This window comes from Nonomuraea sp. NPDC049709, from assembly GCF_040674815.1.
In the GTDB taxonomy this organism is placed as follows: domain Bacteria; phylum Actinomycetota; class Actinomycetes; order Streptosporangiales; family Streptosporangiaceae; genus Nonomuraea.
Genome location: NZ_JBFANM010000002.1, coordinates 1 through 111336 on the forward strand (window position 1 = coordinate 1; position 111336 = coordinate 111336).

Consider the following 111336-nt stretch of genomic DNA (forward strand, 5'->3'; position numbering starts at 1 on the left):
CGGGGGTGACGTCGGAGACGTCGATGTAGTGGGTGTCGTCGATGCGGACGACGGGCTTCTCGGCGCCGGGTGCGCCGATGCGCATGAGATACACGATCGTTTCTCCGTTACTTGGAAACCCAGTAGGGCGTGGGCAGTCCGCGGACGCCCACCTTCGCGGTGAACAGGCGGCCGTCGCCGGGGCCGGGGCCGGTCAGGCCCTGGATGGAGGTGGTGATGACGAGGGTGTCGAGGTCGGGTCCGGCGAACGCGGCGCTGGAGGTGTGCGGGGCGCCGGTCTCGACGGTGGCCAGCAGCTCCCCGGTGGGGGTGCGGCATTCGACGCGGCCGAGCCCCCAGTTGGCGATCCACAGGTTGCCCTCGGCGTCGGCGCACATGCCGTCGGGTTTGCCGTCGGTGATGGTGAACGCCTCCCGCCGCGGCCCGGTCTTCCCGGTGTCCGCGTCGTAGTCGCGTACCCACACCGTGCCGGGGATGGTGTCCACGCTGTAGAACCGGTCGCCGACCCAGGCCAGGCCGTTGGACAGCACCAGGTCGGTGTCGAGGTACGTCAGGCCGGTCCCGTCGAGGCGGGCCAGCACCTCCTCGCCGTGCCGGTCGTCCTGGGCCAGGCTGCCGACGAGGAACCGGCCGGCCGGGTCCACGGCACCGTCGTTGAGGCGGCTGCGCGCGCCCTCGGGCAGCACCCGGGCCAGCTCGGTGCGCCGGCCGTCGGGGCCCACGCGGGTCAGCGTCTCCTTCCCGGCGACGATCAGCCCGCCGTCCTCGGAGACGGCGACCGCTCCCACGGTGGAGCCGAAGGTGTGCCGTCGCGTGGCGGTGACCATGCCGTCGTCGAGCACGCCCTCGTACACGGCCCCGGCGACGATGTCCACCCACAGCAGGCGCTGCCGGGCGGCGTCCCAGATCGGGCCTTCGCCGAGGCTGTAGACCTCCGCCGACGCCGGGCCGGCGGTGAACGTCACCAAGGATCCTCCCCGGAGACGATGGCGCGGATGGCCGGCAGGTCGGCGACGAGCTTGCCGAGCGGGGTCCGGTACGCCAGGCCGCTGACGCTGATGGCGCCGCTGGGTGTCGTGGGCGAGTTCAGGTACGCCGGCACGGCCACGCAGTTCACGCCCGGCTCGTTCTCCTGGTCGTCGGCGGCGTAGCCCTGCTCGCGGATGCGTACCAGCTCGGCGTGCAGCTCCTCCACCGTGCCGATCGACCGCTCGGTCGGCCGCTTCAGCTCGCGGTCGCCCACCCAGGCGCGGACCGCCTGCGCGTCGGGGAGCGCGTGGGCCAGCAGCATCTTGCCGACGGCCGTGCAGTGCGCCGGATTGCGGCCGCCCACCACCGACGTCAGCCGCACCGCCCCCGACTCCGGGTCCAGCTTGGACCGGTAGACGACGGAGGGGCCGTCCAGCACCGCGTAGTGCACCGTCTCGCCGTGGCGATCGCACAACGCCTTGAGAATCGGCATGACGCGGACGTGGTCGGGGCGCGCCTCGTGGTGTGCGAAGGCCATCCGCAGGAACTCGTCGCCCAGCACGTACCGGCCGTGACCGTGCTGCGCCGCGAACCCGGCCCGCCGCAACGCGGCCAGCGCACGGTGCACCGTCGGCTTCGGGCTGTCCACCGCCCGCGCCATCTCCTCCAGCCCGATCCCGTCGGGGTGCCGCGCCAGCTCGGCCAGCACCGCCAGCACGCGATCGGACCCGACCAGCTTCGGCTCGTCCATCAAATCGGACATGTTCCGAACATTAGACCATCGTTCCGTCAAACGAAAGTTCTCCGGACCGCGGCCGACTCGTCAGCCGAGCGTGGTGACGACGATCAGGAGCAGCAGCAGCACCAGCGCGCCGGCCGGGATCGTCAGCAGGGCGATGACGCAGCCCTTCCCGTTCCACGGCTGCGGTGCGGGGCCGAGGGCACCTCGCGAGTATGCCCACATGGGAGCTCGGTATTCGACCTCGAGCGCCGTGCCCGGCTGGAGCCAGACCGTCAGGTCCGCGGGGCCGATCTGCGAGGGGAGGAGGTAGGGCAGGTGGACGTGAAGATGGTGCCGGCCGGGGGGAAGCGGGATCGTGTTGCGGCCCCATCGGCCCGGCATCAGGTGGCCGTTGAGGACGATGTTGGGCGTGAACATGGCCAGCAGGAAAGCGAACGCGTGCCGCTTCACGTCGAGGACGAGATGCGCCTGCGCCCCGGGCGGGACGGGATGGGGTGGCTGGCTCCATCGTGCGTGCGGCCTGGGCGGGTGCATGGCGCACATGCTAGTGGCACCTCGATCCCACATGATCTCCCTTCGAACCGCCTGAAACTGGTGACATACCGGCGCCATACCGGCAGCCGCTCGCCCGGGTCGCCCAGCGTCCTTGCTTGTGGTCGGAACTGGGTCCGGTGAGCCGGCCGGCGCCATCACCGCGGCGGACGCCGGGGCCCGGATCCTGGTGCCGAGCCGAAGCCGAGCGGCCCCGTTCAAGGCAGGTGACGGAAGACGCCTGATGCCTTGCCGATCAACCCGGTGGCCAGGAGCGGGCCGCCCGGGACGGCCGACAGCGAGGTCAGTTCGCCGCCGGACGGAACCCTGCTCCAGCGGCCGGCGGGGTCGCGGTGGGCGAGGGCGGAGTCGTGCCCGTTGATGTCGGTGGAGCCGACGAACCAGTGGCCGCCCCTGCCGTCCGGGACGGGCGGGATGCCTCGGACCATGCGACCGGCCTTCGCGGAGGTGTCCTCGCTGCGCCAGCCCGAACCGGCCTGGAAGAGCAGGAACGACGACGCCCCGATCTCCCCGGTGATCCAGACGCCGGACGGGTCGGCGGTGATGGCGGTCAGCTGAGGGCCGCCCGGGTGAGGCGGGAACTCGTCGGACGGGGGCGGGGCCTTCGGCATCGCCGGGGTCAGGTCGACCCGCGTCCAGACCTCGCCGTCGAAATGGTGCACCCAGGGCCCGGCGCCGTCGAGGGCCCAGATGTCGGAGGCGGAGCGGGCACTGACCCGGAAGGCACGGAAGGGGAGGCTCCGCTCCGACCAGGTGGCGCCGTTGTGATGCCACATCTTGTGATCGCCGAAGATCCGTACGTCGTTCTCCGCGGTGGCGGCGAGACTCCCGCCCGCGCCAGGCGGCGCCTGGACGACCGCCCAGACGTGGCCGTCCCAGCGCAGCACACAGCCGCCGGCCGTGACCCACACGTTGGCGGGACCGGACGCGGCCACCGAGCCGACATCGCCGAGCTTCACCGGGAAGTCGCCTTTCGTCCAGCGATTGCCGTCCCAGTGGAAGGCCGTGGGGCGGTGCGGGCCGTCGGCCACCGGGATCCACGCGGCGATGCCGAGAACGTCCCAGCCGAAGGCCCAGGCCTCGTGCTCGCCGGTGGCGATGACCTGCCCGTACGTGACCGAGGACTGACCGGCCACCAGCTTCCAGCGGTCGTTGCCGTCGTCCCAGGGAGCGGTCCACCACATCCACAGCCCGACGACGGCCACAGCCACCGCAGCCCACCAGAGCCACGGATCGATGGCGGCTGCCGGCTTCCACAACATGATCGGAGTGTATGAAGGCCCTCGGAGCGGCACATGAGTACTCGTACTCAGCTCAACGGCACAGCGGAAAGGCAAGGTCGAGAAGCCGTTCCGCTGTCCGAGGAGCTATCGCCGGTTCGTTGACCAAGCCAGTCCGTCCTAACGGTGGCGTAGCGGGCGCCGGCCGGGAGCAGCGCCGCGATCCTTGTAGTCCCCGACTTCCACCGCCCACGCGATGCCAGGGGACTCACCCTGATGGGTGGCCTTCACGATGCTCGACCGGGACGTCGTGCAGCCGGTTCTCGATGCCTCAGTGGCCGAGGATCCAGGCGGCCAGGTCGGCGAGCCGGGCTGCGGGGTCGGCCCTGCGGGGTGCGCACGGCTGGTACAAATGGGGCATGCGTGAATCCGCCGGGTTTCCCCCGCCGCCGAACGTTCCGCCGGCCCGGCGCGTTTACAGCCGGAGGTACCGTGTGTGGGCCCACATTCTCCTGTGGACGCCGATCGCGCTCACGGTTGTCGGCGTCGTCCTCGGCCTGGGGCTGTTCGCGGCCGCTGACGCCGACCCGACGTACAACTCGTCCGCGCTCGGCTATCTCGGCCTCGTCGTGTGGGGCGGCCTCGCGGTCATGTCGCCGGTCCTGCTCGGGTCGTTCATCGCCGGGCTGATCATGCTGATCCGCACCCGCAGCTGAGGACGCGGCCCCGCCGTGACATGCTTCAGCCCGCCCGAGCCGCAGACCAAGGCCGACACGCACGAGCCGGCCGACGGTGGCACGGTACGAGATCGAGCCGGGGCCCGGCAATTGAGGCGGAGAAGGTCACAGCGCTGTCGGCCACAGCGGCACGGCCGTCGCTGAAGCCGTCCACCGAAAAGCAGATCCGCCCCGTACTCCCGCATGGAGCTGCGGCGATGAGCACACTCTTCGCCCGGTAATCGCCCACCAATGCGAAAGGGTGCCACCCTAGCGAGTGACACCCTGCTCGACCAGCGAAACCCTGGTCGGGACGACAGGATTTGAACCTGCGACCCCTTGACCCCCAGTCAAGTGCGCTACCAAGCTGCGCTACGTCCCGGTTGTGTCGGCCGCCCCCTGCGGGGCGGGACGTCATAACCTTAGCGCACATCGGAGGTGTACGCGTACACGGAGAGCGGGAGCGGAGGCGGCCAGTGGGGCGTAGGGCGACCATTGATCGGAAGGAGTTGGCCAGGCTCGTCGCCGAGGGCATGAGCGTGCAGGAGCTGGCCGCTCACTTCGGGGTCAGCGAGTCAGGGGTGCTGCAGGCCAAGCGGGCCGCCGGGCTGGCCAAGCCGATGCTCGACCACAGCGCCGCGCTTCCCTGGAAGATCGCCCGCGCGCACTCCCAGTCCGGGCCCGCCACCAATCTGCGTAACCTGTCGGCGGCGGCGCAGGGGAAGCCGCCGGCCGCCGAGCGGTTGAACACCGCTCTTCGGTGGGCTCAGCGGCTCGTGGATTCGGGGCTCGACGTGCGGTACGACGCCACGGAAGGGTTCAGCGAGGTCCCTGCGCCACCAGCGGGCTCACACGTCGCATCCGTGCTGGCCGCGGCCAGGGAGGGGCTGGAAGCCCGCTGAGGCGGGGAGTTTCGACCTGCCTGTTCGAGGGCAGTCGCTGGTCTCAACACAGAGACCGGAGGCGAACATCATGACCACCTGGGCATGGGTGGCCGTCGTCGTGGTCGCGGTGGTGGCGCTCGCCGCAGTGGGTTACTTCGTGCTGCAGCAGCAGAAGCGCCGCACCCATCTCCGCGAACGCTTCGGCCCGGAGTACGAACGCATAGTCGCCGAGCACGACAACCGCCGGGAGGCGGAGCAGGAGTTGCTGAGCCGCGAGCAGCGGCATTCTGAGCTCGATATCCGCCCCCTGACGGAGGAATCGCGCGAAACCTACGCCAACCGGTGGACCGAGGTACAAGAACGCTTCGTGGACGCCCCCGGATTCGCGGTGACGGAGGCCGACCAGCTTGTCACGGCGGTCATGGCGGAGCGGGGCTACCCGACGGAGAACTTCGAGCAGCGCCTGTCCGACCTGTCGGTGGGGCACGCGGCGACACTCGATCACTACAGGACGGCTCACGAGATCAGCGGGCGCGCGGCCAGGAAGGAGGCCTCCACCGAGGACCTCCGGCAGGCCATGGTGCACTACCGCGCGCTGTTCGAGGAGCTGCTGCACGAGACCAGCCGAGGACGGTGAACGATATGAGCAGCGACGAGCTGAAAGTGCCGTCGCAACGCCACGATGTGACCGAGGACGATCACACCGACAAGGACCACGACCCCGACCACGACCCCGGCAACGACGCCCGCAAACACATCGGCGACGACACCGGCAACGACACTGGCAACGACAGGGACCCGGCCGGCAGGAACGACCTCGCCGACGACGAGGAGCTGGCCCGTAGCGAGGCTCGCACCGAGCAGCTGCCCCGGACCGATGACGAGCCGGTGGCCGGTGGGTCCCGTGTCGACGACGAGCCGGTGGCCGGTGGCACCCGCTTCGACGACGTGCCGGCCACCGGCAGTCCCCGCGTCGACGACGAGTACGCCGCCGCCGTCCCCGGTGCCGTCCCCGCCCCCGGCGGCGCGTACGACGACGACCCCTCCTACCGCGACCCGTACGCCAGGACCGGCGGCGACATGCTGACCGAGCCCGGCGCCCGGACGGTGGGCGACGACGTCGACCCCGCCCACGCCACCCCGGCCGCGACCGGTGAGACGCCGGCCCACGCCGCCCCCGACGACATCGTCCTGTTCGACCAGGACCCCACCCAGGTGCAGGCCCGCTGGCGCGACCTGCAGGCCTCCTTCGTGGACGACCCGGGCCAGGCCGTACAGCGTGCCGACGGGCTGGTCGGCGAGGTGGTGGAGTCTCTCACCAGTACCTTGACCAGCCGTACGAGCGCCCTGCGGGACCGCTGGAAGGACGCCGAGGGCACCGACACCGAGCAGCTGCGCCTGGCGCTGCGCGACTACAGGAGCGTCCTGGAGCGCCTGCTCGCCCTCTCCAGCAAATCCCCGGGGCAGTTCCAGAGTCAGGGAATGAGGTGACATGACATGCTCGCGGTCATCGCAGCGATCATCTTCGGGCTGGGCTTCCTGCTCGACCTGGTAGGCGCGACGATTCCCGGCGGGTTCTCCGGCATGACGTTCGTCCTGCTGGGGCTGACCCTGCTGGCCCTGCACCAGGCAGGCGTCGGCACGGCCAGCATCCGCACCGGGTACAGCAACTGGCGCGGCGGCAGGGCTCGCCGCTAGGAGTTCGCACGGAACAGGAGCGGCGCGAGGGGCCGGCAGGCCCCCCGCGCCGCTCGCGTTTCCGCTCTTACGTTTCAGCTGTTTCAGCTCTTGCCGGGGAAGCGCATGATGACCGTGCTGCCGCCGCTGCCGACGCGCAGGGTCAGGTCCGAGGAGAGCAGGCGGGCCACCCACAGCCCCATCCCGCCCACCGAGCCCGGCATGGGCCCCGGCTTCCAGACGCCCTCGTCGTGCACCTCGACGATCAGATCGCCGTTGACCGCCCAGGTACGCAGGCTGGCATGGCCGGCCCCGTGGGTGACGGCGTTGGTCGCCACCTCGTTCACGGCGATGACGAAGTCGCCGATGGCCTCTTCCGGCATGCCGACGGTACGGGCCTCCTCCTCGGCGAACTGCCGGACCTGGGGCAGGTCCGGCAGCCGGAAGCGGAGCTTCTTCACGGGCGCGCCGGGTGGCGGGCTCGTGTAGCCCGACTGAGGCTCGACGTCCTCGTTCACCCGGCGACCGCCTTCGTCAGCCGACCAGCTCTGTGCGCAGCTGGTCGAGAACCTTGCGCAGGATGCGCGAAACATGCATCTGGGAGATTCCGAACTCGGCCGCGATCTCGGCCTGCGTCATGTTGCCGAAGAAGCGCAGCAGCAGGATGTGCTTCTCGCGGGCGGGGAGGGCGTCGATCAGGGGCTTGACGGCCTCCCGGTCGACCATGTTGCTCAGCGTGTCGTCGTCCTCGGGGATGACGTCGCCCAGGGAGGCCGCGTCGTCGTCGGTGCCGAGGGGCGCGTCGAGCGACAGGGTGCTGTACGCGGCGGAGGCGTCGAGCGTGAGCAGGACGTCCTCCTCGGTGATGTTCATCTTGGCGGCGAGCTCCGCGACGGTCGGGGACCTGCCCAGGTCCTGGCTGAGGTCGGCGACGAGCCTGTTGAGCTCTGAGCGGCGCTCCTGGTAGAGGCGGGGCACCCGGATGGCCCAGGTGCGGTCGCGGAAGTGGCGCTTGACCTCGCCGGTCATCGTCACGACCGCGTAGCCCCTGAATGCGTGCCCGAGGCTCGGGTCGAAGCCGTTGACGGCCTTCATCAGGCCAACATACGCGGCCTGGAGGAGATCCTCCAAAGGTTCGCCGCGATAGCGGTATCGCCGGGCTATCTCCATGGCGAGCGGCCTGTGCATCTCGACGATGCGCTCGCGCAGGCGCTCCCTGTGGCTGTCGGGCGTCTCTTCCCTGACCATCTCGGCCAGGAGTTCTTCCGCGGTCATCTCCTCGAGGACGTATTCCTGCACAGCCATCGCTGCTCCTCATATGGATCGCAGGCGGCCTCACACAGGAAAAAGCCCATGCAGAGGCACGCCTCGCTCTACTCTCGAGACCGAAGCCCTCTGCTGGACTTCGGATCCAGTCTCCCCCATCTGGCGGGAAGTATTCCTCGATCGCGTGGTGACAGTAGGGTTGCCCCGTGACAATGCCCGAGAACGGCGAGGGGCCAGTGGCGGCCCTCAGCCTCACGTCGTCGACCGTGGACGAGATCACCGTGGTCAGAGTCGATGGCGTGCTCGACGCCACGACACGCGAGCAGTTCGCCGACTACCTGTCGATGGCCGGCTCGGACCTGATCCTGGACCTGGCTGGGGTGACGTTCATGGATTCGCGCGCGCTCGGGCTCATCGTCCATCACTGGCAGACCAGCCTGGCGGCGGGGGCCAAGTTCGCGCTGATCGGGGTGGAATACTCCAAGTCCAAGGTGATGTGGATCACCGGGCTGGCGCAGCGCCTGCCCCTCTACGACACGCTGGACGACGCGCTGGCGGCCATGAAATAGCCGGGAAACAGCCCGGCGACCACAGCTCAGCGAAACAGCCCGGCGAAACAAGCTCAGCGAAACAAGCTCAGCGTCGCGACTTGCGCTGGTGCTCCTCGACCAGGAGCCTGGCCAGGTCGGCGACCTTGACCTGGTGGTGCTGGGAGATCCTGCGCAGCTCCTCGAAGGCGGCCTCGGAGGTGCATCCGCTGGTCTGCATGATGATGCCCTTGGCCTGGTCGATCACCGACCGGCCGGCCAGGGCCTCCTGGAGCTGCGCCGCGTCGGTGCGCACCTCCTCGAACTCCCACATGTTGGACATGGCCACGCCGACCTGCTCGGCCAGCATGTCGGTGAGCGAGCTGGTTCCCTGCGGGGAGAACGCCCCCGGGCGTACCGAATAGAGCCCGACGATCAGCAGCGCGGGCGACACCTCGATGGGGACGACGAGCACCGAGCGCACGCCCCAGCGGGTGGCCAGCGCGTCGTAGCGGGGCCAGCGGGTCTCCTTGAGCACGTCGGTCACGATGGCGCGGCCGCCGCTCTGCCGAGCCTCGATGGAGGGGCCCTCGCCGAGCTCGCGCTCGCCCTCGACGAGCATGATGAGCTCGCTGTGCGAGCCGGAGACCAGGACCCGATGGTCGCGCCAGTGCTCGGCGGAGGCTCCGGAGCAGCCGGGGACGCCCGCCGTCAGCGCCGTGGTCAGGCCACGCAGCACGCTTTCGGTCGAGGTGTCCTCGCCGAGCCGCCCCAGTGCGGCGAGGTCACGGGCGAGACCGGGGGTGATCATCGCGGTTGATTCCATAGCAACAAGCCTCTACCCCTTATGGCTAGCATTATCCCGGGTGGCGTAGCGTTCAGACCATGACCATGCCGGACCTCGAACACGCGCTTGACGCTCTTGCCGGGCGCGTCTCCTCGTTGCGCGAGGCGAGGGCCGCGTACCCCGCCGACCTGGCGCCCACGCTCGACGCCGCCCTCGCCGAGCTGGACACCGCCGCCGAGCTGCTCGCGGAGGCCCGCGAGGAGCTGCGCAAGGCGCCCAAGCGGGCGGGGGGCAAGAAGGACGGCGCGCAGCGGGAGCTGAAGCTGCTGCGCCAGGTGTTCAGGTCCTTCCCCGTGCCGGTCATCGTGCTCGACGGCGGTGGCGTGGTCAGGCGGATCAACCCCGAGACCTCCCGGGTGCTGGGCAGCCCCGACGGCTACCTGGTGGGCCGGTCGTTCCCGCTGCTCGTGGACGTGTCGCGGCGGGCGGCGTTCCGGTCGCACCTGACGTCGGTGCTGCAGACCGGGCAGCCGTCGGCGTTCGAGACCCGGCTGGCGCACCAGGGCCGCACGCACACCGTGCAGCTCGCGATGACCAGGCTGACGATGCCGGGCGAGCCCCAGCAGATGGTGGCGGCGGTGGCGCTGCCGACCGAGGTGCAGCTCCCCGAGCCGGGCGCGCGCCGGCCCGAGCAGTCCGACGGCGCGCTGCTGCTGGCCACGGCCAAGCGGCAGGACCTGCTGGTCAAGATGGCCAGGCTGCTGCTCGACGAGGAGGCGCTGCTGCGCCCCGTCGCGCTGCAGCGGGCGACGCGGCTGCTGGCGGCCGACTGGGCCGACTGGGTGGTCGCCGACATGGTGCGTGACGGGGCGCCGCGGCGCTCGGTGGTCATGGCGCCGAAGAACCATCCGCTGGGCGACCTCGTCCGCCACGTGGAGTCGGCCGACCCGGCGAGCAGCCAGGTCGTGCTGCAGGTGCTGGAGCGCGGCTCCGGCGTGGTGCTGGAGATGGTGGACGACGAGACGCTGCTCGGGTTCTGCGCCGACGGGCCGCTGCTGACCGCGATGGCCGCGGGGTCGATGCTGAGCGTGCCGATCGGCCGCTCCGACGGCGTGCTGACGCTGGTGCGTACGCACGACAGGCCCCCCTTCGCGCTGGCCGACCTCGCGGTCATGCAGGAGGTGGGACTGCAGATCGGCCTGGCGGTACGCGCCCAGAGCAGCTTCCAGAGCCGCTCGCGGGCCGCGGACGCGCTGTCGGCCAGCGTCGCCCCGCGCAACCTGCCCGACGTGCCCGGCTACGAGGCGGCGGCCGTCTACCACCCGGGGTCGTCGGTGGGCGCCGAGTTCTACGACGTGTTCCCCGTCCTGGGCGGGTGGGGCTTCGCGCTGGGCGGGGCGGCCGGCAAGGGCGAGGAGGCGGCCTCGGTCAGCGCCATGGTGCGCGGCGGGCTGCGGGTGCTCAGCGTCTGGGAGGACGACCCCGACCTGGTCATGCGCAAGGTCAACGAGGCGCTGGTCGCGCAGGGCAGCGGCATGTTCGTGATGGCCGTGGCGGGGTTCGTGAAGGGGCGCGAAGTCCGGCTGTCGTCGGCCGGGCACCATCCCGCCGCGATGTTGCAGTCCGACGGCGGCGTGCGCTTCGCCGCGGGGGGCGGCGTGCCGCTGGGCATCTCGCCCGAGGCGGAGACCGGGGTGGAGGTGCTGACGGTCGCCGCGGGGGAGACGCTGGTGCTCTATTCGGAAGGGCTGATCTCCTCCAGGAACGAGCTGGGCGAGCCGTACGGCGAGGACCGGCTGGCCGACGTGCTCAGCCGGTGCACGGGCCAGGCGCCGTCCACCGTGGTCAAAGCGGTGGAGGCGGACCGGCACGCGTTCTCGGGCGGCCAGGTCTGGGACGAGATCGTGGTTTTCGCGCTCCGAGGTGTCTGATCTGCGGGGGTTTGCGATTGGCAGAAACCTGGGTAAGGTCAAAGTCATAGACCGACGTGCCTAAGACGCAGGCACACCTTGAAGGCTTTCCACGCTGAGGTGTGCCATGAATATCGCGATCGTCGCTTCCGCCAACGGCAACCAGAATCACCGTATCCTGTCTGTCGCACGCGAACTGGGACGCGAGCATCACGTCACCGTCTACTCCCGCCGTGACAACGCCGAGGGCAAGCCCAAGACGCGGGTGGCCCCGGGAGTCACGCTGGAGCACATTGACGTGGGCCCCGCCCAGGAGCTTGCCGCCGACGCGCTCGTGCCCTACCTCAACGAGGTCGGCAGTCATCTGATGCGACGGTGGAGCCAGGATCGGCCCGACGTGATCCACGCCCACTCGTGGACCGGCGGATTGGCCGCCGTGGCCGGCGCCGAAGGGCTGGGGGTTCCGGTCACGCAGACGTTCCACACGGTCGACACCGCGCACATGGAGCTGGAGCGGGCGCTGGGCCGCCGGGCCGACGCGGTCATCGCCGGCTCGGGCGACGAGGAGTCGGCGCTGATCCGGCTGGGCGTGCCGCGAGGCAACATCGCCATCGTGCCGTACGGCGTGGACACCGAGCGTTTCCAGCGGCGGGGCGCCGTCGCCACGCGGGGCACGCGCAAGCGTCTCCTGCACGTGGGGCCGCTCTCGATCGAGCGCGGCGCGCACACCATCGTGCGGGCGCTGCAGGGGCTCGGCGACGTCGAGCTCGTCATCGCCGGCGGTCCCGAGCCCGAGGACCTCGACGAGGACAGGGACGCCCGCCGCCTGCGCGCGCTGGCCGACCAGCTCGGCGTGGGCGACCGGGTGACGCTGCTCGGCCAGGTGAAGCGGGCCGCGGTGCCCAAACTGATGCGCAGCGCGGACGCCGTGGTGTCGGTTCCGCGCGAGGCCGTGACGGGGATCGTCGCGCTGGAGGCGATGGCCTGCGGCGTGCCGGTGATCGCCTCGTCCGTCGGCGCGCACCTGGACTCCATCATCGACGGCGTCACCGGGCTGCTGGTGCCGCCGGACCGGCCCGCGCGCACCGCGCGGCTGGCCCGCGAACTGCTCTACGACCCCACCCTGCGGACCGCCCTGGGCTACGCGGGCGCCGACCGGGCGCGCTCGCGCTACTCCTGGGAGCGCGTGAGCCAGGAGCTCGTACGGGTCTACGAGGCGGCCTGCGCCTGACGTCGCGAACATACTCCGGCAGGTGGCACCCGCCACCTGCCGGCACCATTTCCAGACCGCTCCCGCTGTGCCAGTGTGGCGCGCATGGAGATCGATGAGGCACGATCGCTGGCACGCGCGCTGCAGCAGCTCGTCCGTGAGGCCCATGGCCTGATCGACGAGTCCCGGCCGGTGCCCGAGCTGGTGGCCAGGGTGACCGGGCACCTCTCCAGCGCGCTGAAGGACCTGGTCTGCGTCACGCAGAGCTTCCGGAACTGGGAACACGCCAGCCTCCAGCGCGGCATGGACGCGTACCTGGCGGAACGCGGCGAGCCCGCCTGGTACGGCGTGTCGGGCCACGGCCGCGAGCACAACGACACGGTCGACATCCTGACCGCGGCCAACCGCGGGTTCGAGCGCTTCGACCCCGGCGCCGTCGACTACGCCACCACGGCGATCGGCTCGGACGAGACGATCGAGGTCGTGACGTTCGGCCTGGTCGAGACGACCGCGCCGGACGGCGCCCCGATCGTGGTGTGCCTGCGCGGACCGGCCGAGATGTTCGGCAGGGAGGGCTGCAGGGTCGAGGTGATCGCCGCCACGCGGGCGAGCGCCACGGCCGCCAGGGAGGAGATCGAGCGGCAGATGCGCCGCCACGACGTCCTGCGCGGCCAGATCCTCACGTTCGGCGTCTCGGAGCACCGGGGCAACAGCCTGGTGACGTTCCTGCCGCGCCCGGCGCTCGGCCCCGAGCAGGTGATCCTGCCCGACGGGGTGCTGGAGACGATCGAGCGGCACGTGGCCGGCATCGGCCGGCACGCGGAGGCGCTGCTGGCCCGCGGCCAGCACCTGAAGCGAGGCCTGCTGCTGCACGGCCCGCCCGGGACCGGCAAGACCCACACGGTGCGCTACCTGATGGGCCGCATGCCGGGCGTGACGACGGTGGTCATGGCCGGTTCGGCGCTGCGCTTCATCTCCGAGGCGGCCACCATGGCCAGGCGGCTGCAGCCGGCCATCGTGGTCGTGGAGGACGTGGACCTGGTCGCCCACGAGCGCCGCTTCTCCGACGAGGGCAGCCCGCTGCTGTTCACGCTGTTCGACGCGATGGACGGGATCGGCGCCGACGCCGACGTCACGTTCGTGCTCACCACGAACCGGGCCGACCTGCTGGAGGACGCCCTGGCCAACCGGCCGGGACGGGTGGACCTGGCCGTGGAGGTGCCCAAGCCGGACGCGGCCAGCCGGGCCGCGCTGCTGCGCCTCTACGGCGCCGCGGGGCTCGCGGAGGCGGACCTGGAGCCCCTGGTGGCCAGGACGGAGGGGATGACCGCCTCGTTCTTCAAGGAGCTGCTGCGCCGGGCGGTGCTGAAGTCCCTGGAGGAGGATCCCGCTCCCGAGGCCCCCACCGCCGCCCACCTGACGGCGGCGCTGGAGGAGATGCTGCGCGCCCACGAGTCCCTCACCCGGACGCTGCTCGGCGCCCGGAGTGCTGATGGGCCCGGAGTGGCTTATGGGCCGGATGGGCTGTTATCGGAGTGAAATCTTTGCTTCGATGGTCCGCATGCCTACACGCAGTCCGATCTTGGCGGCGGTGGCGCTCGCGGGCGTCGCCGCCCTTCCGCAGACCGCGCACGCGCAGACCCCGAGCTGGGGCGAACCCGTCCTCGTGGAGAACTTCAACGGCTCCTCGATCAACACCAAGCGGTGGATGATCTACCACTCGCCCCAGGCGGAGCGCAACCCCCGCACCGGCCGGGCGGCCACGGTGGCGAACGGCGCCCTGCGCCTCAAGGGCGGCATGTACGGCGGCAAGGACCTGTCGGGCGGCGTGGCCACCCGGCTCGCCCAGCAGTACGGCCGCTGGGAGGTCAGGTTCAGGGCGGAGGCGGGCGCCGGTTACACGCCGGGGGTGCTGCTGTGGCCGGTCTCCCAGGGCGATGGCGCGGGCTACGCCGAGATCGACTTCGCCGAGATCGTGGACCCGAAGCGGCAGGGCGGCGGCATCTTCGTCCACAGTGGCCACGGCCGCGCCCAGCGGCAGCTCCGGGCGGACTTCACCAGGTGGCACACGGTGGCGGTGGACCGGCTGCCGGGGCGGCTGACGTTCTGGCTGGACGGGAAGAAGGTCTGGGACTACCGGGGCGCGCACGTGCCCGACGGCGGCCGGATGGGGCTGGCGCTGCAGAACGACGTGGTGTGCGAGCCCCGCTGCCGCGACTCCGCCACGCCCGCCACCGTCTCGATGTACGTGGACTGGGTGAAGGTCTACAAGGCCCGCTGAGGGTCGCTCACCAGCAGCGGGGGTCGAGGGCGTTGCCACCGGGGAAATAGCCGCCCAAGGAGATGATCAGGGCACCGTCTACGTCTCCCGTCGAATCGCCGTGCTCCACCCACGCGCCGATACTCACCTCGGAGAAGGTCTCGTCGCCCGCCGTGAAGTCCACCTTGCGGTAGTGGTCCAGGACCTCCTCCGTCGGCAGGTCCGTGTACAGGTCGAACCGGATGTCGAACGAGCAGTCGGTCGAGTCGCCGGCGATCTGAGCGTGCGGCCGGTGCAGGCCGAACGCCGTGGTCGCCGGTAGCGGGTGCTCCAGGATCCGGTCCATGAGGCGCCCCACGCGGTAGTCGTTGATCCACATGGGCGTCTTCGCGAGCGCGTACAGCAGGAGGAACGGCATGGCGGCGAACGCCGCCACGCGAAGCAGGCAGCCGGCCCGGGAGAGCTTGTTCTCCGGCGCGATCGTCATGATCGGGATCCTCCCGCGGCAAGCCCGCTCGGGGGAAGTGGCGCCTCAAATGACCGCGTCGCCGCCTTCTACGCGCGGGAATACGGCTTCCCCCGGTGGCCTGGCGGGTGCTGGGTCACCGGTTCATCTGCGGGTCGCAGCCCGATCACCGGGGTGGCCGCCCCCCTCGCCGGCCACAACGTCGTGCGCCGGACCCGGTCGGCGGGGTGGACCACGTCACGCTCGATCCCCGGGCGCTCGACCCGACCGGTTTCGCCGACGTGGTCTACCGGGAGCAGGCGGAGCTCGGCCTGCCGTCGCCAGGGCGACCGCGGCCAACGAGCTCGTGACGGTCTACGCGACCACGCCCAGCATCCACGTCCAGGTCATCGCCAAGGACGCCGGCCTCGTGGCCGGCGCGATCGAGGACGTCGTCAAGCGGGCGGCGTGACATGGTCCCGTCCGAAGCCGATGGCAGTTGTCATATGACTTATGGATTTGTACGATGACATATGACTTCGCCGCCGACCTCTGAAGGACCTCCCTTGACCTCCGACCGCATCCGCCACGTCTCCCTCTCCTCCGTCACGCTCCCGCTCGACGTCCCCGTCAGCGATGCCAAGGTGCTCACCGGGCGGCAGAAGCCGATGACCGAGATCGCCTTCCTCTTCGCCGAGATCGCCACCGAGGACGGCCACAGCGGCATCGGCTTCAGCTACTCCAAGCGGGCCGGCGGCCCGGCGCAGTACGCGCACGCCAAGGAGGTCGGGGAGAACCTGATCGGTCAGGACCCCTCCGACATCGGCAAGGTCTACGAGATGCTGCTGTGGGCCGGGGCCTCGGTCGGGCGGTCGGGGGTGGCCACGCAGGCGCTGGCCGCCGTCGACGTCGCCCTGTGGGACCTGAAGGCGAAGCGGGCGGGGTTGCCGCTGGCCAAGCTTCTGGGGGCCTACCGGGACTCGGTCCGGACGTACAACACCTCGGGCGGGTTCCTGCACGCGCCGATCGAGGAGGTCAAGGCCCGCGCCTCCCGGTCCCTGGCCGACGGCATCGGCGGGATCAAGATCAAGGTGGGTCAGCCGGACACGCGGGAGGACTTGCGGCGGTTGGCTGCGGTGCGGGAGCACATCGGGGATGGTGTGCCGTTGATGGTGGATGCCAATCAGCAGTGGGATCGGGTTACGGCGTTGCGGTTCGGGCGGGCGGTGGAGGAGCTCGGGCTGGTGTGGATCGAGGAGCCGCTGGACGCGTACGACGCCGAGGGGCATGCGCAGCTGGCCGCGGCGCTGGACACGCCGATCGCCACGGGCGAGATGCTCTCCAGCGTGGCCGAGCACGTACGCCTCATCGAGGCCCGCGCCGCCGACATCATCCAGCCGGACGCCCCGCGCGTCGGCGGCATCACCCCCTTCCTGCGCCTGGCCACGCTCGCCGACCACGCGGGGCTGCAGCTCGCGCCGCACTTCGCCATGGAGATCCACCTCCACCTGGCCGCGGCCTACCCGCGCGAGCCCTGGGTCGAGCACTTCGAGTGGCTCAACCCGCTGTTCAACGAGCGGCTGGAGACCCGCGACGGGCGCATGATCGTGCCGGACCGGCCGGGGCTCGGGTTCACGCTCAGCGAGCAGTGCCGCAAGTGGGTCGTGGACGCGGTCGAGTTCGGGAAGGCGTGAGCCGTGCGCATCGATTCGGTGCGGCTCGGGCACTACGCCGTGCCGCTCGCGAACCCGGTGAGCGACGCCAAGGTGGCCACCGGACGGCAGCGGCCACTGTCCCAGATCGACGTCCTGACCTGCGAGATCACCACGGACGACGGGTTGGGCGGGCTGGGGTTCTCCTACACGACGCGGGCCGGGTGCCGGGCGCAGTTCGCGCACGCCAGGGAGGTCGCCGGGAACCTGCTGGGGGAGGATCCCTCCGACATCGGGCGGATCTATGACCGGCTGCTGTGGGCCGGGGCCTCGGTCGGCCGGTCGGGGGTGGCCACGCAGGCGCTGGCGGCCGTCGACGTCGCCCTGTGGGACCTGAAGGCGAAGCGGGCGGGGTTGCCGCTGGCCAAGCTTCTGGGGGCCTACCGGGACTCGGTCCGGACGTACAACACCTCCGGTGGCTATCTCCAGGCTCCCCTTGAGGAGGTGAAGGAGAAGGCCGGGCAGTCGCTCGGCAGCGGCATCGGCGGGATCAAGATCAAGGTGGGTCAGCCGGACACGCGGGAGGACTTGCGGCGGTTGGCTGCGGTACGGGAGCACATCGGGGATGGTGTGCCGTTGATGGTGGATGCCAATCAGCAGTGGGATCGGGTTACGGCGTTGCGGTTCGGGCGGGCGGTGGAGGAGCTCGGGCTGGTGTGGATCGAGGAGCCGCTGGACGCGTACGACGCCGAGGGGCATGCGCAGCTGGCCGCGGCGCTGGACACGCCGATCGCCACGGGCGAGATGCTCTCCAGCGTCCCCGACCTCGTACGCCTCATCGACCTGCGCGCCGTCGGCTTCCTCCAGCCCGACGTGCCCCGCGTCGGCGGCATCACCCCCTACCTCAAGGTCGCCGCGCTCGCCGACCACGCCGGCCTTCAGGTCGCGCCGCACTTCGTGATGGAGATCCACGTGCATCTGGCCGCGGCCTACCCGCGTGACTCCTGGGTCGAGCACATCGAGTGGCTCTCGCCGCTGTTCCGGGAGCGCCTCGACATCGAGGGCGGGCGCATGATCGTGCCGGACCGGCCGGGGCTCGGCCTCAGCCTCGCCGAGGAGGCGGGGGCCTGGCGGCTCGACGACTTCCACACCTCCGAGGGCCGGTAAATTGTCCTCCGTGCCGCCAGATCAGAGGCTCGACCGCGACACCGGGCGGGGGCTCGCGCACGAGCTCGTCGAGCGGCTCAAGGCCCGCATCCTCGCCGGGGAGATCCAGCCCGGGCAGAAGCTCCCGACCGAGTCCTCGCTCATCCAGGAGTTCGGCGTCAGCCGTACGGTGGTGCGCGAGGCCATCTCCCGGCTGCAGGCCGCCGGGCTCGTCGAGACCTTCCAGGGGCGCGGGTCGTTCGTGCTGGCGCTGCCCGCCGCCACGGCCTTCTCCGTGGAGGCGTCGGAGATCCGGACCCATCGGGATGTCCTCGACATGATCGACTTCCGGATCGGGGTCGAGTCGGAGGCGGCGGGGCTGGCCGCGGAGCGCCGGACGGATCTGCAGCTCAAGGCGATCGAGCGGGCGCTGATCGACCTCGGGCGGTCCGGTGAGCAGCCCGGGAACGCCGTGGAGGCGGACTTCGAGTTCCATCTGAAGATCGCGCTGGCCTCGGGGAACCGGTTCTACTCCGACCTGCTGGGCTCGATCGGGCCGATGATGATCATGTTGCCGCGGACCCGGCTGGAGCATGTGTACACGGTGTCGAACGCCACCCACTTCACGCGGGTGACGCTGGAGCACGAGAACATCTACCGGGCCATCGCGGGGCAGGACTCGGCGGCGGCCCGGGCCGCGATGCGGCTGCACCTGTCCAACTCCCGGGCCCGCCTGCAGGCGCCTTGACCCGTCAGGCGAGGCCGGGTGCGGGACGGTTGTGGGGGCCGGGCCCCACCGCTACCAGCGGCTGGTGTTCGGGGTGAAGCCGGGGACGATGCTGCGCATGTACGCGGTGTCCTCGCGGCCGCGCTGGCCGCACCTGACGTACTGCTCGTGAAGGGCGGCGAGCGCGTCCTCGTCCAGTTCCACGCCCAGGCCGGGGCCGGTCGGTACGGTGACGCCGCCGTCGCGGAACTCCAGGGCGCCCGGCTTGACGACCTCCTCCGTCTTCCACGGGTAGTGCGTGTCGCAGGCGTAGGTGAGGTTCGGCGTCGCGGCCGCGAGGTGGGTCATGGCGGCCAGGCTGACGCCCAGGTGGGAGTTCGAGTGCATCGACAGCCCCATTCCGAACGTCTCGCAGATGCCGCCCAGCAGCGCCGAGCGGCGCAGCCCGCCCCACAGGTGGTGGTCCGACAGGACGACCTGTACGGCATCGGCGGCGACCGCCGGCTTGAGGTGCTCGAAGGCGATGACGCACATGTTCGTGGCCAGCGGGAGATCGGTGTGCCGGGAGACCTCGGCCATGCCCTCGATGCCGGGGGTCGGGTCCTCCAGGTACTCCAGGACGCCCGCGAGCCGGTCGGCCACCTTGATCGAGGTCTCGACGGTCCAGGCGCCGTTCGGGTCGATGCGCAGGGCGTGGCCGGGGAAGGCGGCGGCCAGGGCCTCGACGGTCTCGATCTCGTGGCGGGGCTCGTACACGCCGCCCTTGAGCTTGAGGGCGGTGAAGCCGTACTCCGAGACCATCCGCCGGGCCTGGGCGACCATCTGCTCGGGCGTGCGGCCCTCGCCCCACGTGTCGTCGTCGTGGCCGGGGTGGCCGGCCCACTTGTAGAACAGGTATCCCGAGTACGGCACGCGGTCGCGTACGGCCCCGCCCAGCAGGTCGCTCACCGGGCGGCCGAGCGTCCTGCCCTGCAGGTCGAGCAGCGCCACCTCGAACGGCGCCACCACGGTGTCCACTGCGCTGGAGACCTCCAGCATGCCGCCGAAGCTCGCGCCCGCCCCGCCGGTGGACGCCCCGAGCGCCTCGGTCACGACGCGGCGCAGGCCGTTGACGTCGAAGACGTCCGCGCCCGGCAGGGCGGCGGCCACCGCGCCGAGCCGTTCCAGGTGGCCCCGGTCGGCATAGGTCTCCCCGAGGCCCACCAGGCCGTCGTCGGTGTGCACCTGGACGATCGCGCGCAGCACGTACGGCTGGTGCACGCCCACGACGTTGAGCAGGGGCGGGTCGCGGAAGGCGACCGGGGTGACGGTGACGCGGCTGACGCGGGCGCTCATCGGGCCGCCTTCACGCTGAGCACCGGCACGCTGGCCTCCATGAGGATCCGCTGCGCCTCGCTGCCCAGGATGAACTTGCCGACCAGCGAGCGGTGCCGCAGCCCGATGACGATGAGCGTGCCGCCGGTCTCCTTGACGAGCTGCTCGAAGGTCTCGGGCAGGTCGTCGTCGTGGAGCGGCTGGCGTACCTCCGCGTCCACCCCGGCCTCCCGCGCCCGCCGCAGCAGCTCGGCGCCGGCGGTGTCGTCGATCATGTGCTCGTCGACCGGGGCGCCGCGGCGCGGGGAGTTCACGATGATCACGCGTTCCCCGCGCAGCCTGCCCTCGCGCAGGCCCGCGTCGACGGCGGCCTCGCCCTCGGGCGTGGGCAGGTAACCGACGAGGATGGTCATGAGATCTTCTCCTCAACACGATCGGAGGTCTTGCGGCGCAGGAACTTGCGGATCAGCGGCCAGGCCGCGACGAGCACGACCAGGGCGAGCACCGTGCCCGAGATGGGACGGGTGAGGAAGCCACTCGGGTCGCCGCCGAAGATGAGGAGCGATTGCCGCGAGGAGTTCTCGATCATCGACCCGAGCACGAACGCCAGCACCAGCGGCCCCGGCTCGAAGCCGAACTTCTTCATCAGGTAGCCCAGCAGGCCGAACACGATGACCAGGAAGATGTCGTAGACCTGGTTGTTCACGGTGTACGCGCCCAGCAGCGTGATGAGCACCGTGATCGGGGCCAGGATGGCCGGGCGGACCCGCAGGATCTTCACGAACACGCCGACCATCGGGATGCTCATGATCAGCAGCAGGATGTTGCCGATGTACATCGAGTTGATGACGCCCCAGAACACGTCGGGGTGCTCGGTGACGAGCTGCGGCCCCGGCTGGATGCCCTGGATGAGCAGCGCGCCGAACATCAGGGCCATCGTCGCGTTCGCGGGGATGCCGAGGGTCAGCAGCGGGATGAACGACGACGTGGCGGCGGCGTTGTTGGCCGTCTCCGGTGCGGCGACGCCCTCGACGGCGCCCTGACCGAAGCGCTCCGGATGCTTGGAGCGCCGCTTCTCCAGCGCGTACGCGGCCAGCGAGGACAGCACCGCGCCACCGCCGGGCAGCACGCCCAGGACGAACCCGATGAGCGAGCCGCGCCCGATCGCGCCCTTGGCCTGGCCGAGGTCCTTGCGCGACGGCCACACGTTGCCGACCTTGGCGGGGGAGTGCACCTGGTTGTGCCGCTCCTCCAGGTTGTAGAGGATCTCGCTGAGCCCGAACAGGCCCATGGCGATCGGGATGAAGTCGATGCCCTCGGCGAGGTTCAGGCTGTCGAAGGTGAAGCGCTCGGCGCCCGTGAAGGTGTCGCGGCCCACGGTCGCGATCAGCAGGCCGACGCAGGCCGCGATGATGGCCTTGAGCTTGTTGCCGTTGCCCACCGACGAGATCAGCAGGACGCCCAGGATGCCCAGGGCCGCGTACTCCGGGGGCCCGAAGTCGAGCGCGAACCCGGCCACGATCGGCGCGACGAGCGTCAGGCCGAGGATCGAGACCGTGCCGCCGATGAAGGAGCCGATGGCCGCGATGCCGAGTGCCGTGCCCGCTCTGCCCTGCTTGGCCAGGGCGAAACCATCGAAGACGGTCACCACCGAGGACGCCTCGCCCGGCAGGCGGAGCAGGACCGAGGTGATCGTCCCGCCGTACTGGGCTCCGTAGAAGATGCCCGCCAGCATGATGATCGCCGACACGGGCTCGATGCCGTACGTGATCGGCAGCAGGATGGCGATCGTCGCGCCGGGGCCGAGGCCGGGCAGCACGCCGATGAGCATGCCGATGATGACGCCGATGAGGCAGTAGAGCAGGTTGGCCGGCTCCAGTACGACGCCGAAACCGTTGAGGATCGGGGAGATGTCCATATGACTTTCTCAGATGAGCCTGGGGAGCGGGATCTGCAGCAGCACCACGAAGAGCACGTAGAACGCGACCACGGCGCCGATGCTGATCACGATGGAGGAGCGCCACGACTCCCTGCCCAGCCAGCGCAGCCAGACGAACATGAGCAGCAGCGAGGGGATCTCGAAGCCGATCACCGGCAGCAGCGCGGCGAGCAGCACGAGGGTCACCAGGCCGACCAGGGTGAGCAGGCTGGAGCGGGAGAACCGCTCGGTGTCCTGCAGGCCGCGGCCCGTGACCACGAGCGTCGCCGACAGCACGATGATGACGACGCTGATGGCGAACGGCCACAGGCCGGGCCCGGGCTGCGTGAGCTGCCCGAGCCCCAGCGCGTAGGACCCGACCGCACCCAGCACACCGACGACGAGCGCCACCACGGCCGCCCCGACCTGCGCGATCGGGCCCGCGTGCGGCGGCCGGGCCTCTTCCAGCTCGGCCTGGAGCCGGTCGGCCTCGGCCTGCAACAGGTCGGCCTCGGCGGGCTCCGGGCCCGGCGGCCGGGTGGGGTCGGTCATGGACATGCACACTCCTTCGTGGCGGTTCGTGGCGAGGCGCCGGCCTCGATCAGTCGGCCCCGGTCAGCCGGCCAGGCTGATGCCGAACTCGTCCAGCTGTGCCTTGTACTTGGTGGAGTCGCTCTGCAGGGAGGCGAGGACCTCCTGCGGGGTGGTCTCCATCGGGGTGAGCGAGTTGTCCTCGTTGAACTTCTTGTACTCCGGCGTGGCGAACGTCTTCTTGGCCGCGTCGAGCAGCCTGGTCTTGACGTTCTCCGGCGTGCCCTTGGGGGCGGTCAGGAAGCGGTACTGCGTCACCAGGACGTCGAAGCCCTGCTCCTTGGCCGTCTTCACGTCGGGCAGGAAGGGGATGCGCTGCTCCGAGAAGACGGCGAGCGGGACGAGCTTGCCGGCCTTGATGTTCTCGATGGCCTCGCCGATCTGCATGGTCGAGACGTCCACCTGGTTGCCGAGCAGGGCGGTCAGGTTGGGGGCGCCGCCGTCGAACGGCACGGCCGTGGCCTCGATGCCGGCGGTCTTGAAGGTCAGCGCGGAGGCGAGCTGCGCGCCGGTGCCGACGCCGGTGGTGCCGTACCGGATGGCCTTGCCGGCCTTCTTCATGTCCTCGATGGAGGTGAAGCCGGACTTGGGGTTGGTGGCCATGACGTAGTCGTCGCGCGAGATGCCGGTGATGACGTCGAACGAGTCGATCTTCGTGGCCTCGGCGGCCGACACCGTGAGCGGCGTGATGGTGAAGAGCGAGGCGTTCTGGACGGCGATCTTGTAGCCGTCGGCCTTGGCGGACTGGAGCTCCTTGGCGTTGAGCGCGCCGTTGGCGCCCGGCTTGTTCAGCACGGGCGTGGAGACACCGAGCTCCTTGCCCATGCCCTGGGCCAGCGCCCGGGTGATGAGGTCGGTGGAGCCGCCCGCCGAGGCGCCGACGCTGAACTCGATGTTGCCTGTCGGATATTCTCCGTCGCCGCCACCGGAGGAGGTCGTCTTGACGCCACCGCACGCGGTCAGCGCGATCGCGGCGGCGGCGCCGACGACGCCCAGGAGGATGCGGCGGGGGGCCGTCCGAGATGTCGGCATGGACTTCTCCTTCGTGCGGGCGGAAGGCCGCCCGTTATCTGCTCTGGAGCGGAGAGGGGAGTTGCGTAAGGTTACGGCAAGGTTTCCGCTCGTTAGTCTCCGGAGACTAGGACCAGCCTCGATGCCTGTCCAGGCTCATTTCGGTATCGAGTGATACTCTTCACGCATCATGCTAACACTCGATCAGATCCGGGCATTCGTGGCTGTCGCCGAGGAGCTGCACTTCGGCCGTGCGGCTGATCGGCTGCGCATGACGCAGCCTCCGCTCAGCCGCCACATCCAGAAACTGGAACGTGTCGTCGGCGTGACCCTTCTGGAACGCGACAACCGGCGCGTGGTGCTCACCGACGCCGGGCGCGCCTTCCTGGACGACGCGCGGCGCATGCTCTCGCTCGTCGACACCGCGGGGGACCGGGCGCGCCGGATCGCCAGCGGCGCGGCGGGCACCGTACGTCTCGGGTTCACCGCCGTGTCGGCCATCAGCATGCTCGGCGCGCTGCTGCGCCGGCTGTCCGAGCAGCTCCCCGAGATCGACGTCATCCTCCACGAGCGGGTGACCGCCGGGCAGGTGGACGGCCTGCTGCGCGGCGAGCTCGACCTCGGTCTGGCCCGCCCGCCCTTCGACATCGCCACCCTCGACTCCCGCGTCGTCTTCCGCGAGCCGCTGTGCGCCGTGGTGCCCCTCGGCCACCCGCTGGCCGACCTGGGCCGGCCGCTCGCGCCGGACGACTTCGACGGCCTGCCGGTGATCAGCTACAACCCGGTGCAGTCGCGCTACTTCCACGAGCTGACCGTCCGGTTCCTCACCAACGCCCACCCCCGGATCGAGCAGCAGGTGCACCAGATCCTCACCGCCGTGCTGCTCGTGGCGGCCGGGCGCGGCGTCGCGCTGGCGCCCGTCAGCGCGCGCTCGCTGGGCGTGGACGGCATCGCCTTCTGCGACCTGGTACGCGGCGGCGGCGACCCGCTGGACGACGCGGGCGCCACGGGAGAGCCGGTCGAACTGCACGTGATCTGGGACCGCAACTCGACCAACCCCGCGCTCGGGCGCGTGCTCGAACTGCTGCCCGATCTCGGGGGCTGAAGCCGGCGATGCTCCATCGGTATCGCCGGATTCAGAATCGCACTTGGACAGGAATCGTCCCCGCTTCTTACCCTGGCGGGCGTCAGACCTTACCGGCGGTGCGGGGGGATCCCACGGCCGCATGTAAAACCCGAGGAGCATCCGCCATGCCCAGTTACTCCCCGCAGGAGCTCGCCACCCGGCTCAAGAGCGGCCTGCTGTCCTTCCCGGTCACCCATTTCACCGCGGATCTGGAGTTCGACGAGGCGGGTTACCGCGACCACCTGGCCTGGCTGAGCGGCTACCCGGTGGCCGGCCTGTTCGCCGCGGGAGGCACGGGCGAGGGCTTCTCGCTGACCGCCGCCGAGATCGACCGGGTGGTCCGCGTGGCGGTGGACGAGGTGAACGGCAAGGTCCCCGTCGTGGCCCCGGCCACCGGCGGCACCGCGAACGCCGTGGCGCAGGCGAAGGCCGCCGAGGCCGCCGGTGCGGACGGCCTGCTCCTGATGCCCCCCTACCTCACGGAGGCCGGCCAGGAGGGCCTGGTCGAGCACGTCTCCGCGGTCTGCCGCGCCTCCGGCCTGGGTGTGATCGTCTACAGCCGGGCCAACGCGGTGCTGAACGACCGGTCCGTCGCGGCCCTGGCCGAGCGGAACGAGACGCTCGTCGGGTTCAAGGACGGCGTCGGCAACATCGAGAACCTCACCCGCATCTACGCCACCGTCGGCGACCGCCTGGCCTACATCGGCGGCCTGCCCACGGCCGAGACCTTCGCCCTGCCGCTGCTGCAGCTCGGCATGAGCACGTACTCCTCGGCGATCTTCAACTTCGTCCCGCAGTACGCGCTCGACTTCTACGCCGACGTCCGTGCCCAGGACCGGGACGCGGTCTACCGTCGCATCAGGGAGTTCGTGCTGCCCTACCTGGACATCCGCGACCGCATGAAGGGGTACGCCGTGTCGATCATCAAGGCGGGCCTGACCGCCGTCGGCCGCCCGGCCGGCCCGGTGCGGCCGCCGCTGCAGAACCTCACGGACGGCGAGCTCGCCGAGCTGACCGCCCTCATCAACAAGATCAACTAGGGGCCGTCGTGTCTCCCACCATCGAACGCGTCGAGGTCGTCCCGGTCGCCGGTTACGACAGCATGCTGCTCAACCTCAGCGGCGCGCACGGGCCGTTCTTCACCCGCAACGTCGTCATCGTCACCGACTCCGACGGGCGTACCGGCCTGGGCGAGGTGCCCGGCGGCGAGGCGATCCGGCAGACCGTCGAGGAGGCGGGGGCGCTGCTGGCCGGGCAGCCGGTGGCCCGCTACCGCGGCCTGCTGCGCTCGGTGGCCGAGCGGTTCGCCGCCCGGGACGCCGGCGGGCGCGGCCTGCAGACGTTCGACCTGCGCACGACCGTGCACGCGGTCACCGGCCTGGAGTCCGGCCTGCTCGACCTGCACGGCCAGTACCTCGGCGTGCCCGTGGCCGACCTGCTCGGCGAGGGCCGGCAGCGCGACCGGGTGCCGATGCTGGGCTACCTGTTCTACGTCGGCGACCCCGGCCGTACCGACCTGCCCTACCTCGTGGACGACGGCGGCGACGACCGCTGGTCCCGGCTGCGCCGCCGCGAGGCGCTCACGCCCGACGCGGTGGTCGCGCTGGCCGAGGCCGCCCAGGAGCGGTACGGCTTCACCGACTTCAAGCTCAAGGGCGGCGTGCTGGCCGGCGAGGAGGAGATCGCCGCGGTCACCGCGCTGGCCCGCAGGTTCCCGGAGGCGCGCGTCACCCTCGACCCCAACGGCGGCTGGCTGCTGGCCGACGCCGTCCGGCTGTGCCGCGGGCTCGGCGACGTCCTGGCCTACGCCGAGGACCCGTGCGGCGCCGAGGGCCGCTTCTCGGGGCGCGAGACGATGGCCGAGTTCAAGCGGGCCACCGGGCTGCCGACCGCGACGAACATGATCGCCACCGACTGGCGGGAGCTGGCGCACGCCGTACGGTCGGACGCCGTGGACATCCCGCTGGCCGACCCGCACTTCTGGACCATGGCCGGATCCGTCCGCGTCGCCCAGCTCTGCCACGACTTCGGGCTGACGTGGGGGTCGCACTCCAACAACCACTTCGACATCTCGCTGGCCATGTTCACCCACGTCGGGGCGGCCGCCCCGGGCGAGATCACGGCGCTGGACACGCACTGGATCTGGCAGGACGGCCAGGCGCTCACCACGAAGCCGTTCCAGATCAGGGACGGCGCGATCGACGTGCCGGACGCGCCCGGGCTCGGCGTCGAGCTCGACCGGGAGGCCCTGGCGAAGGCGCACGAGCTGTACCTCAGCCGGGCGCTGGGCGCCCGCGACGACGCCGTCGCCATGCGGTTCCTGGTGGAAGGCTGGGTGTTCGACCCGAAGCGGCCCTGCCTCGTGCGCTGAGGTCCGGGGCCGGCAGAAGGGGAGCCTCAGAAGAGGGTCAGCGGCTCGTTGGGCATCGGGTCGGGGAGCGGGGCCAGCCCGGGGAGGCGGGCGCGTACGTCGTCGTGGAAGCGGCGGGCCAGCCGCAGCGCCTCGGCGTTGTCCGGCGTGTGGACGAACACCGTCGGCGAGCGCCCCTCCCTCAGCCACTCCGTCACCGTGTCCACCCACGGCCGCCAGCCCTCGACCGTGCGGTCCTCGGCGTCGCGGCCGAGGTAGCGCACGATCGGGTGGCCGGTGAGGGCGCGGGTGCGCCGGGGCACGCGCGGCTTCTTCGTCCACGCGTCGCGCTCGGCGTCGCTGGTGGGCGGGCTCGCGAACATGACGGTCGTGTCGAACGGGACCCATTCGGCCCCTGCGGTGGCCAGGACCCGTTCGAGGAGGCGCCCGGAGCGCTCGTCCTCGAAGAAGGCCCGGTGGCGGACCTCGACCGCGTAGCGGTGCCCGCGGGGCAGCCCGCGCAGGAACGTCGCCAGGGTGCCCAGGTCGGCGGGGGAGAAGGAGCCCGGGAGCTGCACCCAGAAGGCGTGCACCCGCGGGCCCAGCGGCTCCATCGCGGCCAGGAACGCGCTCAGCTCCTCCTGGGCGCCCGCCAGGCGGCGCTCGTGGGTGATCGGCTTGGGCAGCTTGACCACGAACCGGAAATCGGGCGAGGTCTGGGCCGCCCAGGACTCGACCGTGGCGCGCGACGGGGTGGCGTAGAACGTCGTGTTGCCCTCCACCGCGTCGCACCAGCTCGCGTAGGCGCGCAGGCGGTCACCGGGCGGGAGGCGATCGGGCAGGAAACGTCCTTGCCAGCGCGCGTGCGTCCACATCGCGCACCCCACATGAAGCCGCATGGACCCGACGTTATCGCCAGACGGCCGTGGGGCCCGCCCCGGGCGGGCCCCACGGTCCAGCGGCGGTCTAGCGGACGGCCTTGTCGGGCCGCTCGGTGATGCGGACGGTGTTGAGGATCGGGGCGCCGGCGCGGGCGAAGAACCGCACGTCGAGCTGCCCGTCGGTGACCTCCACCGTGAACCGCCGGGTGACGGCGGCGTTCGCCCCCGCCTCCTTGGCCAGGTCGAGGGACTGGACGGCGACCTCGCCCTCGACGGCCACGTCGAACACCCGCTTGCCCGGCTTCTTGTTCCGGGTCTCGGCGAAGCCCAGCTCGACCGTGTAGACGCCGTCGGGCACCCCGTCGAACCGGTACGCGCGCATGCCCTCGCGGGCGCTGCGGTAGAGCGCCTGCTCGGCGGTGCCCGCGATCGGCCGGCCGGAAGTGCTCGCCTTGGTGGGCAGGCCCACGTAGCCGTGGCCGCCGGGCGCGTACCTCCGGTCGGCCGTCCAGGTGTCGCCGGCGGCGTCGACCACGTCCTCCGACCCGCCGACCTCGACGGCGACCTGGTGCCTGGGCACCACCACGTGCACGATCACGGGGAAGGCCGGGTTGCGGCCGCTGGCCGAGCGCACCACCAGCACGCCCGTGCGGACGGTGCCGGGCGGCAGGCCCGCGCTGGAGGCGGTGACCTCCACCGGCACCGACGCGCCCGCCTTCAGCTTCCCGCCGGCCGGGCTGACGCCGAGCCAGGTCAGCGCGGGATCGAGCTCGATCGTGTACGCCGCGTCCGCGCCCGGGTTGGCCAGCTCGAACCTGCCCTTCCTGGTGGACTCGGCGGGCAGCACGATGGTCAGCTCGCCGGTCGAGGCCGTCACCCGGCCCGTGGCCAGCGCCTTGTCGAACACATTGCGCTCACCGGGCCGCACGGTGACGTCCTCGGCGAGCGGGCCGTAGTCGTCCGCCGACACCTCCAGCCGGTGGTCGCCGGCCGGGACCTGGCCGAGGAAGGCCCCGTCCGCCCCGGTGGTGAACGTCGCCGCGTCGCCCACCCTGACCGTCGCGCCCGCCAGCGGCTCGCCGTCGTTGGCGTCCGTGATCGTGCCCGACACCAGCCCGTGGCCCCGGGCGGCGAAGGTCAGGCTCTGGCCGGTGGCGATGGCGGCGCGGTTGGCGGCGTACTCCAGGGCGTCCGTGCCGTCCGCGCTCTCGATGCCGATCGTGGCCTCCTCGCCCGCCGCGTGGGAGCTGCCGATGTCGCGGTAGCGGAAGCCGATCGAGCCGTCCTCGCCGAGCAGCGCCTCGAACGACAGGCGCTCGGGCCCGGCGTAGAAGCGGGCGCCGCGCCATTCGAGGACGAACGTGCGGTTCGGGGCGGTCCCGAGCGTGGCGGTGTAGAGGCCGCCCTCCCCCTCGTCCAGGGCCAGGTCGTCCCAGTACGGATAGATGCCCGCGTTGGGGTCGCCGGCCGCGGGCAGCGGCACGTTGCTCGGGAAGGACCACGCGCGGCCGAAGGTGAGGAACCCGTTGGTGCTGACCGTGCCCGTCGTGTACGTCCTGCCGTAGAAGGGGAAGGCGAACGGCAGCGTGATCGCGCGGTGCTCGTCGTCGCCGGTGAGGTCCACCTTCGTGGTGCCCTCCACGTACGCCTCCGTGCCGCTCCGGCAGGTGTGGCCGAAGGCGTCGGCCCGGCTGGCCAGCTCGATGTCCCTGGTCAGGTCGCCGTCCACCGTGACGGTCACCGTCGTGTCCTCGGTGCACCGCGAGGACGCCGTGACGTCCAGCTCGAAGCCCCGGTGCGGCAGCTCGATCTCGTAGCGGCCCCGCGCGTCGGTGACCGTGGTCACCGGGGTGCCGGTGACGCTCACCGTGGCGCCCGCCTCCGGCAGGCCGATCGTGCTGACCGTGCCCGACACCGTGCTCATGACCTGCGCCGTCAGCGCCACATCCGCGGTCACCGTACGGTCGGTGGCGATCGTCGCGGTGGCGGTCGCGTCGTCGTAGCCGAACTTGGCCACCTTGATCTCGTAGTCGCCGCTCAGCAGGCGGGGCAGCGAGTACGTGCCGTCCTGGCCGGTCGAGACCGTGCGGCTCAGCGGGCCGGAGACGGTGACGGCCGCGCCGGCCACCGGGGCGCCGCCCGAGGTGACGGTGCCGGCCAGCGTGCCCATCTCGCCGGTGGGCGCGGCCTTGACCGCGGCGTACGCGTCGAGCCTGCCCTCGCCCCAGGTGAAGTTGTCCGCCGCCGTGCCGCCGCAGCGGCCCTCGTCCACGTCCGCCGCGGTCCCGTCGAGCAGCGCCCGCGTGGCCTCGACGTCGTTGCGCAGGTAGGGAGAGGCCGACCACATCAGCGCCACCGTGGCGGCGACGTGCGGGCTGGCCATCGAGGTGCCGGTCTTGAGGCCGTACTCGTCGCCGGGGACGGCCGAGCGGACGTCCACGCCGGGGGCCGCGATGTTCGGCTTGATCTCGCCGTTCTCGCCGGGGCCGCGCGACGACTGCGGCATGATGACGCCGTTCGCGTCGAACGAGCCGGCGCTGTAGGCGGCGGTGTAGCCGCCGGGCGAGCCGGTCGTGCCGCACTCCGGGCCCTCGTTGCCGTTGGAGAAGGCCGGGAAGATGCCCGCGGCCACCCACGCCTCGACGATCTCCTTGTACCAGAGGTCGAGGCCCTTGCCGCCCCACGAGTTGTTGACGATGTCGGGCGCGAGGTCGGGGCGCGGGTTCTGCCGGTCGAGGTCCGTCGGGGCGAGGATCCACTCGCCGGCGGCCAGCAGCGCGTACGAAGGGCAGCCGCCGATGCCGCACGCCTTCACCGTGATCCACTTGGCGCCGGGGGCGACGCCGATGTTGTTGGCCCCGCCGTCGCCGCCGACCATGGTGCCCATGACGTGGGTGCCGTGCGTGCGGTCGTCGCAGGGCGTGCGGCCGGGGCAGGCGCCGGCCGGGTCGAACCAGTTGTAGTCGTGGTCGGCGGTGCCGTCCGGCAGGGTGCCGCGGTACTGGGCGACGAGCGCCGGATGGTCCCACTGCACGCCGCTGTCGAGGCTGGCCACGACGATGCCCTCGCCGCGGTCGCCCAGCTCGTCCCACACCTTGGGGGCGTTGATCCGGTCGACGTTCCACTCGACGGAGCCGACCGCCGCCCGCGCCACGCCCGGCGCCGGCTCGGGCAGGTCGGCCACGATGTCGGGCTCGACGCCCGCCACCTCCGGCAGCTTCGCGATCTCGGCCGCCAGGCCGGCGTCGCCGGTCACCCTGATCGTGTTGACGATCCAGTACGGGGTGAAGTCGGCGTGCTCGGCCTTGAGCAGCTTGCGTAAGCCGGCCTGGGACGTCTCGGCGGTGCGCGTCTTCGACCGGTAGACCTGCCGGCCCTTGTCGGCCTTCGTCCTCGCGGTGCGGGCGGAGCTCAGGTTCGCCTGCTCCTTGAGGCGTACCCAGAAGGTGGCCTTGCCGTCCGCCGCCAGATCGGCCTGCACCAGCCGGTCGATCTTGGGGTCCGGCGGGCCGGCGGCGAGCGCCGTGCTCTGGGGGACGAGCAGGGCCAGGGCGGCCGTTCCGATCAGGAACGCCCGCCGGGCACGGGGAATGGACAAACGAACTCCTTGCGGGGGTGCCCTCGGGATTGCGGGCGGGATCCGGTGAGCCCGCCGGGGAGCATCGTCAGTGGATCTTGTCCGCGGTGGCAAGCCCGCGGGGGTGGCGTGTCCACGCCATGGACCGAACACGCCACCGCCGCCGGACCGGGGGCCGCGCACCGCGCCGGCCGTCGTAGGCTGACCCCATGGGCATGGTCGGGACGGTCGGGCTGGTGTTGCATCCGCGGCGCGACTCCAAGAAGGCGATAGACACCATCCTGCGGTGGGCCGCGGACAAGGGCGCGACCGTGCTGGGCCTGCCCGACGAGGTCGGCCGCATCGACTGCAGCGCCGTCGAGGTCGACGCGACCACGCTGGTGGAGCGGGCCGACCTGCTGGTGGGGCTGGGCGGTGACGGGACGATGCTGCGTACGATGCGGCTGCTGGCCGGGCGGCCCACGCCCATCCTGGGGGTGAACCTCGGGCGGCTCGGCTTCCTGGCCGAGATCGACGTGGACGAGCTGCCGCAGACGCTGTCGGCGATCGACGCGCACGAATACACGATCGAGCCGCGCATGGCGATCCGCAGCAAGGTGGCCGGGGTGGACGTGACGGCGTTCAACGACATCGCGCTCGTCCGGATCCCCGGCGACGGGCTGGCCGGCGTGTCCGTCACCCCGTCCGGCAGCCCCTTCGTGCGCTACTCCGCCGACGCCGTCATCGTGGCCACCACCACGGGGTCGACGGCCTACAGCTTCTCCGCCGGCGGGCCGATCGTCTCGCCCCGGGTGGAGGCGGTGCTCGTCGTGGCCGCCGCCGCGCACTCCGCCTTCAACCGGGCGCTGGTGCTGCCCGCCGACGAGGAGGTCACGCTGCAGGTGCTGCCGAGCAGCGGGCGGCTGGCGGTCGAGGTGGACGGTGCGGTGGTCGGGCACCTGTGCCCGGGCGACAGCGTCACGGTGACCGCCTGGCCGGGGGCGGCGAAGGTGGTGCGAGTGGGGACCACCTTCTACGAACGCGCCCGCCGCAAGCTCCGGGTCGACGGCAGCACCGAGATCGACTGACCCGCGTCGCCGTCGGGCCGCGTGGCGTTCGGCCCGCGTCGCCCCTGGCCTCGCTCGAACCCCTGGACGCGCGCAACCTCCGCCCGGACCAGCGCCGTCTTCGCTCGACTGCCCGCTCGCTCCCAGGTGCCCCGCCTCGTCGCCGGGCGTGCTGCCCACCGGGGGCGTGCTGCGCCGCCCGTGACTGCTGCGCCGCTGGGTGTGCTGGGCCGTTGGGCGTTTCAGGCGCCGGTGCGGCGGCGGCGGTGGCGGGCTGGGCGCTCGGGGGGTGGCTCGCGGTGAGGTGGGTCCTCGGGGCGGGGCTGCGGCGTGAAGAAGTCGGTGCCGCCCCCCGGCGGGACGTGCGGTGCGGTCACGCCGTCGCGAGGGCCGGGTGACGTGGTGCCGGGGGTGGGGGGCGTGGGGCGGGGGTGGGGTGCGAAGAAGTCGTCGTCGTGGTCCGTGTGCGGGGCGAAGAAGTCGTCGTCCTGCCCGGAGGCGAGCTCGTCGCGCCGCGCGCGCCGGGGGGCGAGCGACTCTCCCCGGGCGAGACGGGGGATGAGCGACTCTCTCCGGCCGCGCCGGGGGACAGGTGCTTCTCCCTGGGCACGACGAGGGGCGGGCTCGTTGTCCTCGGGGGCCGGTTCGGAGCGGTGGCGGGAGGCGGTGAGGGCGGCGAGGGCCGTGGTGATCGGGACGGCGGCGATGAGGCCGAGCGTGCCGACGATGCTGCGCACGATCTCCTGCGCGATCACCGGGGTCGTCATCACGTCCCCGAGCGGCTGGTTCCCGATGCTGAACAGCAGCAGCAGCGGCAGCGACGCCCCCGCGTACGCCAGGATGATCGTGTTGATCACCGAGGCGATGTGCGCGCGCCCGATCCGGCCCGCCGCCCGGTAGAGGCGGGCGAAGCCGTAGGACGGGTTGGCGTGGGCCAGCTCGGCCACCGTCACCGCCTGCGTGACCGTGACGTCGTCGAGCACGCCCAGCGCCCCGATGATGATGCTGGCCAGCAGCAGCCCCTGCGTATCGATGGACAGGCTCATGTCCAGGGCGAGCGCGCTGTCGTCGGTGATGCCGTTGAGCCGGGCGAACCCCAGCGCCCCGTACGACAGCAGCCCCGTGAGCGTCAGGCTGGCCAGCGTGCCCAGCACGGCCATGGAGGTGGACAGCGAGAAGCCGTGCGTGAGGTAGAGCACCGCGAGCATGATCGCCGCCGCCCCCACGATGGCCACCAGCATGGGCGGCCGGCCCTCCAGGATGCCGGGGATGACGAACGTCAGCAGCAGCACGAACGTCACTGCGAGCCCCACCAGCGCCGTCACCCCGCGCCAGCGCCCGAACGCGATCACCGCCAGCGCGAACGCCGCCCCGAACAACCACAGCGGCATGGCCCGGTCATGATCGGAGATCTGGTACGCCCCGTCCGCGCCGCGCAGCAGGATCACCTCGTCGTCCACGCCGAAGTGCTGCGCCCCCGGCCCGCCGGGCAGGCGCAGCTCCACGTCCTTGCCCAGGTCCGGGCCGTCCCCGACCTTGACGACGGCGTTGCCGCAGGTGGCCGGGTCCGGCTGGGGCGAGCCCTCCGGGGCGGCGGGGCAGCGCTTGAGCGTGACGCTGACGACCGTGCCGGTGAGCCGCTCGACGCCCGACTGGGGTGCGGCGGCGCTCTGCCCGCCGTCCGGCCAGAGCCACAGCAGCCCGGCGAGCGTGATGATCGCCAGCGGCACCAGGACGGCCAGGCCGGCCACCACCGCGCGCCGGGAGGTGGGTACGGCGGTGCCGTGGACGTGATTGGCGCCCATCGTGTGAAAGGTCCTCCTTGGGCTGACGAACAAGGACAGTACTGCACGCCGCCCCCTGGGGTAGTCCCAACGGCATGACATGGCTGGTGGGCACCTCCGGGTGGCAGTACAAGGACTGGCGCGGGGTCCTGTATCCGGAGGGCGTGCCGATGCGGCTCTGGCTGGAGACGTACGCGGCCGAGTTCGCCACCGTCGAGAGCAACAACGCCTTCTACCGCCTGCCGAGCGCGGAGTCGTTCGCCGCCTGGCGGGACCGTACCCCGCCCGGGTTTGTGATGGCCGTCAAGGCCAGCCGGTTCCTCACCCACATCAAGCGGCTGGCCGAGCCGGAGGAGCCGGTCGCGCGCCTGATGGGCGCCGCCGCGGAGCTGAAGGACAAGCTCGGCCCGATCCTGCTGCAGCTCCCGCCGACGCTCAAGGCCGATCCCGGCCGGCTCGACCGGTGCCTGGGCTGCTTCCCTGGTGACGTCCGGGTGGCCGTCGAGCCCCGCCACGAGTCGTGGTGGACCGACGAGGTGCGCCGGATCCTGATCGCCCGGGCCGCCGCCCTGTGCTGGGCGGATCGGCTGGGCCGGCCGCAGGCCCCGTTCTGGCGTACGGCCGACTGGGGTTACGTACGCCTGCACCAGGGGCGGTCGGGCTTCGCGTACGGTGGAAGCGCGCTCGGGACGTGGGCCCGGCGGGTGCGCGAGGCCGGCTGGGGCGACGCCTACGTCTACTTCAACAACGATCCAGGAGGCGCGGCCGTGCGTAACGCCAGACAGTTTGCCAGACTCCTGTAGTGCACACGCGTCTTTACCGGAACGGTGTCCTCGAGAAGGAAGGGTTCCCCATCGAGGAGATCTCCGACTATGTGGCGGACCCGGACAACACGGTCTGGTTCGACCTGTGCTCCCCGTCGCCCGCCGACCTCGGGATGATCGGTGAGGAGCTCGGCCTGCACGAGCTGGCGGTCGAGGACGTCATTTCCGACCATCAGCGGCCGAAGGTGGATATTTACGACAACCACCTGTTCATCACCGTCTACGGGGTGCACTTCGACGAGGGACGGCTCGACCCCGTCGAGGTGAACATCTTCGTCACCAGGAACGCCCTGGTCACCATCCGCGAGAACGCCCACTTCGACATCGACGACGTGGTCAGGCGCTGGGACGCCGGCTCCCGCATGGCCGGCCACGGCGTGACGTTCCTGCTGCACGGCCTGCTCGACCACGTGGTCGACAGCCAGTTCGACCTGGTGCAGGACCTCGACGGGCAGGCGGAGGCGCTGGAGGAGTCGCTGTTCGAGGATGAGGTGCGCGACGGCAGGGAGCTGCAGCGCGCCATGTACGTCCTGCGCAAGAACACCACCAGGCTGCGCAAGATCACCATCCCGATGCGCGAGGTGGTCGGCACCCTGCTCCGCCGCGACCAGGACCTCATCGCCGACCCCGTGATGGCGCCCTACTACGAGGACGTCTACGACCACGTGCTGCGCGTGACCGAATGGGTGGAGTCCATCCGCGACATGCTCGCGAACGTCCGCGAGACCCGCCTGGCCCAGCAGGGCTTCCGGCTCAACGAGATCATGAAGCGGGTCACCAGCTGGGCCGCGATCATCGCCGTGCCCACCATGATCACCGGTTTCTACGGGCAGAACGTGCCCTATCCCGGGTCGGGGCAGCCCTGGGGGTTCTGGGCGTCCTCGATCCTGGTGGCGCTGGCCTCGGTGGCGCTGTACTCGGTGTTCAAGAAGAAGGACTGGCTGTAGCCGCAGGCCGCGCCCCGGACGTCCGGGGTGAGGCTTAGGGCCAGGCGCACCTCGGCGGCGCCCGTGGCGGGGTAGAGGGGCAGGCAGCGGCCGCCGGAGACGAGCGTCCTGCGCCCGATCGAGGTGCTGAGCAGCGACAGCTCGGCGTACGTGGCGGGCTCGGCCAGCCGCAGCACCCACCCGCCGCCCGGGGCGCGGGCGCGCTCGCCGTCCAGCGCGTAGTAGTCGAGGACGCTCTCGTCGAGCGAGAGCACCGCCCGCATGGTGAAGCGGCGGCCCTCCACGGTGAACACCTCCGCGGAGGGCGCGCGGTAGACCGAGTGCACGTACGCGATCAGGAAGCGGCCCCCGACCACGGGCAGGCCGTTCACGGTCAGGCGCCCGGCGCCCGAGCCGGAGCCGAGCGCCGCCGCCGACACCAACACGGTCACGAACGCCAGGAGCGGCCTGGTCAGCCCTTCTCCCGGTAGTAGCGGGCGGCCCCCGGGTGCAGCTCGACCGGGGCCACCTGCTGGCCGAGCGTCACGTCCAGCTTCTTCGCCTCCGGGTGCACCGCCGACAGCTCGGCCTTCTTCTCGAAGAGCGTCTTGGTGATGTCGTACGCGAGCTGCTCGTTCATCGAGTCGGGCACCAGCAGCACGTTCGCGATGCCCACGGTCCTGATCGTGCCGGACAGCTTGTAGGTGGACATGTCCACGTCGAGCGGGACGTACTGCTGGCCGTAGGTGGCCTGCATCTTCTGCAGGACGTCGCCGGTGTCGAGCAGCTTCATGCCGGGCTTGCTCGACGCCAGGTCGGTGATGCCCGCCGTGGGCAGGCCGCCGACCCAGAAGAACGCGTCGATGGTGTCGTCCTTGGCCGCCTGCACCGACTCGTTGATCGACAGTTGCTGCTTGGTGATGTCGGTGTCGGGGTTGAGCCCGGCCGCCTCCAGGACGCGCCTGGCCACGACCTGGGTGCCGGAGTTGGCCGGGCCGAGCGAGACGCGCTTGCCCCTCAGGTCCGCCACCTTGGTCACGGCGACGCCGGGGGCGATGACGAGGTGGGTGTAGTTGTCGTAGATGCGGGCGATGGCCTTGATCGGCTGCTTGGCGGTGAAGGTGTCCTTGCCGTTGACCGCGTCGGCGGCCGTGTCGGCCTGGGAGAAGCCGATGTGGGCCTTGCCCGAGGCCAGCAGCTTGATGTTCTCGACGGAGGCCGAGGTGACCGACGCGGTGGCCTGGGTGTTGGCGATGTTCGCCGACAGCTGCTTGGCCAGGCCGCCGCCGTAGACGTAGTAGACGCCCGTCGTGCCGCCGGTGGCGATCGAGAGCCGGTTGCCCGAGCCCCCGCCGGCACCGCCGCCGCCACAGCCCGCCGCGGCCAGGACTGCGGCGGCGACTATCGCAAGAATCCGCTTCACGCTGGGTCCCTTCTCCTTCTTCTGACGAGATGCATGGCGGCGGCCACAGCCAGGACGGCCAGGCCGGCGACGATGGGGACGGGTTCGAGGAACAGCAGCAGCACCGCGGCCACCGCCGCGAGCACCCGCTCCGGCCAGGCGGCCAGCCCGCCCGTGGCCATCGCGAGGGCGGCCACGGCGACCGCCGAGACCGCGGTCATCAGCAGCACGGTGCCGATCGGGCCCTGCCCGAGCAGCGCCTGCCCGTTCGGCGTCAGCACGAAGGCGAACGGCACGAGGAACGCCGGCAACGTGTAACGCCAGGTCATCATCATCGTCCGGTACGTGTTGCCGCCGGTGATCGCCGCCGCCGCGACCGCGGACAGCGCCGTGGGCGGGCTCACCTCCGACAGCACCGCGTAGTAGAAGACGAACATGTACGCCTCCGGCGCCGTGACCCCGAGGTCGAACAGCGCCGGCCCGATGATCACGGCCGCGATGATGAAGCTGGCCGTCACCGGCACCGCCAGGCCCAGCACCAGCACCGCGACGGCCGCCATGACCGTGGTGATGACGAGGCTGCCCGCGCCGATGTCCACGATGATGTCGGCGAGGTTCTGCCCGAGGCCGGTGAGCGTGATGGAGCCCACGATGATCCCGGCCGCCGCGCAGACCGCGGTCACCGGCAGCACCTCCAGCGCGCCCTTGGCCAGCGCCCGCCCGATGCGCCTGGGCCCCATCCGGTGCCGCGGGTCGAGGAACGACAGCAGGAACGCCACGGCGGTGGCGATCACCACGGACTGGAACGCCGACCGGTTCAGCGCCATCAGCACGACGATGAGGATCAGCGAGCTGAAGTGGTAGCCGAAGCGCAGCAGCAGCCGGCCGGCCCTGGGGGCGTCCACCGCCACGGCGTGGGTGCCGAAGCGGCGGGAGTCGATCTCGATGGCCAGGAAGATGCCGAGGTAGTAAAGGATCGTGGGGATCGTCGCGTACAGGAGCACCTCGAGATAGCTCTTCCCGAGATACTCGGCGATGATGAACGCCGCCGCGCCCAGCGTCGGCGGCGACAGGATGGCGCCGATGCCGCCGGCCGCGAGGATGCCGCCCGCCGCCTCCTTCGGGTAGCCGGCCCGCCGCAGCACGGGCCAGGCGACGCTGCCCAGGCTGACCGTGGTGGCCACGCCCGAGCCCGACACGGTGCCGAGCAGGAAGCCGGCCGTGGTCACCGTACGGCCGGGGGCGGCGCGGGACCGGCGGAAGGCGGCGAAGCTCAGGTCGATGAAGAACTTGCTCGCGCCCGAGTAGTCGAGCACCGCGCCGTAGACGGTGAACAGGATGATGTAGCTCGCGGCCACCTGCATCGGGACGCCGAAGAAGCCCTCGGTGCCGGTGTAGAGCTGCGACACGATCTGGGCGAAGTCGAACCCGGGGTGCCCGATGGTCCAGTCGATCGGCAGGTAGGCCCCGTAATAGGCGTACAGCAGGAAGGCGACGCAGATGACGGCGAAGGACCAGCCGACGGTGCGGCGTACCGCCTCCAGCAGCAGCACCGTCAGCACCAGCCCCGCCGCGACGTCCAGGTCCGTGAGCGCCGCGCCCGAGCCGCGCTCGCGGAAGCCGTCGATGTCGGCCAGCGGGTAGACCAGCACGGCCAGCGACGCCGCGGCCAGCACCCAGTCGCCCACGCTGGGCCACTCCACGCGGCGGCCGGGGACCTCGCCCGCGCGGACCGGCTCGGGCCGCCCGAGCAGCCGGCGCACCAGCGGCGCCAACCCCGAGCGGTAGCAGAGGAAGACCAGCGGCAACGCCACCGCCAGGAACGTCAGCCGGTGCTGGATCGCCTCGACCGGCCGGAACACCACCGCCAGCGAGTACGCCGACAGCAGCCCGCCCAGGATCCACACGCCGAGCCGCAGGGGCCCGCCCAGCTCGCGGGCCGGGCGTTCCTGCTCGTGGGCGGAGACCAGCTCGGCCTCACGATCGTTCAGCTCGGTCAAGGCGTCCTCCCGACACGGCTTTGCAGGGACTTTATGAGCCGTCTACGCGATCAGGGAACCCTCCGTTATCCGATTGATCTCCACTTGCGCTCCATCGTCAGACGAACGGTCGGGATCGTGCGGCCAGCTGCTCGACGGGCACCTCGCCCGCCTGCCCGCCGTCCCGCAGCCGCACCGACGCCAGCCCGCTCGCCACCTCGCGCGGCCCCACCACGAGCTGGTACGGCACCAGCCGGTGCGCCCTGATCCTGGCCCCGAGGCTGCCCCGGTCGGCGGGCGCCAGCTCCGCCCGCAACCCGGCGGCCAGGCAGCGCCGCAGCAGGTCCTCGGCGGCCGGCCGCTCGGAGTCCGACAGCGGCAGCACCACGGCCTGCACGGGCGCCAGCCAGGCGGGGAACGCGCCGCCGTGCACCTCGATGAGATGGGCGACCAGCCGCTCGATGCCGCCGACGACGCTGCGGTGCACCATGACGGGCCGCCCGCCGCCGGCGTAGCCCAGGTCGAAGCGCTCGGGCTGGAAGTAGTCCACCTGGACGGTGGACAGGGTGGACTCGCGCCCGGCCGGGTCGGCGATCTGGATGTCGATCTTCGGCCCGTAGAAGGCGCCCTCGCCGGGCTCCTCGTCGTGGTCGCGGCCGCGCTGCTTCAGCACGTCGCGCAGGATCGCCTCGGAGCGGGCCCACATCGCGGGGTCGTCCACGAACTTCGCACCCTCGCCGCGCAGCGACAGCCGGTAGCGGGCGGCGCGGATCCCGAGCTGGGCGTGCGCGGCCTCGATCAGGTCGAGCGCGGCCGACACCTCGGCGGCGGCCTGATCGGGCGCGCAGAACACGTGGCCGTCGTTGAGCTGGATGCCCCGCACCCTGGTCAGCCCGCCCAGCACGCCGGACAGCTCCGAGCGGTACATGCCGCCCAGTTCGGCCACGCGCAGCGGCAGGTCACGGTGGCTGCGCTGGCGCGAGCGGTAGATGAGCGCGTGGTGCGGGCACAGGCTCGGCCGCAGCACGAACTCCTCGCCGCCCACCTTCATGGGCGGGAACATGTCGTCGGCGTAGTGGTCCCAGTGGCCCGAGCGCTCGTACAGCTCCCGTTTGCCCAGCACCGGCGAGTTGACGTGCTGGTAGCCGTTGCGGCGTTCGAGCTCGTGGACGTAGTCCTCGACGGCCTTGCGCACGGCCGCGCCCGCGGGCAGCCAGTAGGGGAGGCCGGCGCCGATCAGCGGGTCGGTGTCGAAGATGCCCAGCTCGCGGCCGAGCCTGCGATGGTCGTTCATGATCATCCTTTCCTGGGAAAGGGCGAACGACCAGCTCCCGGGCGTTCGCCCGGGAAGCATGGAGTCAGCGCGCCGGGACGGTGTCCGGCGTCGTCGTGACGGAAGCGCGCTGCATGAGGCGACCATAGCATCCGGCCGCGCGGGTACGCCTTCGGTAAAACCTCGGGCGGAATTTGGCAAATGATATAAAAGCAGCGTGGCCCAGATCACCGTGGACGTGCGCCAGCTCCAGGCGTTCGCCGAGGTCGGCTACCAGGTCGCGGGCGGTGGGGGCGCGCACGGCGCGATGGCGGCGCTGCGCCGCGTGGTCCCGCTCGACGCCTACGAGTTCGTCGCGTACGACCCCGCCACCGGGCGGCACCACAGCGTCGTCTCCGACGGCCACCCGCGCATCGACCGCGACGCGGCCGAGGAGTACGCGGGGCTGGACGCGTACCGCAGGGCCATGGCCACCCGCGCGCCCGTCGGCATGCCCGAGCCGGGCACCGAGCGTTACTTCCGCCGCCACCTGGCCCCCTACGGCTGGCGGGCCGGGCTGACGACGCCGCTGTTCCTGAGCGAGGGCCGCTACACGGGCCTGCTGCACCTCGCCTCCAGAGACGCCTTCCCGCGCCGCACCGGGGCCCTGGTGGCGGCGGTCAGCCCGTTGCTGGCGCACGTCACCGACCTGACCAGGTGCGTGATCGACCCGGTGGGGCTGCCGCCGGACTTCCGCGCGGTCGCCTTCGACCGGCTCGGGACGCGCCGCGAGGTGCCGGGACGCGAGACGTCGGCCGCGCTGTGGGACGACCCGTCGATGGCGGCGTACGCGCGGGCGTTCATCGACTCGCGCGAGCTGAGCCGGCACGGGCTCTGGCTCGGCGGCGACGGCCGCTGGCGCGAGGTGCGGCTGCTCAGGGCGGGCGTCGGGTTCCAGGGCACGCTCCAGGGCGCAGTGGCGGCCGAACGGCCGTGCCCGCTGCCGTACGAGCTCACGGGGCGGGAGGTGGACGTGCTCACCCGGGTGGCGGCCGGCGACTCCAACCCGCAGATCGCCGCCGCGCTCGTGCTCAGCGTCCGCACCGTGACGACCCACCTGGAGCACATCTTCGCCAAGCTCGGCTGCGACAGCCGCACCCGCCTGACCACCAAGGCCCTCGCCGAGGGCCTGTGCCGCCTGGACGGCTGACCTTCGTCATCCGATGCCATCATGCATGCCATCAGGTGGCTTCACGGATGACTCCGGGGCGATCGTTCGCACGTCCGGTTCTCCCGACGACGATGGGCCGAGTGATGAGGAGCACGGCGTGACGGACAGGCTCGTTGGAGCGCTTTCCGAGGACGATCCTGTGGTGGAGGCGGTCCTCACGGCCAGCCGGGCGCTCGTGGGAGTCGCGGCTCGTTCGATCGCCGCGGCGGGCGGCGACGTGACGTTGCCTCAGTACCGCGCGCTCGTTCTCATCGCGGCGCGGGGCCCGCAGCGGCTCATGGATCTGGCCGACGCCCTGGATGTGAACAGGTCGACGGCCACCCGCATGTGCGATCGTCTGGTGGCCAAGCGGCTGGTGCGGCGCAGCCGCCTGCCCAGCGACAGGCGGACGGTGCGGATCGCCCTGACCGGTGAGGGGCGCGCCCTGGTGGACGGCGTGACGCAGAAGCGCAGGACCGACCTGGCACGGATTCTCGCCCAGCTCACGCAGGAGCAGCGGGCCGCCGTCGTGGCGGCGCTGTCGGCGTTCTCGGAGGCCGCCGACGAAAGGGAGGTCGCGGGACACGCCGACATCCCGGAGTTGTGAGGGAGGGGAGGTCCGTTTCGCGGCTGTTCCGCCGACTCAGGTGCCCTCCGCAATCGTTGCACAGGGCAAGTGACTGCTCTCGTCTTTTCCCGGAGAGCCGGGAAGACTGGTCGGCGTTGTGACGGCGTGCCATCCGACCGGGGACTCACACGATGAATTGCGCGGAATCAGGCGTTCACCCCGACGATCCCGACTTCGACCTCCGGCTCGACCGGCGTGGGGACGTCGATCTGCTGTCGCTGACGGGGCGGCTCGACGCGGTGGCGTGCCTGATCCTGAAGCAGTACGTGGTCAATGCGCTGGTGAGAAGGGTTCCGCCGTTGTTCGTGGTGGACCTCGGCGGCCTGGCGGCGATCGATCAGTGCGCCGGCGAGATCCTGGTGTCGGCCACACGGCACGCCAGAGTCGCCGGCGGGCGGTTGATCGTGGTCGGCGGCGGCATGCTGCCCGGTCACGTGGCGGACGACATCGAGGTGTCCGCGTCCGTCGGGGCCGCTCTCATCGAACTCGGCGGCCCCCGGTCGTAGCGGCGTCCTGAGGGTGCCGGCCGTCAGGTGGGCGGCGTGGGGAAGCTCGCCGGAGTGGTCAGGCCCGTGCTCTCCAGCAGGCGCTGGTGGTTGAGCACCGCGGCGTTGGCCTGCTCGGAGAAGCGGCGGACCAGCGTGTTCTGCGTGCTGCCGCGCACCGTGCCGATCAGGGGGAAGATCTGCCCGTGGGCCAGGCGCAGCCATTTGACGTACGTGGTGTCGTAGGCCGCGCCGGATCGGCCGGAGATGTCGGTCATCCAGGCCTGCTGCTGCGTGGTGGGCTTCACCGGCAGCTTGATCTCCAGCTTCGCGGCCACGTCGCGTACCTGCCGGTCCAGGGTGTGGTGCTGGCTCGCTATCTCCTCGCTGATCTCGCGGACGCGGGGAGTGCTGGCCCGCTGCACCGCGTCCTGGGCCATGGGCATCTCCCACAGGCTCGCCAGGCGGACCTTGCGGATGAGGTCCCGGTCGACCTCTGACAGGGGACCCCAGTCGGTCTCCCGGGTTCCGCTGTCGGGATCTTCCTCGGCCGGGGTGGAGGGTGGCTCGGTCGTCTCCGTGCCGACGGCCGCCGGTACGGTGCTCAGCGCGGCCATGTCGGAGCTGGGCGTGGGCGTGTAGCCGGCGCAGGCGGTCGTCGAGCAGAGCAGGCCAAGGCCGCAACTGATGAGAATGCGACGGCTCTGGCGGATTCGCATACACCCTCACCCCTTCCGGGTTCCGGGACGTGGTCCTCACGCGTGGTGCTGCTACTCAGGGATACGCCGCGGGACGGGGAGCCGTTCATGGCAGTGCGCAAGATTTGCAGTGTGCACACACGGTCAGCCGAGGAAGCCCATGATCTTGGCGAGGCCCGCGCGGCTGCTGACCCCCGTCCGCTCGTAGACCTGGACCAGGGTGTTCGCCACCGTCCGCCTGGAGAGCACGAGCCGGTCGGCGATGTCCGGGTTGCTCAGCCCCGACGCCGCGAGCTGGGCGATCTGCCGCTGCCGGGCCGTCAGCTGCGGCACGGCCAGCCCCACCAGCGCCGGCGTACGCGCTCCCGCGCACCGGTGCGCCAGCGTCCAGGCGCGCGTCTCGGCGGCGCGCAACCCCCTGCGCAGCCCGTCGCGCCGGTAGCCGGCCGCGGCCTGCGCGGCGGCCTCGGCCGCGTGCAGCACCAGGCCGAGCCCCTCCAGCGCGGCCGACACCTCGTCCAGCTCCCTGGGGTCCGTCGCGCGGGCGTGCCGGGCGAAGACGGGGGCCAGGTCGCCGTCCACGACCTCGGCGAGCCGGGCCAGCCGGCCGGCGACCCGGTCACCGGCGCCTAGCCTGACGGCGTCGTGCAGCGCGAACAGCTCGTATCCGGGATGGGCGGGCTCGCCGCGCGCCGCCCGCGCGGTCTCCAGCGCCGCCCCGATCGCGCCCTTGACGTCGCCCTCGGCCGCCAGCGTCCACGGGCGGGCCAGGCGGAAGGCGTACTCCGTCTGGTGCGTGCCCGGCAGGACGAGCTCGTCGGCGAGGCGCAGCGCGCCCCGCATGGCCGGTACGTCGCCGATCAGCGCGTACGCGTGCGCCAGCTCGGCCAGGCACGGCCCGGCCTGCAACGTACGGCCCCGCAGCCGCACGGCCGCCTGCCGGCACAGCCGGATCGCCTCCGCCGGATCCCCGCGCAGCCGCCACACCTGGGCCCGCTGCGCCCCGAACGTGACCAGCGCCCGATCCCACCCCGCGTAGTCCTCGCCGATGCGGTACCCGACCTCGGAGAACCGTGCGGCCGCCGCCAGGTCCCCGGCCAGCACGGACGCCCCGGCGCCCACGATGGCCGCCGCCGCCGTGATCGACGGGAGGCCCTCGGGCACCCGGGCGATCACGTCGAGGGCCTCGCCCGCCAACTCCATGGCCTGACGGCCGCGCCCCGCGCCGAGCTGCAGGGCCGCCTCGATCACCGCCGTCCCGGCCGCCACCCGGGGGCCCGGCGGGTCGGCGATGGCGCGGACCTCCCCGAGCGTGGCGCGGGCCGCGGCGAAGCGGCCGGTGGAGTGTTCGATGGCGCCCCTGACGGTCAGGACGCCCTGGCTCGGCTCCGTCTCGGTCATCGTCTCCCGTGCCCGGGTCAGCGCGGCGCGCGCCTCCTCGTCCCGGCCGGTGCCCCAGAAGAGGTTGAGTGCCCGCACCGCGTGGTACTCGCCGCGCGTCCCGTCGTCCATCGGCTCGCCGGCCAGCTGGTCCAGCACCTCCTTGGCCTCGTCGTAGCGGTCGGCGTAGTTGAGCACGGTGGCCAGCGGGATGCCCGCCGCGGCGCCGCCGCCCGCGGCCAGCGCGGCCCGGCCCAGCCTGGCGGCCAGCTCCAGGTCGCGTACGTTCCTGGCGATGTGGCAGGCCCTGACGAGCGGGGCGGGGTCGTCGGCGGTGCCGCTGTCCAGCCGCCAGACCGCGATGCGCAGCAGGTCCTCGGGGGTGCGCGGGCCGCCGGCCTCGACGGCCTCGGCCAGGTGGCGCAGCACCTCCCGGGTGCGCAGGGTGCCGCAGCCGGCGCGGATCACCTCGCCGTAGAGCGGGTGCGCCAGCCGTACCGACAGGCCGGAACCCGGGCCGGGGTCCGAGACGGTGGCGAGCTCGCGGTCCTCCAAGCCGCGCAGGGTCTCCTGCGGGGCGAGCGCGGTCAGGGTGGCGACGGGGAGCGGCTCGCCGTACGCGATGAGCTCCAGCGCCGCCCGCTCGCCGCCGGCGATGTCGCCGAGGCGGCCCTCGATCAGCTCGCGCAGCCGCGTCGTCACGGGGATCTCGCCGTGCCAGCGCCAGACGCCGCGCTGCTCGGTGAGCGTGCCGCCGGACTCGCCGGCCAGGACGAGCTCGCGCAAGAACAGCGCGTTTCCGGCGCTGACCCGCCACAGCCGCCTGACCGTCGTCGGCTCCACCTGCCCGTCCAGCGCGCCGGCCAGGATCTCGGCGGTCTCGCCGAGCGTCAGCGGGGCCAGCTCCAGGCGGGGCAGCAGCTCGTCCTTCCACAGCGCGGTCACCGCGTCGGGGGCACGCTCCCCGGCCCGTACGGTGGCCAGCACCCGCGTCCGGCCGCCGCTCGCCAGGTGGTGCACCAGCGCGGCCGAGACCGGGTCGAGCAGGTGGGCGTCGTCGGCCAGCAGCGCCCGGTGCTCGCGCGCGATGGCGTCGGCGGCCCAGCGCAGCAGATTGCTCTCCGGCGGCCGGGGCGGCAGCAGGTGCGCCATCGCGCCCAGGGGGATGCCGGAGGCCGCGACCGTCGCCCGGACCCGCGCCACCTGGCCGTCATCGCGTACGGCCTCGGCGGCCAGGCGGCTCTTGCCCACGCCCGCCGGACCGGCCAGCACGGCACCCCCCGCCTCCAGGGCCGCCGCGACCGACGCCAGCTGAGTCATCCGTCCCGCGAAAGGCCACTGGGCGCGCACAAGGGGATGATAAGCGCCCGTTTCGCCGATGCGGAGCCCGCGGCCCGGGCCGTCGTTTGAGTAAGCCATGCTCTATGCCGCAGGCTGCCGGGACGGGCACGGTGTGGGCATGTCCGCGATCCCCCCGCACGTCGATCTCACCTCCCTGGTACGCCAGGCCCTTGACCAGCCCGACGCCGAGGTCGCCTCGTCCCGGGTGGAGCCGCTCGCGCACGTGCCGGGCACCCCCTCCACCGGCGCCCTGCGCCGCGTCTCCGGGACGACGACCTGCGGCCGCTCATGGTCCCTGTTCGTGAAGTCCATCCATTCGGTACGTCACTGGCCGAACCTGCACCTGCTCCCCGAGGAGGCCCGCGCGGGCTTCGTCGCCGTCTTCCCGTGGCGGATCGAGGCCGACGTGTACTCCTCCGGCATGGCACTCCCGGCCGGGCTGCGCATGCCGCGCCTGTTCCTCCTCGACGACCTCGGCGACGACCGGCTCGACCTGTGGCTGGAGGACGTACGCACCGTCGCGGCCGAGTGGGACCTGGCCCGGTACGCGGCGGCGGCCCGGGCCCTGGGCCGGCTGGCGGGCCTGCACCCGGCTCCCGGACCGGGCACCGGGCCCGGATTACGGGTGTACGTCACCAACCGCGTCAGGGGAGGCGTGCTGCCCGTCCTGCGCGACCCGGCCGTGTGGCGCCATCCCCTGATCGCCGCGCACGCCGACCCGCTGCTGCGGATGGACCTGGACACGCTCGGGCACCGCATACCGGACCTGCTGGAGACGCTCGACGGCCTGCCGCACACCATGGCCCACGGCGACGCCAGCCCGCAGAACCTGCTCGTCCCCGTCTCCTGCCCGGACGAGTTCGTGGCCATTGACTGGGGCTGGCAGGAGCCGGTGCCCGTCGGCTTCGACCTCGGGCAGCTCCTGGTCGGCCTGGCGCACGAGGGCCGTACGGAACCGGGCGAGCTGCCCGCCGTGCACCGGACGATCCAGGAGGCGTACGCGCTGGGCCTGGCCGACCAGGGCATGCCGGACGACGGGCTGGTGACCGGGTACGTCACCTCCATGGTGCTGCGCAGCGCGTTCACCGCGATCCCCGTGGAACGGCTGGGGGAGCCGGTCACGCCCGAGCTGACCGAGCTGTTCCGCAAGCGCGTCGGCCTGGCCCGCTTCCTGGCCGACCTCGGCCTCGCCAGGTGAGAAGTCCCGGTAGAAAGTGCCGGTAGAAAGTTTTTTCCGGCGGCCTGTCCTTCCATGTCCGTCCCGTTCGTAGAGATAGGGACGCGGCGACACCGCCGCACGACGACACGGGAGACGGTCATGAAGTACATGTTCCTCATCAACAGCCCCGCCACCGACGACGCCGCCGAGGGAGCCTCGATGGAGGAGTGGATGGCGTACGACAAGAGCATCAGGGAGTCGGGGGTCTGGGTCTCCGGCCACTCGCTCGCCGACCTGACCACCGCCACCACCGTCCGCGTCAGCCCGTCGGGCGAGCGGACCGTCACGGACGGGCCGTTCGCCGAGACGCGGGAGGTCCTGGGCGGCTACTACGTCATCGACGTGCCCGACCTCGACGTGGCAATCGACTGGGCGGCCCGCTGCCCGGGAGCGCGCGGCGGCGGCTCCGTCGTGGTCCGCCCGGTCGCCGAGTTCTGACGGCGGCCGGGATAAAGGCGGTCGGGTTCCGGCAGGCGGCTTCCGGCAGGCGGCTTCCGAACCCGACCGGACCCTGGCGGCGCAGGGTTCGCCGGGGATGGGGATGGGGAGGCTCTGATGACGATGGACGGGCAAGGCGCTGGGCCCGGGGCGGTGGGGCCTTCCGTCGAGGCGATCTTCCGGGAGGAGCGGGGCCGGCTGCTCGCCGCCCTGGTGCGCCGTTTCGGCGATCTGGACCTGGCCGAGGAGGTCGCCTCGGAGGCGATCGAGGCGGCGCTGGTGCACTGGCCCGCCACCGGCGTCCCGCCGAAGCCGGGCGCCTGGCTGATGACCACGGCCCGCCGCAGGGCCGTCGATCGGCTGCGGCGCGACCGCACGTACGCCGCCCGCCTGGCGGTCCTCCAGGTGGAGGCGGACCGCGCCGGGCCCGCACCGGCCGCCGACGCCGACGGCGAGCTGCCCGACGAGCGGCTGCAGCTGTTCTTCACCTGCGCCCACCCCGCCCTCCCCGCCGAGGACCGCGTGGCGCTGACGCTGCGCTGCCTGGCCGGGCTGACGACGCCGGAGGTGGCGCGGGCGTTCCTGCTCCCGGCGGCCACCATGGCCAAGCGGATCGTGCGGGCCAAGAAGAAGATCCGCGAGGCCCGCATCCCGTTCCGCGTACCGGGTGCGGACGAGCTGCCCGAGCGGCTCCCCGGCGTCCTCCAGGTGATCTACTCGATCTTCACGGAGGGGTACGCGGCCAGCTCCGGCCCGGACCTGCAGCGGCTGGAGCTGGCCGAGGAGGCCATCCGGCTGGCCCGGATCCTGCGCCGGCTCCTGCCCGGTGAGCGGGAGGTCGCCGGCCTGCTCGGGCTGATGCTGCTGATCCACGCCCGGCGCGCGGCGCGGATCGGCCGGGACGGCGAGCTGGTGCTGCTCGACGACCAGGACCGGGGGCGCTGGGACCGTTCGATGATCGAGGAGGGCCAGGGCCTGGTGATCGTCGCGCTCACCGGCGGCCCGCCCGGCCTGTACGGCGTGCAGGCCGCCATCGCCGCCCTGCACGACGAGGCCGCCACCGTCGCGACCACCGACTGGCCGCAGATCGTGGCGCTGTACGACGTGCTGCTCGCGCTCGCGCCGTCGCCGGTGATCGCGCTCAACCGGGCCGTGGCGGTGGCGATGCGCGACGGCCCGGAGGCGGGCTTGGCACTGCTCGACGAGCTGGCCGGGGAGCAGCGGCTGCACGGCTACCACCCGTACGCGACGGCCCGGGCGGATCTGCTGCACCGGCTGGGCCGCCACCGGGAAGCCGCGGCCGCCTACCGCGAGGCCCTCGGCACGGCCGGCACCGAGCCCGAACGCGCACACCTGCGACGCCGGCTACGAGAATGCGACCCCGACGCCCCGCCCGCCGGGCTGGAGGGGCCCGCGCACCGGCCCTGACGGTCCGCCGGGCGGGCCCCGGCGGGTCAGCCCGGAGCCGCCGCCGCACCTCCGGGCCCCGTGCTGACGATCAGGCCGCGGATCTCGTAGCCGCCGATGTCGTTGTCGAACGTCACCCGCGGCGGCGACGCCATCCGGATGCCCTCCATGGCGAGGAGGCGGCTGAGGAAGATGTCGGTCTCGAGGATCGCGATCCCCGCCCCCGGACACCGGTGCGCGCCGTCGCCGAAGGCGAGAGCCGCGCTGCCCGTGCCGGCGCCCGCGCCGGTGCCCCCGTCGATCGCGCGGCCGGGGCACACCGACAGCGGGTCCGCCCCCACGGCCCGCGTGTCGGTGTTCGCCGCGTCGACGAACACCTCCACCAGCGCGCCGGCAGGCACCGTGACCGGCCCGTCGGCGCCGTCCAGCTCGATCGCGCCCGTCGTGCGCCGGAGCAGGCGGCCCACGACGGGCTCCAGCCGTACGATCTCGTGCAGCACGGCGAGCCGCCCCGGCTCGTCCTCCGCCCGATAGCGCTCCAGCAGCGCGTCGTCGCTGAACAGGTGCCAGGCCGCGACGCAGATGAACTCGCGCGTCGTCACCATCCCCGCCGCGGCGAAGGTCAGGCACTCGCCGAGGATCTCGGCACCCGTGCACCCTTCGGAGATCAGGTGCGAGATGAGGTCGTCGCGCGGCTCGCGGCGGTGGTCGCGGATCGCCGGGCGTACGTCGGCCAGGTAGATGCGCAGCCAGTTGGCGTTCTGCCGGAACAACCAGTAGATCCCGCTCGCGCTGGTCAGCCCGGGCCGCCCGTACTCCTCCGGGAAGAAGCGTTCCAGCCGGCCCCGGAGCCCCGGCCTGCTGGAGGTGAGACCGATGATCGAGCTCACCACCCCGATCGCCATGCCGAAGCTGAGCTCGGAGAGCTGCGCCTCGCCCGCCGCCCGCAGCTTCGCGAGCTGGGCGTCGGCCATCTCCTCCATCAGGCCGCGGTAGCGCTCGTCCACGCGGCGGGGCGTGAAGTATTTCGCCGTCTGCCGCCGGTGCTCCCGGTGCTCGGGCCCGTCCCGGTAGAGAACGGGCCGCCGGATCCTGGCCGGCAGCTTCTCCACGGTCTCGATGCCCAGCCCGGCCTGCACGGTGGTGTCGCTGCGCAGCACCGCGCGGGCCTGCGCGTAGCCGCGGACCTGCCAGGTGCCGTCGCCGTCCCGGCCGACCGGGCACGTCTCCCGCACGCCGGGGCGCTCGATCTTGCGAGCGCCGCCGCTGTGGTCGTTCACGCCACGCCTCCCGTCCTCGGGTGCCGATGACCATGCTGGTGCGCGCGTGGCGGCGGATCAAGGGGAGCGCGGTCAGTGCTTCTAGACGGCCACCCCGGCGGGTACGCGGGCCTGGAGCAGCTCGAACCAGACCGTCGTGGAGCCGGCCTCGCGGGTGAAGCCCCAGCGGTGGCTGAGCGCCTCGATCAGCGGCAGGCCGCGGCCGCTGGTGGACTGCGTGCTCGTACGGCACACGCACGGCGGCCCGTCCGACCCGCCGTCCGACACGAACACCCGCACCATCGCCGGCGAGCTGGCCACGGTCACCGTGAACGAACCCCCGGAACCGGACCGGGTGTGCAGGATCGCGTTCGTGGCCAGCTCGCTGGTGAGCAGGACCACGTCGTCGTACAGCGGGTGGTCGCGGCCCAGCGCCGCCGTCACGAGACCCCGGGCCCTGGACACCTGGGAGGGCACCCCCGGCAGCCGGACCACGAGATCGCCTGGGCCGGGCTGGTCATCCTCATCCGCGTGGTGCGAGTCCGGCGCTGCCACGGCGACCTCCCCCAAATCCGGTGACGTTATGAGACGCGCCAGAGGTGGGGCGGAGATTATTGCGAAAAGGTAGGAATGGCCTTTCCCAAGGTCGCTTGTACGACCTCCGACCCCGACCGAGTACGCTGCGATCGACGAGTCGTCTAGGCCCGTGGGGGAGCAGGAGGTCGCGTGAGCAGCCTGGAGGCCGTCTGGACGCGGCCGTACGAGCGGCCGGGGGCGGCGGTCGTGACCGGCGTCTTCGACATCCTGCACGTCGGTCACGTGCGCTATCTCGGCGCGGTGGCCGCCCGCGGGCTGCCGCTGGTCGTCGGCGTCGAGGACGATCCGCGTGTACGCGCGTGGAAGGGGCCGAGCCGCCCGTTCAACCCATCGGCGGAGCGGGCCGAGGTGCTGGCCGCGCTCCGCTTCGTGACCGGGGTCTTCGTCGTGACCGGCCCGCCGGACGCGCACGGCCCCGAGGACTACATCGACCTGCTGGCGCCGATGCGGCCGGCCGCGCTCGCCCACACGGTGGGCGACCCGCACGCCGGGGCCCGGGCCGCCGCGGCGGCGATCCTGGGCGCCGAGTGCTGGGAGCTGGAGGCCATCCCGGACCGCTCGACGACCCGCATCGTGAACGCGGCGGGCAAGGGCTGACCGCCCCCGCCACCGCCGTGGCGGACCGGTGATGGGCTGCGGGAACGTGGGTGCCGCGCCCGGTGGCGGGGTGCCTGCCGGGGCGCGTGCCATGATCGCGTAATCTTTCATGACATGACGCCAGACCTCGTCGCGAAACGGGTGACGAACCTGCTGGCACCGCAGGTGCTGGTGATCGTCATGCCGCCGGTCGTCGGCCTGCTCGCGCAAGGGTGGCGCGGTGCGGCCTGGGGGCTGGTGGCCTCGGCGTTCTGCGGTGGCGTGCCGGCGGCGGTGATCGCGCTCGGCGTGCGCTCCGGCCGCCTCGACTCCCACCACATCGTGGACCGCGCCCGCCGCACCGGCCCGCTGCTCGCCGCCGTGGCGGCCGTGCTGGTGGCGCTGGCGCTGCTGGTCGTGATGGGCGCGCCGACACTGCTCGTGGCGACCGTGACGGCGATGCTGGCCGCGCTGGCGGTGACCGTGCCGATCACGCTGCGCTGGAAGATCTCCTTCCACGCCGCCGTCTCCGCGGGCACGGTCGTGGTGTTCACGCACGTCCTGCCCGTGTGGCCGGCCGCGATCGCCGGCGCCGCCGTGGTGGCGCTGGTGTGCTGGGCCAGGGTACGCCTCGCGCACCACACCTGGGCGCAGGTCGCCGCCGGTGCGGCGGCCGGCACGCTGACGACGTGGGCCACCCTGAGCGCCTTCGGAGTGAATTGACCTGATCAGGGGCCCGGCGGCGGAATAGGGGCGGCGCCGGCGGGGTTGCCGCGAACATGGATGCCACGAACCGCGGCCGGGTGCGCGTGGAGCGCACGGCCAAGCGTGTGAGGACGTATCTCGGCGGCCGGGTGGTGGCCGACACCACCTCCGCCCTCCTGGTGTGGGAGGTCCCGTACTACCCCGCCTACTATTTCCCGCTGGCCGACGTGGACGAGTCCGCGCTGAAGGCCACCGGGGCCACCAAGCACTCCCCGAGCAGGGGTGAGGCCGTCGTCTACACGGTCACCTCGGGCACGGCGGAGGCCGCCGACGCGGCGCTGGCCTACCCCGACTCGCCGCTGGAGCAGATCCGCGGCCACATCCGGTTCGAGTGGGACGCCATGGACGCGTGGTTCGAGGAGGACGAGGAGGTGTTCTTCCACCCGCGAGACCCGTACACCAGGGTGGACATCCTGACGAGCTCGCGGCACGTGCGGATCGAGGTGGACGGCGTCACCGTCGCCGACTCGCACAGCCCGCGCATCCTCTTCGAGACCGGCCTGCCCACCCGCTACTATCTGCCGAAGACGGACGTACGGCTCGACCTGCTCGAACGCACCGACACCGCGACGCACTGCCCCTACAAGGGCACGGCCGAATACTGGTCGGTCAACGGCAAGAAGGACCTGGCCTGGTCGTACCGGACGCCGCTGCCGGAGAGCGAGAAGGTCGCCGGGCTGGTCGCGTTCTACGACGAGAAGCTCGACGTGTACGTGGACGGTGAGCTCCAGGAGCGGCCCAAGACCAAGTTCTCCTGACCCGTCCGGCGCGTCCTGGGCCCGCCTCCTGACCGGCCCGGTCAGGAGGCGCGCCCAGTCGGGACGGCTCGGTCAGGAGGCGGTCCAGTGGGGGTCGCGGCCGAGGTAGCGCAGCAGCGCGGCCACGTCGTCGTCGCCCTCCCGCGGCTCCAGCTCGGCGGCGTACGCGCCCCAGGCCCGCAGCGGCTCGACGATCTCCCTGGCCACCGTCAGCAGCGGCCGGGCCACCTCCGGCGTGAGGGGCGAGGGACTGCCGGTCGCCATCGCGATGTCCCAGGCGTGCACGGCCGCGTCCAGGGCGCACGCCGTCGAGCCCGACCAGGGCGACATCTTGTGCGGCGGCACCGGCGTCGGCACCTCGGCGGCCTCCCGGTCCACCCCCGCCCACGCCTTCGCCGAGCGGGACAGCGCGTCCTCCAGGAACGCCCGCGGGTCGCCCTCCAGCACGCCCGAGGGGTCGAACGGGTTGAACGAGGGGCCGGGCTCGCCGGTCAGCGCGGCGGCGAAGCCGATCTGGTCGCCCACGGCGTGCTGGAAGACCTTGGTCACGCTCCAGCCGTCGCAGGGCGTCGGCAGGTCCCAGCCGCCCTGCGGGACGGCCGCGACGGCCTCGCGCAGGGCCCGGTGCGAGGCGTCGAGAACGTCCCAGCCGCTGGTGGTGAAGTCGCCGTTCATGGGGGAGCCCCTTTCGAAGTCGATGCCTTCACTCTAGCAGAACGGAACATTTTGTTCCACTATTTCGGGGCCTCGCTCGCCAGTCCCCGGATCAGCAGGTCGAGGGAGTGCTCGAAGTCGGCCTCCGGGTTCACGCCGTGCCGTGTCCCGCGCAGCAGCCGGCTGAAGTGCGGCAGCGCCACCGGGTCCATCTCGCGGATGTACGCGCCGACGTTCCGGGCTCCCGCGTGCTCTCCGGAGTCGCCGGTGAACCCGCCGGTGGACATCAGCAGCGACCCGAACACCAGCCCGTTCACCGCCCCCAGGGCCCGCCAGGCGGCCACGTCGTCGAACCCGGCCTCGAACAGGGCGCCCACCAGGGCGTCGAGCGGGGCCAGCGCGCGTACGGAGGTCGGGTTGGACCGGTCGGTGACCAGCGCCAGCGGCACGACCGGATGCCGGCTGAACGCCCGGTACGTGCTCAGCGCCACCGCCCGGACCTGCTCCTGCCACGGCAGCTCCGGATCCGGCCGCTCGACCTGGGCGAACACCCGCTCGGCGATGCCGTCGAGGAGGTCGGCCTTGTTCGCGACGTGGTTGTAGAGCGACATCGCCTCCACGCCGAGCGACTTCGCCAGCCGCCGCATGGAAAGCCCGTCCAGGCCCTCCTCGTCGGCCAGTCCCAGGGCCGCGTCGAGGACCTTCTCCCTGTTCAGTGGCTCGCGCCGGGCCATCCAGTGCTCCTCTCACCCCGTTCCCGATTGACAAAGCTTACGGTGTATGTGCTCTACTTACGGCGTAAGCATACGCTGTAAGTAGAGGAGATCGGTCCATGAACGACGTGATCGTCGTCGGCGGCGGCCCCGTGGGGCTGCTGCTGGCGTGCGAGCTCAAGCTCGCCGGGGCGGACCCGCTGGTCCTGGAGGCGGCCACCGGCGAGGAGCGCAGGACGCGCAGCCTCGGGCTGCGCTCGCTCAACGCGCGCACCGTGCAGTCGCTGGCCCTGCGCGGCCTGAAGCAGCCGGTGGAACGGGCCCAGTGGGAGATGCTCGACGAGCTGGCCGACCGCCGTGGGCCGGCCGGGGCGGACCTGGTCGCCCTGATGGTGGAGCTGCTGCGGAAAGGCCAGATCAGGGGGCACTTCGCCGGGCTGCCACTGCTGGACGAGGGCGGGGACGCCGAATACCTCATGCTCAGGCAGGACCGGCTGGAGGGCATCCTCGCCGAGCGGGCCGCCGGGTTGGGGGTGCGGATCCGGCAGGGGCGCGCGGTGACGGACGTCTCACAGAACCCCGCCGGGGTCACGGCCACCCTGGCCGGCGGGCACGTGGTGCGCGGGGCGTACCTCGTGGGCTGCGACGGCGGGCGCAGCCTGGTGCGCAAGCGGTCGGGGATCGCGTTCGAGGGCACGCCGGCGACCATGACCGGGCGCACCGCCGTGGCCGAGCTGGCCGATCCCGGCATGGTGACCTCGTCGCTGCGCAGCCCCGGCGGGCTGGTGAACCTGTCACTCGTGCCGGGGGAGATCGCCACCGTCGAGTTCGACGGCGGGCCGGACGACCGGGACGCGCCGATGACGGCGGCCGAGTTGCAGGCCAGCCTGCGGCGGGTGACGGGGCTGGAGGTCGTCGTCGAGCGGCTGGAGACGGGGATCCGCTACAGCGACAACACCCGGCACGCGCGGTCGTACCGGGCGGGGCGGGTGCTGCTGGCCGGGGACGCGGCGCACGTGCACTCGCCCATCGGCGGCCAGGGGCTCAACCTCGGGCTGCAGGACGCGGTCAACCTCGGCTGGAAGCTGGGGCTGGTGGTACGCGGGGCGGCGCCCGGGAGCCTGCTCGACAGCTACACGACCGAGCGGCACCCGGTGGCGGCCCGGGTGCTGCGCAACACGCGGGCGCAGGTGGCCCTGATGCGGCCGGGGGCGCAGGTGGAGGCGTTGCGGGAGGTGCTGTCGGAGGTGCTGGAGCTGGGGGAGGCGCGGCGGCACTTCACGGGCATGGCCGACGGGACGGAGGTGGACTACGCGCCCGGCTCGGCCCACCCCCTGGTCGGCCGCTTCGCCCCGCCCCTGGAGCGGGCCGGGTCGCCAGGGGAGGTCGCGCTCCGGGAGGCGCACGGCCCGCTGGGGGAGGGGCACGGTCTCCTCATCGGGACCGGTGACGTCGCAGCCGCCGTGGCCGGGTACGCGGACCGGGTGAAGCCGGTCCGGCTCCCGGCCGACGCGGGCTTCGGCGGGGCGGGCGCCGTGCTGGTGCGCCCCGACGGGTACGTCGCGTGGGCGGGGGAGGTGGGCGCGGCGGGCGACGCGCTCACGACGTGGTTCGGCCCGCCCGCGACCGCGTGACGCCCGCCCCCACGGGTCAGGTGAGGAGGCGGGTGAGGACCCGGGTGCCGAACTCCAGGCCCTCGACCGGAACCCGCTCGTCCTTGCCGTGGAACATCCCGAAGTAGTCCAGGTCGGGCCGGAGCATGAGCGGGGCGAAGCCGTACCCCTTGATGCCGATCCGGGCGAAGGACTTGGCGTCGGTCCCGCCCGCCATCACGTACGGGACCGGCCTGGCCAGCGGGTCCTCGGCCACGAGCGAGCCGGCCAGCTCGTCGAAGAACGCCGACGGGTACGGCGCGTCGGGCGCCTCCTCCAGGTTGACGAACTCGCGCGTGACCTTCGGCCCGAGCAGTTCGTCGATCGTCTCCAGGAACTCCTCCTGCAGCCCCGGCAGGTAACGCCCGTCCACGTGTGCCGAGGCGGTCGAGGGCACGACGTTGACCTTGTACCCGGCGTCGAGCATCGTCGGGTTCGCCGAGTTGCGGATCTGGCTCTTGAACAGGCTGCCCAGCGGCCCGAGCCGGGCCGCCTCCGCGTCCAGCCGGTCGAGGTCGATCGGCTGCCCGGTGATCTCCGACAGGCTCCGGACGAGCGCCGCGACCGACGGCGTCAGGCGTACCGGCCACTGGTACGAGGCCACCCGCGACAGCGCGTGCACCAGCGTCGCGACCGGGTTGTCCACGGGCGGCCGGGAGCCGTGGCCGGCCACGCCGTGCGCGGTCAGCCTCATCCAGGCGGTCCCGCGCTCGCCCACCGCGATCGGGTACACCCGGTGCCCTTCGGAGGCGACGCTGAAGCCGCCCGACTCGCTGATCGCCTCCGTCACGCCGTCGAACAGCTCCCGGTGCTCGGTCACCGCGTGCCGCGAGCCGTAGTCGCCGGTGGCCTCCTCGTCCGCCAGGAACGCCAGCACCAGGTCGCGCCGGGGCCGCTCGCCCCGCGCCAGCATGCCGAGCACGGTGGCCAGGGTCATCGAGCACGACCCCTTCATGTCGACCGCGCCCCGGCCGTACACGCAGCCGTCCACGATCTCCCCGGAGAACGGGTGCATCTGCCACTCGGCCGGGTCGGCGGGCACCACGTCGAGGTGGCCGTGCACGAGCAGCGCGTCGGGGGAGTCGCCGTCGATCCTGGCCACGACGGTGGTCCGCTTCGGCGCCGACTCGAACACCACCGGCTCCAGCCCCGCGTCGGCCAGCAGCGTGGCGACGTATTCGGCGGCCGGGCGCTCCCCCGAGCCGGGGTTCGTGGTGTCGAACCTGATCAGGTCCGAGCAGATCTCGGCAACGCTCTTCATGCTCTCCCCTTAAGTGTCAAAGGCGGCACACCGGGCGTCTCCATGTCGAAGATCAGCCCGTAGAAGGCCAGCTCGGCCTCCAGCACCGCGACGATAGTCTCCTCCCTGCGCCAGCCGTGCTGCTCGCCGGGAAAGGTGAGCAAGGCCCACTCTTTGCCATGCTTGTCCAGTTCGGCGGTGAATCGCTCGGCCTGGCCCACATCCACGATCGCGTCCTCCAGGCCGTGCAGCATGAGGCACGGGCCCGATGCCCGGAAGGCGTTCAGGAGCGGGGAGCGCTCGGTGTAGCGCTCCCGCGTCTCGGGCAGCGGGCCCACCAGGCCGTCCAGATAGCGCGACTCGAAGTCGTGCGTCTCGGCCGCCCAGCTCTCCGGGTCGGTGATCGCGTAGTGCGCGACCCCGCCCGCGAACACGTCGCTGTGCACGAGCGCCGCCACCGTGGTCCAGCCGCCCGCGCTGCCGCCCCGGATGGCGAGCTTGGCGGCGTCGGCCCGGCCCAGCTCGACCAGGCCGCGCGCCACCCTGGCGCAGTCCTGCACGTCCACCACGCCCCACTGGTGGCGCAGCCGCTCCCGGTAGGCGCGGCCGTAGCCGGTCGACCCGCCGTAGTTCACCACGGCCACGCCGATGCCCCTGCTGGTGAAGTAGGCGATCTCCAGGTCCAGCACGATCGGCAGGTTCCCGGTCGGCCCGCCGTGCACGAAGATCACGTACGGGCCCGGCCCCTGCGCCCCGGCCGGCGGGTAGAGGTGGGCGTGCACGCCCTCGATCGTCACGGTCTCCGGCGTGGGGAGCAGGGCGCGGTCCGGCAGCGGCTTGCGCGCCGACACGACCTCGTGCGCGCCGTCGGCCAGGCCGACGAGCGTGACCTCCAGCGGCGTGTACGGCGTCGCCCCCACGGCCGCCGCCCGCCCTCCCGCGACCGAGACCGTCGAGGACCAGTGGGTGGCCGCCCCGCCGATCTCGCGGAGGTCGCCGGTCTCCGGGTCGAGCACGCCCAGGCGGCGGTGGTCGGCGGTGCCGTAGACGACGACCAGGCGGCCGTCCTCGGCGACGGCGAAGCAGGTCAGGCCCGGTTTCCAGGCCGCCGCCCCGAACTCCAGCTCCATCGGGGTGAGGTTGCGGGCGGGGGAGCCGTCGAGGGGGACGTGGTGCACGTTCCACCAGCCGGTGGGGTCCGTGACCGCGTACAGGCTGGTGGCGTCGCGCCACTCGGCCTGGGTCACCGACTCGCTCGGGCCGCCCGCGACCACCTCGTACGGCCCCGCCGTGCCGTCCTCCCGCAGCGGGGCCACGCACAGCTCGGTGCCGTCCCACGGCATGTTCGGGTGGTCCCAGCCGATCCAGGCGACACATCGGCCGTCAGGGGAAATGCGGGGGTTCATCAGGAAATGCTGGGCTTCGGCGATGACCCTGAGCGGGCCACCGTCCAGCGGCACCGCCACCAGGTCCCGCACGTCGCCGGTCTCCCTGACCGCCCACACCTCGTCCCGGCCCGGCGGGAGGTAGAGGTCGGCGTACCGCGACGGGCCCGCCGGGGTCAGCGGCACCGGCTCGTGCTCGTCCAGGCGGTACAGGCGCTGGTCGGCCCAGTTCGTGAAGACCAGGCCGCCCCCGGGCAGCGGGCGCCAGGAGCGGCCGCCGTACTCGACGACGCGGTTGCGGGCGTTCCAGCCCTCGGGGAGCGCGTCGACGCGGGAGCCGTCCGGCCGGCGGCGCACCACGCAGCGCCGGCCGCCCTCATGCGGGCGCGGCTCGTCCCACCAGACCTCGACACCGGAGGGCGTGGCCACCGCCTCCACCCACTGGGGGCCGCCGTCGGTACGGGCCACGTCGATCGGTCGAATGCTCATCAGTTCACCAATTGCCGTTGGTACAAGGAGGAAGAGGGAGTTCGGGCGGGTGAACGACGTACGCGATGCCGCCGCTGCCCGAGCTCCTGAGCCACACGTGCTCGAACGCCGCCCGCGGGTAGACCCGGCGGACCTCGGCGTCGCCGGGCGCGGCGGGGTCGTTCACGACGACGTCGCCCCCGGCCGTGAAACCGGTGACGACCAGGATGTGGCCGTTGGTGGAGTAGCAGGAGCCGGGCAGCTCGTGCGCCTTGAACGACTGGGACGTGATCACCGGGATCCCCGCCCGTACGAACTGCTCCAGCTCCGCCGCCGACCGCAGCCGCGTGACGAACCCAGACAACCCATACCGCCCCGCGTAGGCCACGTTGAACGGCCAGTTGCCGGTGCCCTGGTAGCTCTCGTCGTACGTGCCCGCCGCCGCGTGGTCGACCGCCGGCGCCGGGTCGTCGTCGCCCACCCAGCCCAGCTCGCCGGGCTCCGGGCCGCGTCCCCAGAAGCCCAGCACCATCGCCACCGAGGCGGGACCGCACCAGTTGGCGCCCCCGCCGTCGTAGCGCGGGTGGTGCCCGGCGTGCGCGTGCTGCGAGTGCCGGGGCACCGCCAGCTCCACGGCCCCGCCCGTGCCGGGGGCGCTCGGGGCGGGCGCCTGCGGCGGCAGCGCCGAGGCCATCACCCCCAGCCCGGTCACCCGGGCCCCGTCGCCGTGCCGGGTCACCCGTACCTGGTAGGCCACCACCGGCCGCCTGGCCACGAACGTGTCCACCGCCACGTCCCCGTCCTCGTCGCCCTGGCCGGGCACCGAGGTGCGTGGATCGCCGTGCTCGGACCAGCGGCCCATGACGTACCACTTGGTGAGGCCGCCGGAGGCGGTCCTGGCGCGCAGCGCGACCTCGATCCACGAGCCGGGCGAGGTGCGCGCGGTCCAGGACGGGACGATCTGGGTGGCCGGGAAGCCGATCACCTGCTCCTCGCCGGTCCACTCGCGAGCCTCGCCGCCCGCGGACCCTTCAGGTACGGCGAAGCGGGCGAAGGCGACGCGGGCCAGATCGACGGTGAGCACCAGGCACATTGTGGTTTCGCACTCCATGTCGCACATCGGATGGTTTACGTACCGGCCCGATTGTGTCAGTGATCATCTCTATGGTTCGGGGCATGACTTCAGCAGTGCAGGCATACTCCTACGCCGGGCCCTCCGTGCTGGCCGACGGCAAGCTCGGGCTCTCGACCTCCGGTGGCACGGCGTTATCCGGCCCGCAGACCCACCCCAGGTTCTTCAGCGGGCTGCTCTCCCAGGCCGCCCCGGCCGCAGCGGGCCTGCTCGCCGTGGCCGACGTGGCGCTCGCCCGCTACCACCAGCCCCGGCCCGGCTGGACCCGCGACCCGGTGGTGACGTGCGACGGCGGGCGGCTCAGGTTCGAGTCGTTCTCGGCGTGCGGCGGCGTCTACGCCCGGCTCGACGTGCTGGAGCTCGACGGCGACGTGCTCGACCGGGGCACGACCAACGTCGACGTCAACGGCCCCCTGCGCGAGGCGCTGGCCAGGGTGGGCGGCAGGGACCCGCTCCACCTGGGCGTCGGGCCCGACGAGCTGACGGTCACCACGCTCGACGGCGCGGTGGTGGAGAAGAAGGTGCCGCTGCCGACGCGGTGGCTGCGCGGGTTCGCCGAGGTGCAGGTGATGGCCTCCGGATGGGACCTGCGGGCCGAGCTGGCGGGGCCGCAGGCCGTACGCTTCCTGCGCTCCCTGCCCCGGGGCGCCCGCTCCACCGTCTGGGCCGTGCCGGCCGGCCGCGACCTGCGCCTGTCCTCCGGTGCGGCGCGGGGCGGCGTGTGCCTGTCGGGCACCGGGCGGGTGGCCACCCTGATGCCGCTGCTCAGGTTCGCCAAGGCGCTGCGGGTCTACGGTCGCGCCGACGGCTCCTCCACCGCCGGCGCGTGGGAGCTGGAGCTGCCCGGCATGCGCTACACGCTGGCCGTCTCGCCCCAGCCGTCGCGCGGCTTCTCCGGCGAGGGCCAGGTCCTGGAAGACCTGGCCACCGACGAGGCCGCAGGCGACGCCGACGTGGTGGGCATGCTGCTCAACTTCGAGCCCACCGTCGAGCTCGGCCTGCTCGCCGACCGCTCGGGGCTGCCCATCGAGCGCGTACGCGCGGCGCTCACCCAGCTCGGCACCGCCGGCCGGGTCGGCTACGACCTGCACGAGGCCGCCCACTTCCACCGCGAGCTCCCCTACGACAAGGACCAGGTGGCCCAGCTCAACCCGCGCCTGACGGCGGCCAGGGCCCTGGCGGACTCGGGGGCCGTGCGGCTGCTGTCCGGCGACGAGGCCGAGGTGACGACCGACGGCGGGGTGCGCCGGGTGCGGGTGGCCGAGGGCGAGTGCACGTGCCCGTGGTGGTTCGACCACCGGGGGTCGCGCGGTCCGTGCAAGCACGTGCTGGCGGCCCGGATCGCCGCCCGGGTGGCGGTGGAGGCGACACTGTGACGGCGGCCGGCGCCTTGGGCGCGGGCGGGGCGGCAGCGGACGGTGCGGCAGGCGCGGACGGCGCGGATGGCGCGATCCGGTCGGGCGGTGTGACGGCGGTCGGCTCCTTGGGCGCGGGCGGTGGGGCGGTCGGCGGGGCGATCGGGGCAGGTGGGCCGATCGGGTCCGGCGGGGGGACGCCGTGGGAGTCGGTGGTGGCGGCCATCGACACCGGTGACCTCGACCTGGTGGCCGACCGCGTGCTCGCGCTCGACGAGCGGGCCCGCCGCGAGGTGGCCGCCGCGCTGCCCGGGCACATCCCCGTGGCGGAGGAGCGCGCGGACGCGCGGCGGCAGGCCCGCGAGAACCGGCGTGCCCGCGAGAGCGAGGCCGCGTGGCGGGACTACGTACGCGCCGCGGAGCGCGCCGGCCGGACCGTCTACGAGCACGAACGCCGGCGGTGGGACGCCCCGTGGAACTCCCCGTCCGCCCCCGTCCCCGGCGAGAGCTGGGCCGGCCCGCTGCGGGTGGCCGGCGCGGCGGCCATCGGCGGTGCCGCCGCCGTCGTCTCCTGGCTCTACCGCCGCGACCTCCAGGACGGCTGGAACGACGCCGCCGTCCCGGCCGTCCTCGAACGCGTCCTCGCGGCCCGCCCGGCCGGCTGGCAGGCCGACTTCGCCACCCGCGCCGCGCTCAAGCTCCGCCCCGCCCCGCGACGGCGCGGGGGCCGGGACCCGATGGCCGGCCTGGTGCTGGCCATGCTGCGCCGCACCGGCGCCACCCCGCCCGAGCACGACCCGCTCGTGGTGGCCTGGGCCGGGCACCCGCCCATCGCGGCCACCCTGCGCGAGGACCGGCTGCTCGACCACCTCCTGCCCCGGCTGTTCGAGGCGGAGGGCGTCGGCCTGGCCCTGCGCGACGAGCGCGCCGACCCGCCCCCGCCGCGAAGCTGGCTGGCGGCGCTCAGGAAGCTGGAGAGCGAGGGCCGGATCGGGCGCGACCTGCTGCTCGACGGGTGCCTGCGGCGCTTCCTGCGCGGCGGGCAGGCCACCGACCTGCGCTTCTTCGTACGGCTGCACGAGCTGCTCTCGCCCACGTACGACGAGGTGATCAAGCGACGCCACGACTACCTGCGGCTGCTGCCCGCCGCGCCCGGGGTCGTCGCGGAGGCGGCGCTCAAGCACCTGCGCCGGCTCGAGGCCCTCGACCCCGGTGAGGTGACCGAGGCGGTGCGGGCGCTGCTGTCCAGGGGCGAGCGCAAGCTGCTGACGGCCGGGCTCACCTGGCTCGACGCGGTCGCCCGGGACCCCGGGGCCGACCTGGACGAGCTGGCCCCGGCGCTGGGGTACGCGTTCGCCTGCGAGTCCGCCGACGTGCAGGGCCGGGCGGTGCGGATGGCGGTCAAGCACGCCAAGCGGTTCACGCCGGTCGGGGCGCAGGCCATCAGGGACACGATCGGCATCCTGCCGCAGGAGCTCGGGGAGACGCTGGCGGCGGTGTTCGGCGGGGAGGCCGGCGAGGATCAGCGGGACGCCGACGGGTTCACGCCGTCGCCATTGCCCGAACCCCACCGCGCCGAGCCCTTCCCACCGCCGATCCGGACGGCGGCCGACCTGGACCCACGACCCGCCGTGGCCCGATGGGAGGCCGCGGAGCTGTGGCTGGCCGGGGTGGTGCGGCTCCACGGTCGCGACCCGGAGGGGCTCGCGGCCCGGCTGGCAGAGGGACGGCCGCTCCCGAATCCGCCCGCGCGTCCGTGGGTGGAGCTCTGGCAGTGGTGCCAGGAGATCGCGCGGCTGGTGGTGCCGGGCGCCGGGGCCCAGGAGGCGGGCCTCGCCGGACGTGCCGCTGGACGCGTCGTCGGAGGTACTGCTGGAGGTGTCGCCGGACGTGCCGCTGGAGCTGCTGCTGGCGGTGTCGCCGGACGTGCCGCCGGGGGCGTTGGTGCCGGGCTTGGGGTCGGTGGGTCGGTGGGGTCGCGGGCGTCGTCGTGGCTGCCGCAGGCCGGGGACGTGCCGGGGCCGCACCTGTTCCTGTTGCGGCGCTGGGCCGAGGTGTACGACGCGATCTCGGCTGGAGCGCTCCCGCCGTACCTGCTGGCCGAGCCCACCGAGGCGACCGGCCATCTGGATGCCGGGGAGCTGGTGGCGCGGCTGGCGGGCTACGAGCGGGCGGGGGTCGAGGCCCTGCCCGCCGACCTGCAGCAGGCGCTGCTGCGGCTGCCGCGCGAGATCGCACCGGAGGTGGTGGCGCGGGCGGCGCGACTCACCTCGGAGGCGGGCCGGGCGGTGGCGCGCTGGATGGGCGGCGGGCGGCCCGAGTGCGTCACGGAGATCGCCTGGTGCTACTACCCGCCGGCGGGGGCACCGGGGTACGGCGACAGGCACGTGTACGGCGACGACCGCGAAGCCGGTGGGACGCTGGTCTATGAACTGGTGCCACGCCTCCGCGTCACGCCCCCGGTAGCCGATGGGTCGTTGGACAGCGGCCTGTCCGACGGCGGCCGGCCCGAGGTTGCCCTGCCCGAGGTTGGCCTGATGCGCGGTGAAGCGCCGGGTGGTGGCCTGCCGGATGGCGAGGTGCCGGGCGGCGTTGTGCCGGATGGTGAGATGCCGGATGGCGAGGTGTTGGGCGGCGGTGTGCCGGATGGCGAGGCGCCGGGCGGTGGGGTGTCAGGCGCGAAGTTGCCGGGTGGGTTGCCGTTGGTCTGGGAGTTGCTGGGTGGGTCCGCCGAGCATCGGCTGAAGGAGCACGGCGGGTACATGCACTGGTGGCCGTACCTGATGCCGTCGCACCGGGAGGCCGTCGCGGCCCATCTCGTGCCGCACCTGATCGAGCGGTGGCTGCGGGCCCGGGTCCAGCCGCCCCAGGCATCGGCACTCGCGCTGGCCGACGGGCCGGCGGGGGAGGCGGTCGCGCTCGTGCTGGCGTACTTCGCGGCCGACCGGTCCTGGTCGGCCGTTCCGGAGGAGCGGGCGCGGCCTCTGGTGGAGATGGCAGCTCGAGGGAGTCTCGACGCCGAGCAGGTGGGGCGGCAGCTCGCGCTGCTGATCCGCCGGACGGAGCTCAAGCCGGGGCCGGTGTTCGAGACCCTGGAGAGCGCGGCCGCGCTCGGGGCCCACCGGGAGGTGTGGCGGGTCATGACGGGGTTCCTGGCCGTGTTCCTGCCGGGGCCGGGGGAACGGCCGCACACCCGGCACACGCAGGGGCTCGTGTTCGCCTTGCGGGCGGCTCGGTGGGCGGAGGCGCGAGGGGTGCCGGCCTGCGTGGCGGAGGTCGCGGAACGCCGGGCGTCGAACAACTTCGTCCGCGAGGCCCGCCGACTCCACACCTACCTCACGTAAGACCCGCCCGTCCGGTCCCGGTCCGCCCGTCCGGTCCCGGTCCGCCCGTCCGCTCCCGGCCCGGCCCCGGCCGGTGGTGCCCCGGTTGGTCCCGGTCCGGCCGGTGGTGGCCTGGTTGGTTCCGGGCCGGTCGGTGGTGGGGCGCATGGCACCTTCCGGCCCTCGCCCGGCTCTGCCCAGTCGCTCAGGGCCGTGGCGTGCGGGTCTCGGGCCGTAAGGTCGCGGCCGCGGCGGGCGGGGCCGGGTTCGGGTTCGGGGTGGGCTGTCGTTCAGCCCTTCGGCCGGGGTGGGAGGTCAGAGGTAGAGGCCCGTGGACTCGTCGCCGGGCGTCGGGGTGATCTCGCGGCCGGCGCGCAGCGCGTACAGTTGCGCCAGCGTCGCCCCCGACGGCCCCACCCCCTCCGGCGACCCCAGCCACGTGACCGCCTCCTCCTTGCTCAGCGGCCCCACCTCGACCTGCGCCAGGCAGCGGCCCGGCCGGACGACGGCGGGGTGGAGGCGGGCCAGGTCCTCGTTGGTGGTGATCGCCACCAGGACGTCGCGGCCCTGCCCGAGCAGGCCGTCCGTCAGGTTGAGCAGGCGCGACAGCCCTTGCCCCGCCTGGGCCTTCGCCCCCGAGCTGATCAGCTCGTCGCAGTCTTCCAGCACCAGCAGCCGCCAGCGCTGCGCGTCCTCGTCGGTGTCGTAGCCGACGGCCACCTCCATCAGGTAGCCGGGCTCGTTGAACAGGCGCTCCGGGTCGAGCACGCAGTCCACCTGGCACCAGTCGTGCCACTGCTTGGCCAGCGTGCGCAGCAGCGTGGTCTTGCCGGTGCCCGGCTCCCCGTGCAGGAGGATGAGGCGGCCGTTGACGTCGGCCGGGGTGATCGACATCAGCCGTTCGAGCGCCGGGCGGACCTTGGCCGAGTAGTTCGGGCTGATCTCGTCCCAGGGCTGCGCCGTGATCGGCTTCTCCGAGCGGGTGCCGCCGTGCATGCCCCGCCACCAGAAGCCCATCTCGACGTGGTCGACGTCCGGGGCGGCCTCCTCGGCGCCCTCGATGCTCTCCGCGAGCACGGACTTCGCCAGGTCCTCGTCCACCGCCGTCACGCTGACGGTCGCGGTGCGGTTGCGGTGGCGTACGACCCGCAGGGTCCACCCGTCGCCGCAGATCAGCCGCGACTCCGAGCCGTCCTCGACCCGCGCGGTACGCATTACGCGCCCGCCGGCGGGGGCGAGCGTGGCGTCAGGGCGTACGCGCTCCAGATTGGCCAGGCGTGACCACGGCTGCGCGCCCGTCGCGAACGGCGACAGTGCCAGCGCGTCGATGACGTCGATGGCGGAATCGGCGTCGTCGATCCAGATGTTCATCGGGAGCTCGGCGGAGTCCGGACTGGGGAACGGCACCTCCCTGATAACAGACATATTGTTAATGATCTCCGTCTCGGCGCCGGATGTCGAAGGGTTTTGGCTGGGAATACGCTTAGTTTTTCTTGAGGGTACCGGTCTGCGTGACGATGCCGGGGCCCGGCACGTCCCGCCAGGTATAGGTGAGGCCGTCGCCCGTCATGTCCAGGGTGATCGTGCCGGCGATGCAGCCGCCCTCGTTCTGGCCCAGGTGGAAGGTGAGCCGGCGCTCCTCGACCTTGGTCAGGGTGATGGTGCCCTTGCAGTCGTCGTCCTGGTCCTTCTCCGTCCACGCCGCCGTGGATTCGCCTTTCTCCAGCTTCACCCTGTTCTCGGCGCCGTCGGTGTCCATCACGTTCGTGCTGGTGGTGTATCCCGACCAGTCTCCCTCGAAGGCGGCCGGGATCTTCAGGGCCGGGCCGGCCGATGACTCCTCCTGCTCGTCGGGGCTCGACTCCGACGGTGACTCGGGCTGCCGCGTCACGGGTTCCGTGGGCGAGGGCTCGGTGGTCGACCGCGGGCGCTCGGTGCTCGTGGCGGGGGAGAAGTTCAGCAGTACGGCCGTCGTGGCGACCGCGGTCAGGGCCACCGCCACCGCCACGGCGCCGATGAGCAGGCCCCGCGAGCGGGTCGCCAGCGCCGTCCCCGCCGTCGTCTCGGCCGGAGCCTGGGGCCCCGTGGGTCCCCGGTCGGGGCGGAGACCGGGGACGGGAGGCGGGCCGTGGGGGCCCGTGGCGTACGGGGTGGCGGGCGGCCGGTTGGGGTTGAGCAGGGAGACCATCAGCTGCTGCGCCGTGGGCCGCCGCGCCGGATCCTTGGCCAGGCAGGACGCGAGCACCTCGCGCAGCCGGGGCGGCAGCGGCGACAGGTCCGGCTGGGCGTGCAGCACCCGGTTCAGTACGGCGGGCACGGTGTCGGCCCCGAACGGGCTCGTCGCGGTGGCCGCGTACACCATGGACGCCGCCCACGCGAACACGTCGGACGGCGGCGCGGCCGGTGAGCCGCCGATCTGCTCCGGCGACAGGTAGGCGGGCGTGCCGATCAGCCCCGAGGTCATGGTCGCCGCCCCCTCGGCCCGGGCGATGCCGAAGTCGACCACCCGCGGCCCGTCGGGACCGAGCAGCACGTTGGACGGCTTGAAGTCGCGGTGCACGACCCCGGCCGCGTGGATGGCCGCCAGCGCGGTGGCCGTGCCGACGACGAGGCGCTCGAGGTCGCCGCCGCGCAGGGGGCCGCGCAGGCGCACCCGGTCGGCCAGGGACGGGCCGTCCACGAACTCGCTCACCACGTACGGCCTCGGCCCGTCGGTCGAGACCTCGATCACGCGGGCGGTGCAGAAGGAGGCGATGCTCTCCAGCGCGTCGAGCTCGCGCGCCAGCCGGGCCCGCGTCTGCTGGTCACCGGCGCTCAGCAGCTTGATCGCGACCGGTTCGCCGGCCGGGGAGTGGGCGAGGTAGACCACGCCCTGCCCGCCTTCGCCGAGCCGCCCGGCCAGGCGGAACCCGCCCAGAGACGCGGGATCGTCGGGGGTGAGGGGGTTCACCATGGCCGATACGTTACCTGTCGCCCTGCGGAAGCGAAGATCCACCGGTACCTTGTGTCGTTGGGTTAAATCACTCCTTATGCGGAGGTATCGGGGAAGTGTCGAAGGTCACGTTCCGCGAACGGGCGCGGTACTGGTTCGACAACACCATGTCGAGGGGCACGGTGTCGCTGATCGGCTGGCTGGCCGTGGCGTCGGTCGGGCTGATCGTGATCGTGGCCGGGCTCACGATGTGGCTCGCCCCCAACGAGCCCGAGGGCGTGGGGCACGCCGGGGAAGTGCTCTGGATCGCTCTCATGCACGCCCTGACCCCGGGCAAGGTGGCCAGCGACAAGGGCTCCCTCGCGTACATGGCCGTGATGTTCATCTGCTCGCTCGGCGGCCTGTTCATCGTCAGCATGCTCGTCGGCCTGCTCTCGAACGGTCTCAAGCAGAAGGTGGACCGCCTGCGCAGGGGGCGTTCGCGGATCGTGGAGTCGGGGCACACGGTGGTGCTCGGCTGGTCGGACCAGGTGTTCACGATCGTGGCCGAGCTGGTCAAGGCGCACGCCAGCCAGAAGGGCTCGGTGATCGCCGTCCTGGCGGACCGTGACAAGCTGGAGATGGAGGAGGCCGTCCGCGAGCATGTCGGGGACCTCGGCAGGACCCGGCTGGTCTGCCGCACCGGGCGGCCCACCGAGCCGCGCGACCTCGCGCTGATGAACCTGGCGGCGGCCCGCTCCGTCGTCGTGCTCTCCCCCGAGGGCGAGGACCCGGACGCCCACGTCATCAAGATCCTGCTCGCCCTGGCCAAGCGGCACGGGGTCCACCCGCCGGTGGTCGCCGGGCTCACCTCCAGCCGCAACATCGCCGCCGCCCGCCTGGCCGGCGGCCCGGACGTGCACCTGGTCGACTCCGACGACACCGCCTCCCGGCTCATCGTGCAGTCCTCCCGCCAGTCCGGCATGTCCGTGGTCTGCATGGACCTGCTCAACTTCGACGGCGGCGAGATCTACCTGCGCACCCCGAAGAAGCTGGTGGGCGTCACGTACGGGGAGGCGCTGCACGCCTACCAGACGGCCTCGGTGATCGGCCTGCGCCGCCCCTCCGGCGTGGTGCTGAACCCGCCCGCGGACACCGTCATCGCCGCCGACGACCAGGTCATCGTCATCGCGCACGACGACTCCCACGTCCGCCTGGCCGCCGGCAAGCCGTCGCTCGACGAGGCGGCCATCGTCGTGGCGGGGAAGGCGGCCACCGAGCCCGAGCGCACGCTCCTGCTCAACTGGAACGGCCGGGCCGAGCAGATCGTCCGCTACCTCGACGGCTACGTCGCCCCCGGCTCGGTCCTGGAGGTCGCCGCCGACCACCCCAAGGCCGGTACGAACCTCGCGGGCCTGCGCAACCTCACCGTGAACGTCAAGGACTGCGACACCACCGACAGGTTCGCCCTGGAATCGCTCGGCGTGGGCCTGTTCCAGCACGTCATCGTGCTCTCCGACGACCGCTTCGACGCCCACCACTCCGACACGCGCACGCTCATGACGCTGCTGCAGCTGCGCGACATGCAGAGCACGCTCGGCGAGCACTACTCGATCGTCAGCGAGATGCACGACGAGAACAACCGCGCCCTGGCCGAGGTCACCGAGGCCGACGACATCGTGATCAGCGACACCGTCATCGGCCTGCTCCTGGCCCAGCTCGCCGAGAACCGGCACCTGGCGGACGTGTTCGGCTACCTCTTCGACTCGCAGGGCTCGGAGATCTACCCGCGCCCGGCGGGCGACTACGTGAAGACGGGCACGCGGGTGTCGTTCTCCACGGTCGTGGAGTCGGCGCGGCGCAGGGGCGAGACCGCCATCGGCTACCGCAACGCCACGGCGCGCAACGACCCGCCCCACTACGGCATCGTCCTGAACCCCGACAAGAACGTCCCCATCGTCCTGGGGCAGCGGGACTCGGTGATCGTCCTCGCCGAACGCTGACCGCACCGCTCAGCACCGCTCAGCACCGCTCAGTGCTGGCTCGGCGCCGCTCAACGCTGGCTCGGCGCCGACCGCCGGCCGCCGCTGAGCTAGCGTTTGCCCTGTGAGGACGATTGACTGGGTCGACGGCGCCGTCGAGCTCGTGGACCAGACCCTGCTGCCCGACAAGTGCGTGATGCTGCGCATCCACACCGTGGGCGAGCTCGTGGACGCCATCCGGCGGCTGGCCGTGCGCGGCGCGCCCGCGCTCGGCGTGGCGGGGGCGCTCGGCGTCGCGCTGGCCGACGGCGACCCCGACCAGATCGCCGAGCTGCGCGCCGCCCGGCCCACCGCCGTCAACCTCGCGTGGGGTGTCGACCGGGTCGCCGCCCACCTGCCCGCGGGCCGTGAGGCCGTGCTGGCCGCCGCGCTGCGCGTGCGCGACGACGACATCGCCGCCTGCCGGGCCATGGGGGAGCGCGGGGCCGACCTGCTCGAAGGCGAGCGGTTGCGGATCATGACCGTGTGCAACACCGGCGGGCTGGCCGCCGTCGAACGCGGCACCGCGCTCGGCGTCGTCCAGACGCTGCACGAGCGCGGGCGGCTGGCCGAGGTGCTGGTGCTGGAGACCCGGCCGCTGCTGCAGGGTGCCCGGCTCACGACGTGGGAGCTGGCCAGGATGGGCGCGCCGCACCGGCTCATCGCCGACTCGGCGGGGCCGTACCTGCTGGCCAAGGGCGAGGTGGACGCGGTGCTCATCGGCGCCGACCGCATCGCCGCCAACGGCGACACCGCCAACAAGATCGGCTCGTACGCGCTCGCGCTCGGCGCCGAACGGGCCGGCGTGCCGTTCGTCGTCGTCGCCCCCGAGTCCACGATCGACCAGAACACCGCCTCGGGCGACCAGATCGAGATCGAGGACCGTGACGGGGACGAGGTCGTGACCGTCCGGGGTGTCCGGCTGGCGCCGGAGGGGACGCGGGTGGCGAACCCGGCGTTCGACGTGACGCCGCACGATCTGATCAGCGCGATCGTGACCGAGCAGCGGGTGATCAGACCGTAGACCAAATCCCCGATCTCCAGGACCCGTCCGCGTTCCCCGCGTTACGCTCGGTCGTCCCGACAGCGACCCTCGGAGCTCACGGTGGCCATCGACCTGGTGTTACGGCGCGATTGGAACGCCCGCGCGCCGCGCGGCGACTACACACAGCTAGACTCCACCAAGGGAGTCAAAGTCCACTACACCGGCGGCAGGGTGGAGCCGGGCATCGTGTCCGACCACGCCGGCTGCGTGGCCCTGGTGCGGTCGATCCAGGGCTACCACATGGACGGCAACGGCTGGATCGACATCGGATACTCCTACGTGGCCTGCCCGCACAAGAAGGTGTTCGAGGGGCGCGGGCTGCATCATCTGCCCGCCGCGAACGGCCCGGGGCTCAACGCCGGCCACTACGCCGTGCTCGGCCTGGTCGGCAACTCCGGCCTGGTCCAGCCGCCCGACGGGATCCTGCACGCGATCCTCGACGCGGTCCAGTACGTACGCGACCGCGGCCACGCCGGCAAGGAGATCAAGGGACACCGCGACGGCTACGCCACCGACTGCCCCGGCGAGCCGCTCTACGCCTGGGTCAGGCGCGGCGCCCCCAGGCCGTCGCCGGCCAACGGGTCCACGGCGCCGCCGTTCCCGGGCCGGCTGCTGAAATACCCGCCGGTGCTGCACGGGCAGGACGTGCGCACCTGGCAGGGACGGATGAGCCGGCGCGGCTGGGAGCTGGCCGTGGACGGCTCGTACGGCGATGAGTCGCGCGACGTGTGCCGCCGGTTCCAGCGCCAGCAGGGCGTGGACGACGACGGGATCGTCGGGCCGATCACGTGGCGGCTGGCCTGGGAGGCGCCGCTCTCCCAGAGCTCGTAGGGGCCGCCCCTGGGTTACCGGTGTGGCGGGCTTCCGCCTACTATCCGAACCATGGAACTGGCAGCGGGGTTCGCGTCCATGTCCCGAGACGGCTGGCGAGCGCTGGCGGTCGAGGTCCTGCGCAAGTCCGGGGTCGAGACCGGGTCGCCGGAGGAGGCGCTGTCCAGGACGACGTACGACGGGGTGACGGTCGCGCCGCTCTACGACGCGGACGACCTGCCGGGCGACCCCGGGCTGCCCGGCGCGGCCCCTTACCTGCGCGGCTCCCGGCCCCTCGCTGATCGGGCCGCCGATCGGGGCGCAGATCGGGCCGCCGGGTGGGACGTGCGGCAGCGGCACGCCGTGGCCGACCCCGAGGCCGTGCTGGCCGACCTGGAGAACGGCGTCACCTCGCTGTGGCTGGTCGTCGGCGACGGCGCGATCCCGGTGGGCTCGCTCGGCGCGGTGCTCAAGGACGTCTACCTCGACCTGGCGCCGGTCGTCCTGGAGACCGGGGACCTGGCGCGGGAGGCCGCCGACGCCCTGTTCGGCCTGGCCGCGGCCCGGGGCACCACGCTGAGCGGCAACCTGGGGGCCTCCGGGGCGCGCGGGCCGGACGGGGTCGAGCTGGCGCTGCGCTGCGCCGCCGAGTTCCCGGGGCTGCGGGCCGTCACCGTGGACGCGACGCCGTACCACGACGCGGGCGGCAGCGACGCCGAGGAGCTGGGCTGCTCGATCGCCCGGGGCGTCGCCGAGCTGCGGGCCCTCACCGCCGGCGGCCTCACCGCCGCGCAGGCGCTGGGGCAGATCGAGTTCCGGTACGCCGCCACCGCCGACCAGTTCGCCACCATCGCCAAGCTGCGGGCCGCGCGCCGCCTGTGGGCCAGGGTCGCGGAGGTCTGTGGCGCGCCCGAGGCAGGCGGGCAGCGGCAGCACGCCGTCACCAGCTCGGCCATGATGACCGCCCGCGACCCGTGGGTGAACATGCTGCGCACCACCCTGGCCTGCTTCGCCGCAGGGGTGGGCGGGGCGGAGGCGGTCACCGTGCAGCCGTTCGACGCCTGCCTCGGCCTGCCGGACGCCTTCTCCCGCCGCATCGCCCGCAACACGCAGTCGCTGCTGCTGGAGGAGTCGGGGCTCGGGCGCGTGATCGACCCGGCCGGCGGCTCCTGGTACGTCGAGCGCCGCACCGCCGACCTCGCCGAGGCTTCCTGGGCCTTCTTCCAGGAGATCGAGGCCGCCGGGGGGATCGCCGGGGCCGAAGCCCTGGTGTCCGCCCGCATCGCCGCCACCCGTGCCCGCCGCGACGACGACATCGCCCACCGCCGCTTCCCGATCACGGGCGTGAGCGAGTACCCGGACCTCGACGAGAAACCCCTCCGCCGCCCCTCCCCGGAGGCGACCTCCACCCCCGCGGCCGCCCGCCTCCCGGCGGAGGACTCAGCGGCGACCGGGGAGCGCGGCTCCTTCCGGCCCGCCGCGCACGGTGACGCCGAAGGGCCCGGTGGTGGGTTGCCGAAGGTGCGGTACGCCGAGCCGTACGAGCGGTTGCGGGATCTGGCCGACGCGCGGCCCGAGCGGCCCAAGGTGTTCCTCGCCACCATCGGCCCCCTGGCCGCGCACACCGCCCGGGCCGCGTTCGCCGCCAACCTGTTCCAGGCGGGCGGCCTGGCCACCGAGACCGCCGGGCCCGGCGCCGACCCCGAGCAGATCGCCACCGCCTTCGCCGTCAGCGGCGCCACCGTGGCCTGCCTGTGCTCCAGCGACAAGCTGTACGCCCAGCACGCCGCCGCCGTGGCCACCGCCCTGCGCAAGGCGGGCGCGCGCAAGGTGTGGCTGGCGGGGAAGGGGCAGTACGAGGGTGTGGACGCCAACCTCCACGCCGGTTGCGACGCGCTGGCCGTGCTCCGCGAGACCTTCGACGACCTGGAGGTGACCCGATGATCCCCGACTTCTCCGGCATCCCGCTCGGCCCCCTGCCCGATCAGCCGGCGCAGGCCCCGGAGGCGACGGAGTCCGGGGGTGAGGTGTGGCAGACCCCCGAGGGCATCGCGGTCAAGCCGCTCTACGCCGCCCCCGACCTGGAGGGCCTCGACTTCCTGCGCACCTACCCCGGTGCCGCCCCCTACCTGCGCGGCCCCTACCCCACCATGTACGTCAACCAGCCCTGGACCATCCGCCAGTACGCGGGCTTCTCCACGGCTGAAGACTCCAACGCCTTCTACCGGCGCAACCTCGCCGCCGGACAGAAGGGCCTGTCGGTGGCCTTCGACCTGGCCACCCACCGGGGCTACGACTCCGACCACCCCCGGGTGGCCGGTGACGTGGGCATGGCCGGGGTGGCGATCGACTCGATCTACGACATGCGGCAGCTGTTCGACGGCATCCCGCTCGACCGCATGTCCGTGTCCATGACCATGAACGGCGCCGTGCTGCCCGTCCTCGCCCTCTACATCGTGGCGGCCGAGGAGCAGGGCGTGCCGCCGGAGCAGCTCGCCGGGACCATCCAGAACGACATCCTCAAGGAGTTCATGGTCCGCAACACCTACATCTATCCCCCGGCGCCGTCCATGCGGATCATTTCGGATATCTTCGCTTATACCAGCGAGAAGATGCCGAAATTCAACTCCATCAGCATTTCCGGCTACCACATTCAGGAAGCCGGCGCCACGCTGGACCTGGAGCTGGCCTACACGCTCGCCGACGGGGTCGAATACCTGCGCGCCGGGGTCGGCGCGGGCATGGACGTCGACCGGTTCGCGCCGCGCCTGTCGTTCTTCTGGTGCATCGGCATGAACTTCTTCATGGAGGTCGCCAAGCTCCGCGCCGCCCGGCTGCTCTGGGCCAGGCTCGTGTCCGGATTCGGGGCCAGGAACCCGAAATCGCTGAGCCTCCGTACGCACAGCCAGACCTCGGGCTGGTCGCTCACCGCGCAGGACGTCTTCAACAACGTCGCCCGCACCTGCGTCGAGGCCATGGCCGCCACCCAGGGCCACACCCAGTCGCTGCACACCAACGCCCTCGACGAGGCCCTGGCCCTGCCCACCGACTTCTCCGCCCGCATCGCCCGCAACACCCAGCTCCTCCTCCAGCAGGAGTCCGGCACCACGCAGGTCATCGACCCCTGGGGCGGCTCCTACTACGTCGAGCGCCTCACCCACGACCTCGCCGAGCGCGCCTGGGCCCACATCCAGGAGGTCGAGGCCGCCGGAGGCATGGCCAAGGCCATCGAGGCCGGGCTGCCCAAGCTGCGCATCGAGGAGGCCGCGGCCCGTACCCAGGCCCGGATCGACTCCGGGCGCCAGCCGGTGATCGGCGTGAACAAGTACCGGGCGAGCGCCGACGAGACGATCGAGGTGCTCAAGGTCGACAACAGCGCCGTACGCGCCCAGCAGCTCGACAAGCTCGCCCGCCTCAGGGCCGAACGCGACGGCGAGACCGTCCGGCACGCCCTCGACGCGCTCACCAAGGCCGCCGGGCACCCGGCCCCCGGCCTGGAGCACAACCTGCTCAAGCTGGCCGTGGACGCCGCCCGCGCGAAGGCCACGGTGGGGGAGATCTCCGACGCGCTCGAGCGGGTGTTCGGCCGGCACGCCGAGCAGGTGCGTACCATCACTGGCGTGTACCGCGACGAGTCCGGTTCGGCCGCCGGCGTCGAACGCGTCCGCCTGGCCTGCGCCGACTTCGAGCGGGCCGAGGGCCGCCGGCCGCGCATCCTGGTCGCCAAGATGGGCCAGGACGGCCACGACCGCGGCCAGAAGGTGATCGCCACCGCCTTCGCCGACCTGGGCTTCGACGTGGACGTCGGCCCGCTGTTCCAGACGCCGGAGGAGGTCGCCAGGCAGGCGGTCGAGGCCGACGTGCACGTCGTGGGCGTCTCGTCGCTGGCGGCCGGGCACCTCACGCTGGTGCCGGCGCTGCGCGAGGCCCTGGCCGACCTCGACGCCGCCGACATCATGATCGTGGTGGGCGGCGTCATCCCGCCCGGCGATCACGACGAGCTGCGCGCCGCGGGCGCCGCCGCGATCTTCCCGCCCGGGACCGTGATCGCCGACGCCGCCCTCGACCTGCTGGAACAGCTCCGGAACCGTCAGTAGGTTCCCTGGTCGCACATCGTGACCGTGATCGTCCGCTGCACGGCGACGGGCGAGGTGATCCGCAGCGTGACGCTGTGGGTGCCGCCCGTGCTCGTGAGCGTGCGCGGAGAGGTGAGGTAGCGGCGGCCGTTCTCGGAGATGACCGCCGACGAACGGCCCGCGGCGGCGCCGTCGATGACCCAGGTGTAGCTGAAGTTCACCGGGCTGCCCGTACGCCGGACGAGCGCCTGGAGCGTCACCTCGCCGCCGGCCCAGCACTCGCCGTTCCTGGTGCCGCCGGGCCGTACGTAGACGAGCATGAGGCGGTCGGTGGCGGCGGCCGGGGTGGTGGCGACCGCCTGGCCGTCGTCGGGGACCGAGCTGGGGGTGCCCTCCGTCTGGGGGGTCGGCCTGGCGGTACGGGTCCGCCTGGGGGTCGGCGTGCCGGCGGCCGGGGAAGTGGGGTTGCCGGTGACGACGGCGACGGTCTTGGTCTTGGGGGTGGGCGTGGTGGGGGTGAGCCAGACGATGGCGCCGGCCAGCGCGCACACGGACACGCCGGAGACGCCCGCGATGATCACCGTCCTGACCCGCCGGCCCCACGACCGCCGGGTAGGCGCCTGCCCCGCGCCGCTCCCGACGTGGTGCTCCTGCCCGGGGCCGTTCCCGTCGTGCGCACCCGGGTGCTCCTGGCCGGCCCGGCCGAAGGACGCTCCGTCCGGGGGGAAGGCCGCTCCGTCCCGGGGGAAGGCCGCTTGGGCCACCGCCGTGGCCGTCACCGCCGTGGCTGCCCGCGCCTCCGTCCGGTCCGGCGATCCGGGAGCGGCGGCCTGGGGCTCGACGGGGGAGGAGAGGTCGAACAGCGCCTGGAGCGGCGAGGTGACCTGCCCGGCCCCCTCGGGCGCACCCGGCTCACCCGGCATCCGCTGCGCCATCGCCGCGTCGTGGTGGGAGCCGGGGTGGGCGGCGGGGTGGTCGTGCCGGCGTCGGTCCTGCCCCGCGCTGCGGTGGGCGGTGGTGTCGTCGTGCGGGTGCGCCGGGGTCGGGTCCGGGTGGGCGGCCGGGTGGGCGGCCGGGTGGTGGTGCGGCGCGGTGGTCCGCGACGGGGCCCGGTGCGGGTCGCCCGGAGCGGGGTGGGCTCCGGACCTGCCGTGGTGCGGGGCAGCGGAGGCCGGGTGCGCCGCCGACGTGTCCTGTGCCGGGCTCTGGTGCGTGGCCGGCGGCCGTCGGCGGGTGGCGGACTGGGCGGGGTCCTGGTGCGGGTCCCGCGTCCGGCGTGCCGGAGTGCCCTGACCCGTCCCGGGAGCCTGCGCGGTGCCGGAGGTGTGCGCGGTGCCGGAGGTGTTCGCGGTACCCGAGGTGTGCGCGGTGCCGGACGGGTGGGGGCGGGGGGCCGTGGGGGCGTGGCCGGGGGCCGTGGGCGAGGGGCGGCTCTGGGGCCTGTCCAGGGTGCGGTCCTGGGTGTCCCAGTCGGACTCGGGCGTGTCGGCGGCGGGCTGGTCCTGGGTCGGGGCCGCGTACGGGGAGGCGGACCGGCGGGCGGGGGCGGCCAGGCGCAGCAGGACATCGCGCATCGAGGGCCGGGCCGCCGGATCCTTGGCCAGGCAGGCGGGCACGATGTCGCGCAGCGGCCGTCCCAGCTCCCCGAGCCGCGGCTCCTCGTGCAAGATGCGGTTGATCACCGCGGGCAGCGCGTCGTCCCCGAAGGGCGGCACGCCGGTGGACGCGTACACGAGGACCGACGCCCACGCGAACACGTCGGCCGCGGCCCCCACCGGCTTCCCGGCGAGCTGCTCGGGCGCCATGTACGCCGGCGTCCCCACGATGTTGCTGGTCGCCTTCATGCCCGAGCTCAGCGCCGCGGCGATGCCGAAGTCGACGACCCGCGCCCCGTCCGGCCCCAGCAGGACGTTGGACGGCGTGAAGTCGCCGTGGACGACGCCGGCCTGGTGGATCGCGTCGAGCGCGGTCGCGGTCGCGACGGCGAGCCGCTGCAGCTCCGCCCCGCCGCGCCGGCCCGCCTGCTGCAACGAGGGCCCGTCCACGTACTCGGCCACGATGTACGGCCTGCCGCTGGTCGAGGCGTCGAGCACCTGCGCGAGGCAGAACGGCTCGACCTTGCGCGCGGCGGAGATCTCCTTGGCCAGGCGATCGCCCACGGCCAGCCCCTCGCGCAGCACCTTGACGGCGACCGGGGTTCCGTTGCGTGCCTGGCCGAGGTAGACGACACCGTGGCCGCCCGCACCGAGCCGCCCGACCAGCCGGTAGGGTCCCACCGCTGCCGGGTCGCCCTCGCGGAGGGGTTCGACGTTGGGCATGAGGGGAGTGACTCCTGTGACGGCTGAGATCAGAACTCCAGCACCCTACTGGCAAAAGTCAAGACTTGTCAGAAGTTAAGCTGATCATTGCGAAGAAAGGGGGCAAGTCGGGTGCACTCGCTGGAGGACTACGCCAACGGCGTCCGGGCCGGCTCCCGTACCTGGACCGCCCGCGCGATCACCCTGGTCGAGTCGACCAGGCCCGACCACATGGCGCTGGCGCAGCGGCTGCTCGTCGAGCTCACCCCGCTCACCGGGCACGCCCGCCGGGTCGGCATCTCCGGCGTTCCGGGCGTGGGGAAGTCCACGTTCATCGACGCGCTCGGCACGCTCCTGACCGGGCAGGGGCACAAGGTCGCCGTCCTGGCCGTGGACCCGTCCTCCACCAGGACGGGTGGCAGCATCCTCGGCGACAAGACCCGCATGGCCCGCCTGTCGGCCGATCCCGCCGCCTTCATCCGGCCCTCGCCGACCTCCGGCACCCTCGGCGGCGTCACCAAGGCGACCAGGGAGGCGATGGTCGTCGTGGAGGCGGCCGGGTTCGACGTGGTCCTGGTCGAGACCGTCGGCGTGGGCCAGTCGGAGACCTCGGTGGCCGACATGGTGGACACGTTCCTGCTGCTCACCCTGGCCCGCACCGGTGACCAGCTCCAGGGCATCAAGAAGGGCGTGCTGGAGCTGGCCGACGTCATCGCGGTCAACAAGGCCGACGGCGAGTACGAGCTGCCCGCCAGGAAGGCGGCCCGCGAGCTGTCGGGGGCGCTGCGCATGCTCCGCTCCGACACGGGCGCGCCGCCCGTACTGACCTGCAGCGGGCTCACCGGCGACGGGCTGGACAAGCTCTGGCGGCACGTGCTGGCCCACCAGGACTCTCTCGACCTGCCCGCCAAGCGCCGCCGCCAGCAGGTCCGCTGGACGTGGACGCTCGTGCAGGACCGGCTGCTGGCAGAGCTGCGCCACGACCCCGAGGTGGCGGCGATCACGGCGGAGGTGGAGCGCGAGGTGCTGGCGGGCGAGATCACGCCGTCCCTGGCGGCCGACCGCCTCCTGTCGGCGTTCAAACGCCCTTGATCTTTTCCGTCACATCCACGATGTGGCCTCATGAGGCCACATTTGGAGCAGCATCGGAAACCTCCGGGTGGAGATACCTCTCCCGAGGTTGAAATATCCATCCCTCCCCCGACGGAGCCGGGAGAAGGGGTTGCGTGATCCATGTCACGATGTCGCGCAACCAAGGTGGGGAGAGGCGCATATGGGTGCGGAATCGATGCTGCCCGGAAGGGTGACGGACGCGCTGGAGGAGTACGGCCGCCTCCTGGACGAGCACGGCATCACCTGGGGCGAGCCGGAGATCCACTACGTGAAGTTCATCGCCAGGCGCAGGGTGCTGCCGCCCGCGCTGTTCGACCGGTTCTGGCAGCTGGTGTTCCAGGCGGTCGCCGAGAGCCATCCCGACACCCCGCGCGACCAGCTCGCCGCCCGCCTGGACGAGCCCGACTACGACCGTGTGCTGCGCGACACCCTCGACGGCCGGTTGCCCGGACACCTCGTCGCCGTACGCGTCGGCTCCGGCGGCGCCACGCTCGAGGGGGAGCCGCGTACGATCCTGCTGCCCTCCCGGCCGCTGCGCCCGCTCAGGAGCGACGGGCTCCGGCGGCGCGGCACGGGGGGCACCGGCGGCACGGGCGGCGCAGGCGGCACGGGGTCGCGGTGGGCGAAGGAGGTGCCGTTCGTCGTGCGCGCGGGCGGGGCCCAGGCGGCGGAGCCGGGCGGGCCGGCCCTGCCGGCCGGCTGGAAGGAGGGGCTCACGCCCGGGACGCCGCTGCCGGGGCGCGGCGAGGAGCGGATCTCCCTGCTCATCGACTCCAGTCGCGACGAGCCCTGCGTGGTCGGCGTGGACGACACCCAGCGGGTGGTCGCCCCGCGCGGCGCCTGGCTGGTGGAGGTGGACCAGGACAGCATCGTCGTCGTGGACGGCGTCCGCATCCGCCTGGACAGCCTCCTGCGGCCCGTCCATTCGGCCAGGCTGCGCCTGGTGGCCGGGATGCCCTGCCGGTGGAGCGTGGTGGCCGCCGACGGCAGCGGCTGGTTCCCGGCCGACACCCCCAACCGCCACGACTACCACGGCCGGCCGTACTTCCACGGCGACGACCTCGTCGTGGAGGTCCCCTGCATGCCCGTGACGATCAGGGTGGCCAGGGGCATGGAGTACGACGAGGCCGAGCTGGGGATCACCCCCGACCCGGGCGGGGAACACCTGGTCGAGCTGGCCCCCGCCCGGCTCTACGACGCGGCCGCCCGCGGCTGGTACGGCGGCGACCTGCACGTCCACCTCAACTGGGCCGGCGACCTGGTGGCCGTGCCCGCCGACGCGGCTGCCGCCCAGCACGGCGAGGACCTGCACGTGCTCAACCTGCTGGCCGCCAACGTCTCGGGCCGGCGGGTGTACGACCGGGAGGCGCTGGAGCACTGGACGGGCGAGGACCTGCCCTGGTCCGACGGCACGCACGTGGCCAGGATGGGCGTCGAGTACCGCAACGACCTGCTCGGCCACATCTACGCCTTCGCGCCGCGCTCGGCCCCCGGCCGCTACCACACCGGGTTCGACGGCGACGCCGACTGGCCGCCCAACGCCGACGGGCTGCGCGAGCTGCGCGGGCTCGGCGCGCTCGTGGGCTACAGCCACCCCTTTCGCACCCCGATCGGCGAGGGCGACCCGCCCAAGGGGGTCGTCTCGCCGGTGCCGCGCAACTGCGCCGCCCGCGAGCTGGTCGCCGACGCCGCGCTCGGGCTGGTGGACAGCCTCGACGTGCTCACCCACGCCTCGATCCCGGCGACGGCGGCGGTGTACCGGCGGCTGATCGGCGCGGGCAACCGGCTGGCGGTGACGGCGGGGACGGACGCGATGATCTCCTTCACCCGCTCCGACAACCAGTCGAACCCGCCCGGCTGGGCCCGCGTCTACGCCCGCGTCGAGGGGGAGCTGACGGCCAGGACGTTCGCGGCCGCCGTACGCGCGGGCCGCACGTTCGCCACCACCGGCCCCTGGCTGGAGCTGTCGGTGGACGGCCACGGCCCCGGCCACGTGCTGGCCGCCCGCAGGGGCGACCGCGTCAGCGTCACGGCCACCGCGATGGGCCCGGAGGTGGCGGCGGTGCGCATCCGCACCGCCGACGGCGTGCGGGCGGGCGCCGAGCGGCTGCCGGCCGACGACCGGCGGGGCGAGGAGCAGCTGACCGTGACGGCCGAGCTCCGCGTGGACGGGCCCACGTACGTGGTCGCCGAGGTCCTGTGCGACCCGCATCCGCGTACGCTGACCGCCACGGGGTACGCCCTCACCAGCCCCGTCTATGTCGACGTGGACGGCAGGCAGGTCGCCAGACGGGAGGACGTGCTGTGGTGCCTGGAATGGCTGGATCTGCTGGAGGACCTGATCAGGCAGCACGGCCGGCTGGCCAGCCCTTACCAGTTCGGCGACCACGTGTCCCTGCTGCAGCAGGCCAGGACGATCTACCAGGCGCGGCTCGGCTGACGCCGGTGGACGTCAAGGCCCTGCTGCGCGCCCACCCCGGCTGGCTGGAGCACCTGGAGTCGCTCGGCGGCGTCGACATCGCCCTCCCCGACGACCTCCCCACCGAGCTGCTGCGGCTCACGGTGCCGCACGAGGACGTCAACGCGGTCCTCGCGGCCCGCCCCGAGCCGGGCAGCGGGCAGTGGTGGCTGGCCGAGCGGTGCGTGCACTCGCTGGTGTCCACGATGGGCCGCCCGGACGACGACCCGCCCCGGTTCCCGCCGCTGCCGGAGCTGGGTCCGTACTTCTACGTGTACGTCTTCCTCGCCGCTCTGCCGCACACCCGGGCCTACCACCGGCGGCTGGGCATCCCCGAGGAGGTTTCCTGGGCCACGCTCGCCGACCTGGGGCGCAACATGGCGGTGCACCGCAAGCGCCACGGGAGCGGCGGCCTGAACGCGCCCGCCTGGTTCACACTGCACGCCAGGGGCCTCCTGTACGCGCTGGGCAGGCTCCAGTTCAACCGCGAGGCCCTGGACCCGGAGACCGCCGCCGGCATCCGGGCCGCCGGCCGGCCGGCGGAGCCGGGCGCCCACTCGCTCGGGGTGCACATCCCCGACTTCCACGGCCCGCTGACGCCCGAGGCGTGCGACGCGTCCTTCGAGCGGGCCCGCGCGTTCTTCCCCCGGCACTTCCCCGGCGAGGAGCCCCAGGTCATGACGTGCGGGTCGTGGCTGCTGGACGACCAGCTCGCCGGCTACCTGCCCGCCGCCTCCAACATCATCGCCTTCCAGCGCCGCTTCCACCTGCTGGGACGCTTCGACGGGGGCGACACGCTGGGGTTCGTGTTCGGCGGCGAGGCGGTCACGGCACCGGAGGAGCTGCCCCGGCGCACGCGGCTGGAGCGGGCCCTCGCCGACCACCTGGCGGCCGGCGGCACCTGGTACGGCCGCATCGGCTGGCTGCCCTTCTGACACCCCGGAGGCACGCGATTCCAGGCCGCATGTGCTAAATTTTGGCCATGCGGTCAGAAAATGAGCCGGGTGGCCAGAAGGCGCGCTCGTTCATCGAGGAGGCCCGGCGGGCCCAGATCGTGGCCTCCGCCATCGAGGTCATCGCCGAGGTCGGGTTCGCCCAGGCGTCGCTGGCGCGGATCGCCAAGCACGCGGGCATCAGCAAAGGCGTCATCTCCTATCACTTCGCCGGCAAGGAGGAGCTGATGGAGGAGGTCGTCAACCGCACCTACGGGGCCATCGCCGAGCACGTGCTGGCCGAGATGGAGGGCCTCACCACGGCCACCGAGCTGCTCAGGACGCACATCCTGTCGGTCGCCGAGCACATGCGCGGCAACCGCACCCAGCTCAGGGCGCTGGGGGAGATCTTCACCAACCTCAGGACCGCCGACGGGCAGCCCCGCTACGGGATCAAGGCGAACGAGGAGGTCTACCGGGCGGTGGAGCAGATCTACCGGCTCGGCCAGCGGAACGGGGAGTTCAGGGACTTCGACGTCCGCGTCATGGCCATCACCCAGTCCTCGGCCATCGACAACATGTTCGCCTACTGGGTCGCCTTCCCCGATCACGATCTGGACGCGCACGCCAGGGAACTCGCCGACCTCTTCGAAAGGGCATGCCGCGCATGACGGTGGAAACGAGCACCAGGACCAGGCTCCACGCGATCGACAACCTGCGGATCGTGCTGACCGCGTTAGTGGTGGCCCACCACGTCGCGATCACGTACGGGAACATCCCGCTGTGGTTCTACGTCGAGCCGGCCAAGGATCCCTCGGGGCTCCTGCTCGACGTCCTGGCCATGTTCAACCAGGCGTTCTTCATGGGGTTCTTCTTCCTCATCTCCGGCTTCTTCACCCCCGGTTCCCACGACCGCAAGGGCACCCGCTCCTTCGTGCGCGACCGGCTGATCCGGCTGGGCATCCCGCTGCTCGTCTTCCTCGTGCTGCTGCGGCCGCTGGTCAACTTCGGCGGTCTGGCCGACCGGCCGGGCATGCCGTACTGGCAGTTCTACCTCGGCTCCTGGGACCCGGGGCCTATGTGGTTCGCCGAGGTGCTGATCGTGTTCGCGGTGGCGTACGCGGTGTGGCGGAGCCTGCGGCGGCCGATGGAGCAGCGCGTCGCCCCGCTGCGGTTCGCCTGGATCGCGGCCTTCGTGCTGGGGCTGGCGGCCGTCACGTTCCTGTGGCGGATCCCGGTGCCGACCGGCGCCTACGTGCCGGTGCTCGGGCTGCCCTCGCCGCAGTTCATGCCGCAGTACGCGAGCATGTTCGTGCTCGGGTGCGTGGCCTTCCGGCGCGGCTGGTTCGAGACGCTGCCCGCGCGGGCGGGCCGGCTCGGGCTGATCGCGGCCGGCGTGTCGAGCGCGGTGCTGCTGCCGCCGTCGTTCCTGACCACCGGGGCGGTGGCCGAGGCGCTGACGGCGCTTTGGGAGTCCGCCTTCGCGGTCAGCATGATCATCGGGCTGACGGTGCTGTTCAGGGAGCGGTTCGGCGGGCAGGGCCCGCGCGGCCGGTTCCTGTCCGAGCACGCCTTCACCGTCTACATCATCCATCCGCTCGTGCTCGTCGGCCTGGGCTGGGCGCTGCGGTGGCTGGAGGCCGTCGCCGTCGTCAAGTTCGCCGTCATGCTGGTCCTGGCGCTGCCGCTGTGCTGGTGGTCGGCCTACCTGGTGCGTTCCCTACCCGGCGCCAAGCGGGTGTTGTGAGCGGGCGCCAGGTGTGGTTACTCAGGACGTTGGCTCCACCGCGTCCTCGAAGGTGAGCTGCTGCGGGATCGTGAGGACGCGGCGGAGGCTCCGGTGCCCCGATCGTGGAATGTGCGTGGCGTCAGCGTGCGAACTTCTCGATGGCCTCCGGGGTGACGGGGGTGAAGAAGTTGACGAGGTTGCCGTCGGGGTCGCGGAACAACAGCGACCGGTTGCCCCAGGGCATCGTGGTGGGCTCGGTGACGAAGTCGGTGACGAAGCCGGTCAGCTTCTGGTGAACGCGGTCCACGTCGTCGACGAGGAACTCGGTGATCACGCTGTGGTTGTCCGCCGGGCGGGCAGAGCCCGGGGCGAACAGCGGGACGGTGCGGGTGCCGGCGATCGCGAGGGTGGCGCCCGAGGTCTTGAGTTCGGCGAAGTCTTCGGTCGCCCACGTCGCCCGCGCCCCTGTGGCTCGCTCGTAGAACTCGACGAGGCGTGCGACGTCGCTGGTGATGATGCGGATCGAGACGAAGTCCATGGGAATCTCCTTGGCCGTGCTGGAGGCGTGTACGTCGCAGGCTAGGGGAAATAGTGGACAGAATCGGTCCTGTATTCGGCGTTAGGCTGCGTACATGCCACGACCCACCGGCCGCGTGCTGACACTCCTGGAGCTGCTGCAGTCGGGCGGCACCCGGACTGTGGCCGAGCTCGCCGACCGTCTCGGCGTCGAAGGGCGCACTGTGCGGCGGTATGTGGACCAGCTGATCGACCTGGACGTGCCCGTGGAGTCGGTACGCGGCCGCTACGGCGGGTACCGGCTGGCTCCCGGGTACCGTCTGCCTCCGCTCATGCTCAGCGACGACGAGGCGCTGGCCGTGCTGCTCGGCCTGGTCGCCGGCCGCCGGGCAGGGCTGACGACGACGGAGCGCACGGCAAACGAGACGGCGTCAGCGAAGATCCGGCGGGTGCTGCCCCAGCACATCGCCCGCCGGCTCGACGCACTCCTGGAAGCTCTCGCCTTCACGGATCAGCCCGGCGAGCTGGACCACCCGGACGCCGGGCTCCTGCTCACCATCGCCGATGCGGTGCGCCACCGCCGACCGGTCTCGATCCGCTACACCGGCCGCGACGGACGGCGCAGCGAACGCACACTGCACGCGTACGGGATCGTCGCCCATGCGGGCCGGTGGTACGTGACGGGCAAGGACGCCCAGGCCGGCGAGGACCGAACCTTCCGGCTCGATCGCATCGCAGACGCGAGGGCCCTGCCCGGCTCATTCGAAGCGCCCGTGGGTCCCGGTCCGGCGCAGCGCGTGTTGTCAGGATTCGCCACGGCCGAGTACCGACATGAGGTGACCTTGCGGATCCACGGGACAGTTGAGCAGATCCGCGCGCACCTCCCCGCCAGCGTCGCGAGCCTGGAGGAGCACGAGCCCGCGGCCGGCCAGGACCCGGCGGCCGAGCGCTGGCAGCGCGTCGAGCTGCGGGCGCAGCAGCTCGACTGGTTGCCTCGGATACTCGCCTCACTCGACCGGCCGTTCGTCATCGAGCGCCCCGACGAACTACGCGAGCTCGTCATCGCGCTCGCCGATCGCCTCACGTCCTATGCCCGCCAGGCCTGACAGCGAGGAACCGATGTCATGAGACGGCACAGCTAGGCGGGTGCCGTGAGCAGAGCGGGCAGGGGAGCGGGGCGGCCGTCGCGCACGCACACGTACGCGATCGTGCCGACGGCCACCAGCTCGTCCCCGCGCCGCATCGTGAACCGCATGGTGATCGACGTGGTCCCGACCCTGGCCGGCGCGCTCTCCACCGCCAGCACGTCTCCGAGCCGGGCGGGCGCGTGGTGCTCGCAGCCGCTGGCCTTGACCACCAGGTCGACGCCCTCCCGCCGGAGCCGCTCGTAGCCGCCCCGGCCGCCGAGCCAGTCGAGGAAGGCGTCCTCGAAGTACTCGTAGTAGCGGGTCGCGTGCATCATGGCCTGGGCGTCGCAGTGCCGTGGCCGCACCGGCAGGTGGGAGATCATCCGGGACCCCGCGCGGTCAGGCGTAGAAGGAGTCGAGGGTCTCGCCGTGGCGCTCCTCGACGGCCTTGCGCTTGATCTTGAGGCTGGGCGTCAGCTCGCCCGTCTCCACCGTGAAGTCCTCGGCCAGGATCTCGAACTTCTTGACCGTGGCGTAGCTGGCCTGGTCCGCGTTGACCTGGTTGATCGCCTTCTCGACCTCCTCGCGCATGCGCGGGTGCCGGCGCAGCTCCTCCGGGTCGGTGGGCAGCGACTCCGACGCCGCCCACGGCCCGGCCACGTCCATGTCGAGCGTGATCAGCGCCGTGACGTAGTTGCGCCGGTCGCCGTGCACGAACACGTGCGACACGTACGGGCAGGCGGCCTTGATCCGGCCCTCCAGGTAGGTGGGCGCGACGTACTTGCCGCCCGAGGTCTTGATCAGCTCCTTCTTGCGGTCGGTGATGCGCAGCCGGCCGGCGTCGTCCAGCTCGCCGATGTCTCCGGTGTGCAGCCAGCCGTCCTCCAGCGCCTCGGCCGTCTCCGCCGGCAGCCCGTGGTAGCCGCGCATGACGCCGCGCCCGCCGATGAGGATCTCGCCGTCCTCGGCGATGCGGACCGCGGTGCCCGGCAGCGGCGGGCCCACGGTGCCGAACCGCACCGACTCCGGCCGGTTGAAGAAGCTGCCCGCCGACGACTCCGTCAGGCCGTACCCCTCGAGGATCGTCAGCCCGGCGGCGTCGAAGAACTCGGCGATGTCCTGCGACAGCGGGGCGGCTCCGGAGATGAAGAAGCGGATCCGGCCGCCGAACCGCTCGCGCAGCTTGGCGAAGACGAGGCGGTCGGCCAGCGCGTACTCGGCGCGGGTGGTGACCGGGACCTCGGAGCCGCGCTGGCGGGCGCGCACGACCCGGCTGCCGGTCTGCCGCGCCCAGTTGAAGATGCGCAGCTTGAGCCCGCCGTCGCGGCGCACGTTCGCCGTGACCGTGTTGTGGATCTTCTCGAAGATGCGCGGCGCGGCGGCCATGATCGTCGGCCTCAGCACGCCGAGGTTGTCGGCGATCTTGTCGAGGCGGCCGTCGATCGCGGTGGGCACGCCGATGTCGATCATCACGACCTCCAGCAGCTTGCCGAACGAGTGCGACAGCGGCAGCCACAGGAAGTGCAGGTCGGCGGGAGAGATGAGGTCGAGCTCGCGGACGGCGCCGGCGGCGTAGAGCCAGTTGTCGTGGGTCAGCTCCACGCCCTTCGGCCGGCCCGTGGTGCCCGAGGTGTAGATGAGCGTGGCCAGGTCGTCCTGGGCGATGGCGTCCACCATCGCGTCGTAGTCGCCCGCGCCGGGGCCGCCGTCCTGGGCGAGGGAGCCGAGCGTGACCACCCAGCCGTCGTCGCCGGCCGAGCCGTCGATGACCACCACGCGGGTGACGTCGGGCAGCTCCTTCTGCACGGACCTGAGCTTGGCGACCTGCTCGTCGTTCTCGGCGATGACGATCGTGCTGCCGGAGTCGGTGATGACGAAGGCGGACTCGGCGGCCGTGTTGGACGGGTAGATCGTGGTCGTCGCCGCCCCGGTGGCCAGCACGGCCAGGTCGCAGAGGATCCATTCGAGGCGGGTGGAGCACAGGATCGACACGCGGGTGCCCGGCCCGGAGCCGAGCCCGGACAGGCCCAGGGCCAGCCCGCGCACTCGCTCGCCCACCTCCCGCCATGACAGCGAGGCCCACCCGTCGTCCGATGGCACACGGTATGCCTCGGCGTCGGGGGTCGCCGCGATCCGGTCGCGCAACAGGGAGGGAATGCTGGACATGCCTGACCTCCTGGGGGGTGTTGGCCCCGACTCTAGGACGTCAGCGCCGTCCCAGTCGATGACCCAGGAGATGTCCCAGCCGATGACCCAGCCGATGACCCAGGAGATGTCCCAGTAGATGTCCCAGTAGATGTCCCCGTAGATGACTCAGTCGATGCTCCCGGTCGATCGCGGCCCCGGCGTGGCGGTGCCGACCAGCCGCGCCGTGCGCACCTCCCACGCGCCGCACGTACACCGCAGGTACGACACGACGCCCTCTGAGGTGCGGTGCGAGGACACGACGGTCATGGCGAACGGATCGTGCAGGTCTCTGGAGTGCATGATTCCAACCTGATGTAATGGCCTTATGCATTTCAACGCTTACGGCGGCAACGGGGCGGCCCTCGCCGCGGCACTGGTCAACGCGACCGACTTCAGCCCCGCGGCGGTAGAGGCGATGCTGACCGAGCACCGCCTGCTCCGCACGGCCGTCACCCCCGCCCAGGCCGCGGAGCTGCGGGCGTGGGCGGCCCGGCTGGCCCCGGTGTTCGGGGAGCTCGACCAGGAGACCCAGATCAAGCTGGTCAACGACCTGCTCGACGTGACCGCGGCCAAGCCGTACGTCAGCGCCCACGACGGCCGCGAGCCCCACCTGCACTTCTTCTCCATCGACGCCGACATCGTCGCCAGGGCGAAGGACACCACCGCGGGCGGCCTGGCCATGGCGTTGTCGTTCGCCGGGGGCAGGCGGCTGGGGCGGTGCGACAGGGACGGGTGCGAGACGGTCTACGTCGACACCTCGCGCAACGGGCGCCGCCGGTTCTGCTCCCTGGCCTGCGCGAACAGGGTCAACGTGGCGGCGCACCGGTCCCGCGGCCTTGCCAGGTGAGCCGCGGGTCGCCTAAACTCTCGAACGTTCTATCGCCGAACCGTGGGGGCAGCTGACGTGAGGATCTGAGGTCGCGGGCACCGCGCCGATCCGCCCTGTCATGGGCATGCGCGCATCTCCTGGACCTCGAGGCATCCTCGCCTCCGATCACGGACTCCGACTCCGTCGCCCCTGTGTTGCGCGCATCTGCGGTGATTCCCGCCAAGTCACGAAATTTCGATTTTTGTGATGGGAGCCGCCTTATGTCTTTTTCCATTGTCATCGATCACGTCTCCTTCGGCTGGCCGGACGGCACCAAGGTGCTCGACGGGCTCGACGCCGCGTTCCCCGCGGGACGTACCGGGCTCATCGGGGTCAACGGGTCGGGCAAGTCCACCCTGCTCAAGCTCATCGCCCGTGAGCTGGCCCCGGCGCGCGGGTCCGTGTCCGTCTCGGGAGAGGTGGGCTACCTGCCGCAGAACGTGCCGCTGGGCGCGAGCCGTACCGTGTCGGACCTGCTGGAGATCAGCCGGACGCGGGCGGCGCTGCACGCCATCGAGGCCGGCGACGTGGCCGAGGAGCACTTCGCCGCCGTCGGCGACGAATGGGACGTCGAGGAGCGCGCCCACGCGGAGCTCGACCGGCTCGGGCTCGGCCACGTCGGGCTCGACCGCACGGTCGGCACGCTGTCCGGCGGCGAGACCATCATGGTCGCGCTGGCCGCGCAACTGCTGAAACGGCCCGACGTGCTGCTGCTCGACGAGCCCACCAACAACCTCGACCTGGACGCGCGGCGGCGCCTCTACGCCGCCGTCGGCGCCTGGCAGGGGGTGCTGCTGGTCGTCAGCCACGACCGGACGCTGCTCGACCTGGTCGACCAGATCGCCGAGCTGCGCGAGGGCACCGTGCGCATGTACGGCGGCAACCTCACCGCCTACGAGGAGCAGGTCGCCGCCGAGCAGGAGGCCGCCGAGCGCACGGTGCGCACCGCCGGGGGCGAGGTGCGCCGCCAGCAGCGCGAGCTCGTCGAGGCCAGGACCAGGATCGACCGGGGCCTGCGCACCGGCAGGAAGGCGTACGAGAACAAGAGGGTGCCGAAGATCGTCGCGAACGGGCTCAAACGCAAGGCCCAGGTCACCGCGGGCAAACAGCGCACCCTGCACCTGGAGAAGCTGGAGGAGGCCCGCGAGCGGCTGACCGAGGCCGAGCAGGCCGTGCGCGACGACGCGGAGATCCGCATCGAGCTCCCGGGCACGGAGGTGCCCGCGGGCCGCACGGTGCTGACCCTTCCGCTGGCCCCGCCCCGCCGGGAGCAGGACGGGCCGGACGAGGCGGAGGAGTCGCGGGTGGCCGTGCTGGAGACGCTGGTCGTGCGCGGGCCCGAGCGGATCGCGCTGCTCGGCCCCAACGGCTCGGGCAAGACCACGCTGCTCAAGCGCATCGTCGAGCACGGCGCCCACGTGCCCGTCCGCTACCTGCCGCAGCGGCTGGACCTGCTGGACGACGGTCTGAGCGTGGTGGACAACGTGCGCGCCGTGGCGCCCTCCGCCTCGGTGAACGACGTACGCGCCCGCCTGGCGCGCTTCCTGTTCCGGGGCGAGCGGGTCAACCAGGCGGCCGGCACGCTGTCGGGAGGCGAGCGCTTCCGGGCGACGCTCGCCGCGCTGCTGTCGGCGGAGCCGCCGCCGCAGCTGCTCCTGCTCGACGAGCCGACCAACAACCTGGACATGGCCAGCGTCCGCCAGCTCGCGCAGGCGCTGTCCGCGTACCGGGGGGCGCTCGTCGTGGCCAGCCACGACGTGCCGTTCCTGGAGACGCTGGGGATCACCCGGTGGCTGCGACAGGATCGGGACGAGGGACTGGCCGAATCGTAATTGACGGTTGGGGATCAACCGGACAATAGTGTGGCAGGTGGCTAAACCCCGGTTGATCTCCTGCGTTCTCGCCCTGGCGACCCTCACCACCCTCGGCGCCTGCTCCTCGGGCTCGCCGTCGCCGGCCGGTGGCGAGCCGAAGGTGTCGGGCGTCGCGGGCGGGAACGGCGCCGTGCCCGCCACCGGCAACGGCACCGCGCCCGGCGGGCAGAGCCCGGCCGCGCTGACGCCGGAGGCGTACAAGAGCGAGCTCGAAAGCCGCCGCAAGCCGATGGCCGACGCGATCAGCGCCCTCGCCGGGGCGCGCGGGGTCAAGGCGCTGGACCAGCGGGTGGACAAGGCCGAGCAGACGCTGAGCGGCGCCGCCGACGCGCTGTCCGCGCTCACCCCGCCCGAGGCCGTACGCGCCCAGCACGAGGCGTACGTGACCAGCCTGCGCGAGTTCGCCACCGAGCTGGGCTCCACGGCGGGCAAGGTCGGCGCACGCGACCTGTGCACCTCCTCGGCCGTGCTCACCGACGTCAACGACAAGCTGAGCGCGCTGGACGAGGCGGGCCGGGCCCTGCAGAGCGCCGGCGACTACCCGGCCGACGTCGTGGCCGTGAAGGCGGGGGACAAGCAGACCAGGCGGCTGCGCAACGGCTCGTTCATCCGCAGGGGCAGCGCGTTCAACGGCCGCAGCTCCCTGGAGATCGACAACGGCGGCAGCCTCGACTCGGTGGTCACCGTCATGAAGGGCGGCAGCAAGCAGTTCAGCGTGTACGTGCGCAAGAAGGCGAAGTTCAAGATCAAGGGCGTCCGCGACGGCAGCTACAAGATCTACTTCACGCACGGCGTGGACTGGGACGGCAAGACCAAGGCGTTCACCCGGGAGTGCAGCTTCGAGCGCTTCGAGAAGACGGTGAAGTTCAAGACGACATTCACCGCCACGCAGATCCTCTGGCACGACTGGCGGATCACGCTGCACGCCATCTCCGGCGGCAACGCCCGCACCGCGCCCGTGGACCCGGACGACTTCCCCGGCGGCTGACGCCGGGGCCCGGACTGAAGCGAGGGCCGCGCACCCCGTGGCGCGCGGCCCGTCGGATCAGGTCGAGAACAGCATGCCCACCCAGCTGCGCTGGCCGCGGTGGTGACCGTGGTGGCCGCCGTGGTGGGGAGCGCCCCAGGCCGGACCGGGGGCGGGGGGCGGGGGAGCCGCGTGGTACTGCGTCTCCATCCGGGTCAGCGTCTCCAGCTCGCCGTAGTCGAGGAAGATCCCGCGGCAGTTGTCGCACTGCTCGATGTGGACGCCGTTGCGCTCATAGGTCCGCATGTTCCCGCGGCACTTAGGGCAATGCATCTAAGTCGCTCTCCTTGGCTTCGAGGTCTCAGGGTGAAACCTACCGCGCGCAACCTCGTCACGCTCGGACGATTCTGTTGCACGATTCGACCAACGAATGTTCGACCTCATCCAGTTCCCGGTCCTCGCGCGCGGCGTTGACCACCGCCACGGCGGCGAGCTGGACGGTGAGCGCCCGTGCGGGCAGGTCGAGCCGCCGCCAGGGGTCGTCGCCCGGGCCCAGCGCGGGCCCGCCGGAGGCCAGGTACGCCCCCAGGAACCGCTCCCAGACTGCCGGGTCGAGCAGCCCGGCGGCGTACCAGGCGGCCGGTCTGGCCAGGTCCCACGCCGGGTCGCCGACGCCGAGGTCGTCCACGTCGATGAGCAGCCAGCGGTCGCGGTGGACGAGCTGGCCCAGGTGCCAGTCGCCGTGCGTGAGCAGCGCGGGCTGCGGCGGCGGCTCGGGCAGCTCCTTGAACGCCCGCCTGACGAGCTGCTCCACGGGGCCGTCGCCGGGCATGCGGCCCACCGCGCGGGCGGCCCTGGCAGGCCCTCCGGCCGGCGGGAGGGCCGGCAGCAGCGGGAGGGAGACGGCGTGCAGCCTGGCCAGCAGCCTGGCGCCCTCCTCCCACGGCGCGGAGTCGGGGTCGTCCTGCGCCACGGGCCGGCCCGCCGGCCACACCGTCACCGCGCGCCCGGCCGCCGACAGCACCTCGGGCTCCAGCGGGGCCAGCATCACGCCGCTCACCGCGGCCGACGCGGCGGCCCGCAGCCTCGGCCGCAGCGACTCGGCGTCGTCGCGCGCGGAGTGGGCCTTGACCACGACCTCTCCCATGCGTAACACCACGACGTCCGTCCGTGTCGGGTGTAGAACGGGCGCGCCCGCACCGCCATATGCCGCAGCGATCCCCGCCAGCTCCGCCTCGAGACCCACTCGTACAGACTAGGGGCATGAGAGTAGGTTTCGCCGTACCCCAGTCAGGGCCCTGGGCCACCCCGGAGAACATGCGCCGCATCGCCACCCGGGCGGAGGCGCTCGGCTACTCCGAGCTCTGGACGTTCCAGCGGCTGCTGTACCCGGTCGGGCACCCCATGGGCCCCACCTACCGCGCCGTGCAGGACCCGCTGATCACGCTGGCCCACGTGTCGGCCGTGACCGGCCGCATCGGGCTGGGCGTCGCGGTGATCAACGCGTACGTGCAGCCGCTCCTGCTGGCCAAGCAGCTCGCCACGCTGCAGACGCTCTCCGGCGGCCGCCTGACCGCGGGGATCGGGCTGGGCTGGCTGCCGGAGGAGTTCGAGGCGTCCGGCGTGGACATGGCCGGCCGCGGGCGCCGGGGGGAGGAGTTCCTGGAGGTGCTGCGCAAGGCGTGGGCCGACGACGTGGTGGAGCACGAGGGCGGCTTCTACCGGGTGCCGCCCGCCCACGTCGACCCCAAGCCCGTGCCGGGGCCGCCGCGGATCCTGCTCGGCGGCACGGCGGACGTCGCGCTGCGCCGCGCAGCCCGGCTGGCCGACGGGTGGGTCAGCTCCAGCCGGGAGGACCTGACCGGCATCGGCGCGCGGGTGCGGCTGATCAGGGCGGAGCTGGCGGCGTCGGGGCGGGACGCGGGCGCGTTCCGGTTCGTGATCCGGGGCGCCACGCAGGTCCGGGCGGCCGACGAGGAGCGCCCGCTGACCGGCACGTACGACAAGATCCGGCGCGATGTGGCCGAGCTGGCCGCCCAGGGCGTGACGGACGTCTTCCACGACCTGAACTTCGACCGCGAGATCCCCGCGGCCGACGCCAAGGAGGCGATGCGCCGGGCCGAGGAGGCGCTGGAGGCGCTGGCCCCCTGACCGCCCCTTAACCGCCGCCGTACGGCACCGTGATGATCTCCAGGTTGTGGCCGTTGGGGTCGGACCAGTAGAGGCCGCGACCGCCGTCGTTGGTGTTGATCTGGCCGGCCCGCTGATGGTACGGGTCGGCCCAGAACGTCAGGCCGCGTTCCTTGATCCGGCCCCAGATCTGGTCGAACTCCGCCTCGCTGACCAGGAAGGCGTAGTGCTGGGACGGCACCTCGTCGCCCGCCTGCACGACGTCGAGCGAGACGTCGTTGCCGAGCGAGACGACCCGGAACGGGCCGTATTCCGGGGCCGGCTCCAGCCCGAGGACCTCGACGAGGAAGGCGGCCGTCGCGTCCCTGTCTCTGGCCGGCACGATCGTGTGGTTCAGATGGACGGACATACCCGCAGGCTACGTCAAGACGCCGGCCTTTCAGCGGGCGAGGTCGGCCGCGTGCGCCGCCACCGCGTGGCGCAGCCCGCGGATGCCGTCGCGGCCCCGCACGGGGTGCACGGCGTTGGTCAGCAGCACCACCGTCAGGCGGCGGGCCGGATCCACGACGAGCGAGGTGCCGGTGAACCCCGAGTGGCCGTACGCGCCCGCCAGCGGGCCCACGACGGCCGGGTCGCCGATCCGCACGCCGAGCCCGTGCCGGAAAGGCGCCCCCTCGGCACCCTGGTCGCGCGTCATCTCGGCCACGCTCTCCGGCTGCAGCAGCGCTCCGACGCCGAGCCGCAGCGCCTCGCCGAAGGCCAGCAGGTCCCCGGCCGTGGCGAACAGCCCCGCGTGCCCGGCCACGCCGCCCAGCGCGTACGCGGTCTCGTCGTGCACCTCGCCCCGCACGCAGCCGGGTCCGGGCCGCTCGGGCTTCCATTCGGTGGCGGCGATCCTGGCCAGGCGGCCGTCCGGCCGGTAGCCCGTGTCGGGCAGCCCGAGCACGTCCGTGACCCGGGCGCGGACCAGCGCGTCCAGCGCCGCACCGCCGGCCAGCTCGGCCACCCGGCCGGCCATGACCATGCCGACGTCGCTGTAGAGGTACGGCCCGCCGACCGGGTGGGTGATCGGCGTGCGCACCATGGCGGCCATCCGCGCGCCGGCGTCCGCGCCGGGCAGTTCCAGGTCCACGCGGCGGGTCGGGGGCAGGCCCGCCGTGTGGGTGAGCAGGCGGCGCGGGGTGATCCGCGGGTCGGTCCCGGGGAGCCGGGCGGCCACCGGCTCGTCGAGGTCCAGCAGGCCCTCCTCGGCCAGCGAGAGCAGCACGACCGTGGTGAACAGCTTGCTGACCGAGGCCAGGTCGAAGATCGAGTCGCGGTGCGCGGGCGGGCGCTCCGCGGCCAGGCCGCCCCGCGCGTCGGCGTACCGTACGAGCTCCCCGGCCGCCGCCGCGGCCACCACGGAGCCGTCCACGGCGATCAGCGAGACCGCCGCCGGGCACACCCGCGGCACCGCCTCCGCCAGGATCGCCGCCAGCCGGTCGGACATCTCCCTACCCCCCGTTGTGCCGGCCGTCAGGTGTCAGCCGCTCAGGGCGTCGCTGAGGCGCTCGCCGTGCGACTCCAGCAGCGCGCGGGCCGCGTCCGCGTCGAGGCCGTGCCGGATCATCAGCACCGCGACCTTCGTCCGGCCGCCCGCCGCGTCCAGCGCCGCGCCGGCCGCCTCCTGGTCGGCACCGGTGATGTCCCTGACCATGCGCAGGGCCCGCCCGGCGAGCTTGCTGTTCATGGCCGACATCTCGATCATCTCGTTCCCGTACGTACGGCCGAGCTTGACCATGGAGATCGTGGAGATCATGTTCAGCACGAGCTTCTGGGCCGTGCCGGCCTTGAGCCGGGTCGAGCCGGTCACCACCTCGGGCCCCACGACCACCTCGATGGCGTGCTCGGCGGCGGCCGACAGCGGCGCGCCGTCATTGCACGACAGGCCGACGGTGAGCGCGCCGCGGCCGGCCGCCTCCGCCAGCGCGCCGAGCACGAAAGGGGCCCGTCCGCTGGCGGACACGCCCACCACCGAGTCGAGCGGTCCCACCTCCAGGTCCCGCAACGCGGCGGCGCCGGCCGCGGCGTCGTCCTCCGCCCCCTCGACCGACCGGGTGAGCGCGTCCGGCCCGCCGGCGATGATGCCCTGCACCAGTGACGGGTCGGTGCCGAACGTGGGCGGGCACTCGCTGGCGTCGAGCACGGCCAGCCGTCCCGACGTGCCGGCGCCCACGTACAGGAGCCGGCCGCCCTCCGACATCCGGGCCGCGATCGCGTCGATGGCCGCCGAGATGGCCGGGATGACCACCGCGACGGCGGCGGGCACGGCGGCGTCGGCCTGGTTCATCAATCGGGCGATCTGCTCCGTCGGCAGCCGGTCGATCTGGCTGTAGCGCGGGTCGCTCTGCTCGGTGGACAGCTCGGGTAGCGGCTCAATCATGTCGCTAATTTCCACCCTTTACTTCTCTCTTGTAAATATCTTTCAGACAATGGGTTCATGGCACATGTGCGAACCGGAGCCGAACGGCTGGCCGCGGATCCCGCTCTCGCCGGGGGGACCCGCCTCGGCCTCATCACGAACCCCACCGGGGTGCTGCCCGACCTGACCCCCACGACAGACGCCCTCATGGCCGCCGGGCTGGGTCTGACGGCGTTGTTCGGCCCCGAGCACGGCATGCGCGGCACCGCCCAGGCGGCCGGCAGCGAGGCCGACACCGTGGACGAGCGGACGGGGCTGCCGGTCCACGACACGCACGACCTCTCCGGGGAGTCCCTCGACCGCGTGGTGGCCGCCTCCGGGGTGGACACGCTGGTCTTCGACATCGCCGACGTGGGCGCCCGCTTCTACACCTTCGTCTGGACCATGTACGACCTGATGGCCTCGGCCGCCCGGCTCGGCCTGCGCTTCGTGGTCCTCGACCGCCCCAACCCGCTCGGCGGGACCGTGGAGGAAGGTCCCCTGCCCGACCCGGCGTACGCGAGCTTCGTGGGCCGCCACCCGGTGCCGCTCCGGCACGGCAGGACGGCGGGGGAGCTGGCCGGGCTGTTCGGGTTCGACGTGGACCTGGCCGTGGTCCGGATGGAGGGCTGGCGGCGCGACATGACGTACGCCGAGACCGGGCTGCCCTGGGTGATGCCGTCGGTCAACATGCCGACCCCGGACACCGCCCTGGTCTACCCGGGCACCGGGCTGCTGGAGGGCACCAACTTCTCCGAGGGGCGCGGCACGACCAGGCCGTTCGAGCTGATCGGGGCCCCGTACGCCGACGCGAGGTTCGCCCCGGCGCTGGCCGCCCTGGGCCTGCCGGGGGTGCGGTTCAGGGAGGCCTGGTTCACGCCGACGTTCCACAAGCACGCCGGCACCCCCGTACGCGGCGTCCAGCTCCACGTGCACGACCCGGGCGCCTTCCGGCCGGTGCTGACGGGGCTGTCCATCCTGCACGTGGCCCGCGACCTCTACCCGGACGACCTGCGCTGGTGGGGCCCCGACCTGTTCCTGGACCATCTGTGGGGCTCCGGCGCGCTCACCGGCCGCCTGGAGGCCGGTGAGGACCCCCGCGACCTGTGCCCGCCGCCGGGACGCCCCGAGGGACGACTGCTCTATACGTGACATCACGCCAGATCGCGCCGGTAGAGCCAGAAGACGCGTTCCGCTCGCGCGCCCACGGCGCGCGAGTAGAACCGCAACGGCCCCACCCACCCGATCTGGGCGCCGGCCTGCCCGGCGGCCCGCTGGTCCGCCAGGCACCTGCGCAGCAGTACCCGGCCCAGGCCCAGCCCGCGGGCGTCCGGCGCGGTGCCCATGGGCCCGAACCAGGCCGGCCGCGACCCCCAGGCGGCGAAGCCGAGGATCTGCCCGTCGCGCTCGGCGTAGTGCAGCCCGGCCGCGTTGACCGCCTCCCAGGCCCACCGGTCGTTCCAGTGCTCCTCGACGAACGCCGCCACCCGCTCGCGGTCCCCGCCCGCCGCGCGCACGGCGACGCCCGACTTCTCCAGCCGCGCCACGTCCTCCTCGACGGACAGGTCCGCGTCCAGGAGGTCGGCCGTCATGTTCCAGGCCACGTGGTAGCGCTCATAGCCGAGGCTCTCGGCCAGGCAGGCGGCGGCGGTGTAGCGCACGTCGATGCCCGGCCAGGCGTAGCACGGCGGGTTCCCGGCGAAGCGGGCCTGCCGCGCGCCCTGGCCGGCCAGCCACTCCTCGGCCGCGCGCACCAGCGCCCGGCCGCGTCCCGCGCCCTGGGCGGAGGGGTGCACGGCGAGCAGGTCGACGTGCCCCACCTCCGGGTCCTGGGCGGACATCGAGGCCATCACCACGCCCCCGTCCGTGGCCAGCGCCGTCCAGCGCCGGTCGGCCGGCGGCCGCGACAGGTGCCCGACCAGGGCGGCGGCCTCGCCGGCGTCCAGCGTCAGCGCGGCCTCGGCGACCAGCGCCGCCTCGGCCGGGTCGGCCGCGCGTACGGCGTGGGACATCACACCTCGCTCATCGGTCGCGCGATCACACTTCGGCGCTGCGGGTAGAAGCACGCGTGCTCCTGCGGCACGCCCTCGGTGAGCTGCAGCAGCGGCCGCTCGTCCGCGCACCGCTCGCCCCGGAACGGGCAACGCCGGGCGAACAGGCAGCCCTCGTCGGAGCGGCTCTCGTCCAGCGACTCCAGCGGCATGACGGGCTGCTCGCCCGGCTGCTCCAGCCCGTGCAGCACGGGGATGGCCGACAGCAGCGACTGCGTGTACGGGTGCACGGGGTCGGCGATGATCGTGTCCACCGGGCCGCGCTCGACGACCTGGCCGCGGTAGATGACGTACAGCTCCCCGTCGCCGCCGATGTAGCGGGCCGTGGCCACGTCGTGCGTGATGAACAGCACGCTCACGCCGAGCCGCTCGCGCAGGTCCTTCAGCAGCGCCAGGATGCCCAGCCGGAGCGAGACGTCGATCATCGACACGGCCTCGTCGGCGACCAGCATCTCCGGGTCCACGGTCAGCGCGCGGGCGATGACCACCCGCTGGCGCATGCCGCCGGACAGCTGGTGCGGGTAGCGCGCCAGCACCGACCCGGGGTCCAGCCCCACCAGCGACAGCACCTCGGCCGCCCGCTCCTCCATCCACGACCGCGACCGCCCGGTCTGCCTGGCCCGCAGGCTCAGCGGCGCGTGCAGGGTCTGGTGGATGGTCCTGGTCGGGTTCAGGGCCGAGTACGGGTCCTGGTGGATCATCTGGATCTTGCGGAAGTGCGGCTGGCGCTGCTTGAGCTTGAGCCCGGACATGGCCACGCCGTCGATCGCGATCTCGCCCTCGTCGTACGTCTCCAGCCCCGCGATGATCCGCCCCAGCGTGGTCTTCCCGCACCCGGACTCGCCGATGAACGAGGCCGCGCCGCCCTTGGGGATCGCGAAGTCCACGCCCCGCAGCGCGCGCACATCGCGGGCCCCCAGCATCTTGCCCCGCTGCTTGAACGTCTTGACGACGCCGGTTCCGGTGATCATGCGTGCTCCTTCACGGTCACGGCGTGGCAGGCCACGGTCCTCGTCCCATGGGAGACGGCCTCGGGGTCCACCGAGTCGCACACGTCCATGCGCAGCGGGCAGCGCTCCCTGAACACGCAGCCCTCCTTCGGCACGGTCGACAGCGTCGGCGGGCGCCCCGGCAGGGCTTGGGCCTCGTCGATGTCGCCCACGAGCCGCGGGATGGCCCTGATCAGGCCCCTGGTGTACGGGTGCCGGGGCGCGCCCAGCACCTCCCGGGTGGGGCCCTGCTCGACCAGGCGGCCGCCGTACATGACCGCCAGCCGGTCGGCCACCTCGGCCACCACGCCGATGTCGTGCGTGATGACCAGCGTCGTCAGGCCGCGCTCGGCGTGCACCTCGCGGATGATCTTCAGGATGTTCGCCTGAGTGATCATGTCGAGCGCGGTCGTCGGCTCGTCCAGCACCACCAGGTGGGCGTTGAGCACCAGCGCCAGCATGATGCCGACCCGCTGGCGCATGCCGCCGGACAGCTCGTGCTGGTGCGAGTCCAGCACCCGGGCGCCGTCCAGGCCCATCCGGCCCAGCAGCTCCTTGGCCTCGCGCACCAGGCCGCGCAGGTCCTCCACGCCGTGCGAGCGGCCCAGGTCCAGGAGCTGCTTGCCGACCGTCTTGAGCGGGTTGAGGGAGTTCTGGGCGGCCTGGAAGACGTAGCCGATGTGCCGGCCGCGGGCCTTGCGCAGCCGCTCGCCCGCCAGGCCCACCACGTCGCCGAGCCCGTCGATCTCGACGCTGCCCGCCGAGATCCTGCCGGGCGGCTGGACCGCGTTGAGCAGGGACAGGGCCAGCGTGGACTTGCCGGAGCCGGACTCGCCGACGATGCCGGTGATCGACCCGGGCTCCAGCGTCAGGCTGATGTCCCGGACGGCGGGCAGCTCGCCCGCGGGGGTCTTGTAGACGACCGTCAGGCCGCCGATGCGCACTCCCGGCGCTTGTTCAGCCAACGTGCTACTCCTCGCGCAGCCGGGGGTTGAAGATCTCGTCCATGGCGTCCACGACGAGCACGATGCCCAGGGTGAGCAGCAGGATCGCCAGCAGCGGCGCCAGCAGGTAGCCGAGCGCGTTCGGCGTGATCATGGCGCCCGCCTGGAAGACGGCCAGGTTGAGCATGACACCCCAGTTGTCCGACTCGTACGGCAGCACCCCCAGGAAGAACAGGCCCACCTGCGCGTAGACCGCGCCGGTGACCGCGATGAGCATGTTCATCGCGATGTAGGGCGCCATGCTGGGCAGCAGCTCCCTGCCGATGATGTGCGTCGTGGACAGCCCCAGCCCGCGCGCCGCCTCGATGAAGCCGCGCTCGCGCAGGGACAGCGTCTGCGATCGGACGGCGCGCGCCACGCCGCCCCAGCCGAGCATGCCCAGCACCAGGCCCATCTGGATCGGGCTGCCGAACTGCCACACCGTCGCCAGCACCAGCAGCAGGGGCAGGCCGGGGATGGTGAGCTTCATGTCGGTCAGCCGCATGAGCACGGTGTCCCAGCGGCCCCGCTTGAACCCGGAGAACAGGCCGACCGCGGTGCCGACGACGACCGTGATGAGCGCGGTCACCGCGGCCGTCAGCAGCACGTAGCGCGAGCCCTTGATGACCAGCGCGACCACGTCGCGGCCCTGCGGGTCGGTGCCGAACCAGTGCTCCCAGCTCGGCGGCTGGGTGATGGCGTTGGGGTTGTCCGGCAGGTTCGCGGGCAGCAGCATCGGCCCGACGACCGCCATGAGGAGGAAGCCCACCAGGATGATCACTCCGGCCATCCGGCTGGGCTTGCGCTTCATCACCCGCCACACGCCGTGCCAGAAGTTGCGGCGCATGGTCGAGGCGGCCGAGCCCGTCTCGGGAATGAGCGTGGCGCTCACGACGCCTCCTCTCCGCTGCGGACTCGCGGGTCGATCACCGTGTAGAACAGGTCGGCCACGATGTTGGCGATGATGGTGGCGACCGTGATGAGCAGGAAGGCCCCGCTCATCAGCGCGTAGTCACGGTCCTGGACGCTGCCGATGAGCAGCCAGCCGAGCCCCGGGTAGTTGAAGATCTTCTCGATGAAGACCGCGCCGCCCAGCAGCAGGCCCAGCGACAGGGCCAGCAGCGTGAACAGGGGCAGGATCGCGTTGCGCGCGATGTAGCGGAAGACGATCGAGCGCTTCACGCCGCGCAGCTCGGCGGCCAGGATGAAGTCGTCGCCGAGCACGGTGACCACGCTGGACTTCATCGCCAGGATCCAGCCGCCGTAGGCCGACAGGGCGTACGTGACGACCGGCAGGATGGCGTGCTCGACGAGCGAGCCGATGTAGCCGGCGTTGAAGCCCGGCTCGTACAGGATGTCCACCGACCCGTCGGCGGGCAGGAGCGGGATGAGCGTCGCGAAGATCACCACGAGCAGCATCGCCAGCACGTACTGCGGGATGCCGTGCAGCAGCGAGCCGGAGATGGCCAGGGCGTCGCCCAGCTTGCCGGAGCGCTTGATGGCCGCGAACACGCCGAGGATGACGCCGACGAGGAAGCTGAGCAGCGTGCCCGCCAGGACCGGTAGAACGGTCCACTTGGCCGCCTCGGTCAGCACGTCGAGGACGGGCGTGCCCGGCCTGGTGACGGAGACGCCGAGGTCGAGGTGGACCAGGCCGGTGATGAACTCGCTGTACTGCTGCCACATCGAGCCGTCCGGCTGGAAGCCGTAGAGCACCTTCACGGCCTGCGAGGCCGCCTCCGGCGACATGCCCCCTTCGATGAGCTTCTCGTACCGGGCGGCCATGGGGTCGCCGGGGATGTTGTTGACGATGAAGAACGTGATCGTCGCCACTACGAGGATCATGACGAGCCCGCGGGCCAGGTGGCCCGCGAGTCGCCGTGCGATGAGCGTCATAGGCTACTGCTTTGCCTTGATCAGACCTTGCTGGATCCACACACCGGACATCACGACGCTGCCGCCGCCGCGCAGGACCTCGTCCTCGTGCGGCCAGCCGGTGAAGCGGCTGTTGTTGACGAACTGGACGTTGACGTAGTCCCAGAGCTGGATGACCGGCAGGTCCTGGTTGGTGGCCTTGGCGAGCTGAGCCATGATCGGCTTGGCCTCCTCGGCGCCGACCGAGTTCAGCTTGGCGGTCAGCTCACCGGGGTTGACCTTCTGGCCGTCGACCTCGATCTCCTCGCCGCCGCCCATCCAGTTGCCGCTCTTGCCGGGCGCGGCGTGCGAGACCTTGTTGCCGACGTTGGTCCAGCCGTTGGAGGCGCCGTAGACGCGCTGGAAGATGTCGTACGGCGCGGGGCCGAGCGCCATCAGCCAGAAGCCCACGTCGTACTTGCCGGCCGACAACTCCTGAAGGTAGAGCGGGTAGTCGGCGGTCGTGACGACCTCGGCGTCGACGCCGGCCTTGGTGAGCTGGCTCTTGATGTTCTCCTGGGCCGACAGCCAGTCGGAGAAGCCGGAGGGCGCGTGCATGGAGACCTTCCACGCCGTGCCGTCGGCCAGCGTCCACTTGCCGTCCTTCTTGGTCAGGCCGGCCTCCTTGAACTCCGCCTCGGCCTTGGCCACGTCGGGCTTGTACGGCTCCAGCTGCGGCACCGTCTCCGGGATCCACGCCTGCGCGGCCTTCTGGTGGATGCCGCTGGTCGTGGCGGCCGGCGTGCCGCCCTCGGGCGAGGCGACCTTGGTGACCTGGTCGCGGTCGATGAGGTAGGCAAGGCCGCGGCGCACGTGGACGTTGTCGTACGGCTTCTTGGACTGGTTGAAGCCCATGCCCACGGCCACCGGCGAGTAGCCCTTGATGATCTCGCTGCCCGGAGCCTGCTTGATCCGGTTCATCACGTCGGTCGGGGTGGCCGTGAAGCCGGCGTGGTCGAGCTTGCCCTGGGTGAGATAGTTCCAGATCTGCTCGTTGCCGGTGTAGTTGAGGAACTTCACCTGCGCGGGCGCGACGTTCGCGGCGTTGTAGAAGTACTTGTTCTTGACCAGCAGCGCCTCGGACGGGTTGACCCGCTCCAGCACGAACGGGCCGGCGGAGACGTCCTTGGGCGGGGCGAAGGCGAGGACCTTCTCACCGAGCGCGGGGATCTCCTCGCGCGCCTTCTCGGCGTCGGGGCCGTCGCCGCGGGCGGCCTTGAGCTTGTCCCAGAAGTCGGCGGGCAGCACGCTGCCCCACACGTGCGCGGGCAGCACCGTCGTGTCGAGCACGCCGCGCGCGAACTTCGGGCTGGGGTTGGCCATGTCCTGGGTGATCTTCAGGGTCTGCGGGTCGACGACCGTGACGTCGGCCGCCGCGCCCGCCGCGCCGGGCGTGATCGAGAAGGCCGTGCTGCCCTGCGTGTAGGCGATGCCGATGGACATCTTGACGTCGTCGGCGGTGACCGGCTTGCCGTCGGACCACTTGGCGTTCGGCTGCAGCTTCAGCGTGATGGAGGAGTTGTCGGGCGCGATCTCCCAGCTCGCCGCGATGCCGGGCAGGGCCTGGTTCGGGTCGGTCAGGTGGTTCTTGACCCAGCCGATCCTCATGGCGTTGTAGCCCACGAAGGAGTTGCCCTTGGGGTTGAACGGGTTGGCCGGGGCCGTCGATTCGAGGCCCGGCCGGGTCACGTCGATCGTGGTGAAGAGCCCGCCACCACCGCCGCCGCCCGAGCCGGACTTGTTGGTGGAACCACCACTGCACGCCGCTGTCGCGGTGGCCAGGCCCAGCAACGCCACTACCGCTGCCAGTCGCTTCATTTGCCGCTCCGGGGGATGTCTCTAGGGATTGACCGGACATTACGATCGCGCCAGATCAGCGTCAATAATCTCCAGCGGTTGTGAGGCTAATGTAACTTTCCTTCATGAGTGTACGAAGTGGAGCTAAGCGTCATCAAGTGTTTCGTCAGCTCAGCACCAGGACGGCGGCCCCGTTGACCCGGTCGGCGGCCAGATCGGCCAGCGCCCGGTCGGCCTCCTCGAACGGGTAGGCCGTCGTCGTCACGCGCGGCGGATGCGCCAGGGCCAGCTCCAGATACGCCCGCCCGTCGGCCCTGGTGTTGGCGGTCACGCTGCGCAGCGTGCGCTCCTGGAACAGGTGCCGGTCGTAGTCGAGCGCCGGGATGTCGGTCAGGTGGATCCCCGCCACGGCCAGCGTCCCGCCCCGGTCGAGCGCCTCCAGCGCGGGTGGCACCAGGGTACCCACCGGCGCGAACAGGATGGCCGAGTCCAGCGGCTCCGGCGGCCTGTCCCCGGCCGAGGCGGCCCCCAGCTCCAGGGCCAGCCGCCGCGAGTCGGCGGACCTGCTGACCGCGTGCACGGTGGCCCCCTGGGCGATGGCCGCCTGCGCGGTCAGGTGGGCCGAGGCCCCGAACCCGTAGATCCCCAGCCGCCCGCCGGGCGGCAGGTCGCACCGCGCCAGCGCCCGGTAGCCGATGATCCCGGCGCACAGCAGCGGCGCCAGCCGCTCGGCGGGCGGCTCGCCCGGCAGGGGGTAGACGTAGTCGGCGGGCGCGACGAGATATTCGGCGAACCCGCCGTCGGCGTCCCATCCCGTGTACGTCGAGTGGGGGCACAGGTTCTCCATCCCCCGCACGCAGTAGCGGCACCTGCCGCAGGTGGAGCGCAGCCACGCCACGCCCACCCGCTCGCCGGTGCCCTCGACCCGGCCCACGGCCTGGTGCCCGGGGGTGGTGCGGGGCCGCCGCGGCCGCAGGTCGCCCTCCGCCAGGTGCAGGTCCGTACGGCACACCCCGCACGCCTCGACCCGCACCAGGACCTCGCCGGGCCCCGGCTCGGGCACCTCTCGCTCGACCAGCGCCAGCGGCCGGGACGCCATCGGCCCCGGCCGGTCCACCACCCAGGCACGCATCGTCAGGACAGCCGGGTGTGGGCCAGCGAGGCGTAGAGCGCGGCCCCGTCCGGCAGCACCGAGTCGTCGAAGAGCGCCTCGGGGGAGTGGTTGTAGGGCGCCGTCGCCGGGTCCCGGTCCGGCGGGCACGCCCCCAGGAACACGAACGCCCCCGGCACCGACTCCAGCACGTACGAGAAGTCCTCCGAGCCCATCACCGGCTGCGGCGAGACGAAGTAGCGCCCCGGCCCGAACAGCTCGTCGGCCGTCCGGCCCACGAAGTCGGCCTCGCTCCCGTCGTTGACGGTCACCGGGTAACCCATCCCGAACGACGCCTCCACCTGCAGCCCGTGCGCCGCCGCGATCCCCTGCACGACCTCAACCAAGCGCCGCTTGACCAGCGTCCGGTTCTCCTTGCTGAAGGTCCGCACCGTCGCCTCGAACCTGGCGTCGTCCGGGATCACGTTGTCCGCCGAGCCGCCGTGGAAGCTGCCCACCGTCACCACGACCGGGTCGAACACGTCGAACGTCCTGGTCACCATCGTCTGCAGCGCCGTCACCATCTCGCACCCCGCCGCGATCGGGTCCAGCGCCCGGTGCGGGCTCGAACCGTGCCCGCCGCGCCCCTTCACCGTCACGCAGAACGTGTCCGCCGCCGCCATGATCGGCCCCGGCCGCGACGCGAACAGCCCCGGCGGCAACATCGCGGAGACGACGTGCATCCCGTACGCCGCCACCGGCCGCGTCCCCGCCGCCTCCAGCACCCCCTCGCCGATCATGTGCTTGGCGCCCTCGTGGCCCTCCTCGCCGGGCTGGAACATGAAGATCACGTCACCGGCCAGCTCCTCGCGCCGCGCGCTCAGCAGGTGTGCCGCCCCCGCCAGCATCGCGGTGTGCAGGTCGTGCCCGCAGGCGTGCATCTGACCGGGCAGCTGGGAGACGTAGGGCAGGTCGTTCCGCTCGGTCACGGGCAGGGCGTCCATGTCACCCCTCAGCAGCACCGCGGGCCCCGGCCGGCCACCTCTCAGCACGGCGGTCACCGAGCTGAGCGCCGTGCCGGTCCTGATCTCCAACGGCAGCCCCTCCAGGGCCGCCAGGACCTTCTCCTGGGTGCGCGGCAGGTGCAGGCCGAGCTCCGGGGTGGTGTGCAAAGAGTGCCTGAGCTGGACGAGTTCGTCCCGCATGTCCTGCGCGGATTCAGTGAACGACATGAGGAACATTGTTCACGTGCCGGGCAGGAAGTCGATAAGGCGCGCTCGGTACGATGGGCGCGTGACTCAGCGTAAGCGGATCGACTCCTGGTTGTCCGACATGGACGGCGTACTCGTCCACGAGGGGCGACCCGTCCCCGGAGCGGACGAATTCATCAAGCGGCTCAGCGAGTCAGGCAAGAAGTTCCGGGTCCTGACCAACAACTCGATCTACACCCAGCGCGATCTCTCGGTACGCCTGGCCGGCGCGGGCCTCGACGTACCGGCCGAGTCCATCTGGACCTCCGCGCTGGCCACCGCCCAGTTCCTCGACGACCAGCGCTCGGGCGGCTCCGCGTACGTGATCGGCGAGGCCGGCCTGACCACGGCGCTGCACGAGGTCGGCTACATCCTGACCGACCTCGACCCCGACTACGTCGTGCTCGGCGAGACCCGCACCTACAGCTTCACCCAGATCACCCGCGCCATCCGCCTCATCGAGGGCGGGGCCCGCTTCATCGCCACCAACCCCGACCCCATCGGCCCCTCCACCGAGGGCTCCCTGCCGGCCTGCGGCGCCGTGGCCGCCCTCATCACCAAGGCCACCGGGGTGGAGCCGTACTTCGTCGGCAAGCCCAACCCCCGCATGATGCGCAGCGCGCTCAACGAGATCGAGGCCCACAGCGAGACCACGGCCATGATCGGCGACCGCATGGACACCGACATCGTCTCGGGCATGGAGGCCGGGCTCTACACGATCCTCGTCCTCACCGGCGTCACCCAGCGCCACGAGATCGACCGCTTCCCCTACCGTCCGTCACTGGTCGTCGACTCGGTGGCCGACCTCATCGACCTCATCTGAACCTGACGGCCCCTGACAGGTACGCGTGGCAGGCTGAGCTGTCATGACCCGTGTTTACCTGGAGACCGGACCGAAGAAGGTGTTCGCCTGCTCGCTCGACTGGCCCGGCTGGTGCCGGATCGACAAGGGCGAGGAGGCGGCCATCGACCGGCTCATCGACTACGTCCCCCGCTACCGGGTGATCGCCGAGCGGGCCGGGCTGGAGTTCGCGCCGGGGGACCCCGAGGTGGTGGGCCGGGTGCGGGGCACCCAGACGACGGACTTCGGGGTGCCGTACGAGGTGCCCGACCTGGACCTGGAGCCCCTGTCCGGGGCCGAGGCCGAGCGCTCGGTGGCCCTGCTGCGGGCGGCGTGGGAGCTGTTCGACGAGACCGCCGGGGTCGCGCCGGAGGAGCTGCGCAAGGGGCCGCGGGGCGGCGGGCGGGACCGTACGAAGATCGTCGACCACGTGACGGACGCCGAGCGGGCCTTCGCCAGGATGGTCGGGGTGCGGCACAAGCCGTACAAGTCTCCTGGGGACCGTGATGCGATGCGGGCGGAGCTGGCGGAGGTGCTGTCGCGCCCCTGGGAGCCGCCGGCGACCACCAAGTGGCCGCCCCGCTACGCGCTGCGGCGCATCGCCTGGCATGTGATCGATCACATGTGGGAGATCGAAGACCGGCGGTAGAAGATTCTCCCCCACCCGTTTCCCGTCAGAGAGCGGCGATGCCCGCACTCGCCCCCTATCCACGGTGGGCATATGCCGAATCCCGCGAACGGTGCGGAGCAGCCGGTGGAAAGAATCGCACCCCCGTTCCTACTCCCGATCGCCAAGTTCGCGAACCGGCTGCGACGATGTTGAGGACGGAAGACTCGGCGGTGCGAAAGGGCAGGGTGCGTGGACGTACGTGCGGAGATCCTCGACCTGAAACTCCGCGTCGAGGATCTCGAGACGACCGCTGAGCGAGGCACCGAGCTGGACCGGCAGGACGACCTCCTGCGCGAGATCATCGACCGCTCCAGGAAGCTGCAGGCGGAGATCGCCTTCCTGAAGGCGGAGCTCGGCCGTGCCCGGACCGAGATCGGGGAGGAGTTCGCGGCGGTCGGCACCGAGATCGCGGGCGTCCGCAGGGAGGTGACGGGCCGGCCCGTGGCCGCCGGGGCCGGGACGGGCGGCGAGATCGACGTGCGGGCGGAGATCGCCGTCGAGTTCGGGGCCATCCGGTCGGAGATCGAGCACGAGTTCAACTTCCTCCGGTCCGAGGTCACGGACCTGGGCATCAAGCTCGACCGCCTGCTGCAGCGAACCCCCGCGGAGCCCTGAGCTCGTCAGAGAGGGTCTGTGAGGCGCGTCAGGGTGTCCAAAGGCCCCGCAGGGTGAGTTCCCTCTGTGAGGAGCGTCAGGGTGGGCCTGAGGCGTCTCAGAGGGAGAGCACCGGCTCCATGACCTCGGCCGGGCAGAGCTGACGGATCACGCTCCGCACCTGCTCGCGCAGGTCCGGAGCCGCCAGATGACCGTCCTCGGCGAAGTGCGGGCAGGCGGGTGAGATCACCAGCTCCGCCCCCATCACGACCGCGCCCGCCCCCAGCAGCTGCTTGTACAGCTCCGCCTGCGCCCACATGGCCCCGCAGGCCCGCGCGCTGGCGCTCATCACCGCCACGTGCTTGCCCGACAACCCCTCCCGCGCCGACATCCAGTCCAGCGTGTACGTGAGCTCCAGCGGCAGCAGGCTGTGCTCGGGTGCGGTCAGCAGGACGGCGTCACCGCCCGCGACCAGCGTGAGCAGCTCGCGCGCCGGCGCCGGAACGGGCCCGGTCCGGTACGGCGGGATCTCGCCCAGCCCCCGCCACACCTCGAAGCCGACACCCCTCGGCAACTCGCCGCCCGCCGCGTCCAGCAATCTGGTGATGAATGACCCCGCGTGGAGACTGGCGGCGATCCCGATGATTTTCACCCTCTGCTCCCAAGGGGTTCCGGTGTTACCGGGAACCTGCCCGATGCCGCGGATGTCCAAGACCATCTCCGGGTCAAGAGGCGCACAGTCTTTGCCGGACGGGGAGACGTACTGGTGGAGCCGCCTACCGGCGGCGCCGGCCGCTGGGCGGGCGGCTCGCCGGCCGGTCCGGGCTGACCTGCTCGGCGAGGTGCCGCCCGGCGGGTCGCCGGGCGGCGCGTCACCGGTGGGAGGCGCGTCAGCGGCGCGCGGCGGCGCGGGCGCGGCGCTCCTCGCGGCGCTCGACGAAGCGGGCGGCCGTGGCGTCCGCCCTGGACAGGAACTCCGACAGCTCCTCGCGCGCCTTCTCGCCCTCGGAGTCCAGCCCGGTCTTGTCGAACACCGACCACTGCCGCAGCACCGGCATGAGCACGTCGTCCAGGTGCAGGCGGAGGTCGTAGATGCCCTCGTTCGCGATGATCAGGGCCTTGCGGGCGAACCCGTCCATCCCCTGGCCGGGCATCTGGAAGGTGGTCACCACGTCGGTCACCGCGCGCATGGTCTGGTTGGGGTCGAGCTCGAAGGCCGCCTTGAGCAGGTTGCGGTAGAAGAGCATGTGCAGGTTCTCGTCCGCGGCGATCCTGGCCAGCAGCCGCTCGCAGCCCTCGTCGCCGGAGGCCCTGCCGGTGTTGCGGTGCGCGATGCGGGTGGCCAGCTCCTGGAAGGAGACGTACGCGAGCTGCTGCAGCATCGTGTTGTACTCGGTGGCGAAGCCGCTCTCCATGTGGGCCATGCGGGCCCGCTCGAGCGCCACCGGGTCCACGGCCCGGGTGACGGTGAGGTAGTCGCGGATGGCGGTGCCGTGCCGGTCCTCCTCGGCGGTCCACCGGTGCACCCACGTGCCCCAGGCGCCGTCGCGGCCGAAGGTCGTGGCGATCTCGTGGTGATAGCTGGGCAGGTTGTCCTCGGTGAGGAGATTGACGATGAGCGACACCCGGGCCGCCTCGGGGATCTTGGAGTCGCTCTCCTGCCAAGCCTCGCCCCCGTAGATGCCGTCGAAATCGCGGCCTTCGCTCCACGGGACGTACTCGTGCGGGAACCACTCCTTCGCCATCTTCTCGTGGCGGTCGAGCTCCCCGGCGACCACGGGCTCGAGCTCGTGCAGCAGCTCCGTCTGAGTCATCGCCATAAAAGATCTTCTCCTTCAGGTTACGGTACCGTAGGTTAGGCTACCCGAAGGACATACCGGTCAAATAGGGTGGATGTATGCGACCCAGTGTCCGCGGTGTCCTTCTCGATCACGACGAACGGCTGGTCCTGTTCCGGCGTACGGTGCCGGGCCGCGAGCTCTACTGGACCGTGCCGGGCGGGCACGTGGAGCCGGAGGACGGCACGCTGGAGGACACCCTGCACCGGGAGCTGCTCGAGGAGCTGGGTGCGACGGTCTTCGCGGTGACGCCGCTGGCGACCGTGTCGTACCCATGGCGGGGCGAGATCAAGACACAGCACGTCTTCGGTTGCCGGCTGGTGTCGATGGACCCGGAGCTGCGCCACGGGCCGGAGTTCGAGGACCCGTCGCGGGGGCTGTACGAGGTGGAGCGCGTCCCGCTGGAGCGGTCGGAGATCTCCTTCAGGAACCTCGTCCCGGAGGCGGTGGCGGGCTTCCTGTCG

General features: G+C 72.3%; 103 protein-coding genes and 1 tRNA gene (1 of these 104 only partly in view). 52 read left to right on the plus strand and 52 right to left on the minus strand.

All coding sequences use genetic code 11. The annotated features are described in order from the left end of the window. Window positions 1-107: 107 nt before the first annotated feature. From AB0J69_RS02150 to AB0J69_RS02165, 4 genes are all read right to left on the minus strand, one after another. Window positions 108-965 (minus strand): SMP-30/gluconolactonase/LRE family protein, encoded by an 858-nt coding sequence (locus tag AB0J69_RS02150; protein WP_364111889.1) that lies wholly within the window; start codon window positions 963-965, stop codon window positions 108-110. Beyond that, complete coding sequence (locus tag AB0J69_RS02155; RefSeq protein ID WP_364111891.1) at window positions 962-1732, minus strand: IclR family transcriptional regulator; 771 nt, start codon at window positions 1730-1732, stop codon at window positions 962-964. The genes AB0J69_RS02150 and AB0J69_RS02155 overlap by 4 nt, the downstream gene beginning before the upstream one ends. 60 nt (window positions 1733-1792) lie before the next feature. Further along, window positions 1793-2245 carry a hypothetical protein gene (locus AB0J69_RS02160; RefSeq protein WP_364111893.1) on the minus strand — a complete coding sequence of 151 codons (453 nt, stop codon included), beginning with the start codon at window positions 2243-2245 and terminating at the stop codon, window positions 1793-1795. Between the two features lie 215 nt (window positions 2246-2460). After that, window positions 2461-3525, minus strand: a complete 1065-nt coding sequence (locus AB0J69_RS02165) for a hypothetical protein (RefSeq protein WP_364111895.1) — start codon at window positions 3523-3525, stop codon at window positions 2461-2463. Between the two features lie 452 nt (window positions 3526-3977). Here AB0J69_RS02165 and AB0J69_RS02170 point away from each other — a divergent pair, with 452 nt between their 5' ends. Further along, window positions 3978-4199: a hypothetical protein gene (locus tag AB0J69_RS02170; protein WP_364111897.1), complete on the plus strand. Its 222-nt coding sequence runs from the start codon at window positions 3978-3980 to the stop codon at window positions 4197-4199. Window positions 4200-4504: 305 nt separating this feature from the next. On the opposite strand, the gene AB0J69_RS02175 is transcribed toward AB0J69_RS02170, so the two are convergent. Further along, window positions 4505-4581: transfer RNA gene (locus AB0J69_RS02175), tRNA-Pro, on the minus strand. A gap of 127 nt (window positions 4582-4708) precedes the next feature. Between AB0J69_RS02175 and AB0J69_RS02180 the strand changes: the two genes are divergently transcribed. The 4 genes from AB0J69_RS02180 (at window position 4709) to AB0J69_RS02195 (ending at window position 6781) form a co-directional block, all read left to right on the plus strand. Next, window positions 4709-5101 carry a hypothetical protein gene (locus tag AB0J69_RS02180; protein WP_364111899.1) on the plus strand — a complete coding sequence of 131 codons (393 nt, stop codon included), beginning with the start codon at window positions 4709-4711 and terminating at the stop codon, window positions 5099-5101. Between the two features lie 70 nt (window positions 5102-5171). After that, the gene (locus AB0J69_RS02185) at window positions 5172-5720 is read left to right on the plus strand and encodes a hypothetical protein (protein ID WP_364111901.1); all 549 of its coding nucleotides are present in this window, start codon (window positions 5172-5174) and stop codon (window positions 5718-5720) included. A gap of 5 nt (window positions 5721-5725) precedes the next feature. Continuing rightward, window positions 5726-6574: a hypothetical protein gene (locus tag AB0J69_RS02190; protein ID WP_364111903.1), complete on the plus strand. Its 849-nt coding sequence runs from the start codon at window positions 5726-5728 to the stop codon at window positions 6572-6574. A 6-nt stretch (window positions 6575-6580) separates the two neighbouring features. Beyond that, window positions 6581-6781 carry a hypothetical protein gene (locus AB0J69_RS02195; RefSeq protein ID WP_357866276.1) on the plus strand — a complete coding sequence of 67 codons (201 nt, stop codon included), beginning with the start codon at window positions 6581-6583 and terminating at the stop codon, window positions 6779-6781. Between the two features lie 83 nt (window positions 6782-6864). On the opposite strand, the gene AB0J69_RS02200 is transcribed toward AB0J69_RS02195, so the two are convergent. Next, entirely contained in the window at window positions 6865-7278 is a 414-nt protein-coding gene (locus tag AB0J69_RS02200; RefSeq protein ID WP_364111905.1) for an ATP-binding protein, read from the minus strand. 16 nt (window positions 7279-7294) lie between these two features. Beyond that, a complete protein-coding gene (locus AB0J69_RS02205) occupies window positions 7295-8065 on the minus strand; it encodes a SigB/SigF/SigG family RNA polymerase sigma factor (protein WP_364111907.1) in 771 nt (256 codons plus the stop codon). 173 nt (window positions 8066-8238) lie between these two features. Between AB0J69_RS02205 and AB0J69_RS02210 the strand changes: the two genes are divergently transcribed. Next, on the plus strand, window positions 8239-8595 hold the full coding sequence (locus AB0J69_RS02210) for an STAS domain-containing protein (RefSeq protein ID WP_364112428.1): 357 nt from the start codon (window positions 8239-8241) through the stop codon (window positions 8593-8595). Between the two features lie 67 nt (window positions 8596-8662). Here the strand turns inward: AB0J69_RS02210 and AB0J69_RS02215 are convergent, their stop codons facing one another. Then, window positions 8663-9379, minus strand: a complete 717-nt coding sequence (locus AB0J69_RS02215; protein ID WP_364111909.1) for a GAF and ANTAR domain-containing protein — start codon at window positions 9377-9379, stop codon at window positions 8663-8665. 59 nt (window positions 9380-9438) lie between these two features. On the opposite strand from AB0J69_RS02215, the gene AB0J69_RS02220 reads away from it, so the two are divergent. From AB0J69_RS02220 to AB0J69_RS02235, 4 genes are all read left to right on the plus strand, one after another. Continuing rightward, a complete protein-coding gene (locus AB0J69_RS02220) occupies window positions 9439-11271 on the plus strand; it encodes a SpoIIE family protein phosphatase (protein WP_364111911.1) in 1833 nt (610 codons plus the stop codon). A 106-nt stretch (window positions 11272-11377) separates the two neighbouring features. After that, window positions 11378-12481, plus strand: a complete 1104-nt coding sequence (locus AB0J69_RS02225; protein WP_364111913.1) for a glycosyltransferase — start codon at window positions 11378-11380, stop codon at window positions 12479-12481. An 84-nt stretch (window positions 12482-12565) separates the two neighbouring features. Next, window positions 12566-13999: an ATP-binding protein gene (locus AB0J69_RS02230; protein WP_364111915.1), complete on the plus strand. Its 1434-nt coding sequence runs from the start codon at window positions 12566-12568 to the stop codon at window positions 13997-13999. A gap of 22 nt (window positions 14000-14021) precedes the next feature. Beyond that, window positions 14022-14741, plus strand: coding sequence for a glycoside hydrolase family 16 protein (locus tag AB0J69_RS02235; protein ID WP_364111917.1), 720 nt, complete (start codon window positions 14022-14024; stop codon window positions 14739-14741). A gap of 7 nt (window positions 14742-14748) precedes the next feature. On the opposite strand, the gene AB0J69_RS02240 is transcribed toward AB0J69_RS02235, so the two are convergent. Next, window positions 14749-15207, minus strand: coding sequence for a hypothetical protein (locus AB0J69_RS02240; protein WP_364111919.1), 459 nt, complete (start codon window positions 15205-15207; stop codon window positions 14749-14751). 206 nt (window positions 15208-15413) lie between these two features. Here AB0J69_RS02240 and AB0J69_RS02245 point away from each other — a divergent pair, with 206 nt between their 5' ends. The 4 genes from AB0J69_RS02245 (at window position 15414) to AB0J69_RS02260 (ending at window position 18711) form a co-directional block, all read left to right on the plus strand. After that, window positions 15414-15536: a hypothetical protein gene (locus tag AB0J69_RS02245; protein WP_364111921.1), complete on the plus strand. Its 123-nt coding sequence runs from the start codon at window positions 15414-15416 to the stop codon at window positions 15534-15536. Window positions 15537-15731: 195 nt separating this feature from the next. Then, entirely contained in the window at window positions 15732-16859 is a 1128-nt protein-coding gene (locus tag AB0J69_RS02250; RefSeq protein ID WP_364111923.1) for a mandelate racemase/muconate lactonizing enzyme family protein, read from the plus strand. A gap of 3 nt (window positions 16860-16862) precedes the next feature. After that, entirely contained in the window at window positions 16863-17984 is a 1122-nt protein-coding gene (locus AB0J69_RS02255) for a mandelate racemase/muconate lactonizing enzyme family protein (RefSeq protein ID WP_364111925.1), read from the plus strand. Window positions 17985-17994: 10 nt separating this feature from the next. After that, window positions 17995-18711, plus strand: coding sequence for a FadR/GntR family transcriptional regulator (locus tag AB0J69_RS02260; RefSeq protein ID WP_364111927.1), 717 nt, complete (start codon window positions 17995-17997; stop codon window positions 18709-18711). 51 nt (window positions 18712-18762) lie between these two features. Here the strand turns inward: AB0J69_RS02260 and AB0J69_RS02265 are convergent, their stop codons facing one another. From AB0J69_RS02265 to AB0J69_RS02285, 5 genes are read right to left on the minus strand one after another with little or no spacing between them, the layout of a single operon-like run. Further along, on the minus strand, window positions 18763-20025 hold the full coding sequence (locus tag AB0J69_RS02265) for a glucarate dehydratase family protein (protein ID WP_364111929.1): 1263 nt from the start codon (window positions 20023-20025) through the stop codon (window positions 18763-18765). Further along, the gene (locus AB0J69_RS02270) at window positions 20022-20417 is read right to left on the minus strand and encodes a universal stress protein (protein WP_364111931.1); all 396 of its coding nucleotides are present in this window, start codon (window positions 20415-20417) and stop codon (window positions 20022-20024) included. The genes AB0J69_RS02265 and AB0J69_RS02270 overlap by 4 nt, the downstream gene beginning before the upstream one ends. Continuing rightward, window positions 20414-21922: a tripartite tricarboxylate transporter permease gene (locus AB0J69_RS02275; protein ID WP_364111933.1), complete on the minus strand. Its 1509-nt coding sequence runs from the start codon at window positions 21920-21922 to the stop codon at window positions 20414-20416. Before AB0J69_RS02275 ends, AB0J69_RS02270 begins: the two co-directional genes overlap by 4 nt. A 9-nt stretch (window positions 21923-21931) precedes the next feature. Continuing rightward, entirely contained in the window at window positions 21932-22480 is a 549-nt protein-coding gene (locus AB0J69_RS02280) for a tripartite tricarboxylate transporter TctB family protein (RefSeq protein WP_364111935.1), read from the minus strand. A 57-nt stretch (window positions 22481-22537) separates the two neighbouring features. Then, window positions 22538-23545: a tripartite tricarboxylate transporter substrate binding protein gene (locus AB0J69_RS02285; protein ID WP_364111937.1), complete on the minus strand. Its 1008-nt coding sequence runs from the start codon at window positions 23543-23545 to the stop codon at window positions 22538-22540. Window positions 23546-23714: 169 nt separating this feature from the next. Between AB0J69_RS02285 and AB0J69_RS02290 the strand changes: the two genes are divergently transcribed. From AB0J69_RS02290 to AB0J69_RS02300, 3 genes are all read left to right on the plus strand, one after another. Next, entirely contained in the window at window positions 23715-24629 is a 915-nt protein-coding gene (locus tag AB0J69_RS02290) for a LysR family transcriptional regulator (RefSeq protein WP_364111939.1), read from the plus strand. Window positions 24630-24775: 146 nt separating this feature from the next. Continuing rightward, the gene (gene kdgD / locus AB0J69_RS02295) at window positions 24776-25690 is read left to right on the plus strand and encodes a 5-dehydro-4-deoxyglucarate dehydratase (protein ID WP_364111941.1); all 915 of its coding nucleotides are present in this window, start codon (window positions 24776-24778) and stop codon (window positions 25688-25690) included. Between the two features lie 8 nt (window positions 25691-25698). Continuing rightward, window positions 25699-27021, plus strand: coding sequence for an enolase C-terminal domain-like protein (locus AB0J69_RS02300; RefSeq protein WP_364111943.1), 1323 nt, complete (start codon window positions 25699-25701; stop codon window positions 27019-27021). A gap of 26 nt (window positions 27022-27047) precedes the next feature. On the opposite strand, the gene AB0J69_RS02305 is transcribed toward AB0J69_RS02300, so the two are convergent. Continuing rightward, window positions 27048-27899, minus strand: coding sequence for a DUF72 domain-containing protein (locus AB0J69_RS02305; RefSeq protein ID WP_364111945.1), 852 nt, complete (start codon window positions 27897-27899; stop codon window positions 27048-27050). Window positions 27900-27966: 67 nt separating this feature from the next. Then, window positions 27967-31479, minus strand: coding sequence for a S8 family serine peptidase (locus AB0J69_RS02310; RefSeq protein ID WP_364111946.1), 3513 nt, complete (start codon window positions 31477-31479; stop codon window positions 27967-27969). 188 nt (window positions 31480-31667) lie between these two features. Between AB0J69_RS02310 and AB0J69_RS02315 the strand changes: the two genes are divergently transcribed. Further along, the gene (locus AB0J69_RS02315) at window positions 31668-32525 is read left to right on the plus strand and encodes an NAD(+)/NADH kinase (protein ID WP_364111948.1); all 858 of its coding nucleotides are present in this window, start codon (window positions 31668-31670) and stop codon (window positions 32523-32525) included. 221 nt (window positions 32526-32746) lie between these two features. Here the strand turns inward: AB0J69_RS02315 and AB0J69_RS02320 are convergent, their stop codons facing one another. Further along, window positions 32747-34309 (minus strand): YibE/F family protein, encoded by a 1563-nt coding sequence (locus tag AB0J69_RS02320; protein WP_364111950.1) that lies wholly within the window; start codon window positions 34307-34309, stop codon window positions 32747-32749. A gap of 74 nt (window positions 34310-34383) precedes the next feature. On the opposite strand from AB0J69_RS02320, the gene AB0J69_RS02325 reads away from it, so the two are divergent. After that, window positions 34384-35091 carry a DUF72 domain-containing protein gene (locus AB0J69_RS02325; protein WP_364111952.1) on the plus strand — a complete coding sequence of 236 codons (708 nt, stop codon included), beginning with the start codon at window positions 34384-34386 and terminating at the stop codon, window positions 35089-35091. Then, complete coding sequence (locus AB0J69_RS02330; RefSeq protein ID WP_364111954.1) at window positions 35091-36059, plus strand: magnesium transporter CorA family protein; 969 nt, start codon at window positions 35091-35093, stop codon at window positions 36057-36059. Before AB0J69_RS02325 ends, AB0J69_RS02330 begins: the two co-directional genes overlap by 1 nt. On the opposite strand, the gene AB0J69_RS02335 is transcribed toward AB0J69_RS02330, so the two are convergent. The 4 genes from AB0J69_RS02335 to thrS all read right to left on the minus strand — a co-directional run bounded on the left by AB0J69_RS02335 (window position 35954) and on the right by thrS (window position 40839). Continuing rightward, window positions 35954-36490, minus strand: coding sequence for a hypothetical protein (locus AB0J69_RS02335; RefSeq protein ID WP_364111956.1), 537 nt, complete (start codon window positions 36488-36490; stop codon window positions 35954-35956). The genes AB0J69_RS02330 and AB0J69_RS02335 overlap by 106 nt on opposite strands. A gap of 20 nt (window positions 36491-36510) precedes the next feature. Beyond that, window positions 36511-37461, minus strand: a complete 951-nt coding sequence (locus tag AB0J69_RS02340; RefSeq protein WP_364111958.1) for a TAXI family TRAP transporter solute-binding subunit — start codon at window positions 37459-37461, stop codon at window positions 36511-36513. Then, entirely contained in the window at window positions 37458-39440 is a 1983-nt protein-coding gene (locus tag AB0J69_RS02345) for a TRAP transporter fused permease subunit (protein ID WP_364111960.1), read from the minus strand. The genes AB0J69_RS02340 and AB0J69_RS02345 overlap by 4 nt, the downstream gene beginning before the upstream one ends. A gap of 97 nt (window positions 39441-39537) precedes the next feature. Then, window positions 39538-40839, minus strand: a complete 1302-nt coding sequence (thrS, locus tag AB0J69_RS02350; RefSeq protein ID WP_364111962.1) for a threonine--tRNA ligase — start codon at window positions 40837-40839, stop codon at window positions 39538-39540. A 70-nt stretch (window positions 40840-40909) separates the two neighbouring features. Here thrS and AB0J69_RS02355 point away from each other — a divergent pair, with 70 nt between their 5' ends. From AB0J69_RS02355 to AB0J69_RS02365, 3 genes are all read left to right on the plus strand, one after another. Beyond that, window positions 40910-41881: a LuxR C-terminal-related transcriptional regulator gene (locus AB0J69_RS02355; protein WP_364111964.1), complete on the plus strand. Its 972-nt coding sequence runs from the start codon at window positions 40910-40912 to the stop codon at window positions 41879-41881. 118 nt (window positions 41882-41999) lie between these two features. Continuing rightward, on the plus strand, window positions 42000-42488 hold the full coding sequence (locus tag AB0J69_RS02360; protein ID WP_364111966.1) for a MarR family transcriptional regulator: 489 nt from the start codon (window positions 42000-42002) through the stop codon (window positions 42486-42488). A 152-nt stretch (window positions 42489-42640) separates the two neighbouring features. After that, a complete protein-coding gene (locus AB0J69_RS02365) occupies window positions 42641-43015 on the plus strand; it encodes an STAS domain-containing protein (protein ID WP_364111968.1) in 375 nt (124 codons plus the stop codon). Window positions 43016-43038: 23 nt separating this feature from the next. Here AB0J69_RS02365 and AB0J69_RS02370 read toward each other — a convergent pair whose 3' ends face one another. After that, on the minus strand, window positions 43039-43713 hold the full coding sequence (locus tag AB0J69_RS02370) for a DUF4142 domain-containing protein (protein WP_364111970.1): 675 nt from the start codon (window positions 43711-43713) through the stop codon (window positions 43039-43041). A gap of 123 nt (window positions 43714-43836) precedes the next feature. Beyond that, window positions 43837-46392 (minus strand): LuxR C-terminal-related transcriptional regulator, encoded by a 2556-nt coding sequence (locus AB0J69_RS02375; RefSeq protein ID WP_364111972.1) that lies wholly within the window; start codon window positions 46390-46392, stop codon window positions 43837-43839. Window positions 46393-46531: 139 nt separating this feature from the next. On the opposite strand from AB0J69_RS02375, the gene AB0J69_RS02380 reads away from it, so the two are divergent. The 3 genes from AB0J69_RS02380 to AB0J69_RS02390 all read left to right on the plus strand — a co-directional run bounded on the left by AB0J69_RS02380 (window position 46532) and on the right by AB0J69_RS02390 (window position 49498). Then, the gene (locus tag AB0J69_RS02380) at window positions 46532-47611 is read left to right on the plus strand and encodes a hypothetical protein (RefSeq protein ID WP_364111974.1); all 1080 of its coding nucleotides are present in this window, start codon (window positions 46532-46534) and stop codon (window positions 47609-47611) included. Window positions 47612-47731: 120 nt separating this feature from the next. Beyond that, window positions 47732-48070, plus strand: a complete 339-nt coding sequence (locus AB0J69_RS02385) for a YciI family protein (protein ID WP_364111976.1) — start codon at window positions 47732-47734, stop codon at window positions 48068-48070. 117 nt (window positions 48071-48187) lie between these two features. Then, window positions 48188-49498, plus strand: coding sequence for a DUF6596 domain-containing protein (locus tag AB0J69_RS02390; protein WP_364111978.1), 1311 nt, complete (start codon window positions 48188-48190; stop codon window positions 49496-49498). A 26-nt stretch (window positions 49499-49524) separates the two neighbouring features. Here AB0J69_RS02390 and AB0J69_RS02395 read toward each other — a convergent pair whose 3' ends face one another. Both AB0J69_RS02395 and AB0J69_RS02400 read right to left on the minus strand, forming a co-directional pair. Beyond that, complete coding sequence (locus tag AB0J69_RS02395) at window positions 49525-50757, minus strand: cytochrome P450 (protein ID WP_364111980.1); 1233 nt, start codon at window positions 50755-50757, stop codon at window positions 49525-49527. A gap of 81 nt (window positions 50758-50838) precedes the next feature. Further along, window positions 50839-51291, minus strand: a complete 453-nt coding sequence (locus AB0J69_RS02400; protein WP_364111982.1) for an ATP-binding protein — start codon at window positions 51289-51291, stop codon at window positions 50839-50841. A 171-nt stretch (window positions 51292-51462) separates the two neighbouring features. Here AB0J69_RS02400 and AB0J69_RS02405 point away from each other — a divergent pair, with 171 nt between their 5' ends. The 3 genes from AB0J69_RS02405 (at window position 51463) to AB0J69_RS02415 (ending at window position 53432) form a co-directional block, all read left to right on the plus strand. Continuing rightward, window positions 51463-51930 carry an adenylyltransferase/cytidyltransferase family protein gene (locus AB0J69_RS02405; RefSeq protein ID WP_364111984.1) on the plus strand — a complete coding sequence of 156 codons (468 nt, stop codon included), beginning with the start codon at window positions 51463-51465 and terminating at the stop codon, window positions 51928-51930. A 114-nt stretch (window positions 51931-52044) separates the two neighbouring features. Continuing rightward, window positions 52045-52632 (plus strand): hypothetical protein, encoded by a 588-nt coding sequence (locus tag AB0J69_RS02410; RefSeq protein ID WP_364111986.1) that lies wholly within the window; start codon window positions 52045-52047, stop codon window positions 52630-52632. Between the two features lie 56 nt (window positions 52633-52688). Beyond that, entirely contained in the window at window positions 52689-53432 is a 744-nt protein-coding gene (locus AB0J69_RS02415; protein ID WP_364111988.1) for a DUF427 domain-containing protein, read from the plus strand. 72 nt (window positions 53433-53504) lie between these two features. Here the strand turns inward: AB0J69_RS02415 and AB0J69_RS02420 are convergent, their stop codons facing one another. Together AB0J69_RS02420 and AB0J69_RS02425 are read right to left on the minus strand one after the other, a co-directional pair. Further along, window positions 53505-54107, minus strand: coding sequence for a TIGR03086 family metal-binding protein (locus AB0J69_RS02420; RefSeq protein ID WP_364111990.1), 603 nt, complete (start codon window positions 54105-54107; stop codon window positions 53505-53507). Window positions 54108-54166: 59 nt separating this feature from the next. After that, window positions 54167-54820 (minus strand): TetR/AcrR family transcriptional regulator C-terminal domain-containing protein, encoded by a 654-nt coding sequence (locus AB0J69_RS02425; protein ID WP_364111992.1) that lies wholly within the window; start codon window positions 54818-54820, stop codon window positions 54167-54169. A gap of 98 nt (window positions 54821-54918) precedes the next feature. Between AB0J69_RS02425 and AB0J69_RS02430 the strand changes: the two genes are divergently transcribed. Next, window positions 54919-56433 (plus strand): FAD-dependent monooxygenase, encoded by a 1515-nt coding sequence (locus AB0J69_RS02430; protein WP_364111994.1) that lies wholly within the window; start codon window positions 54919-54921, stop codon window positions 56431-56433. Between the two features lie 16 nt (window positions 56434-56449). Here AB0J69_RS02430 and AB0J69_RS02435 read toward each other — a convergent pair whose 3' ends face one another. Genes AB0J69_RS02435 through AB0J69_RS02445 form a run of 3 tightly spaced genes read right to left on the minus strand, consistent with a single transcriptional unit; the run spans window position 56450 to window position 60637 of the window. Beyond that, the gene (locus AB0J69_RS02435) at window positions 56450-57712 is read right to left on the minus strand and encodes a M20/M25/M40 family metallo-hydrolase (RefSeq protein ID WP_364111996.1); all 1263 of its coding nucleotides are present in this window, start codon (window positions 57710-57712) and stop codon (window positions 56450-56452) included. Then, on the minus strand, window positions 57709-59565 hold the full coding sequence (locus AB0J69_RS02440; protein ID WP_364111998.1) for a prolyl oligopeptidase family serine peptidase: 1857 nt from the start codon (window positions 59563-59565) through the stop codon (window positions 57709-57711). The genes AB0J69_RS02435 and AB0J69_RS02440 overlap by 4 nt, the downstream gene beginning before the upstream one ends. 4 nt (window positions 59566-59569) lie before the next feature. Beyond that, window positions 59570-60637, minus strand: coding sequence for a C39 family peptidase (locus AB0J69_RS02445; protein WP_364112430.1), 1068 nt, complete (start codon window positions 60635-60637; stop codon window positions 59570-59572). An 83-nt stretch (window positions 60638-60720) separates the two neighbouring features. On the opposite strand from AB0J69_RS02445, the gene AB0J69_RS02450 reads away from it, so the two are divergent. Next, the gene (locus tag AB0J69_RS02450; protein WP_364112000.1) at window positions 60721-62052 is read left to right on the plus strand and encodes an SWIM zinc finger family protein; all 1332 of its coding nucleotides are present in this window, start codon (window positions 60721-60723) and stop codon (window positions 62050-62052) included. Beyond that, window positions 62049-65375 (plus strand): DUF6493 family protein, encoded by a 3327-nt coding sequence (locus tag AB0J69_RS02455; protein WP_364112002.1) that lies wholly within the window; start codon window positions 62049-62051, stop codon window positions 65373-65375. Before AB0J69_RS02450 ends, AB0J69_RS02455 begins: the two co-directional genes overlap by 4 nt. Window positions 65376-65669: 294 nt before the next feature. Here the strand turns inward: AB0J69_RS02455 and AB0J69_RS02460 are convergent, their stop codons facing one another. Together AB0J69_RS02460 and AB0J69_RS02465 are read right to left on the minus strand one after the other, a co-directional pair. Continuing rightward, window positions 65670-66779, minus strand: coding sequence for a DUF5925 domain-containing protein (locus tag AB0J69_RS02460; protein WP_364112004.1), 1110 nt, complete (start codon window positions 66777-66779; stop codon window positions 65670-65672). A 58-nt stretch (window positions 66780-66837) separates the two neighbouring features. Beyond that, a complete protein-coding gene (locus AB0J69_RS02465; RefSeq protein WP_364112006.1) occupies window positions 66838-68307 on the minus strand; it encodes a serine/threonine-protein kinase in 1470 nt (489 codons plus the stop codon). A 95-nt stretch (window positions 68308-68402) separates the two neighbouring features. Between AB0J69_RS02465 and AB0J69_RS02470 the strand changes: the two genes are divergently transcribed. The 5 genes from AB0J69_RS02470 (at window position 68403) to scpA (ending at window position 76238) form a co-directional block, all read left to right on the plus strand. Further along, window positions 68403-70268 (plus strand): TrkA C-terminal domain-containing protein, encoded by a 1866-nt coding sequence (locus AB0J69_RS02470; RefSeq protein ID WP_364112008.1) that lies wholly within the window; start codon window positions 68403-68405, stop codon window positions 70266-70268. Between the two features lie 103 nt (window positions 70269-70371). Next, a complete protein-coding gene (gene mtnA / locus AB0J69_RS02475) occupies window positions 70372-71310 on the plus strand; it encodes an S-methyl-5-thioribose-1-phosphate isomerase (protein WP_364112010.1) in 939 nt (312 codons plus the stop codon). Window positions 71311-71391: 81 nt separating this feature from the next. Next, window positions 71392-72162, plus strand: a complete 771-nt coding sequence (locus AB0J69_RS02480) for an N-acetylmuramoyl-L-alanine amidase (protein WP_364112012.1) — start codon at window positions 71392-71394, stop codon at window positions 72160-72162. A 51-nt stretch (window positions 72163-72213) separates the two neighbouring features. Continuing rightward, on the plus strand, window positions 72214-74085 hold the full coding sequence (locus AB0J69_RS02485) for a methylmalonyl-CoA mutase subunit beta (protein WP_364112014.1): 1872 nt from the start codon (window positions 72214-72216) through the stop codon (window positions 74083-74085). Next, window positions 74082-76238 carry a methylmalonyl-CoA mutase gene (gene scpA, locus AB0J69_RS02490; RefSeq protein ID WP_364112016.1) on the plus strand — a complete coding sequence of 719 codons (2157 nt, stop codon included), beginning with the start codon at window positions 74082-74084 and terminating at the stop codon, window positions 76236-76238. The genes AB0J69_RS02485 and scpA overlap by 4 nt, the downstream gene beginning before the upstream one ends. Here scpA and AB0J69_RS02495 read toward each other — a convergent pair. After that, window positions 76232-78535, minus strand: a complete 2304-nt coding sequence (locus AB0J69_RS02495; protein WP_364112018.1) for a protein kinase — start codon at window positions 78533-78535, stop codon at window positions 76232-76234. The genes scpA and AB0J69_RS02495 overlap by 7 nt on opposite strands. 111 nt (window positions 78536-78646) lie before the next feature. On the opposite strand from AB0J69_RS02495, the gene meaB reads away from it, so the two are divergent. The 5 genes from meaB to AB0J69_RS02520 all read left to right on the plus strand — a co-directional run bounded on the left by meaB (window position 78647) and on the right by AB0J69_RS02520 (window position 84764). Further along, a complete protein-coding gene (gene meaB, locus AB0J69_RS02500; protein ID WP_364112020.1) occupies window positions 78647-79606 on the plus strand; it encodes a methylmalonyl Co-A mutase-associated GTPase MeaB in 960 nt (319 codons plus the stop codon). Between the two features lie 181 nt (window positions 79607-79787). Continuing rightward, window positions 79788-82067, plus strand: a complete 2280-nt coding sequence (locus tag AB0J69_RS02505) for a CehA/McbA family metallohydrolase (RefSeq protein ID WP_364112022.1) — start codon at window positions 79788-79790, stop codon at window positions 82065-82067. 5 nt (window positions 82068-82072) lie between these two features. Then, entirely contained in the window at window positions 82073-83020 is a 948-nt protein-coding gene (locus tag AB0J69_RS02510) for an acyltransferase domain-containing protein (RefSeq protein ID WP_364112024.1), read from the plus strand. 47 nt (window positions 83021-83067) lie between these two features. Further along, complete coding sequence (locus tag AB0J69_RS02515) at window positions 83068-83688, plus strand: TetR/AcrR family transcriptional regulator (RefSeq protein ID WP_364112026.1); 621 nt, start codon at window positions 83068-83070, stop codon at window positions 83686-83688. Further along, window positions 83685-84764, plus strand: a complete 1080-nt coding sequence (locus AB0J69_RS02520) for an acyltransferase family protein (RefSeq protein WP_364112028.1) — start codon at window positions 83685-83687, stop codon at window positions 84762-84764. The genes AB0J69_RS02515 and AB0J69_RS02520 overlap by 4 nt, the downstream gene beginning before the upstream one ends. Before the next feature lie 121 nt (window positions 84765-84885). Here AB0J69_RS02520 and AB0J69_RS02525 read toward each other — a convergent pair whose 3' ends face one another. Next, the gene (locus tag AB0J69_RS02525; protein ID WP_364112030.1) at window positions 84886-85284 is read right to left on the minus strand and encodes a VOC family protein; all 399 of its coding nucleotides are present in this window, start codon (window positions 85282-85284) and stop codon (window positions 84886-84888) included. Between the two features lie 94 nt (window positions 85285-85378). On the opposite strand from AB0J69_RS02525, the gene AB0J69_RS02530 reads away from it, so the two are divergent. Further along, complete coding sequence (locus tag AB0J69_RS02530) at window positions 85379-86368, plus strand: YafY family protein (protein WP_364112032.1); 990 nt, start codon at window positions 85379-85381, stop codon at window positions 86366-86368. 32 nt (window positions 86369-86400) lie between these two features. Here AB0J69_RS02530 and AB0J69_RS02535 read toward each other — a convergent pair whose 3' ends face one another. From AB0J69_RS02535 to AB0J69_RS02545, 3 genes are all read right to left on the minus strand, one after another. Then, entirely contained in the window at window positions 86401-86772 is a 372-nt protein-coding gene (locus tag AB0J69_RS02535) for a thioesterase family protein (protein WP_364112034.1), read from the minus strand. Window positions 86773-86788: 16 nt separating this feature from the next. Further along, window positions 86789-88555: a long-chain fatty acid--CoA ligase gene (locus AB0J69_RS02540; protein WP_364112036.1), complete on the minus strand. Its 1767-nt coding sequence runs from the start codon at window positions 88553-88555 to the stop codon at window positions 86789-86791. Window positions 88556-88702: 147 nt separating this feature from the next. Then, window positions 88703-88876, minus strand: a complete 174-nt coding sequence (locus AB0J69_RS02545; RefSeq protein ID WP_364112038.1) for a hypothetical protein — start codon at window positions 88874-88876, stop codon at window positions 88703-88705. A gap of 25 nt (window positions 88877-88901) precedes the next feature. Between AB0J69_RS02545 and AB0J69_RS02550 the strand changes: the two genes are divergently transcribed. The 3 genes from AB0J69_RS02550 (at window position 88902) to AB0J69_RS02560 (ending at window position 92306) form a co-directional block, all read left to right on the plus strand. Next, window positions 88902-89423 carry a CGNR zinc finger domain-containing protein gene (locus AB0J69_RS02550; RefSeq protein ID WP_364112040.1) on the plus strand — a complete coding sequence of 174 codons (522 nt, stop codon included), beginning with the start codon at window positions 88902-88904 and terminating at the stop codon, window positions 89421-89423. Window positions 89424-89665: 242 nt separating this feature from the next. Further along, a complete protein-coding gene (locus AB0J69_RS02555) occupies window positions 89666-91276 on the plus strand; it encodes an ABC-F family ATP-binding cassette domain-containing protein (RefSeq protein WP_364112042.1) in 1611 nt (536 codons plus the stop codon). A gap of 37 nt (window positions 91277-91313) precedes the next feature. Next, window positions 91314-92306, plus strand: coding sequence for a hypothetical protein (locus AB0J69_RS02560; RefSeq protein ID WP_364112044.1), 993 nt, complete (start codon window positions 91314-91316; stop codon window positions 92304-92306). Window positions 92307-92363: 57 nt separating this feature from the next. On the opposite strand, the gene AB0J69_RS02565 is transcribed toward AB0J69_RS02560, so the two are convergent. Both AB0J69_RS02565 and AB0J69_RS02570 read right to left on the minus strand, forming a co-directional pair. Continuing rightward, window positions 92364-92618, minus strand: a complete 255-nt coding sequence (locus tag AB0J69_RS02565) for a zf-TFIIB domain-containing protein (RefSeq protein ID WP_364112046.1) — start codon at window positions 92616-92618, stop codon at window positions 92364-92366. Between the two features lie 58 nt (window positions 92619-92676). Next, entirely contained in the window at window positions 92677-93432 is a 756-nt protein-coding gene (locus AB0J69_RS02570; protein ID WP_364112048.1) for a phosphotransferase, read from the minus strand. Window positions 93433-93548: 116 nt separating this feature from the next. On the opposite strand from AB0J69_RS02570, the gene AB0J69_RS02575 reads away from it, so the two are divergent. Continuing rightward, window positions 93549-94436 carry a TIGR03619 family F420-dependent LLM class oxidoreductase gene (locus tag AB0J69_RS02575; RefSeq protein ID WP_364112050.1) on the plus strand — a complete coding sequence of 296 codons (888 nt, stop codon included), beginning with the start codon at window positions 93549-93551 and terminating at the stop codon, window positions 94434-94436. 7 nt (window positions 94437-94443) lie between these two features. Here AB0J69_RS02575 and AB0J69_RS02580 read toward each other — a convergent pair whose 3' ends face one another. From AB0J69_RS02580 to murQ, 3 genes are read right to left on the minus strand one after another with little or no spacing between them, the layout of a single operon-like run. Next, window positions 94444-94824 carry a VOC family protein gene (locus tag AB0J69_RS02580; RefSeq protein WP_364112052.1) on the minus strand — a complete coding sequence of 127 codons (381 nt, stop codon included), beginning with the start codon at window positions 94822-94824 and terminating at the stop codon, window positions 94444-94446. A gap of 30 nt (window positions 94825-94854) precedes the next feature. After that, a complete protein-coding gene (locus AB0J69_RS02585) occupies window positions 94855-95904 on the minus strand; it encodes a serine hydrolase domain-containing protein (RefSeq protein ID WP_364112054.1) in 1050 nt (349 codons plus the stop codon). Window positions 95905-95937: 33 nt separating this feature from the next. After that, window positions 95938-96837, minus strand: a complete 900-nt coding sequence (murQ, locus tag AB0J69_RS02590) for an N-acetylmuramic acid 6-phosphate etherase (protein ID WP_364112056.1) — start codon at window positions 96835-96837, stop codon at window positions 95938-95940. A gap of 57 nt (window positions 96838-96894) precedes the next feature. Here murQ and AB0J69_RS02595 point away from each other — a divergent pair, with 57 nt between their 5' ends. Beyond that, complete coding sequence (locus AB0J69_RS02595; RefSeq protein WP_364112058.1) at window positions 96895-98007, plus strand: DUF1343 domain-containing protein; 1113 nt, start codon at window positions 96895-96897, stop codon at window positions 98005-98007. Between the two features lie 2 nt (window positions 98008-98009). Here AB0J69_RS02595 and AB0J69_RS02600 read toward each other — a convergent pair whose 3' ends face one another. The 8 genes from AB0J69_RS02600 to AB0J69_RS02635 form a co-directional block, all read right to left on the minus strand. Further along, a complete protein-coding gene (locus tag AB0J69_RS02600; RefSeq protein ID WP_364112432.1) occupies window positions 98010-98867 on the minus strand; it encodes a GNAT family N-acetyltransferase in 858 nt (285 codons plus the stop codon). Next, complete coding sequence (locus AB0J69_RS02605) at window positions 98867-99877, minus strand: ABC transporter ATP-binding protein (RefSeq protein WP_364112060.1); 1011 nt, start codon at window positions 99875-99877, stop codon at window positions 98867-98869. Before AB0J69_RS02605 ends, AB0J69_RS02600 begins: the two co-directional genes overlap by 1 nt. After that, window positions 99874-100860, minus strand: a complete 987-nt coding sequence (locus AB0J69_RS02610) for an ABC transporter ATP-binding protein (RefSeq protein ID WP_364112062.1) — start codon at window positions 100858-100860, stop codon at window positions 99874-99876. The genes AB0J69_RS02605 and AB0J69_RS02610 overlap by 4 nt, the downstream gene beginning before the upstream one ends. 4 nt (window positions 100861-100864) lie before the next feature. After that, window positions 100865-101770 carry an ABC transporter permease gene (locus AB0J69_RS02615; protein WP_364112064.1) on the minus strand — a complete coding sequence of 302 codons (906 nt, stop codon included), beginning with the start codon at window positions 101768-101770 and terminating at the stop codon, window positions 100865-100867. Continuing rightward, a complete protein-coding gene (locus AB0J69_RS02620; protein WP_364112066.1) occupies window positions 101767-102774 on the minus strand; it encodes an ABC transporter permease in 1008 nt (335 codons plus the stop codon). Before AB0J69_RS02620 ends, AB0J69_RS02615 begins: the two co-directional genes overlap by 4 nt. A 3-nt stretch (window positions 102775-102777) precedes the next feature. Then, entirely contained in the window at window positions 102778-104610 is a 1833-nt protein-coding gene (locus AB0J69_RS02625; protein ID WP_364112068.1) for an ABC transporter substrate-binding protein, read from the minus strand. 145 nt (window positions 104611-104755) lie between these two features. After that, window positions 104756-105721: a zinc-dependent alcohol dehydrogenase family protein gene (locus AB0J69_RS02630; protein ID WP_364112070.1), complete on the minus strand. Its 966-nt coding sequence runs from the start codon at window positions 105719-105721 to the stop codon at window positions 104756-104758. A 2-nt stretch (window positions 105722-105723) separates the two neighbouring features. Continuing rightward, window positions 105724-106911 carry a M20 family metallopeptidase gene (locus tag AB0J69_RS02635; RefSeq protein WP_364112072.1) on the minus strand — a complete coding sequence of 396 codons (1188 nt, stop codon included), beginning with the start codon at window positions 106909-106911 and terminating at the stop codon, window positions 105724-105726. Window positions 106912-107011: 100 nt separating this feature from the next. Here AB0J69_RS02635 and AB0J69_RS02640 point away from each other — a divergent pair, with 100 nt between their 5' ends. The 3 genes from AB0J69_RS02640 (at window position 107012) to AB0J69_RS02650 (ending at window position 109055) form a co-directional block, all read left to right on the plus strand. Then, window positions 107012-107752 carry an HAD-IIA family hydrolase gene (locus AB0J69_RS02640; protein ID WP_364112434.1) on the plus strand — a complete coding sequence of 247 codons (741 nt, stop codon included), beginning with the start codon at window positions 107012-107014 and terminating at the stop codon, window positions 107750-107752. 43 nt (window positions 107753-107795) lie between these two features. After that, complete coding sequence (locus AB0J69_RS02645) at window positions 107796-108419, plus strand: hypothetical protein (protein ID WP_364112074.1); 624 nt, start codon at window positions 107796-107798, stop codon at window positions 108417-108419. A gap of 210 nt (window positions 108420-108629) precedes the next feature. Next, a complete protein-coding gene (locus tag AB0J69_RS02650; protein ID WP_364112076.1) occupies window positions 108630-109055 on the plus strand; it encodes a hypothetical protein in 426 nt (141 codons plus the stop codon). Between the two features lie 97 nt (window positions 109056-109152). Here AB0J69_RS02650 and AB0J69_RS02655 read toward each other — a convergent pair whose 3' ends face one another. Together AB0J69_RS02655 and AB0J69_RS02660 are read right to left on the minus strand one after the other, a co-directional pair. After that, window positions 109153-109686: an NAD(P)H-dependent oxidoreductase gene (locus AB0J69_RS02655; protein WP_364112078.1), complete on the minus strand. Its 534-nt coding sequence runs from the start codon at window positions 109684-109686 to the stop codon at window positions 109153-109155. Window positions 109687-109924: 238 nt separating this feature from the next. Beyond that, window positions 109925-110854, minus strand: a complete 930-nt coding sequence (locus tag AB0J69_RS02660; RefSeq protein ID WP_364112080.1) for an acyl-ACP desaturase — start codon at window positions 110852-110854, stop codon at window positions 109925-109927. Window positions 110855-110931: 77 nt separating this feature from the next. On the opposite strand from AB0J69_RS02660, the gene AB0J69_RS02665 reads away from it, so the two are divergent. Further along, a protein-coding gene (locus AB0J69_RS02665) for an NUDIX hydrolase (protein ID WP_364112082.1) crosses the window boundary here: on the plus strand, window positions 110932-111336 show its 5' portion. The gene runs 54 nt beyond the window's last position; only the first 405 of its 459 coding nucleotides appear in the window; its start codon is at window positions 110932-110934; the stop codon falls past the right edge of the window.

What these genes read in the sequence shown, in the direction of transcription:
- AB0J69_RS02155 (WP_364111891.1), bottom strand. Translation starts at nt 1,732, where the DNA reads ATGTCCGATTTGATGGACGAGCCGAAGCTGGTCGGGTCCGATCGCGTG.
- AB0J69_RS02160 (WP_364111893.1), bottom strand. Translation starts at nt 2,245, where the DNA reads ATGCACCCGCCCAGGCCGCACGCACGATGGAGCCAGCCACCCCATCCC.
- AB0J69_RS02165 (WP_364111895.1), bottom strand. Translation starts at nt 3,525, where the DNA reads ATGTTGTGGAAGCCGGCAGCCGCCATCGATCCGTGGCTCTGGTGGGCT.
- AB0J69_RS02185 (WP_364111901.1), top strand. Translation starts at nt 5,172, where the DNA reads ATGACCACCTGGGCATGGGTGGCCGTCGTCGTGGTCGCGGTGGTGGCG.
- AB0J69_RS02190 (WP_364111903.1), top strand. Translation starts at nt 5,726, where the DNA reads ATGAGCAGCGACGAGCTGAAAGTGCCGTCGCAACGCCACGATGTGACC.
- AB0J69_RS02195 (WP_357866276.1), top strand. Translation starts at nt 6,581, where the DNA reads ATGCTCGCGGTCATCGCAGCGATCATCTTCGGGCTGGGCTTCCTGCTC.
- AB0J69_RS02205 (WP_364111907.1), bottom strand. Translation starts at nt 8,065, where the DNA reads ATGGCTGTGCAGGAATACGTCCTCGAGGAGATGACCGCGGAAGAACTC.
- AB0J69_RS02210 (WP_364112428.1), top strand. Translation starts at nt 8,239, where the DNA reads ATGCCCGAGAACGGCGAGGGGCCAGTGGCGGCCCTCAGCCTCACGTCG.
- AB0J69_RS02215 (WP_364111909.1), bottom strand. Translation starts at nt 9,379, where the DNA reads ATGGAATCAACCGCGATGATCACCCCCGGTCTCGCCCGTGACCTCGCC.
- AB0J69_RS02220 (WP_364111911.1), top strand. Translation starts at nt 9,439, where the DNA reads ATGACCATGCCGGACCTCGAACACGCGCTTGACGCTCTTGCCGGGCGC.
- AB0J69_RS02225 (WP_364111913.1), top strand. Translation starts at nt 11,378, where the DNA reads ATGAATATCGCGATCGTCGCTTCCGCCAACGGCAACCAGAATCACCGT.
- AB0J69_RS02230 (WP_364111915.1), top strand. Translation starts at nt 12,566, where the DNA reads ATGGAGATCGATGAGGCACGATCGCTGGCACGCGCGCTGCAGCAGCTC.
- AB0J69_RS02235 (WP_364111917.1), top strand. Translation starts at nt 14,022, where the DNA reads ATGCCTACACGCAGTCCGATCTTGGCGGCGGTGGCGCTCGCGGGCGTC.
- AB0J69_RS02240 (WP_364111919.1), bottom strand. Translation starts at nt 15,207, where the DNA reads ATGACGATCGCGCCGGAGAACAAGCTCTCCCGGGCCGGCTGCCTGCTT.
- AB0J69_RS02265 (WP_364111929.1), bottom strand. Translation starts at nt 20,025, where the DNA reads ATGAGCGCCCGCGTCAGCCGCGTCACCGTCACCCCGGTCGCCTTCCGC.
- AB0J69_RS02270 (WP_364111931.1), bottom strand. Translation starts at nt 20,417, where the DNA reads ATGACCATCCTCGTCGGTTACCTGCCCACGCCCGAGGGCGAGGCCGCC.
- AB0J69_RS02275 (WP_364111933.1), bottom strand. Translation starts at nt 21,922, where the DNA reads ATGGACATCTCCCCGATCCTCAACGGTTTCGGCGTCGTACTGGAGCCG.
- AB0J69_RS02280 (WP_364111935.1), bottom strand. Translation starts at nt 22,480, where the DNA reads ATGTCCATGACCGACCCCACCCGGCCGCCGGGCCCGGAGCCCGCCGAG.
- AB0J69_RS02285 (WP_364111937.1), bottom strand. Translation starts at nt 23,545, where the DNA reads ATGCCGACATCTCGGACGGCCCCCCGCCGCATCCTCCTGGGCGTCGTC.
- AB0J69_RS02290 (WP_364111939.1), top strand. Translation starts at nt 23,715, where the DNA reads ATGCTAACACTCGATCAGATCCGGGCATTCGTGGCTGTCGCCGAGGAG.
- kdgD (WP_364111941.1), top strand. Translation starts at nt 24,776, where the DNA reads ATGCCCAGTTACTCCCCGCAGGAGCTCGCCACCCGGCTCAAGAGCGGC.
- AB0J69_RS02305 (WP_364111945.1), bottom strand. Translation starts at nt 27,899, where the DNA reads ATGCGGCTTCATGTGGGGTGCGCGATGTGGACGCACGCGCGCTGGCAA.
- AB0J69_RS02315 (WP_364111948.1), top strand. Translation starts at nt 31,668, where the DNA reads ATGGGCATGGTCGGGACGGTCGGGCTGGTGTTGCATCCGCGGCGCGAC.
- AB0J69_RS02320 (WP_364111950.1), bottom strand. Translation starts at nt 34,309, where the DNA reads ATGGGCGCCAATCACGTCCACGGCACCGCCGTACCCACCTCCCGGCGC.
- AB0J69_RS02325 (WP_364111952.1), top strand. Translation starts at nt 34,384, where the DNA reads ATGACATGGCTGGTGGGCACCTCCGGGTGGCAGTACAAGGACTGGCGC.
- thrS (WP_364111962.1), bottom strand. Translation starts at nt 40,839, where the DNA reads ATGGTCGCCTCATGCAGCGCGCTTCCGTCACGACGACGCCGGACACCG.
- AB0J69_RS02365 (WP_364111968.1), top strand. Translation starts at nt 42,641, where the DNA reads ATGAATTGCGCGGAATCAGGCGTTCACCCCGACGATCCCGACTTCGAC.
- AB0J69_RS02370 (WP_364111970.1), bottom strand. Translation starts at nt 43,713, where the DNA reads ATGCGAATCCGCCAGAGCCGTCGCATTCTCATCAGTTGCGGCCTTGGC.
- AB0J69_RS02375 (WP_364111972.1), bottom strand. Translation starts at nt 46,392, where the DNA reads ATGACTCAGCTGGCGTCGGTCGCGGCGGCCCTGGAGGCGGGGGGTGCC.
- AB0J69_RS02380 (WP_364111974.1), top strand. Translation starts at nt 46,532, where the DNA reads ATGTCCGCGATCCCCCCGCACGTCGATCTCACCTCCCTGGTACGCCAG.
- AB0J69_RS02385 (WP_364111976.1), top strand. Translation starts at nt 47,732, where the DNA reads ATGAAGTACATGTTCCTCATCAACAGCCCCGCCACCGACGACGCCGCC.
- AB0J69_RS02390 (WP_364111978.1), top strand. Translation starts at nt 48,188, where the DNA reads ATGACGATGGACGGGCAAGGCGCTGGGCCCGGGGCGGTGGGGCCTTCC.
- AB0J69_RS02410 (WP_364111986.1), top strand. Translation starts at nt 52,045, where the DNA reads ATGACGCCAGACCTCGTCGCGAAACGGGTGACGAACCTGCTGGCACCG.
- AB0J69_RS02415 (WP_364111988.1), top strand. Translation starts at nt 52,689, where the DNA reads ATGGATGCCACGAACCGCGGCCGGGTGCGCGTGGAGCGCACGGCCAAG.
- AB0J69_RS02420 (WP_364111990.1), bottom strand. Translation starts at nt 54,107, where the DNA reads ATGAACGGCGACTTCACCACCAGCGGCTGGGACGTTCTCGACGCCTCG.
- AB0J69_RS02425 (WP_364111992.1), bottom strand. Translation starts at nt 54,820, where the DNA reads ATGGCCCGGCGCGAGCCACTGAACAGGGAGAAGGTCCTCGACGCGGCC.
- AB0J69_RS02430 (WP_364111994.1), top strand. Translation starts at nt 54,919, where the DNA reads ATGAACGACGTGATCGTCGTCGGCGGCGGCCCCGTGGGGCTGCTGCTG.
- AB0J69_RS02435 (WP_364111996.1), bottom strand. Translation starts at nt 57,712, where the DNA reads ATGAAGAGCGTTGCCGAGATCTGCTCGGACCTGATCAGGTTCGACACC.
- AB0J69_RS02440 (WP_364111998.1), bottom strand. Translation starts at nt 59,565, where the DNA reads ATGAGCATTCGACCGATCGACGTGGCCCGTACCGACGGCGGCCCCCAG.
- AB0J69_RS02445 (WP_364112430.1), bottom strand. Translation starts at nt 60,637, where the DNA reads ATGTGCCTGGTGCTCACCGTCGATCTGGCCCGCGTCGCCTTCGCCCGC.
- AB0J69_RS02450 (WP_364112000.1), top strand. Translation starts at nt 60,721, where the DNA reads ATGACTTCAGCAGTGCAGGCATACTCCTACGCCGGGCCCTCCGTGCTG.
- AB0J69_RS02460 (WP_364112004.1), bottom strand. Translation starts at nt 66,779, where the DNA reads ATGTCTGTTATCAGGGAGGTGCCGTTCCCCAGTCCGGACTCCGCCGAG.
- AB0J69_RS02465 (WP_364112006.1), bottom strand. Translation starts at nt 68,307, where the DNA reads ATGGTGAACCCCCTCACCCCCGACGATCCCGCGTCTCTGGGCGGGTTC.
- AB0J69_RS02485 (WP_364112014.1), top strand. Translation starts at nt 72,214, where the DNA reads ATGGAACTGGCAGCGGGGTTCGCGTCCATGTCCCGAGACGGCTGGCGA.
- scpA (WP_364112016.1), top strand. Translation starts at nt 74,082, where the DNA reads ATGATCCCCGACTTCTCCGGCATCCCGCTCGGCCCCCTGCCCGATCAG.
- AB0J69_RS02495 (WP_364112018.1), bottom strand. Translation starts at nt 78,535, where the DNA reads ATGCCCAACGTCGAACCCCTCCGCGAGGGCGACCCGGCAGCGGTGGGA.
- AB0J69_RS02505 (WP_364112022.1), top strand. Translation starts at nt 79,788, where the DNA reads ATGGGTGCGGAATCGATGCTGCCCGGAAGGGTGACGGACGCGCTGGAG.
- AB0J69_RS02515 (WP_364112026.1), top strand. Translation starts at nt 83,068, where the DNA reads ATGCGGTCAGAAAATGAGCCGGGTGGCCAGAAGGCGCGCTCGTTCATC.
- AB0J69_RS02520 (WP_364112028.1), top strand. Translation starts at nt 83,685, where the DNA reads ATGACGGTGGAAACGAGCACCAGGACCAGGCTCCACGCGATCGACAAC.
- AB0J69_RS02525 (WP_364112030.1), bottom strand. Translation starts at nt 85,284, where the DNA reads ATGGACTTCGTCTCGATCCGCATCATCACCAGCGACGTCGCACGCCTC.
- AB0J69_RS02530 (WP_364112032.1), top strand. Translation starts at nt 85,379, where the DNA reads ATGCCACGACCCACCGGCCGCGTGCTGACACTCCTGGAGCTGCTGCAG.
- AB0J69_RS02535 (WP_364112034.1), bottom strand. Translation starts at nt 86,772, where the DNA reads ATGATCTCCCACCTGCCGGTGCGGCCACGGCACTGCGACGCCCAGGCC.
- AB0J69_RS02540 (WP_364112036.1), bottom strand. Translation starts at nt 88,555, where the DNA reads ATGTCCAGCATTCCCTCCCTGTTGCGCGACCGGATCGCGGCGACCCCC.
- AB0J69_RS02545 (WP_364112038.1), bottom strand. Translation starts at nt 88,876, where the DNA reads ATGCACTCCAGAGACCTGCACGATCCGTTCGCCATGACCGTCGTGTCC.
- AB0J69_RS02550 (WP_364112040.1), top strand. Translation starts at nt 88,902, where the DNA reads ATGCATTTCAACGCTTACGGCGGCAACGGGGCGGCCCTCGCCGCGGCA.
- AB0J69_RS02555 (WP_364112042.1), top strand. Translation starts at nt 89,666, where the DNA reads ATGTCTTTTTCCATTGTCATCGATCACGTCTCCTTCGGCTGGCCGGAC.
- AB0J69_RS02565 (WP_364112046.1), bottom strand. Translation starts at nt 92,618, where the DNA reads ATGCATTGCCCTAAGTGCCGCGGGAACATGCGGACCTATGAGCGCAAC.
- AB0J69_RS02570 (WP_364112048.1), bottom strand. Translation starts at nt 93,432, where the DNA reads ATGGGAGAGGTCGTGGTCAAGGCCCACTCCGCGCGCGACGACGCCGAG.
- AB0J69_RS02575 (WP_364112050.1), top strand. Translation starts at nt 93,549, where the DNA reads ATGAGAGTAGGTTTCGCCGTACCCCAGTCAGGGCCCTGGGCCACCCCG.
- AB0J69_RS02580 (WP_364112052.1), bottom strand. Translation starts at nt 94,824, where the DNA reads ATGTCCGTCCATCTGAACCACACGATCGTGCCGGCCAGAGACAGGGAC.
- AB0J69_RS02585 (WP_364112054.1), bottom strand. Translation starts at nt 95,904, where the DNA reads ATGTCCGACCGGCTGGCGGCGATCCTGGCGGAGGCGGTGCCGCGGGTG.
- murQ (WP_364112056.1), bottom strand. Translation starts at nt 96,837, where the DNA reads ATGATTGAGCCGCTACCCGAGCTGTCCACCGAGCAGAGCGACCCGCGC.
- AB0J69_RS02595 (WP_364112058.1), top strand. Translation starts at nt 96,895, where the DNA reads ATGGCACATGTGCGAACCGGAGCCGAACGGCTGGCCGCGGATCCCGCT.
- AB0J69_RS02600 (WP_364112432.1), bottom strand. Translation starts at nt 98,867, where the DNA reads ATGTCCCACGCCGTACGCGCGGCCGACCCGGCCGAGGCGGCGCTGGTC.
- AB0J69_RS02605 (WP_364112060.1), bottom strand. Translation starts at nt 99,877, where the DNA reads ATGATCACCGGAACCGGCGTCGTCAAGACGTTCAAGCAGCGGGGCAAG.
- AB0J69_RS02620 (WP_364112066.1), bottom strand. Translation starts at nt 102,774, where the DNA reads ATGACGCTCATCGCACGGCGACTCGCGGGCCACCTGGCCCGCGGGCTC.
- AB0J69_RS02625 (WP_364112068.1), bottom strand. Translation starts at nt 104,610, where the DNA reads ATGAAGCGACTGGCAGCGGTAGTGGCGTTGCTGGGCCTGGCCACCGCG.
- AB0J69_RS02630 (WP_364112070.1), bottom strand. Translation starts at nt 105,721, where the DNA reads ATGCGTGCCTGGGTGGTGGACCGGCCGGGGCCGATGGCGTCCCGGCCG.
- AB0J69_RS02635 (WP_364112072.1), bottom strand. Translation starts at nt 106,911, where the DNA reads ATGTCGTTCACTGAATCCGCGCAGGACATGCGGGACGAACTCGTCCAG.
- AB0J69_RS02640 (WP_364112434.1), top strand. Translation starts at nt 107,012, where the DNA reads ATGGACGGCGTACTCGTCCACGAGGGGCGACCCGTCCCCGGAGCGGAC.
- AB0J69_RS02645 (WP_364112074.1), top strand. Translation starts at nt 107,796, where the DNA reads ATGACCCGTGTTTACCTGGAGACCGGACCGAAGAAGGTGTTCGCCTGC.
- AB0J69_RS02660 (WP_364112080.1), bottom strand. Translation starts at nt 110,854, where the DNA reads ATGGCGATGACTCAGACGGAGCTGCTGCACGAGCTCGAGCCCGTGGTC.